The organism is Bradyrhizobium ontarionense (assembly GCF_021088345.1).
Lineage (GTDB): Bacteria > Pseudomonadota > Alphaproteobacteria > Rhizobiales > Xanthobacteraceae > Bradyrhizobium > Bradyrhizobium ontarionense.
This window is the reverse complement of the sequence record NZ_CP088156.1, coordinates 8,165,866-8,278,011: the sequence shown is the minus strand read 5'-3', so window position 1 is coordinate 8,278,011 and position 112,146 is coordinate 8,165,866. Positions and strand designations below refer to the sequence as shown.

General features: G+C 65.6%; 111 protein-coding genes, 1 pseudogene and 1 riboswitch (2 of these 113 cut by a window edge). Of the genes and pseudogenes, 41 read left to right on the top strand and 71 right to left on the bottom strand.

Translation table 11 applies throughout. The features are described 5' to 3' along the window. On the bottom strand, positions 1-321 hold the 5' portion of the coding sequence (locus tag LQG66_RS36415; protein ID WP_231321459.1) for an ABC transporter substrate-binding protein. It extends 438 nt beyond the left edge of the window; only the first 321 of its 759 coding nucleotides appear in the window; it begins with the start codon at positions 319-321; its stop codon lies off the left edge, out of view. A gap of 183 nt (positions 322-504) precedes the next feature. Here LQG66_RS36415 and LQG66_RS36410 point away from each other — a divergent pair, with 183 nt between their 5' ends. Further along, the gene (locus tag LQG66_RS36410; protein WP_231321457.1) at positions 505-1,146 is read left to right on the top strand and encodes a helix-turn-helix domain-containing protein; all 642 of its coding nucleotides are present in this window, start codon (positions 505-507) and stop codon (positions 1,144-1,146) included. Positions 1,147-1,380: 234 nt separating this feature from the next. Here the strand turns inward: LQG66_RS36410 and LQG66_RS36405 are convergent, their stop codons facing one another. The 4 genes from LQG66_RS36405 to LQG66_RS36390 form a co-directional block, all read right to left on the bottom strand. Beyond that, a complete protein-coding gene (locus LQG66_RS36405; protein ID WP_231321455.1) occupies positions 1,381-1,995 on the bottom strand; it encodes an ATP-dependent Clp protease proteolytic subunit in 615 nt (204 codons plus the stop codon). A gap of 185 nt (positions 1,996-2,180) precedes the next feature. Continuing rightward, positions 2,181-2,726: a hypothetical protein gene (locus tag LQG66_RS36400; RefSeq protein WP_231321452.1), complete on the bottom strand. Its 546-nt coding sequence runs from the start codon at positions 2,724-2,726 to the stop codon at positions 2,181-2,183. 164 nt (positions 2,727-2,890) lie between these two features. After that, on the bottom strand, positions 2,891-4,549 hold the full coding sequence (locus LQG66_RS36395; RefSeq protein WP_231321450.1) for a copper resistance D family protein: 1,659 nt from the start codon (positions 4,547-4,549) through the stop codon (positions 2,891-2,893). Positions 4,550-4,566: 17 nt separating this feature from the next. Next, positions 4,567-4,932 carry a copper resistance CopC family protein gene (locus tag LQG66_RS36390; RefSeq protein WP_231321448.1) on the bottom strand — a complete coding sequence of 122 codons (366 nt, stop codon included), beginning with the start codon at positions 4,930-4,932 and terminating at the stop codon, positions 4,567-4,569. Between the two features lie 385 nt (positions 4,933-5,317). Here LQG66_RS36390 and ilvD point away from each other — a divergent pair, with 385 nt between their 5' ends. After that, on the top strand, positions 5,318-7,159 hold the full coding sequence (gene ilvD, locus LQG66_RS36385) for a dihydroxy-acid dehydratase (RefSeq protein WP_231321446.1): 1,842 nt from the start codon (positions 5,318-5,320) through the stop codon (positions 7,157-7,159). 106 nt (positions 7,160-7,265) lie between these two features. Here the strand turns inward: ilvD and LQG66_RS36380 are convergent, their stop codons facing one another. Beyond that, on the bottom strand, positions 7,266-8,306 hold the full coding sequence (locus LQG66_RS36380; protein WP_231328077.1) for a fatty acid desaturase: 1,041 nt from the start codon (positions 8,304-8,306) through the stop codon (positions 7,266-7,268). A gap of 598 nt (positions 8,307-8,904) precedes the next feature. Further along, complete coding sequence (locus tag LQG66_RS36375; protein ID WP_231321438.1) at positions 8,905-9,816, bottom strand: amino acid ABC transporter substrate-binding protein; 912 nt, start codon at positions 9,814-9,816, stop codon at positions 8,905-8,907. A 192-nt stretch (positions 9,817-10,008) separates the two neighbouring features. Here LQG66_RS36375 and LQG66_RS36370 point away from each other — a divergent pair, with 192 nt between their 5' ends. Together LQG66_RS36370 and LQG66_RS36365 are read left to right on the top strand one after the other, a co-directional pair. Then, positions 10,009-10,296, top strand: coding sequence for a DUF3303 domain-containing protein (locus tag LQG66_RS36370; protein WP_231321436.1), 288 nt, complete (start codon positions 10,009-10,011; stop codon positions 10,294-10,296). Between the two features lie 15 nt (positions 10,297-10,311). Further along, positions 10,312-10,710, top strand: a complete 399-nt coding sequence (locus LQG66_RS36365; protein ID WP_231321434.1) for a hypothetical protein — start codon at positions 10,312-10,314, stop codon at positions 10,708-10,710. Between the two features lie 165 nt (positions 10,711-10,875). Here the strand turns inward: LQG66_RS36365 and LQG66_RS36360 are convergent, their stop codons facing one another. Beyond that, positions 10,876-12,075, bottom strand: a complete 1,200-nt coding sequence (locus tag LQG66_RS36360; RefSeq protein WP_231321433.1) for an adenylate/guanylate cyclase domain-containing protein — start codon at positions 12,073-12,075, stop codon at positions 10,876-10,878. Positions 12,076-12,307: 232 nt separating this feature from the next. Then, the gene (locus LQG66_RS36355) at positions 12,308-13,651 is read right to left on the bottom strand and encodes a carbohydrate porin (RefSeq protein WP_231321431.1); all 1,344 of its coding nucleotides are present in this window, start codon (positions 13,649-13,651) and stop codon (positions 12,308-12,310) included. Positions 13,652-14,070: 419 nt separating this feature from the next. On the opposite strand from LQG66_RS36355, the gene LQG66_RS36350 reads away from it, so the two are divergent. After that, entirely contained in the window at positions 14,071-14,223 is a 153-nt protein-coding gene (locus tag LQG66_RS36350) for a hypothetical protein (protein ID WP_231321429.1), read from the top strand. A 221-nt stretch (positions 14,224-14,444) separates the two neighbouring features. Here the strand turns inward: LQG66_RS36350 and LQG66_RS36345 are convergent, their stop codons facing one another. From LQG66_RS36345 to alaS, 4 genes are all read right to left on the bottom strand, one after another. Beyond that, complete coding sequence (locus tag LQG66_RS36345; RefSeq protein WP_231321427.1) at positions 14,445-14,996, bottom strand: hypothetical protein; 552 nt, start codon at positions 14,994-14,996, stop codon at positions 14,445-14,447. A 31-nt stretch (positions 14,997-15,027) separates the two neighbouring features. After that, a complete protein-coding gene (locus tag LQG66_RS36340) occupies positions 15,028-15,282 on the bottom strand; it encodes a hypothetical protein (protein WP_231321425.1) in 255 nt (84 codons plus the stop codon). 685 nt (positions 15,283-15,967) lie between these two features. Continuing rightward, positions 15,968-17,197 carry a cyclic nucleotide-gated ion channel gene (locus LQG66_RS36335; RefSeq protein WP_231321423.1) on the bottom strand — a complete coding sequence of 410 codons (1,230 nt, stop codon included), beginning with the start codon at positions 17,195-17,197 and terminating at the stop codon, positions 15,968-15,970. A 2-nt stretch (positions 17,198-17,199) separates the two neighbouring features. Next, positions 17,200-19,887: an alanine--tRNA ligase gene (gene alaS / locus LQG66_RS36330; protein WP_231328076.1), complete on the bottom strand. Its 2,688-nt coding sequence runs from the start codon at positions 19,885-19,887 to the stop codon at positions 17,200-17,202. A gap of 181 nt (positions 19,888-20,068) precedes the next feature. Next, a riboswitch (glycine riboswitch) is annotated at positions 20,069-20,181 on the top strand. 145 nt (positions 20,182-20,326) lie between these two features. Between alaS and gcvT the strand changes: the two genes are divergently transcribed. From gcvT to gcvP, 3 genes are all read left to right on the top strand, one after another. Further along, a complete protein-coding gene (gene gcvT / locus LQG66_RS36325) occupies positions 20,327-21,481 on the top strand; it encodes a glycine cleavage system aminomethyltransferase GcvT (protein WP_231321421.1) in 1,155 nt (384 codons plus the stop codon). A 9-nt stretch (positions 21,482-21,490) separates the two neighbouring features. After that, the gene (gene gcvH, locus LQG66_RS36320; protein WP_231321419.1) at positions 21,491-21,856 is read left to right on the top strand and encodes a glycine cleavage system protein GcvH; all 366 of its coding nucleotides are present in this window, start codon (positions 21,491-21,493) and stop codon (positions 21,854-21,856) included. A gap of 156 nt (positions 21,857-22,012) precedes the next feature. Next, entirely contained in the window at positions 22,013-24,886 is a 2,874-nt protein-coding gene (gene gcvP / locus LQG66_RS36315) for an aminomethyl-transferring glycine dehydrogenase (RefSeq protein WP_231321417.1), read from the top strand. Here the strand turns inward: gcvP and LQG66_RS36310 are convergent. After that, positions 24,865-25,944, bottom strand: coding sequence for a DUF1835 domain-containing protein (locus LQG66_RS36310; RefSeq protein WP_231321415.1), 1,080 nt, complete (start codon positions 25,942-25,944; stop codon positions 24,865-24,867). The genes gcvP and LQG66_RS36310 overlap by 22 nt on opposite strands. Positions 25,945-26,299: 355 nt before the next feature. Beyond that, positions 26,300-27,388, bottom strand: coding sequence for a recombinase RecA (gene recA / locus LQG66_RS36305; RefSeq protein ID WP_231321413.1), 1,089 nt, complete (start codon positions 27,386-27,388; stop codon positions 26,300-26,302). A 705-nt stretch (positions 27,389-28,093) separates the two neighbouring features. On the opposite strand from recA, the gene LQG66_RS36300 reads away from it, so the two are divergent. Continuing rightward, a complete protein-coding gene (locus LQG66_RS36300; protein WP_231321411.1) occupies positions 28,094-28,441 on the top strand; it encodes an ADP-ribosylation/crystallin J1 in 348 nt (115 codons plus the stop codon). 146 nt (positions 28,442-28,587) lie between these two features. On the opposite strand, the gene LQG66_RS36295 is transcribed toward LQG66_RS36300, so the two are convergent. Both LQG66_RS36295 and LQG66_RS36290 read right to left on the bottom strand, forming a co-directional pair. Next, a complete protein-coding gene (locus tag LQG66_RS36295; RefSeq protein WP_231321409.1) occupies positions 28,588-28,857 on the bottom strand; it encodes a hypothetical protein in 270 nt (89 codons plus the stop codon). Positions 28,858-29,657: 800 nt separating this feature from the next. Then, positions 29,658-29,843 carry a hypothetical protein gene (locus LQG66_RS36290; protein WP_231321407.1) on the bottom strand — a complete coding sequence of 62 codons (186 nt, stop codon included), beginning with the start codon at positions 29,841-29,843 and terminating at the stop codon, positions 29,658-29,660. Positions 29,844-29,902: 59 nt separating this feature from the next. Between LQG66_RS36290 and LQG66_RS36285 the strand changes: the two genes are divergently transcribed. Continuing rightward, the gene (locus LQG66_RS36285; RefSeq protein WP_231321405.1) at positions 29,903-30,142 is read left to right on the top strand and encodes a DUF6894 family protein; all 240 of its coding nucleotides are present in this window, start codon (positions 29,903-29,905) and stop codon (positions 30,140-30,142) included. 385 nt (positions 30,143-30,527) lie between these two features. On the opposite strand, the gene LQG66_RS36280 is transcribed toward LQG66_RS36285, so the two are convergent. Next, a complete protein-coding gene (locus tag LQG66_RS36280) occupies positions 30,528-30,758 on the bottom strand; it encodes a hypothetical protein (RefSeq protein WP_231321403.1) in 231 nt (76 codons plus the stop codon). Positions 30,759-30,866: 108 nt separating this feature from the next. Then, entirely contained in the window at positions 30,867-31,160 is a 294-nt protein-coding gene (locus LQG66_RS36275) for a hypothetical protein (RefSeq protein WP_231321401.1), read from the bottom strand. A 211-nt stretch (positions 31,161-31,371) separates the two neighbouring features. Here LQG66_RS36275 and LQG66_RS36270 point away from each other — a divergent pair, with 211 nt between their 5' ends. Both LQG66_RS36270 and LQG66_RS36265 read left to right on the top strand, forming a co-directional pair. Then, entirely contained in the window at positions 31,372-31,830 is a 459-nt protein-coding gene (locus LQG66_RS36270; RefSeq protein ID WP_231321399.1) for a PaaI family thioesterase, read from the top strand. Positions 31,831-31,974: 144 nt separating this feature from the next. Beyond that, a complete protein-coding gene (locus tag LQG66_RS36265) occupies positions 31,975-32,226 on the top strand; it encodes a PilZ domain-containing protein (RefSeq protein WP_231328075.1) in 252 nt (83 codons plus the stop codon). Between the two features lie 13 nt (positions 32,227-32,239). Here LQG66_RS36265 and LQG66_RS36260 read toward each other — a convergent pair whose 3' ends face one another. After that, a complete protein-coding gene (locus LQG66_RS36260; RefSeq protein ID WP_231321397.1) occupies positions 32,240-34,264 on the bottom strand; it encodes a pyrroloquinoline quinone-dependent dehydrogenase in 2,025 nt (674 codons plus the stop codon). 239 nt (positions 34,265-34,503) lie between these two features. Beyond that, positions 34,504-36,012, bottom strand: coding sequence for a caspase family protein (locus tag LQG66_RS36255; protein ID WP_231321395.1), 1,509 nt, complete (start codon positions 36,010-36,012; stop codon positions 34,504-34,506). A gap of 221 nt (positions 36,013-36,233) precedes the next feature. Here LQG66_RS36255 and LQG66_RS36250 point away from each other — a divergent pair, with 221 nt between their 5' ends. From LQG66_RS36250 to LQG66_RS36240, 3 genes are all read left to right on the top strand, one after another. Beyond that, positions 36,234-36,635 carry a hypothetical protein gene (locus LQG66_RS36250; RefSeq protein WP_345778929.1) on the top strand — a complete coding sequence of 134 codons (402 nt, stop codon included), beginning with the start codon at positions 36,234-36,236 and terminating at the stop codon, positions 36,633-36,635. 212 nt (positions 36,636-36,847) lie between these two features. Beyond that, on the top strand, positions 36,848-37,894 hold the full coding sequence (locus tag LQG66_RS36245; protein ID WP_231321389.1) for an HD-GYP domain-containing protein: 1,047 nt from the start codon (positions 36,848-36,850) through the stop codon (positions 37,892-37,894). A 149-nt stretch (positions 37,895-38,043) separates the two neighbouring features. Beyond that, complete coding sequence (locus LQG66_RS36240) at positions 38,044-39,252, top strand: GNAT family N-acetyltransferase (protein ID WP_425601376.1); 1,209 nt, start codon at positions 38,044-38,046, stop codon at positions 39,250-39,252. On the opposite strand, the gene LQG66_RS36235 is transcribed toward LQG66_RS36240, so the two are convergent. Together LQG66_RS36235 and LQG66_RS36230 are read right to left on the bottom strand one after the other, a co-directional pair. Beyond that, the gene (locus tag LQG66_RS36235) at positions 39,230-39,895 is read right to left on the bottom strand and encodes a DsbA family oxidoreductase (protein WP_231321387.1); all 666 of its coding nucleotides are present in this window, start codon (positions 39,893-39,895) and stop codon (positions 39,230-39,232) included. The genes LQG66_RS36240 and LQG66_RS36235 overlap by 23 nt on opposite strands. Positions 39,896-39,961: 66 nt before the next feature. Then, positions 39,962-40,780, bottom strand: a complete 819-nt coding sequence (locus LQG66_RS36230; protein ID WP_231321379.1) for a helix-turn-helix domain-containing protein — start codon at positions 40,778-40,780, stop codon at positions 39,962-39,964. Positions 40,781-40,880: 100 nt separating this feature from the next. Here LQG66_RS36230 and LQG66_RS36225 point away from each other — a divergent pair, with 100 nt between their 5' ends. Continuing rightward, positions 40,881-41,105, top strand: a complete 225-nt coding sequence (locus LQG66_RS36225; RefSeq protein WP_231321377.1) for a hypothetical protein — start codon at positions 40,881-40,883, stop codon at positions 41,103-41,105. Between the two features lie 36 nt (positions 41,106-41,141). Further along, positions 41,142-41,539: pseudogene (locus LQG66_RS36220) on the top strand (hypothetical protein). A 15-nt stretch (positions 41,540-41,554) separates the two neighbouring features. Here the strand turns inward: LQG66_RS36220 and LQG66_RS36215 are convergent. Continuing rightward, on the bottom strand, positions 41,555-42,220 hold the full coding sequence (locus LQG66_RS36215; RefSeq protein WP_231321366.1) for an SET domain-containing protein: 666 nt from the start codon (positions 42,218-42,220) through the stop codon (positions 41,555-41,557). A gap of 150 nt (positions 42,221-42,370) precedes the next feature. Beyond that, entirely contained in the window at positions 42,371-43,084 is a 714-nt protein-coding gene (locus LQG66_RS36210; protein ID WP_231321364.1) for a TetR/AcrR family transcriptional regulator, read from the bottom strand. A gap of 109 nt (positions 43,085-43,193) precedes the next feature. On the opposite strand from LQG66_RS36210, the gene LQG66_RS36205 reads away from it, so the two are divergent. From LQG66_RS36205 to LQG66_RS36190, 4 genes are all read left to right on the top strand, one after another. Next, positions 43,194-44,609 carry a carotenoid oxygenase family protein gene (locus LQG66_RS36205; RefSeq protein ID WP_231321362.1) on the top strand — a complete coding sequence of 472 codons (1,416 nt, stop codon included), beginning with the start codon at positions 43,194-43,196 and terminating at the stop codon, positions 44,607-44,609. Between the two features lie 152 nt (positions 44,610-44,761). After that, positions 44,762-45,346 carry a hypothetical protein gene (locus tag LQG66_RS36200; protein WP_231328074.1) on the top strand — a complete coding sequence of 195 codons (585 nt, stop codon included), beginning with the start codon at positions 44,762-44,764 and terminating at the stop codon, positions 45,344-45,346. A 26-nt stretch (positions 45,347-45,372) separates the two neighbouring features. Next, positions 45,373-45,924, top strand: coding sequence for a septation protein IspZ (locus LQG66_RS36195; protein WP_231321360.1), 552 nt, complete (start codon positions 45,373-45,375; stop codon positions 45,922-45,924). Positions 45,925-46,042: 118 nt separating this feature from the next. Continuing rightward, positions 46,043-46,339 carry a hypothetical protein gene (locus LQG66_RS36190; protein ID WP_231321358.1) on the top strand — a complete coding sequence of 99 codons (297 nt, stop codon included), beginning with the start codon at positions 46,043-46,045 and terminating at the stop codon, positions 46,337-46,339. 1,071 nt (positions 46,340-47,410) lie between these two features. Here LQG66_RS36190 and LQG66_RS36185 read toward each other — a convergent pair. The 5 genes from LQG66_RS36185 to LQG66_RS36165 all read right to left on the bottom strand — a co-directional run bounded on the left by LQG66_RS36185 (position 47,411) and on the right by LQG66_RS36165 (position 50,948). Further along, complete coding sequence (locus tag LQG66_RS36185) at positions 47,411-48,079, bottom strand: DUF429 domain-containing protein (RefSeq protein WP_231321356.1); 669 nt, start codon at positions 48,077-48,079, stop codon at positions 47,411-47,413. Between the two features lie 38 nt (positions 48,080-48,117). After that, on the bottom strand, positions 48,118-48,561 hold the full coding sequence (locus LQG66_RS36180) for a MaoC family dehydratase (RefSeq protein WP_231321353.1): 444 nt from the start codon (positions 48,559-48,561) through the stop codon (positions 48,118-48,120). Positions 48,562-48,600: 39 nt separating this feature from the next. After that, positions 48,601-50,256 carry a fumarate hydratase gene (locus tag LQG66_RS36175; RefSeq protein ID WP_231321351.1) on the bottom strand — a complete coding sequence of 552 codons (1,656 nt, stop codon included), beginning with the start codon at positions 50,254-50,256 and terminating at the stop codon, positions 48,601-48,603. Between the two features lie 164 nt (positions 50,257-50,420). Further along, positions 50,421-50,720, bottom strand: a complete 300-nt coding sequence (locus tag LQG66_RS36170; RefSeq protein WP_231321342.1) for a type II toxin-antitoxin system RelE/ParE family toxin — start codon at positions 50,718-50,720, stop codon at positions 50,421-50,423. Between the two features lie 6 nt (positions 50,721-50,726). Next, on the bottom strand, positions 50,727-50,948 hold the full coding sequence (locus LQG66_RS36165; protein WP_231321340.1) for a hypothetical protein: 222 nt from the start codon (positions 50,946-50,948) through the stop codon (positions 50,727-50,729). Positions 50,949-51,072: 124 nt separating this feature from the next. On the opposite strand from LQG66_RS36165, the gene LQG66_RS36160 reads away from it, so the two are divergent. The 4 genes from LQG66_RS36160 (at position 51,073) to LQG66_RS36145 (ending at position 53,328) form a co-directional block, all read left to right on the top strand. Beyond that, the gene (locus LQG66_RS36160; protein ID WP_231321338.1) at positions 51,073-51,750 is read left to right on the top strand and encodes an alpha/beta fold hydrolase; all 678 of its coding nucleotides are present in this window, start codon (positions 51,073-51,075) and stop codon (positions 51,748-51,750) included. A gap of 108 nt (positions 51,751-51,858) precedes the next feature. Continuing rightward, on the top strand, positions 51,859-52,176 hold the full coding sequence (locus LQG66_RS36155; RefSeq protein WP_231321335.1) for a Kazal-type serine protease inhibitor family protein: 318 nt from the start codon (positions 51,859-51,861) through the stop codon (positions 52,174-52,176). 143 nt (positions 52,177-52,319) lie between these two features. Further along, positions 52,320-52,799: a hypothetical protein gene (locus LQG66_RS36150; RefSeq protein ID WP_231321333.1), complete on the top strand. Its 480-nt coding sequence runs from the start codon at positions 52,320-52,322 to the stop codon at positions 52,797-52,799. Between the two features lie 307 nt (positions 52,800-53,106). Then, complete coding sequence (locus LQG66_RS36145) at positions 53,107-53,328, top strand: hypothetical protein (RefSeq protein ID WP_231321331.1); 222 nt, start codon at positions 53,107-53,109, stop codon at positions 53,326-53,328. A 236-nt stretch (positions 53,329-53,564) separates the two neighbouring features. Here the strand turns inward: LQG66_RS36145 and LQG66_RS36140 are convergent, their stop codons facing one another. The 10 genes from LQG66_RS36140 to flgB form a co-directional block, all read right to left on the bottom strand. Then, positions 53,565-54,269: a glutathione S-transferase gene (locus LQG66_RS36140; protein WP_231321320.1), complete on the bottom strand. Its 705-nt coding sequence runs from the start codon at positions 54,267-54,269 to the stop codon at positions 53,565-53,567. 55 nt (positions 54,270-54,324) lie between these two features. Next, positions 54,325-55,008 carry a lectin gene (locus LQG66_RS36135; RefSeq protein ID WP_231321318.1) on the bottom strand — a complete coding sequence of 228 codons (684 nt, stop codon included), beginning with the start codon at positions 55,006-55,008 and terminating at the stop codon, positions 54,325-54,327. 163 nt (positions 55,009-55,171) lie between these two features. After that, positions 55,172-56,134, bottom strand: coding sequence for a Tim44 domain-containing protein (locus LQG66_RS36130; RefSeq protein WP_231328073.1), 963 nt, complete (start codon positions 56,132-56,134; stop codon positions 55,172-55,174). A 155-nt stretch (positions 56,135-56,289) separates the two neighbouring features. Next, positions 56,290-58,854: a cell cycle histidine kinase CckA gene (gene cckA, locus LQG66_RS36125; RefSeq protein WP_231321316.1), complete on the bottom strand. Its 2,565-nt coding sequence runs from the start codon at positions 58,852-58,854 to the stop codon at positions 56,290-56,292. 155 nt (positions 58,855-59,009) lie between these two features. Further along, positions 59,010-60,089: a flagellar biosynthesis protein FlhB gene (gene flhB / locus LQG66_RS36120; RefSeq protein ID WP_231321314.1), complete on the bottom strand. Its 1,080-nt coding sequence runs from the start codon at positions 60,087-60,089 to the stop codon at positions 59,010-59,012. A gap of 12 nt (positions 60,090-60,101) precedes the next feature. Next, positions 60,102-60,869 carry a flagellar biosynthetic protein FliR gene (gene fliR / locus LQG66_RS36115; protein WP_231321312.1) on the bottom strand — a complete coding sequence of 256 codons (768 nt, stop codon included), beginning with the start codon at positions 60,867-60,869 and terminating at the stop codon, positions 60,102-60,104. Between the two features lie 206 nt (positions 60,870-61,075). After that, the gene (fliQ, locus tag LQG66_RS36110) at positions 61,076-61,339 is read right to left on the bottom strand and encodes a flagellar biosynthesis protein FliQ (protein WP_231321303.1); all 264 of its coding nucleotides are present in this window, start codon (positions 61,337-61,339) and stop codon (positions 61,076-61,078) included. A 137-nt stretch (positions 61,340-61,476) separates the two neighbouring features. After that, positions 61,477-61,833 (bottom strand): flagellar hook-basal body complex protein FliE, encoded by a 357-nt coding sequence (gene fliE, locus LQG66_RS36105; protein WP_231321294.1) that lies wholly within the window; start codon positions 61,831-61,833, stop codon positions 61,477-61,479. A gap of 16 nt (positions 61,834-61,849) precedes the next feature. Next, positions 61,850-62,275: a flagellar basal body rod protein FlgC gene (gene flgC, locus LQG66_RS36100; protein WP_231321285.1), complete on the bottom strand. Its 426-nt coding sequence runs from the start codon at positions 62,273-62,275 to the stop codon at positions 61,850-61,852. Positions 62,276-62,302: 27 nt separating this feature from the next. Continuing rightward, complete coding sequence (gene flgB, locus LQG66_RS36095) at positions 62,303-62,710, bottom strand: flagellar basal body rod protein FlgB (RefSeq protein ID WP_231321283.1); 408 nt, start codon at positions 62,708-62,710, stop codon at positions 62,303-62,305. Positions 62,711-63,067: 357 nt separating this feature from the next. Between flgB and LQG66_RS36090 the strand changes: the two genes are divergently transcribed. The 3 genes from LQG66_RS36090 (at position 63,068) to LQG66_RS36080 (ending at position 65,811) form a co-directional block, all read left to right on the top strand. Continuing rightward, positions 63,068-64,123: a flagellar biosynthetic protein FliO gene (locus tag LQG66_RS36090; RefSeq protein WP_231321281.1), complete on the top strand. Its 1,056-nt coding sequence runs from the start codon at positions 63,068-63,070 to the stop codon at positions 64,121-64,123. Next, positions 64,120-64,872 (top strand): flagellar type III secretion system pore protein FliP, encoded by a 753-nt coding sequence (fliP, locus tag LQG66_RS36085; protein WP_231321268.1) that lies wholly within the window; start codon positions 64,120-64,122, stop codon positions 64,870-64,872. The genes LQG66_RS36090 and fliP overlap by 4 nt, the downstream gene beginning before the upstream one ends. A gap of 69 nt (positions 64,873-64,941) precedes the next feature. Beyond that, positions 64,942-65,811, top strand: a complete 870-nt coding sequence (locus LQG66_RS36080) for an alpha/beta fold hydrolase (protein WP_231321258.1) — start codon at positions 64,942-64,944, stop codon at positions 65,809-65,811. A gap of 26 nt (positions 65,812-65,837) precedes the next feature. Here LQG66_RS36080 and LQG66_RS36075 read toward each other — a convergent pair whose 3' ends face one another. The 6 genes from LQG66_RS36075 to fliL form a co-directional block, all read right to left on the bottom strand. Next, the gene (locus LQG66_RS36075) at positions 65,838-66,074 is read right to left on the bottom strand and encodes a hypothetical protein (protein WP_231321255.1); all 237 of its coding nucleotides are present in this window, start codon (positions 66,072-66,074) and stop codon (positions 65,838-65,840) included. Between the two features lie 177 nt (positions 66,075-66,251). Continuing rightward, a complete protein-coding gene (locus LQG66_RS36070; protein WP_231321253.1) occupies positions 66,252-70,025 on the bottom strand; it encodes a tetratricopeptide repeat protein in 3,774 nt (1,257 codons plus the stop codon). A gap of 103 nt (positions 70,026-70,128) precedes the next feature. Next, positions 70,129-70,899, bottom strand: coding sequence for a MotE family protein (locus tag LQG66_RS36065; RefSeq protein WP_231321251.1), 771 nt, complete (start codon positions 70,897-70,899; stop codon positions 70,129-70,131). Continuing rightward, the gene (locus LQG66_RS36060; RefSeq protein WP_231321187.1) at positions 70,896-71,369 is read right to left on the bottom strand and encodes a DUF6468 domain-containing protein; all 474 of its coding nucleotides are present in this window, start codon (positions 71,367-71,369) and stop codon (positions 70,896-70,898) included. Before LQG66_RS36060 ends, LQG66_RS36065 begins: the two co-directional genes overlap by 4 nt. After that, complete coding sequence (fliM, locus tag LQG66_RS36055) at positions 71,366-72,568, bottom strand: flagellar motor switch protein FliM (protein WP_231321185.1); 1,203 nt, start codon at positions 72,566-72,568, stop codon at positions 71,366-71,368. The genes LQG66_RS36060 and fliM overlap by 4 nt, the downstream gene beginning before the upstream one ends. A gap of 20 nt (positions 72,569-72,588) precedes the next feature. Beyond that, the gene (gene fliL, locus LQG66_RS36050) at positions 72,589-73,083 is read right to left on the bottom strand and encodes a flagellar basal body-associated protein FliL (protein WP_231321183.1); all 495 of its coding nucleotides are present in this window, start codon (positions 73,081-73,083) and stop codon (positions 72,589-72,591) included. A gap of 383 nt (positions 73,084-73,466) precedes the next feature. On the opposite strand from fliL, the gene flgF reads away from it, so the two are divergent. The 4 genes from flgF to flgH are packed head-to-tail and all read left to right on the top strand — an operon-like array spanning position 73,467 to position 76,923. After that, positions 73,467-74,231: a flagellar basal-body rod protein FlgF gene (gene flgF, locus LQG66_RS36045; RefSeq protein ID WP_231321174.1), complete on the top strand. Its 765-nt coding sequence runs from the start codon at positions 73,467-73,469 to the stop codon at positions 74,229-74,231. Positions 74,232-74,259: 28 nt separating this feature from the next. Continuing rightward, entirely contained in the window at positions 74,260-75,048 is a 789-nt protein-coding gene (gene flgG, locus LQG66_RS36040) for a flagellar basal-body rod protein FlgG (protein ID WP_231321172.1), read from the top strand. Positions 75,049-75,067: 19 nt separating this feature from the next. Further along, a complete protein-coding gene (gene flgA, locus LQG66_RS36035; protein WP_231321169.1) occupies positions 75,068-76,138 on the top strand; it encodes a flagellar basal body P-ring formation chaperone FlgA in 1,071 nt (356 codons plus the stop codon). Positions 76,139-76,143: 5 nt separating this feature from the next. Next, a complete protein-coding gene (gene flgH / locus LQG66_RS36030) occupies positions 76,144-76,923 on the top strand; it encodes a flagellar basal body L-ring protein FlgH (RefSeq protein ID WP_231321160.1) in 780 nt (259 codons plus the stop codon). A gap of 325 nt (positions 76,924-77,248) precedes the next feature. Here the strand turns inward: flgH and LQG66_RS36025 are convergent, their stop codons facing one another. The 8 genes from LQG66_RS36025 to LQG66_RS35990 all read right to left on the bottom strand — a co-directional run bounded on the left by LQG66_RS36025 (position 77,249) and on the right by LQG66_RS35990 (position 84,172). After that, the gene (locus tag LQG66_RS36025) at positions 77,249-77,650 is read right to left on the bottom strand and encodes a hypothetical protein (RefSeq protein WP_231321158.1); all 402 of its coding nucleotides are present in this window, start codon (positions 77,648-77,650) and stop codon (positions 77,249-77,251) included. A gap of 13 nt (positions 77,651-77,663) precedes the next feature. After that, complete coding sequence (locus tag LQG66_RS36020; RefSeq protein WP_231321156.1) at positions 77,664-78,071, bottom strand: hypothetical protein; 408 nt, start codon at positions 78,069-78,071, stop codon at positions 77,664-77,666. 1 nt (position 78,072) lies between these two features. Continuing rightward, positions 78,073-78,321 (bottom strand): hypothetical protein, encoded by a 249-nt coding sequence (locus tag LQG66_RS36015; protein WP_231321153.1) that lies wholly within the window; start codon positions 78,319-78,321, stop codon positions 78,073-78,075. Positions 78,322-78,517: 196 nt separating this feature from the next. Beyond that, positions 78,518-79,309 carry a 2-keto-4-pentenoate hydratase gene (locus LQG66_RS36010; RefSeq protein ID WP_231321151.1) on the bottom strand — a complete coding sequence of 264 codons (792 nt, stop codon included), beginning with the start codon at positions 79,307-79,309 and terminating at the stop codon, positions 78,518-78,520. A 141-nt stretch (positions 79,310-79,450) separates the two neighbouring features. Then, positions 79,451-80,488, bottom strand: coding sequence for an SDR family oxidoreductase (locus tag LQG66_RS36005; protein ID WP_231321115.1), 1,038 nt, complete (start codon positions 80,486-80,488; stop codon positions 79,451-79,453). A gap of 103 nt (positions 80,489-80,591) precedes the next feature. Continuing rightward, positions 80,592-82,700: a sensor histidine kinase gene (locus tag LQG66_RS36000; RefSeq protein ID WP_231321113.1), complete on the bottom strand. Its 2,109-nt coding sequence runs from the start codon at positions 82,698-82,700 to the stop codon at positions 80,592-80,594. A 266-nt stretch (positions 82,701-82,966) separates the two neighbouring features. Continuing rightward, a complete protein-coding gene (gene dksA / locus LQG66_RS35995) occupies positions 82,967-83,332 on the bottom strand; it encodes an RNA polymerase-binding protein DksA (protein ID WP_172114412.1) in 366 nt (121 codons plus the stop codon). Between the two features lie 228 nt (positions 83,333-83,560). After that, positions 83,561-84,172: an NAD(P)-dependent oxidoreductase gene (locus tag LQG66_RS35990; RefSeq protein WP_231321111.1), complete on the bottom strand. Its 612-nt coding sequence runs from the start codon at positions 84,170-84,172 to the stop codon at positions 83,561-83,563. 144 nt (positions 84,173-84,316) lie between these two features. Between LQG66_RS35990 and LQG66_RS35985 the strand changes: the two genes are divergently transcribed. Next, positions 84,317-84,691 (top strand): winged helix-turn-helix transcriptional regulator, encoded by a 375-nt coding sequence (locus LQG66_RS35985; protein ID WP_231321109.1) that lies wholly within the window; start codon positions 84,317-84,319, stop codon positions 84,689-84,691. A gap of 12 nt (positions 84,692-84,703) precedes the next feature. Here LQG66_RS35985 and LQG66_RS35980 read toward each other — a convergent pair whose 3' ends face one another. Continuing rightward, positions 84,704-85,117, bottom strand: a complete 414-nt coding sequence (locus LQG66_RS35980) for a flagellar assembly protein FliX (RefSeq protein ID WP_231321107.1) — start codon at positions 85,115-85,117, stop codon at positions 84,704-84,706. A 270-nt stretch (positions 85,118-85,387) separates the two neighbouring features. On the opposite strand from LQG66_RS35980, the gene LQG66_RS35975 reads away from it, so the two are divergent. From LQG66_RS35975 to LQG66_RS35960, 4 genes are all read left to right on the top strand, one after another. Then, positions 85,388-86,512: a flagellar basal body P-ring protein FlgI gene (locus tag LQG66_RS35975; protein WP_231321104.1), complete on the top strand. Its 1,125-nt coding sequence runs from the start codon at positions 85,388-85,390 to the stop codon at positions 86,510-86,512. Further along, positions 86,512-86,904 (top strand): flagellar assembly peptidoglycan hydrolase FlgJ, encoded by a 393-nt coding sequence (gene flgJ / locus LQG66_RS35970; protein WP_231321102.1) that lies wholly within the window; start codon positions 86,512-86,514, stop codon positions 86,902-86,904. Before LQG66_RS35975 ends, flgJ begins: the two co-directional genes overlap by 1 nt. 57 nt (positions 86,905-86,961) lie before the next feature. Further along, a complete protein-coding gene (locus tag LQG66_RS35965; RefSeq protein WP_231321100.1) occupies positions 86,962-87,447 on the top strand; it encodes a hypothetical protein in 486 nt (161 codons plus the stop codon). Positions 87,448-87,667: 220 nt separating this feature from the next. Further along, positions 87,668-88,051, top strand: coding sequence for a hypothetical protein (locus LQG66_RS35960; RefSeq protein ID WP_231321098.1), 384 nt, complete (start codon positions 87,668-87,670; stop codon positions 88,049-88,051). A gap of 89 nt (positions 88,052-88,140) precedes the next feature. On the opposite strand, the gene LQG66_RS35955 is transcribed toward LQG66_RS35960, so the two are convergent. The 4 genes from LQG66_RS35955 to LQG66_RS35940 form a co-directional block, all read right to left on the bottom strand. After that, positions 88,141-88,509, bottom strand: a complete 369-nt coding sequence (locus LQG66_RS35955) for a hypothetical protein (RefSeq protein WP_231321096.1) — start codon at positions 88,507-88,509, stop codon at positions 88,141-88,143. A 35-nt stretch (positions 88,510-88,544) separates the two neighbouring features. After that, positions 88,545-88,910, bottom strand: a complete 366-nt coding sequence (flaF, locus tag LQG66_RS35950) for a flagellar biosynthesis regulator FlaF (protein WP_231321094.1) — start codon at positions 88,908-88,910, stop codon at positions 88,545-88,547. Positions 88,911-89,280: 370 nt separating this feature from the next. Then, positions 89,281-90,852 (bottom strand): flagellin N-terminal helical domain-containing protein, encoded by a 1,572-nt coding sequence (locus LQG66_RS35945; protein WP_231321092.1) that lies wholly within the window; start codon positions 90,850-90,852, stop codon positions 89,281-89,283. A 229-nt stretch (positions 90,853-91,081) separates the two neighbouring features. Continuing rightward, entirely contained in the window at positions 91,082-92,623 is a 1,542-nt protein-coding gene (locus LQG66_RS35940) for a flagellin N-terminal helical domain-containing protein (protein ID WP_231321090.1), read from the bottom strand. A 388-nt stretch (positions 92,624-93,011) separates the two neighbouring features. Between LQG66_RS35940 and flbT the strand changes: the two genes are divergently transcribed. Continuing rightward, positions 93,012-93,437, top strand: coding sequence for a flagellar biosynthesis repressor FlbT (gene flbT, locus LQG66_RS35935; RefSeq protein ID WP_231321088.1), 426 nt, complete (start codon positions 93,012-93,014; stop codon positions 93,435-93,437). Positions 93,438-93,581: 144 nt separating this feature from the next. Here flbT and LQG66_RS35930 read toward each other — a convergent pair whose 3' ends face one another. From LQG66_RS35930 to LQG66_RS35885, 10 genes are all read right to left on the bottom strand, one after another. Next, on the bottom strand, positions 93,582-95,123 hold the full coding sequence (locus LQG66_RS35930) for a flagellin N-terminal helical domain-containing protein (RefSeq protein WP_231321086.1): 1,542 nt from the start codon (positions 95,121-95,123) through the stop codon (positions 93,582-93,584). Positions 95,124-95,474: 351 nt separating this feature from the next. Next, entirely contained in the window at positions 95,475-96,983 is a 1,509-nt protein-coding gene (locus LQG66_RS35925; protein ID WP_231321083.1) for a pyridoxal phosphate-dependent decarboxylase family protein, read from the bottom strand. Next, positions 96,980-98,170 carry an ATP-grasp domain-containing protein gene (locus tag LQG66_RS35920; protein WP_231328072.1) on the bottom strand — a complete coding sequence of 397 codons (1,191 nt, stop codon included), beginning with the start codon at positions 98,168-98,170 and terminating at the stop codon, positions 96,980-96,982. Before LQG66_RS35920 ends, LQG66_RS35925 begins: the two co-directional genes overlap by 4 nt. 52 nt (positions 98,171-98,222) lie before the next feature. Next, positions 98,223-99,851 (bottom strand): hypothetical protein, encoded by a 1,629-nt coding sequence (locus LQG66_RS35915; RefSeq protein ID WP_231321073.1) that lies wholly within the window; start codon positions 99,849-99,851, stop codon positions 98,223-98,225. A 9-nt stretch (positions 99,852-99,860) separates the two neighbouring features. After that, complete coding sequence (locus LQG66_RS35910; RefSeq protein ID WP_231321071.1) at positions 99,861-100,667, bottom strand: hypothetical protein; 807 nt, start codon at positions 100,665-100,667, stop codon at positions 99,861-99,863. Positions 100,668-100,759: 92 nt separating this feature from the next. Next, positions 100,760-102,631 carry a flagellar protein gene (locus tag LQG66_RS35905; protein ID WP_231321068.1) on the bottom strand — a complete coding sequence of 624 codons (1,872 nt, stop codon included), beginning with the start codon at positions 102,629-102,631 and terminating at the stop codon, positions 100,760-100,762. 15 nt (positions 102,632-102,646) lie between these two features. After that, complete coding sequence (gene flgK, locus LQG66_RS35900) at positions 102,647-104,509, bottom strand: flagellar hook-associated protein FlgK (protein ID WP_231321066.1); 1,863 nt, start codon at positions 104,507-104,509, stop codon at positions 102,647-102,649. A gap of 44 nt (positions 104,510-104,553) precedes the next feature. Further along, positions 104,554-106,362, bottom strand: a complete 1,809-nt coding sequence (locus tag LQG66_RS35895; RefSeq protein WP_231321064.1) for a flagellar hook protein FlgE — start codon at positions 106,360-106,362, stop codon at positions 104,554-104,556. 284 nt (positions 106,363-106,646) lie between these two features. Continuing rightward, positions 106,647-107,150 carry a peptide-methionine (R)-S-oxide reductase MsrB gene (gene msrB, locus LQG66_RS35890; RefSeq protein ID WP_231321061.1) on the bottom strand — a complete coding sequence of 168 codons (504 nt, stop codon included), beginning with the start codon at positions 107,148-107,150 and terminating at the stop codon, positions 106,647-106,649. 129 nt (positions 107,151-107,279) lie between these two features. Beyond that, complete coding sequence (locus tag LQG66_RS35885; RefSeq protein ID WP_231321059.1) at positions 107,280-108,710, bottom strand: NAD(P)/FAD-dependent oxidoreductase; 1,431 nt, start codon at positions 108,708-108,710, stop codon at positions 107,280-107,282. Positions 108,711-108,826: 116 nt separating this feature from the next. Between LQG66_RS35885 and LQG66_RS35880 the strand changes: the two genes are divergently transcribed. Together LQG66_RS35880 and LQG66_RS35875 are read left to right on the top strand one after the other, a co-directional pair. After that, positions 108,827-109,369, top strand: coding sequence for a SixA phosphatase family protein (locus tag LQG66_RS35880; protein ID WP_231321057.1), 543 nt, complete (start codon positions 108,827-108,829; stop codon positions 109,367-109,369). 53 nt (positions 109,370-109,422) lie between these two features. Further along, a complete protein-coding gene (locus LQG66_RS35875) occupies positions 109,423-109,848 on the top strand; it encodes a universal stress protein (protein ID WP_231321054.1) in 426 nt (141 codons plus the stop codon). Between the two features lie 943 nt (positions 109,849-110,791). Here the strand turns inward: LQG66_RS35875 and LQG66_RS35870 are convergent. Beyond that, positions 110,792-111,379, bottom strand: coding sequence for a YdcF family protein (locus LQG66_RS35870; RefSeq protein WP_231321043.1), 588 nt, complete (start codon positions 111,377-111,379; stop codon positions 110,792-110,794). Between the two features lie 88 nt (positions 111,380-111,467). Beyond that, a complete protein-coding gene (locus LQG66_RS35865) occupies positions 111,468-112,025 on the bottom strand; it encodes a hypothetical protein (protein ID WP_231321040.1) in 558 nt (185 codons plus the stop codon). An 81-nt stretch (positions 112,026-112,106) separates the two neighbouring features. On the opposite strand from LQG66_RS35865, the gene LQG66_RS35860 reads away from it, so the two are divergent. Further along, positions 112,107-112,146 carry the beginning of a hypothetical protein gene (locus LQG66_RS35860; RefSeq protein WP_231321037.1) on the top strand. The gene runs 395 nt beyond the window's last position, so the window shows 40 of its 435 coding nt (coding positions 1-40); it begins with the start codon at positions 112,107-112,109; the stop codon falls past the right edge of the window.

Sequence of the window (112,146 nt, the reverse complement as noted above, 5' to 3'; positions counted from 1 at the left end):
GGAGAAATCGATCACCTCCTTGCGCGGTGCGGTGATGAACATCGCCGCGGCGATGATGTCGATCTTGCTCGAGGTCAAGGACGGGATCAGCGCCGAGAACGGCATCGGCTCGATCTGCACGTTGAAGCCCGCATCCTTGCCGATCTCGGTGATGAGATCGACCATGACGCCCTGGATCTGATTGGTCTTGGTGTCGAGGAAGGTGAAGGGAATTCCGGTCGGGGTCGAGCCGACCTTGAGCACCTGTTGTGCCGACACCGGCGCGACGGCGGCGATTGCGAGCGCCGCGCAGGCGGCCTGAACAAAACGCTTCAACGGCATCGCTTCCCCCTTCGGGCCCGACCGATCACGGCGCGTCCCGGCCGATCGTGATGGCAACCGTTGCCGGCCGCGCCGTTTCGGCCTATTTTCACCAGTATGAAAATTTGGACATACTTTGCCGGGTGATGCAAGCGGTTTTCATGCACATGAAGGAAGCGGGCTGACGTGAGTGGCGGCAAGAGAATGCTCAAAACGGGCGCATCCAAGCCTTCGAGGAAGGTGAAGGCGGCGGCCAAGCCCGCCGGGAAGCCGGTCGAGCCGGCGATGGATGTCGCGGTCGGCCGCCGCATCCGTGATCTCAGGCGTATCAGGCAACTCTCGCTCGAGACGATCGCCGCCAAGACCGCACTTTCGATCGGCTTCCTCAGCCAGATCGAGCGCGGTCTATCGTCGCCATCGCTGCGCGTGCTGGCGACGCTCGCGGACGTGCTCGGCGTCGGCATCGCGGCGCTGTTCGGCGCCGGCCCGGGCGGCGATGACGGCTCGGATTCCGTCGTCACGCGAGGACAGCAGCGTCCGGAGCTCAAACTCTGGCGCAGCGGAATTTCCAAGCAGCTGCTCAGCGCCGCCGGCGGCGACAACAAGCTCAACCTGTTCCTGGTGCATCTGGAGCCCGGCGGCTCGACCGGCGACGAGCTCTACACGCATGACGGCGAGGAAGCCGGTCTCGTGCTCGAAGGCGCGATGACGCTGACGGTGGACACCGAAACATGGTCCCTCAAGGAGGGCGACAGCTTCCGCTTTGCCAGCCGCAGGCCGCATCGGTTCTCCAATCCGGCCGACGATGCGAAGGCGGTCGTGCTGTGGGTGAACTGCGTGACGTGAGCGCCCGTCACGCCTCTCGATAACTGAACAGGGGCGCGATGATACAAGAGAGCCAGCCGATCCGGATGGCCGCGCCGTCGGCCGGCATGAGCTGCTGGCGGCGGGACCATGAGGATGATCCCCGACTTCGACAATCAGCCTATCGAGATCGTGTGGCCGATCACGAAGGACAGTGGGATTTCGTCCTATCCGGCAACTCCTTGCGGACCAGAGCTGTCTCGGCTTCGGGTCTTGCTAGCGCGCGGGTGCGCGGACGAGACCGTCGACGATGCCGGAGCCCTCGTCGACGAGCTGCTGGCCGCTCATCCAGACGTCTCGGTCTGCGATTTTCTTGCGCATCCCGGCAAGCCAGGCCACGCTGACGCCACGAATGCCGATGTCGTGACGAAAGAGCTCGTCGGTGACCTTCGTCTTGACGGCTTGCGAGAAGAAGGCTTTCTCGGCCTCACTGATCTCCCACTGCTTCAGGTTTTCCCTCGCATTGCTGTTCAGGCTGGCTTCGTGAAACATGAAGTAGGCTTCGGGATCGGCCATGCGCCTGGTGCCGGCGAGAAAGATCGGCACGCACATCGAAGCGCAGACGCCAGCTCGTTCAACGAGCGTATCGATCGCCCGATCGCGTCCACGGATCGCGGCGACGACTTTGCGCCCGTGCTCGATCGAGCCGCCCGGCGAGTTGAGGAGCAGGACGAGCCTGCGCGGATCCGTCTCGTAGCGATCCAACGCCGCGGCGACACGCTCACTCATCGGCTCCTGCACCGGCCCGCTCCAACCCAGCACAATGCTGTCCGGCTCTTCCTTGATCGAGAGGATCTGCCGAGACGCGACGTCTCCCGAGCCGGACGGCAATTGGAAGAAGCCCCAGAACAGAAGAATGCCGCAGATGACGCCGAGCGCTTTCAACAATGACACGGTCTGCCTACTCAAATCCAAGCAGGGATTGCACCTGCGTCATCCAAATGAACTCCGAGACGGTCGTCATGAACATCGCGGATTGAGCGAACAACGTCCGCCTCTCGCGAGCGGAATCGCTGTCAGGACTTGACCGCGTTCCAGAACAGGCACAGCGCTATCACTTCGAACAGGGCCATCAGGCCCGCCGAGAAAAGGAACGATAGCGTGCGATTCCAACGCCTCGTTTCTGCTGAGTAGAAGATCGACACTGCCGAGCGGTCGATCGTTGAGCGCACCGGAACGAGAGCCTCGCCGCCACCGCCCGCAAACAGCATGAAGAATCCATGATCGATCGGCGCCTTATCAGGCTGCGCGACCGACTTGATCTTGGCCTCACAGAAGGTGACCACGAAGTTTGTTCGCTTGCACTTTCCGTCCGTGGCGCGCAGATCGTAAGCCGGCTGCCAGGTTCCGGCCAGGCGATGATCGCGCAGGATGTCCGGACCATAAGTCTTCACCAGCCCATAAAGCATCGCGCCACAGACAACGAATGCGATGAACCAGCGAATGGGGCTGCCTGTGGCCGGGGCGGTCTCGGTGACGACGTCGTTCCTTGCGGCAGCCATGCCGACATTGAGAGCTTGTGCCGAGCCACCGACTCCGGATTGACGCTTGCCAAACGTCATTGTGGTCACTCCTGACACCGACGCCGTTCGCTACCTATGGCTGAACCCTATAAAATTTCTCTAAGACGCAGCGGCGAATTCTCGGCAACCGAGACATTAGCATCGCCCTCTGTTGTTGCATTTCTGGGCAATGCCGATGACGCTCCTGCGCGGGCGGCTCCCCCTCACGCCTCGCGATAGTCCAGCAGGATCAGGCCGACCAGCACGAACGCCACCGGCCACACCCAGGCCGCGGCGCGGCTGATCTTGCCGTCGATGCGCAGCTCCAGCCAGCGCGCCCAACCGGCGGTGATGCCGCACAGCGCCAGCGGCGTGTGGCTCATCTCGATCAGCAGCTGGTCCTTGATGTTGGCGATCGCGTGCGAATGCGTCATCAGCAGCGCGCCGCCGGCGGCGACCGTCAGCGGAAACACCAGCGCCGCCCGGCCCGCCTCTTGTCCACGCAGCCGCACCCGCCATTCGAACAGGCCGAACAGGACGATCAGCACCACGAACAGCCGGTGCTGCGCCACTTCGGGATCGCGCAGCGAGGCGAAGAAGCCGATCGGGCCGAGCGGCCAGGCCATCTCGTCGGCGCGGAAGAACAGGAATGCCGCCATCACGAGAAACAGCAGCGGCCAGTGCCGCGCGAAGCCGCCCCCGGGCAAGCGCTCGATCAGCGCCAGCACACCGATCAGCACGACGAAGAGGCCGGCCCAATGGTGGTTGTATTCCGACCAGGCGATATCGGCGGCGCTGCGCGGCAGGATCACGCCCTCGCCCGGCACATAGGCTGGCGGCGCGGTCACGCGCTGGGCGTCGGCGGCGTCGATCCTGGCCTGCAGCTGCGAGATCGTGAGCTGGTCCACGGACGGGCTGGTTAGGCGCGGCCATTGCGGCGCGGCACGTTCGACGATCTCGTGCCAGCTCAACCGGTCCTGGCTGAGATCGATGCCCGGCGGCAGGGAGGTCAGCGAGCCCGCGGTCAGCAGCACCGTGAGCCCGATGCCGAGCTCGACCTCGACGAAGCGCTTCATGCGCAGCACGGGCGCATCGGGATCACGGCGGCGCAGCCGCTCGACCGCGAGATAGTTGCCGGCGCCGAGCGCGAGCAGCATCACCAGCATCGCGACCTTGGCCGAGGTCATGACGCCATAGGCGGTGCCGTAGATTGCCGCGAACGAGCCGAGATAGGCGATCGCCATGACCGTGCCGCCGAGCACGATCGCACCGACCGAGGCCATCGACATCAGCGAATAGCGCCGCCCGATCAGGCGCTGGTCGCCTTCGGCCTTGCAGCCGTTCAGCGCCATCAGGAAATACGGCAGCCCGCCGATCCAGACGCCGGCGCCCAGCATATGCAGGACGTCGGCGGCGAACAGCGGCCAGCGCACGTCGAGCCGGCTCGCCGCATGGGTCAGGTTGAGCTGAAAAAGAAGCGCAAGGGCGGCCAGCGCAGGCAGCGCCGTCGCGCGCCATGTGACCCAGGTGCCGGTCCGGGCGAACATGGCAATCCCCAGCGCACAGGCCGCAACCACGATGCCGGAGCGCGCGAAATCCGCACCGGCGGCGTCGCGCAGCGACAAATCGAGCGTAGCGGTGAGCGCAGCCATGTTGACGGCGAGCGAGGCCAGCACGACCACGAACCAGCAGAAGGCGCTGTGGCGCAGGAAACGCTGGCTCCTCTTCCCGACCACCAGCGCATCGACCGAGAGCCTGTCCTGCAGCGGACGTAGCAGCAGCAACTGAAAGGCGATGCCGCCGATGGTGAAGGATTGCGCCAGCAAGGTCAGCCCGCGCAGCACCACCGAGAGATAGCCGAAGATGTCGAGCAACAGCGCCATCGCTGGTACGACTGAGGCTAGCGCACGTTGAACGGGATGTCGCCGCGGGTGATGTGGCCGTCGACGCTCAGCACCTGCCATTGCAGGTGCCAGGCGCCCGGGCTGAGCGCCTTGGCCTCCACGTCGATCTCGTCCGCCGGCGCATCGGCGGCCGGCGTCAGCACCTGTTCGGCGCCATCGGGCGCGCGCAGCTTGAGCCGCGAGCGGGCATGATCGATGCGGCTGTTGAAGCGGAGCCGGATCGCGATCGCTGATGTGTCGATGGTCGCCCCCGACACCGGCTGCGAGGAAACGATGATGGCGTGCGCCGAGGCGCCATACGGGAGCGCCAGCAGCAGCGCGGTCAGGGATGGCAGGAGAGAGGATCGCGGAACGGACGGCATGGGTCGATCGACGCGGAGGCTTGGTGGGACGGAGCTTGGCGCGGGCGAAGCCGCGCCCGAACAGAACGGCTTCGTTCTAATGTACGGTGCTCCCGGGTTCCACACGTAGCCACAAACGCGTGAGCGGCGCTTGGGCGAGCCCGGTTGTGGACTGCAGTCCACAGCCAATACCGGCGGTCCCGACCCTGCGCCGGAGCGGCTGCGGCCGCAGGCTGGACGCACCGGCCCTGCCCTCCCGGCATCCCCGAACAGCGAAATTTAGGGTCGAATCATCAAGCACTTCGCTGTATGCCTCGCCGCGTCATTGCCGCCCGTCCGCCGCCAGGATCGTCTCCCCCGCCCGCGGACCAATATTGTCTGTCGAGGAACCGCCAAGGAAACCGCCATGCCCGCCTACCGCTCCCGCACCTCCACCCACGGCCGCAACATGGCCGGCGCCCGCGGCCTGTGGCGCGCCACCGGCATGACCAATGAGGATTTCGGCAAGCCGATCATCGCCGTCGTCAACTCCTTCACCCAGTTCGTGCCCGGCCATGTCCATCTGAAGGATCTCGGCCAGTTGGTCGCGCGCGAGATCGAGAAGGCCGGCGGCGTCGCCAAGGAGTTCGACACCATCGCGGTCGATGACGGCATCGCGATGGGCCATGACGGCATGCTCTACAGCCTGCCCTCGCGCGAGCTGATCGCCGACAGCGTCGAGTACATGGTCAACGCGCACTGCGCCGACGCCATGGTCTGCATCTCCAATTGCGACAAGATCACCCCCGGCATGCTGATGGCCGCGATGCGGCTCAACATTCCGGCCGTGTTCGTCTCGGGCGGGCCGATGGAGGCCGGCAAGGTCAACATCGCCGGCAAGCTGCGCAAGGTCGACCTGATCGACGCCATGGTGAGCGCCGCCGACGACAAGGTCTCGGACGCCGACGTCGAGGTGATGGAGCGTTCGGCCTGCCCGACCTGCGGCTCGTGCTCGGGCATGTTCACCGCGAACTCCATGAACTGCCTGACCGAGGCGCTTGGGCTGTCGCTGCCCGGCAACGGCTCGGTGCTGGCGACCCATGCCGACCGCAAGGGCCTGTTCGTCGAGGCCGGACACCTGATCGTGGATCTCGCCCGCCGCTACTACGAGCAGGACGATGCCTCGGTGCTGCCGCGCAACGTCGCCAACTTCAAGGCGTTCGAGAACGCGATGAGCCTGGACATCGCGATGGGCGGCTCGACCAACACCGTGCTGCATCTGCTCGCCGCGGCGTACGAGGGCGAGATCGGCTTCGGCATGACCGACATCGACCGCCTGTCGCGCAAGGTCCCGGTGCTGTGCAAGGTCGCGCCGTCCGTGCCCGACGTGCACATGGAGGACGTCCATCGCGCCGGCGGCGTGATGGCGATCCTCGGCGAGCTCGCGCGCGCAGGCCTCGTCCACACCGAGCTGCCGAGCGTGCATGCGGCCTCGCTCAATGCGGCGCTGGAGCGCTGGGACGTCAAGGCGACCCAGAGCGAGAGCGTGAAGAACTTCTACATGGCCGCGCCCGGCGGCGTGCCGACGCAGGTCGCCTTCAGCCAGGACCGCCGCTACGAGGAGCTCGATCTCGATCGCGAGAAAGGCTGCATCCGCGATCTCGCCCATGCCTATTCCAAGGACGGCGGGCTCGCCGTGCTCACGGGCAACATCGCCGCCGACGGCTGCATCGTGAAGACCGCCGGCGTCGACGCCTCGATCCTGAAATTCTCAGGGCCTGCGCGCGTCATGGAGAGCCAGGACGCCGCAGTCGAGGCCATCCTCACCAACAAGATCAAGGAAGGCGACGTCGTCGTCATCATCTACGAAGGCCCGCGCGGCGGCCCCGGCATGCAGGAGATGCTCTATCCAACGAGCTATCTGAAGTCGAAGGGGCTGGGCAAGGCCTGCGCGCTGATCACCGACGGCCGCTTCTCCGGCGGCACCTCGGGACTCTCGATCGGCCACGTCTCGCCGGAGGCCGCCGAGGGCGGCCTGATCGGCCTCGTCCAGGACGGCGACCGGATCGAGATCGACATTCCCAACCGCACCATCCATCTCGCGGTCAGCGATGACGACCTCGCCAAGCGCCGCGCCGCGATGGAGGCCAAAGGCGACCAGGCCTGGAAGCCGGCCAAGCGCGCCCGCAAGGTCTCGACCGCGCTCAAGGCCTACGCCGCCTTTGCGAGCAGCGCCGCCAAGGGCGCGGTGCGCGTGGTGAAGGATTAGACGGTCCAGCCGTCAGTGCGGGCGAAGGGAAGCAATCCAGCGCCAGGAAGGACGTCTGGATTGCTTCGGAGCTCACGCTCCTCGCAAGGACCGCGCGACGAACAGCCTAGCGCGGACGCCTGCCCGCCCCGGCGTCGCGGAACGACACCAGACGGCGCTGTGACTCGTCCCACAGCACGAGCCGGACGCAACGCAGGCTCTCGGGCAGCGTGATGCGGCCGAACTCGCGCAGCTCAGGGTGGTCGCGCAGCACGACCGGCAGCCGATAATAGGGAATACGGCTCGAGAGATGGTGGACGTGGTGGATGCCGATATTGGCCGTGAACCAGTGCAGCCATGCCGGCAGGTCGTAATGCGAGCTGCCGTAGAGAGCCGCCTGATGCAGCGTCCAGCGCTCGTCGTGCTCCCAGACGGTCCGCTCGAACTGATGCTGCACATAGAACAGCCAGACGCCGGCCATGGCGGCAAGCATCATGATGGGGAGATGCACGACCAGGAACGCCTGGATGCCGATCAGCCACATCAGCGCGGCGACGATCACGGCAATGCCGGCATTGGTGGCCATCGTGCTGACCCAGGGCTGCCAACCGCCGCGCATCAGACCAAACGGGAGACGGTGCCTCAGGAAGAACAGATACGCCGGTCCGAGCACGAACATGACCAGAGGATGGCGGTACAGCCGGTATTGCAGACGTCCCCAGGTCGAACGCGCCTGGTATTCGCGCACGGTCAGCGTGTCGATATCGCCGATCCCGCGCCGGTCGAGATTGCCGCTGGTGGCATGATGGATCGCGTGGGTACGGCGCCACCAGTCGTAGGGCGTCAGCGTGAGCACGCCGATGATGCGGCCGACCCAGTCGTTCGCCCGGCGGCCGGGGAAGAAGGTGCCGTGGCCGCAATCGTGCTGAATCATGAACAAACGCACGACAAAGCCGCCGGCGGGAATCGCGATGAGCAGCGACGCCCAGGCATGGCCGAGCCAGAACGCGAACCAGGCCGCGGTCCATAGGGCGATCAGCGGCAAGGCCGTGATCAGCAGCTCAGTCACGCTGCGCAGGCGGTTTGGCGTGCGATAGTTGCTGAGAACCCCCATCCAATACCGGGCATCGGCCGTCGCCAGCCCCTTGTCGTCTTCGGCGCGCGGCATGTCGCGCGCTGCCGGCGGCACAATCGCCATCGCGATTGGCTGATCGAATTGCAATGTCGTCTCCGCCCTGTGTGTGGTGATCGCGTGTATCGCGATCGTGACCAGATGGAAATCCCGCAGGCCGCCGAACCGGCTGCAGGCGTTCGAAACCATGGGCTTCCCGGTCATCCGAGGCCGAGGCCGCAGGGTGGGGAAGAGTTCTGAAGCGTCAGCGCCCGTCAGCAGAGCGGTCTAAACGAAACAACATTGCGGCGGATTTGAAGTTCAGAATCGTTCGCACACACAGGATTCGCCGGAACGTCGAGATTGACGCCGTATCAGAATCGCTGGGGCGCATCCAGGTTCGGTGAGCAACATGTGGGCAGGAATTCAGCGGCGTCAAGGAGACCATGATCCGGCCATCCGGCCGCGGCACGCCACCGTCCGGTACGCCGAGACCACCCGCGTGGTCATTGCCCGCCTTGGGCGAGGATGCGTGACGGTTCAGATGCGCGGACGGCGTGCGATTGAGAGCAGCACACGATCGGGCGGGGCAGCCGCAGGCTTACCCCGCTCGATGTTTCGATGGTGCGTCGCCGCAGAGCGATGCGAGGACCGATCAATAGGCCTTCGGATCGCCGCTGTCGTTCGGATGCGCGAAGGCCTTGGCCAAAGCGGGCGTGATCGGGAAGTTGAAGTTGACGCCCTTCGGCGGCACGGGGGTCATGAACCACTTCGCATAGAGCGTCGCAATCTCCGGGCTGGTGTAGAGCTGGGTGGCGGCGCGGTCGACGACGGCCTTGAAGGCGGGATCGTCCTTGCGCAGCATGATGCCGTAGGGCTCCGGCATCGAGAACTGGTCGGTCGAAATCGCATAGTCCGACGGCGTCTTCGCACTCGCCACGAGGCCCGCAAGCAGGATGTCGTCCATGACATAGGCGTCGGCGCGGCCGTTCTCGACCATCAGGAAGCCCTCGGCATTGTCCTTCGCCGTCAGGATGTTCATGCCGAGCTGGCGCGCGGTGTTGGCCTCGAACAGCTGCTTGATGTTGCTGGTGCCCGACGTCGAGGCGACGGTCTTGCCCTTGAGGTCGTCGATGGTCTTGAGCCCGCTGGACGTCTTGGCGACGAAGCGGTTGGCGGTGAGGAAATAGGTCGGCGAGAACGACACCAGCCGCTGGCGCTCGATGTTGTTGGTCGTCGAGGCGCATTCGAGGTCGATGGTGCCGTTGGCCATCAGCGGGATACGCGTGGCCGACGACACCGGCGTGAGCTTGACCTCGAGCTTGTCGAGCTTGAGCGTCGCCTTGATCTCGTCGACGATCTTGCCGCAGATGTCGAGCGCGAAGCCGAGCGGCTTCTGGTTGTCGTCGATGTAGGAGAACGGCAGCGAGGTCTCGCGATAGCCGACCGTGATCGACCCGGTCTCCTTGACCTTCTGCAAGGTGCCGGTCAGGTCCTCGGCGACGGCGGGCGCTGATAGCGCCGATGCAACCAGGGCGGCGTACACAGTGAGATATGCTCTCTTCATGGATCCTCTTCCGCGTGGATGCGAGTTCCCATCCGAAAGCAAGGACCGCGCCAGGGGAGCCGGCCTGTCGTCCAGCATGCCCGTCGAGGCCTCGGTCCGTCAGCCGAACCGATCCTCCGGGGCTTCCGCCCCAGGCTGGCCACCCGGTCCGATCCACCGCAAAATACCGCAACGGGCACGACGGAGGCGCGCATGCTGTTCATGGTGATCGAACGTTTCAAGGACCGCGATCCGATCCCGGTCTACCGCCGCGTGCGCGATGTGGGCGTCAAATTCCCGGACGGGCTGAAATATCTCGGCAGCTGGATCGAGCCCAATTTCGACCGCTGCTTCCAGCTGATGGAATGCGACGACATCAGGCTGCTGCAGCAATGGATCCTGTCCAACGCCCGCGACACCGGCATGACCTTCGAGATCGTGCCGGTTGTGACCAGCGCGGAGACCCGCGAAGTTGTGGCGCCGTATCTGGACGAGGCGTGAGAGCGCGAGAAAGGCATGATCATGCTCGATCTCGCGACCGAGATGCTCGCGGCCTGCGTCATCTCCTATGCGATCGCCGTGCTGATGCCGTCGTGGCGCGTGCTGCTGATCGCGACGCTCGTCGTCCTTGTGGTGACGTCGGTTGGCAGCGTCCGTGAGCGGCTGTTGTCGCCAGCGTTCGACGCCTGCAGCCTGGGATGTGACGCAAGCCGTCTTTTCCTCCCTGCGCTGCTGCTCGTCACCAGAGCGGGCTTCGTGACCGGGGCAATGATCCGCGCGCTCACCTTCCTCGCACGAGCACGCGGACTCCCGTCGCGGTCCATCGTCACGATCTGCGTTGCAGGAGCGGCGCTCGCGCCGGCGATCATCCTGTTCGCGCCCGACCTCCTCTCTTGGCCGCTTTGGAAGCGCTGACCTCTAGGGTGGGCAAAGCAGCCGCCGCAAGGCGGCAGCGCGCCCACCGTCGTCCAGCGGATTTGTCGGCGAGATGGTGGGCACGGCGCCACCGGGATCTCGAACGCGGAGACCCCACGACTGCGCCTTTGCCCATCCTACAACGACGGACGACGCGACGCCCCCCTACCCCTCATACGCGATCAGCTCGATCGGATCGTTGAACCCGCGCACCGAATGCCTGCCGACATGCTCGAGCGCGAACTCGCCCTCGACGAGCTCGGCGAACTCGCGCGACAGCAGCACCGGCCGGCCGAGCTGCTTGGTCAGCGCCTCCAGCCGCGAGGCCATGTTGACGGCCGGGCCGATGACGGTGAAGTCGAGCCGGCTGCGCGAGCCGATATTGCCATACATGACGTCGCCGACATGGACGCCGATGCCGTAACGAAGCGGCGCGCGCCCACTCTCGCCGTTGCGCGCGTTCAGCGCCGCCATCGCCTTGCGGGCATCGGTCACCGCATGCAGCAGGTTGGCGCAGGCCCCGGGGGTGCTGAGCGGGAAGATCGCGAGCAGGCCGTCGCCGATGAATTTCAGGATCTCGCCGCCATGCTGCGTGACCGGCTCCGCCATCGCGTCGAAATAGCCGTTGAGCAGGTCGATGACGTCGTCGCGCGGCCAGTTGTCGGAGATCCTGGTGAAATCCCTGAGGTCGCAGATCATGATGGCCGCTCGCACCGTCGTGCCGCTGCCGCGCCGCGTGGCGCCGGCCAGGACCAACTCGGCGGCATGCGGCCCGACATAGGTCTCCAGCAGGGTCCGCGCCAGGCGGTTCTTGATGCGGATCTCGCTGACCAGCGCCAGCACCGGCAGCAGCCGCTGCAGGGCGTCGATATGGGCTTGGTCGAAGCCGCCGTGCCGGTCGGTCGCGAACGTCACGAAATGCCGCTTGCCGAGCGTGTGATACATCGGCCAGGCGACGTAGTCGGTCAGGCCCTGCGCCCGCATCTCGTCATAGATCGCGTGCTGACGGCCGAGCTTGGGGTCGCGCACGAGATTTTCGCGGATCTCCTCGGCGCCGTCATAGATCTCGTTGCCGGGGCTGCCGATGAATTCGGAGCGCTCGCGGACGTCGTAGTCGACGCGTGCGATGTCCGCGCCCTGCATGCCGTTGCTCCAGAGGATGCGGGCGCCGAGCCATTGCGGATGGTTGATCTGGACGTGCAGCGAAGCGCGCTTGAGCGGAATCCCGGCGTTCTGCAGCCGGATGCACATCTGCGCGAAGATGTTGTCGATGAAGCGCTCGTCGCGGGTGCCGTTGGTGAGCCAATCCACGACGTCGTCGCCGAGACGTTGTCCGGCGACGGCAGCGGTGTCGAGCGCGGGCATGTGTTTCTCCTGGGCGGGCCTTTGGATTGGCGGTCCAGGAGATGTCGTATCGCAATGCAGAAGAGTCAATCGACGTCCGCGCATCGAGCGCCTGCCGGGATGGGCGGGCGCGGGCGTGCCGGCTTTCGGGCCCGGCAAAACTCGCCATCGGACCTCGAGGGAGCCCATGGTCCGGCACCGGACATCCGCAAGCGTGAGAGTCACGTTTGCGAATGCCGGCGCCGGGATGCACTCAGAAGTGAACCACGCTGCGGATGCCGAGAACCACCGCATTGCCGGTCTTCACACCGGCGCCATTGAAGCCGCGCCCGCCCGGATTGATCACATACTGGGCGTCGAACTTCAGGTTCATCCAGCCCGTCGCCTGCCAGCCGTACCAGGCCTCGATCGGCACTTCGTTGCCGTTGGCATTCGGGTTGAGCGCTGCCGAGTTCACGTGGGTGGTGCCCACCGCGAAGCCGACCTCGTCCTCGGGACGGAACGAGAACGTTCCGGTATGCTTGATACCCCAGGAGATCTGGTAGTCCTGATAGGCCGTCCGGTGATCGGCGACGCTGGTGTTGAGGAAGGTGTACCAGCCCTGGGCCTTGGGACCCTCGACGGTCAGGCGTTGCAGGATCGATTCGTAGACGCCGTAGCGGCCCCGCTGACTGCTGAGATTCTGATCGCCCACGCCGGGGCCACCCGCGACGACGGCAATGATGCCGGGAAGGCCGCCATCGATGGTCGACGCGCTGTCATACCAGCCGCCGAAGCGCCAGGTGCCGTTCAGCGGACCGCTCGGCTCCCACACCACTTCCACCGGCACCAGCACGCCCGAGGCGGGGGTGGAGCGCGGAATGCCCGGCGCCAGATAGACGCCTGCGTCCGACGTCGTCAGATAGTTCGGATTGGCGTCGTAGATGCCGACCGAGATCTTCCATTCCTTGGTGAAGTTGTAGTGCGCGACACCGCCCCACTGGCTCACTGGCCAGTTGTAGATGTAGCCGCCCTGGATGTTGCCCGGCTGGCCACCGCAGAAGGTCAGGTTGAGGAACTCGCACTGGCCGAAGAAGAAGTCGGAGCCCACGGGGAGACGGCCGCCCTTCAGCACGAGGCGGTCGTCGAACAGCTTCTGCTGATAGTAGAACTCGGTGAGGCGCAGGATGTTGCCGCGGCCGAACACTTCGTTGGTCAGCTGCAGGGCGGGAATGCCGGCCTCGGTGTTCAGGTTCTTGCCGAAGCGGTCGACCAGCGTGACGCCGATCAGGCCGCCCTGGATGCCGGCGAGCTTGGCCATGTCGAACTTGGCCTCGAACCACAATTGCCCGGCATTGGCCGAGGTGTTGCGGGAGCCGCCCGACAGGTTGGTAACCGCTTCGTCACCCAGCGTGAGCGCGAGCGAGATGCCCTGCTCCTTCAATCTCGTCCGGCCGAGGTCGCCGAACAGATAGGGCCGCGTCCAGAAATCATCGACCCCGGCATAAGGAATTGGCGGTGCCTTGGTTGGCAGATCGGCCGCATACGCTCCACCGCCCAACAGAGACAAAGCAATCCCTACGCCGCACACGCGCGCGGTCGTCACAAACCCATTCATTTTCCTGCTCCTCGCAGCGTCCCCAGGCTCTGGCTGTTTTTTGTCGCGTCCGGCCCAGAACCTTCGTCCCGGAACGCCCTTCCCCTCGGTTCAATCTCAGCCGCCGCCCATCTAAAGGAGCAAATTCGTCAACCTGAGATTGGACGGAAAGAGTAACAAGCGCGAAGGTCAATTTGAATAGTAATATTATTTGGTCGAGTCGGTATAACCGTAACTGTGGCAGCGCGAGCACATCTAAGGCGGGATGGCGACCGCAATCGGTCGCGGACCTACAACCTGTAGCTGCAGCGAGCAACCACTCACGCACCATTCGCCCGTCTTCCCAGGCGGAACGACTCGCCCGAGGCGAGTCGTCAAAGTATAGACATCGACGCCTACTTCAGCATTGCTACGCCGCCGCCTGGGGACACCTCGTCGCCATGGGCCTGCAGGAATTGATCACGGCCGAGGACGACACGCTGGTCAACGGCATCCTCCGCGTCGTGGCGATTGCGAAGGGACAACGTACGCTCGGCCGGATCGCGGCCCATTTCACGGAAGACGAGCGGATCGCACTGCTGGCAGGCATGTAGTGACCGTATGGGCGGCCGACGGATCACTCATCCGCCACAGGCGCGATCGAGCACAACCGCCTGCTGACGCACCGCTTCTCTAGCCCTCGTCATTTCGAGGCGCGCGGAAGGCAGCGAGCTCGGCGCGCGCCGGCCTCGTGCCGAACGCGCGAGCCCGGACTCATGCCCACCGATGCGTGAGATGCGGAAAAACGCCGGCAGACTGACCTCCAGCAATGAGACTACGATCTCCTTGCCGGCCCGACCGCAGCGTTGAACCTGGACTTTCTTCCCATGACATCGAGTAACACATCACCTTCAGCGATCTCGTACTCCCATGGCGGCTCGACGAAGGTGGACCAGAGCTTCCGCCCATCGACGTGCCAAGCGGCCAACTCGAGTTCAGCCGACATCAGGACGAGTTCGCCGTGCTGCCGCCAGCACCAGAATCCACAATCTGCGGTGTCCTCCCAAAGGCGTTGAAGAGGCAACAGTTTATAGGCGAGGAGCGTCGTTCCTGCACCGATGAGCACGATATCTCGATCCGGGATGACCAGGATGCCTGGGTAGAAGAAGGACTTAGGACCTGGATCGAAGCGCAGAGAAACAACCAATTCCGGCCAGGACGAAGAATCTCGACCCACGGCAACGAACAATGGAGTCCCGTCCGTTGAACGAATCCCCAGGTCATCATTGAGAACCGCGTGTTCGACATAACTGTTGTAAATCCAAGGCAGCGCCCCCACGCAAGCGCGGACCGCGTAGCGATCGCAGAAGAAACTCAACTCAGACATGCGTCACGTCCCTCAACTAGGGCCTCGGTAGTCATGGGCCGAGACTCGAATCGCCACCACTGTCGTCCGGCACTTCAGTGTTGCCTGCCGCCGCGATCGTTTGCCGTGTCACTGTGTGCTCCAATTTGATTTGCGCGACGGGCAGCGGCCTCCGGCAAGCAAGGCCGACGTGCTCACCGCCGATCCGGATCTCCTGCGCCGAAATTTTCATTTCATCATTCGCCTCAAATACATCGCCCGTTTCAAGAGCCCCGCGCAAAAATAAATGACTTCCGAAAATCAGCAAATCAGGCGTATGCTGCCCACGTTCCGGTCCGGATGAGGGACGTACGCGTCGTCACGAGACGTTGGGCCGGCAATGCGGTGGACGTGAGGGCATCAGCGCGCTTTGCGGCGCGGACGAATGATGCGCTTCACGGACGTGAAGTCGCGTGGTCCTGACACCCCGATGCTGGTGTCCCGCGATGGCGCGCGTGACGCGCGCCGTCGCCACGGTGGCCAACAAGCCCGGTGCACCGAGGAGAGCGCGTATAAGCGTTAAAACCGCCGCGCAGGGAAGGCCGGTTGATCGGCTCGTACCTGTGGTTCTGCCGCGTGCTTTTTGTTGCACGCGGACCATGGGTGCGATCGGCACCCGGCCTTCCCTGCGCCCTCATCATCTTTTCGAGGGCGATGCCATCGTATCCCCCGGGTGCTCGGCGCCGCGGGATCGAGCGCGCGCGCCCGGCTGTTTGACTGGTTGGAAGAGATCTCATCAGGACCGCGCGTGATTTGGATCAGCGGCGCCGCGAATTCGGTCCACCTCCCCCGCAAGCGGGGGAGGTCGCATCGCATCGACAGATGCGATGCGGGTGGGGGCATTCACGGGCAGGATGCCTCGAACCGCCCCCTCCCCAGCCCTCCCCCGCAAGCGGGAGAGGGAGCAGACTGCCGCCGCGGCGAGACGATCGTCCCCGCCGCCCAACGTGCCCCTACCCGCCCGGCTGGTCGTCGTGCTCGGCCTGCGACAGCTCGGCAATGGCGAGGTCGCCGGTGTCGGCCATGCGCGCCTTGGCCGTGGTCCTGACATGCGCGGCCAGCGCCGGCATGCGCTCGATCAGCGCGTGGAAGTCCTGCGCGTCGAGCACCAGCAGCCGGGTCTTGCGGGTGGCCGTCACCGTGCCCGAACGCTTGGTCCGGTGCAGCAGCGCGATCTCGCCGAAGAAGGTGCCGTCGGCGAGCCGCACGCATTGCGTCGGCAGCTCGATCTCGACCTCGCCGGTGGTGATGAAATACATCGACGAGGCCGCATCGCCGCGCCGCACCAGCACCTCGCCGGATTCGATCGTGCGCGCGCGCAACAGCCGCATGATGTCGGCGATCTCCGCGGCGTTGAGATGCGAGAACAGCGGCACCTTGGCCAGCATGCCCCAGGTCACCACGAAGTCGCGCCGCTTGATCTCCTCGGCAAAGGCGGTGGAGATGATGGCGACCGGCAACGCGATCATGGCGAAACCCCAGATGATCGCGAACACGGTCACGACGCGGCCGAGCGGCGTCACCGGCACGACGTCGCCGTAGCCGACGGTGCCGAGCGTCACGATCGCCCACCACATCGCGTGCGGAATGGTGCCGAACTTGTCGGGCTGCACGTCGCGTTCGATCGCATAGAGCAGCGAGGCGAACAGCAGCACCGCGCCGGCCAGGATCACGAGGCAGCCGATCAAGGTGCGCCGCTCGGCCTGCACCGCAGACAGCAGCGAGCGCAGCGCCGGCGAATAGCGCACCAGCTTGAGGAAGGGCAGCACGATGCACAGCGCTTCCAGGGTGCGATCGCCGAGCAGCAGCGCGACGGCTGCCGGCACGAAGGACAGGAGGTCGACCAGCCCGAGCGCAGAGAACGCGTAAGCAAGGCGGTCCTGGCGTGGCGACTGGCGCCGCGGCATGTGGCCCGCGACGCTCCAGAGCCGCGCGACATATTCGACGGCGAAGACGATCAGCGCACCGACCTTGATCGCCCGCAGCGGCAGGCCGAAGGCGGCGGCGATGTCCGGGTCCGACCCCAGCACCACCGCGAACACGTCGAGCGTGATGACGAACACGATCAGCTGGACGATGCGCGAGCCCTGCGTGCTCGGCAGATGATCGTGCTCGAGCAGCTCATAGAGACGGTCCCGCAGATCGGGATCGCGAACGCTGTCGCCCGGCCCGAGCGGCGGCACGGTCAGGCGCCGGCGGCTTTGCCGCCGATGGCCTGCTCGATCGCTGCCAGCGCCGCGTCCGCCTTGGCGCCGTCAGGGCCGCCGGCCTGGGCCATGTCGGGACGGCCGCCGCCACCCTTGCCGCCCAGCGCCTCGGACGCCGCGCGCACCAGCTCGACCGCGTTGAAGCGCGCGGTGAGATCGGCGGTCACGCCCACGACCACGCCGGCCTTGCCGTCCTCGGCACGGCCGACGATGGCGACGACGCCGGAGCCAAGCTGCTTCTTGGCTTCGTCGACGAGCGACTTGAGATCCTTCATCTCGACGCCGGATACCGCCCGCGCCATCAGCTTGACGCCTGAGATATCACGGATGCCGGCGGAAGCGCCGTTGCCAACCTCGCCGCCACCGCCCATGGCAAGCTTCTTGCGCGCGTCCGACAGCTCGCGCTCAAGCTTCTTGCGCTCCTCCATCAGCGCGGTGATGCGCGCCGGCACCTCCTCGACGGTGGTGCGCAGCTCGGCCGCGGCCGCCTTGGCGAGGGAGAGGTTATGGTTGGCATGCGCGCGCGCGCCGCGCGCCGTCAACGCCTCGATGCGGCGGACGCCGGACGCAACCGCGCTCTCGGAGGTCACCGCGATCAGGCCGATGTCGCCGGTGCGCCTGACATGGGTGCCGCCGCACAGCTCGACCGACCAGCCCATCGCGTTGGCACCGTGGTCGCGCGCGGCATGGCCCATCGAGACGACGCGGACCTCATCGCCATATTTCTCGCCGAACAGCGCGCGGGCGCCAGCCTCGCGGGCATCGTCCAGCCCCATCAGGCGGGTGGTGACCTCGGCGTTCTCCAGCACGACGTCGTTGGCGATGTCCTCGACGCGGGCGAGTTCCTCCGGAGAGATCGGCTTCGGATGGACGAAGTCGAAGCGCAGGCGGTCGGGCGAGACCATCGAGCCGCGCTGGGCGATGTGGTCGCCGAGCACCTGGCGCAGCGCCTCGTGCAGGATGTGGGTCGCCGAATGGTTGGCGCGGATCGCGGAGCGGCGGCCATGATCGACGTCGAGCTGCAGCGCGGTGCCGATCTTGAGCGTGCCCTGCTCCACCGTGCCGATGTGCACGAACAGGTCGCCGGCCTTCTTCTGGGTCTCGGTGACGCGGACGCGGACGCCGTCGCCGGTCATCAGGCCGGTGTCGCCGACCTGGCCGCCGGACTCGCCGTAGAACGGCGTCTGGTTGAGCACGATGACGCCGCTCTCGCCGGACTTGAGGCTCTCGACCTCGGCGCCGTCCTTGACCAACGCGGTCACGGCGCCTTCCGCGGTCTCGGTCTCGTAGCCGAGGAATTCGGTGGCGCCGAGCTTCTCGCGCAGCGGGAACCAGATGGTCTCGGTCGCGGCCTCGCCGGAGCCGGCCCAGGCCGCGCGCGCCTTGGCGCGCTGGCGGTCCATGGCGTCGGTGAAGGAGGCCTGGTCGACGCTGATGCCGCGCGACTTCAGCGCGTCCTGGGTCAGGTCGAGCGGGAAGCCGTAGGTGTCGTACAGCGTGAAGGCGACGTCGCCGTCGAACATGTCGCCCTTCTTGAGCGAGGCCGACTTCTCGTCGAGGATGGTGAGGCCGCGCTCGAGGGTCTTGCGGAAGCGGGTCTCTTCCAGCCGCAGCGTCTCCTTGATCAGCGCCTCGGCGCGGATCAGCTCCGGATAGGCTTGGCCCATCTCGCGGGAGAGCGTGCCGACCAGCCTGTGCATCAGCGGCTCGCGGGCGCCGAGCAGCTGCGCGTGGCGCATGGCGCGGCGCATGATCCGGCGCAGGACGTAGCCGCGGCCCTCGTTGGACGGCAGCACGCCGTCCGAAATCAGGAACGACGAGGCACGCAGGTGATCTGCGATGACGCGGAGCGACGCCTTCTGCGGACCCGAGGGGTCGGCATTGGTGAGGTCGGCGATGGTGCGGATCAGTGCGACGAACAGGTCGATGTCGTAATTGTCGTGCTTGCCCTGCAGCACCGCGGCGACGCGTTCCAGCCCGGCGCCGGTGTCGATCGACGGCTTCGGCAGGCTGACGCGCGCTCCCCCCTCATGCTGCTCATACTGCATGAACACGAGGTTCCAGATCTCGATGAAGCGGTCGCCGTCCTGCTCCGGCGAGCCCGGCGGCCCGCCCCAGATCTTGTCGCCATGGTCGTAGAAGATCTCCGAGCACGGTCCGCACGGGCCGGTGTCGCCCATCTGCCAGAAATTGTCCGAGCCACTGATGCGGATGATGCGCGATTCCGGCAGCCCGGCGATCTTCTTCCAGAGCCCGAACGCCTCGTCGTCGTCGACATAGACGGTCGCGGTCAGCTTGTCCTTCGGGAGACCGAACTCCTTGGTCACCAGGTTCCAGGCGAGCTCGATGGCGTGGTCCTTGAAGTAGTCGCCGAACGAGAAATTGCCGAGCATCTCGAAGAAGGTGTGGTGGCGGGCGGTGTAGCCGACATTGTCGAGGTCGTTGTGCTTGCCGCCGGCGCGCACGCATTTCTGCGAGGTGGTGGCGCGGTTGTAAGGCCGCTTCTCGACGCCGGTGAAGACGTTCTTGAACTGCACCATGCCCGCATTGGTGAACATCAGCGTGGGGTCGTTGCGCGGCACGAGCGGCGAGGACGGCACGATCTCGTGGCCGTTCGCGGCGAAGAAATTGAGGAAGGTCGACCTGATCTCGTTGACGCCGCTCATAGCAATCCAATCGAAGAAGTCCGGGAATTCGGCGGTGATGCTTTTAGACAAGGGGACTTCGCCTGTCCAGAAACTGTGCAGAAACATCATGGGGTTGCTGCACGGCTCCTAAAGCTGGTTGAAAGCCACAGTGACGCGTTGACAGCACCCATGAGCTGGTGTTTTGTCGCAACCGTTGACGACAGTCGCGTCGGGAGAGACCGGTCTTTTGAGGTTCTGGTAGAACTTCGGGGGATCGGCGCCGAAGGAGCAACCGCCCCGGAAACTCTCAGGCAAAAGGACCCTCGCGACTGCAACTGCATCTGGAAAGAGGCGCTGGCCGGGCTTGAACCGGACCGCGTCCGCCGACGGGATAATACTCTCAGGCACAGCGACAGATGGGGCTTCGGTGGCGTTTTTCGGGACTGGTCCCGAGGAACCGCGCGAGGACCCCTGATCGATGGCTGAACCGGCTGCTGCTTCCTCTCTTTCACTCAAGCGAACGCCGCTGCATGCGCTGCATGTCAGCCTCGGCGGCAAGATCGTCCCCTTCGCCGGCTATGAGATGCCGGTGCAATACGCGCCCGGCGTGCTCAAGGAGCACCTCCATACCCGCGCCGCAGCTGGACTTTTCGACGTCTCCCATATGGGCCAGGTCGCGCTGGTGCCGAAATCCGGCAAGGTCACAGACGCCGCGGCGGCGCTGGAGCGGCTGGTGCCGCAGGACATCATCGGCATCGCGCCAGGCCGCCAGCGCTATGCCCAGTTCACCAATGCCGATGGCGGTATTCTCGACGACCTGATGGTGGCGAATTTCGGCGAGCACCTGGTGCTGGTCGTCAACGCCGCCTGCAAGGACGCCGACATCGAGCTCTTGCGCAACGGGTTGTCGGACGTCTGCGAGGTGCAGCCGCTGGCCGACCGCGCGCTGCTGGCGCTGCAAGGTCCGCGCGCCGCGGCCGTGCTGGCTAAATTCTGTGCAGACGCGGACAGCATGCGGTTCATGGATGCGGGACCGCGGATGATCGACGGGCTCGCCTGCTACGTCTCGCGCTCCGGCTATACCGGCGAGGACGGCTACGAGATCTCCGTTCCTGCCGACAAGGCCGAGCAGCTCGCGGAAGCACTGCTATCCGACAAGGATGTGCTGCCGATCGGGCTCGGTGCCCGCGACAGCCTGCGGCTGGAGGCCGGGCTCTGCCTGTACGGCCACGACATCGACACCACGACGACGCCGGTCGAGGCCGCGCTGGAATGGTCGGTGCAGAAGCTCCGCCGCAGCGGCGGCGCGCGCGCCGCCGGCTTCCCGGGCGCCGACAGGATCCTCGCGCAGTTCGACAGCGGCGCAGCACGCCGCCGCGTCGGCCTCAAGCCAGAGGGGCGCGCACCGGTGCGCGAAGGCGCTGTTCTGTTTGCGACAGCCGACGCGACTGATCCGATCGGCAAAGTCACTTCCGGCGGCTTCGGTCCGACGCTGAATGCGCCGGTCGCGATGGGCTATGTGCCGACCGCCCTCGCCGCGCTCGACACCAGACTATTCGCAGACGTGCGCGGCCAGCGGCTGCCGCTGCGCGTCGCCGCCATGCCCTTCGTTCCCAACACCTATAAGCGCTGAAGGACGTCCATGACCACGCTCTATACCTCCGATCACGAATGGCTCAGCATCGACGGCGACACAGCCACCATCGGCATCACCGACTATGCGCAGGCCCAGCTCGGTGACGTCGTGTTCGTGGAGCTGCCGCAGGTCGGCCGCTCCCTGAAGAAGGCAGAGGCCGCCGCGGTGGTCGAATCGGTCAAGGCGGCCTCCGACGTCTACGCGCCGATCACCGGCGAGGTCGTCGAGGTGAACCAGGCGATCGTCGACGAGCCTGCGCTCGTCAACACCGACGCCAGCGGCAAGGCCTGGTTCTTCAAGCTCAAGGTCGCAGACAAGGGCGAGCTCGGCGGGCTGATGGATGAGGCCGCCTACAAGGCGCACACGGCGTGATGACCGTGCGGACGACGACAACCATCGTCGTGCCCCGCGCAGGCGGGGCATCCAGTAATCACCGGCGGCAGCGGTCGAACAGAGGCGCCTCGGCGTACTGGATCGTCCGCTTTCGCGGACGATGACACCAACTTTGGATTTTCCAGCGAGGCCCTCATGACCACGCCGCTCAAGCCGCTCGACGATGCCGCCACCAGCTTCGCCCGCCGCCATATCGGCCCTTCGCCATCAGACGTCGCGGCGATGCTGGAGACCGTGGGCGCCAAGAGCGTCTCGGAGCTGATGGCGCAGACCCTGCCCGGCACGATCCGGCAGGCGGCGCCGCTCGTGCTCGAGCAGGCCTTGAGCGAGACCGAAGCGTTGTCGCACATGCGGGCGCTGGCCGCGCAGAACCAAGTCTTCACCTCGCTGATCGGTCAAGGCTATTCCGGCACGATCATGCCCGCGGTGATCCAGCGCAACGTCCTGGAAAACCCGGCCTGGTACACGGCCTACACGCCCTATCAGCCCGAGATCAGCCAGGGCCGCCTGGAAGCACTGTTCAACTTCCAGACCATGATCTGCGATCTCACTGGACTCGACGTCGCCAATGCCTCGCTGCTCGACGAGGCCACCGCCGCGGCAGAGGCGATGGCGCTGGCCGAGCGCTCGGCACGCGCCAAGACCAAGGCATTCTTCGTCGATGAAAACGTGCATCCGCAAACGCTCGCAGTGCTCCGCACCCGCGCCGAGCCACTCGGCTGGCAGCTGATCGTCGGCGATCCGGCCAAGGATCTGGACGCAGCCGAGGTGTTCGGCGGCCTCCTGCAATATCCCGATACGACGGGGCGCCTGCGCGATCCGCGCGCCGATATCGCCAAGCTGCACGACAAGGGCGCACTCGCGATCCTCGCCGCCGATCTGCTGGCGCTGACCCTGATCGCCTCGCCGGGCGAGCTCGGGGCCGACATCGCGATCGGCTCGGCGCAGCGCTTCGGCGTACCGATGGGCTATGGCGGACCGCACGCCGCCTACATGGCGGTGCGCGATGCGCTGAAGCGCTCGCTGCCCGGCCGCATCGTCGGTCTTTCCGTCGATTCGCGTGGCGCGCCCGCCTATCGCCTGGCGCTGCAGACCCGCGAGCAGCACATCCGGCGCGAGAAGGCCACGTCCAACATCTGCACCGCGCAGGTGCTGCTGGCCGTCATCGCCGCGATGTACGCGGTCTATCATGGTCCCGAAGGGCTGAAAGCGATCGCCCGCATCGTGCACCGGCGGACGGCGGTGCTGGCGGCGGGCCTGCGCAAGCTTGGCTTTGCGCCCATCAGCAGCGCCTTCTTCGACACGGTGACCGTCGATGCCGGCGACAAGCACGCCGTGATCGTCGCTCGCGCACTCGCCGAGCAGCTCAATCTCGGGCTCGATGCAGGCCGCCTGCGAATCGCGCTGGACGAGACCACGACGCCGGACATCGTTGAGGCGGTCTGGCGCGCGTTCGGCGGCGAGCTGTCCTATGCGGCCATTGATGCGGAGGCGCGCGATGCGCTGCCGGCCGAGCTCAAGCGTCAGCAGCCTTTCCTGACCCATCCGGTGTTCCACGCGCATCGCTCCGAAACCGAGATGCTGCGCTATTTGCGCAAGCTCGCCGACCGCGATCTCGCGCTCGACCGCGCGATGATTCCGCTCGGATCCTGCACGATGAAGCTGAATGCGACGACCGAGATGATCCCGCTGACCTGGCCGGAATTTTCCAGCCTGCATCCGTTCGCGCCACGCGCCCAGGCGGCCGGCTATCACACGATGTTCGCCGATCTGCGGGAGTGGCTGTGCCGGATCTCGGGCTATGACGCGGTGTCGCTGCAGCCGAACTCCGGCGCGCAGGGCGAATATGCCGGCCTGCTGGCGATCCGCGGCTACCATGCCGCCCGCGGCGAGAGCCACCGCACGATCTGCCTGATCCCCTCCTCCGCCCACGGCACCAATCCGGCCTCCGCGCATATGGTTGGCATGGAGGTCGTCGTGGTCGGCTGCGATGCAGGCGGCAATGTCGACCTCGGTGATCTCAAGGCGAAGGCGGAACTGCACGGCGCGAAGCTCGCCGCCATCATGATCACCTATCCGTCGACGCATGGCGTGTTCGAGGAGCACATCCGCGAGATCTGTGACATCGTCCATGCCCATGGCGGCCAGGTCTATCTCGATGGCGCCAACCTGAACGCACAGGTCGGCCTTTCCAGGCCCGGCGACTACGGCGCCGATGTCAGTCACTTCAATCTGCACAAGACCTTCTGCATTCCGCATGGCGGCGGCGGCCCGGGCATGGGCCCGATCGGCGTCAAGGCGCATCTGGCGCCGTTCCTGCCAGGTCATCCCGCAACTGATGGAACGGCGACGCATCTGGTCGGACCGGTCGCGGCCGCGCCCTACGGCTCAGCCTCGATCCTGACCATCTCCTACATCTACATGCTGCTGATGGGCGGCGAGGGCCTGACCCGCGCCACCGAGATCGCGATCCTCAACGCCAACTACGTCGCGGCCCGGCTCGATCCGCATTTCCCGGTGCTCTACCGCAACGAGCGCGGACGCGTCGCGCATGAATGCATCATCGACCCGCGGCCGCTCAAGCAGAGTTCGGGCGTCACGGTCGACGACATCGCCAAGCGGCTGATTGATTACGGCTTCCATGCGCCGACGATGAGCTTCCCCGTGGCAGGCACCTTGATGATCGAGCCGACCGAGTCGGAATCCAAGGCCGAGCTCGACCGCTTCTGCGACGCGATGATCGCGATCCGCAAGGAGATCGCCGAGGTCGAACAGGGCCGCTTCGGAATCGAGGCCTCGCCGCTGCGCCGCGCGCCGCACACGGTGCACGACATCGCCGACGACGACTGGAATCGGGCCTACCGCCGCAGCGAGGGCTGCTTCCCCGCGGGCACCTCACGCACCGACAAATACTGGTGCCCCGTGGGCCGCGTCGACAACGTCTATGGCGACCGCAATCTGGTGTGCTCATGCCCGCTCGTGGCGAACTATGCGGAAGCGGCGGAGTAAGCTGCCTCACGCATGCTCCAATCGATCGGGCGCCACAGCTCGCGACATTCAATGACGTGAGGCGTGTCAGGGTCCGGAGCGATGAGCACCGCACGCCAACGCCAGAGACAGGCGTTGGTCAATTTGGTGCCGCCCCACCAGCGCCGGATCGGATTATGGCTGCTGAAATCCTCCTCGCCGGCCAGGATTCCCTTGCCGAGCAGCGTCAGCGACAGCGTGCTGGCCTTGTAGCGATCGAGGCGTTCACGGCTGTCGTGCATCTCGACCGAGAACGGCCAATCGGCGAGGCCCGAAATTGCAGGCACCGGCGCCAGCGCCAGACTGTCGAGCAACGTGCCTGCTTCCCAATAGTCGTAGACGCGCCGTTGAAAGCGCTCCCGATAATGCGGCAACAGGTCGAATGGATGCTGGTAGCCGGCTGACAGCAATTCGAGGATTCTCAGCTCCGACGCTCCGAGGCCCGTCGCAGCACCAGGAAGCTCATCAAGCATCTCCTGCACGCAACGCCGAAGCTGCGGCAGCGTGCTGAGATCCTGCTTCAACAGATCGAACCAGGCTTGCGGCGTCGGCGACCGAAACGCCTGCCATGCCAGGTGACCCAGGTCGAGATGCTCACGTGCAAGCTCGACGCCGGCAATCGTCCGACCGGCGAGCTGTCCGGCCGGGCCATCGAATAGCGGTGCATCAACATGCCGCAATACGATCTTCGTCGCGATTTCCGCGTGATGGCACAGATAATCCAAGAGCCAGATCAGGACCAACTGATCGTTCGGGCGGGTATCCATCCAGAGCTCGACGCTATCGCAACGGTCGATGAGTTCGAGGAAACTCTGACTCCGCCCGCCGGCCACCATGACCTCGCGACGCGAGGCGAAGTCCAACCAATGCCCCATCTTCTGTCGCGCGGTGCGCTGCATCAGATAAGCTGACAGCTCGGCATCGGATGGCAGAGGTCCCCACACGAAACGATGGAGAATCGGCACCACCAGGTCGGCAAAGCCGCCCCTCCGAAGCACTCCGGCGCTGGAATCATTGACCGTTAGAATCAAACGCGTCATGCTCTTGGCTCCGGCATGGCCTGATTGGCTCAAGGCGCGCTATCAACACGTTCGCGATCGGGTCCCAGCGCAAAAGATTGGCGTCGGAAAGCTCGGTGCCGCCCACCAGCCGCGCGGATCTGGTCCGTTCGTCCGCGCGCACGCTTTTACTTATTCAAGTCCAAGATCAGACCAAGATCAGTCCAAGACCTTCAAGTCCGAGACCGCATCAGGCGCACAGAAAGGCATGTTCGCTGCATTCGTAAATGCAGCCGCTCAAGACGCGCAGATTTTGGCAGAGCACCAGGCATGTGCAAGCGGCAGGCGCCGGAACGTCGGCAACTCAACGTCCACGGCGCCCGCAGTCGTCGTAATCCTACTCTTCCGTGGGCTCCTCGCCGTCGGCGTCGCGCTCGGCATTGCCGGCCAGGATCTGCTCGGCGATCAGGCCGGAGTTCTGACGGATCGCGGCCTCGATCTTTGCGGTCATGTCAGGGTTGGCCTTGAGGAACGACTTCGAGTTCTCACGCCCTTGCCCGAGCCGCTGGCTGTCATAGGAGAACCAAGCGCCGGACTTCTCGACGATGCCGGCCTTGACGCCGAGATCGAGGATCTCACCCATCTTGGACACGCCCTCACCGTACATGATGTCGAACTCGACCTGCTTGAACGGTGGCGCCAGCTTGTTCTTCACCACCTTGACGCGGGTGGAGTTGCCGATCACCTCGTCGCGCTCCTTGATCGCACCGATACGGCGGATGTCGAGACGAACCGACGCGTAGAATTTCAGCGCATTGCCGCCGGTCGTCGTCTCCGGCGAACCATACATCACACCGATTTTCATGCGGATCTGGTTGATGAAGATCACCATGGTGTGGGATTTGTTGATAGAGGCGGTCAGTTTGCGCAACGCCTGGCTCATCAGGCGGGCCTGCAGGCCCGGCAGCGACTCGCCCATCTCACCCTCGAGCTCGGCCTTCGGCACCAGCGCCGCCACCGAGTCGACCACCAGCACGTCGACCGCCCCCGAACGCACCAGCGTATCGCAGATCTCGAGCGCCTGCTCGCCTGTGTCCGGCTGCGAGATCAGCAGCTCGTCGATGTTGACGCCCAGCTTGCGCGCATAGACCGGATCGAGCGCGTGCTCGGCATCGATGAAGGCGCAGATGCCGCCCTTCTTCTGCGCCTCGGCCACGGTGTGCAGCGCCAGGGTGGTCTTGCCCGACGATTCCGGTCCGTAGATCTCGACGACCCGCCCCTTGGGCAGGCCACCGATGCCGAGCGCGATGTCGAGCCCGAGCGAGCCGCTCGACACCGTCTCGACATCCATCGAACGGTCGTTCTTGCCCAGCCTCATCACCGAGCCCTTGCCGAACTGACGCTCGATCTGGGACAGCGCAGCGGAGAGCGCCTTACTCTTATCCATTGAGGAACCTTCGACGATACGCAGGGCGGTGGCGGACATTGGCGCTCCTTATGGCGGGGATTCGCGGGATGGACAAACGGTTAACGAGGCCGGCAGCAATCTTAAGATGAATGTACCCTATCCGTTCTTTGTTCGCAATATGTTCCTGTGACTATTTCGGTGCAGCTCAGCTTTTCTCCGGCTCGGCCTAAGTTGGATTGGCAGTGGCTTATTTTCAGGTGGAACGCTAACTTGTTCCCGCTGTGGGGTTTTGAACACATCTCGGGGGGTAATAAGAAGTCAGTCTTCGAGATCGCTCTGGCGTTGTCCATTTTCGCCTGTTCGATGTCGTCGCAGGCACGGACGTCCACCACTCCGGCGGCATCTAGCCCGTCGAAAGCGGGTGTAAAAGTCGCGAAGAAACCTCGAATGCATGATGGCTGCCATAGTCGAGGTGCCCGGATGTCGGGCAAACCTTGCCAGTAACCCTGGATAAGCTCGACAGCGGAATGTGAGTCCGCCAGTTGGCGGCCTCCTTTCACTCCAGGCGTGAGGCAGATGGCGTCGAGGCGGAAGCCGCCTCGACCGATTTTTCAATTCATTCCAACCGCCGGATATTTTCGCGATTTCGTAAACGAACCGATCCCTGCGATGATCCGCCACGACGGCCCAACGCCGTCACTTTCCCCGATTGAGCGTGTCCTGATGTCGAGATAAGTCGGCAGCACAACTGCGTTGCTGAGCTTCTCGCGAGATCGCACGACCATGTCCGAGCCGACCATCACGCTGTGGCGTCCCGTGGGCCCCGAGGAACTCGCACTGATCGCGGCCTCGGGCATGCGGGCGTTCCCGCCGCGCTTGCCCGAGCAGCCAATCTTCTATCCGGTCCTGACCGAAGAGTACGCGGTGAAGATCGCGCGGGACTGGAACGTGCCGGCGAGTGGCCGCGGCCATGTGCTGCGCTTCGCGATCCTACGACGTTTCATCGACAGCTACGACGTGCGTGAAGCCGGCGGGCGCGACCATCTGGAGTACTGGATTCCGAGCGAGCATCTCGCGGACCTCAACGCCGCAATCGTCGGCCCGATCGTGCTCGTCAAAACCTTTCCTTGAAACTACCAAGCTTCTACACGAGTGCGCAGACCGCACGTCCGTGGTTCTCCTGACAGGAACGAAGTTCCCTCGCCTCTTCTGCTTTTGTTCGGCTGATCGCACGTGCAAGCGCACGGATTTCGTGCAGAGGCATGGGCATGCGCGGTTCAGACGTCGTGCAGGCCGGCCCCGCGCCGTGAGTTCCGCGAACGAACTGTCGCCGCCGCGGTCCCACAACATCGAGATGATGCATTGATCGCGGGACCACCAACGGCTGCAAGGAAGATCGGGATCATCCACGCGTGGCATTCCGGTCCGCCGCAGTGCGGGCCGATCGCCGACTCAGCAAGCGGTTCAACTGCGCCGGTATGATGGTCGACAGCTAAAACTGCAGCGAGGCATCCAATGGTGAGGATGGCGTCGATGATCTCGTACATCGTCCGCACTCGGAACGACGGGAAGATGAAAGATCAGTTTCAGGTGGAACCGCGTGAGCAGCGTCACTGATGACGCGTCGCTGTCCGCGGTTCTCGAACAACAACTATTGTCATAAACCTTTGGTTGCGGTATAAAGTTGGAGCTATCGGACGCAAAACAAATTTTAGATCGGCCCCGGATTTGTTTGTTCGTTGCAATGATGGCTGGCCCATATCAGATGCTGATGTGCCGCCGCCTGGCTGTCACGTGTAGGCGCATGGACCTGAAACCATAGCGCCCAAAGAAAGCCCCGGACCATGTCCGGGGCTTTTGACGTTGGCTCGTTGCCAAGCCATTGCACGATCTTGTCATCTGATGCATGCGATCGCCGCGGAACGCATCACGCCCGTTGCGCGTGATGCGTTCATGATACGAGAGGACGTGATCTGCCCCTCATGCAGGGCCGGCTTCCAGCGGCTTGAGCTTCGTTCGCGGCATGGCACCGCGGAGGAGGCCCGGTGCCCCCTTTGTGACGCACTCATCGAGATGCTCGACGGGGCGACAGACGTCACCTACCGCCTCACGCTCGTGCCGGAACGGATCTTCGCTCGGTGGCACGCAGGCTCACGTTTCGGCGCAAACGAAGTGAGGGCCTCGGGGGACGAACGGCCCCCCGGCGCCACTGCGGGGCGATGCAACCTTGATTTGACGCAAGGCGCGCGCTCTAGCTTTGCACTAGGGTCATTTTCGTCATTGCCGAACTACCCGGTCGGGAAGCTACGACGTTGACGCCGAGCCTCGGACCGCGGCGGTCCGAGGCTCACTCGTTCGGCCACGATGCACCTCTCTTGATCTTTTGGCCGCCATTCGCGGCCGCGATGCGCCGCAGCTTGCGCTGCGCAGGTAGCGCGATCTTTCCGCCGACGAAGACAACCACCGGCAGTTGCGCGCCGGCGAAGCGACCGTATTTTACCGGAATTGATCCGTTTGGGTTTTCCGCCTCCATTTACGCCGCGTTCATCAAACCCAGCGGCCTGGGGCGGTCAGGGGTCACCGGTTTTGGCAATGCCGCTCTATTTCTTTCGTATCCGAAATGGCCACTTCTCAGGCGCGTCCGAGTATGGGACCGAGTGCGTCGATCGCAACGCCGCCTGGAAAGAGATGACCACTGTCTGTGCCGACATGGCCAGCAGCATCTCGCGCAAGCTCGCCGAAAACTCCGAATGGCAGATGGAGCTGCTCGACGAGACCCGGCAGCCGGTGTTCCGGATCCGCATCGTCGCGGAGACACTGGATGAGGTCTGACCGGCCGCCGGGATAGCGACCAAGAATGGTTCATGCCGGCCCCTTGCAATCCTGGCCTGTGGCAGGGCGCGTCGCTGCCTTTCATTTCGGCAAACGACTTTGATCAAGATCAAAATGTCTGTTCCCGTCCTGGCAGACATTCAAATTGTATGGGTAATCTAATCTTCAAGTGTCCGCGAACCGGGATGAACGTGCAGCACTGGCTGGAGGAGCCGAGGGCGGGCGACCCGTCATCCTCCTATGAAACCGTGGTTTGCAAGGCCTGTACCCGGCTTCATTTCATCAATCGGATGACCCGGAAACTGCTCGGCGAAAAAGAACAATGACCGGCCTGCCGGTGCAGCAAGCTTGAGTTCCGATCAGACGAGTTGCGGAGCACAATGGATCAGTCCGCGCTCGGCAATCGCCGCATCGTGAACTCGATGGCGCCGTCGGGCAATTCGCGCCAGCTTTCGACGGCGCTCATATAGCCCCCCTTGGGATAGCGGGTCAGATAGTCGCGGGCCTTGGCGCGCGCTTCCTCACGCGGCAGGGTGAAGGTGTCGCGCACATAGCCGTCGCCCTTCCGGCGCCGGGCTGCCATTCGGCTGGCGACATCCCGCGGGCGCAACCCCATCGACGAACTCCAACGCGCTACAACCCCGTCAATATAGACGAAGCCGCGAGGAATCCGAGTCTGCGCACGCGCGGGACCCTTTTCCGAGTCCGGCGCGCTTGGTCGCGTTCAGTTGGTGCTGGCGCCCACTTTCGGCTTCTTGGCCGCCGTGGTCTTCACGGGGGGCGCCTTGGGCTGTTCGGCCGCGCGCACATTGCCCCAGGGGTCGGAGCTCGTCTTGGCGTCCGGAATCTTGCGCATGGTATCTTTGTAGGCCTTTTCGCGCGCGGCTTCTGCCTCCTTCTCCTCGGGGGACTTGGAGGGACCGTCGCCGAGCAGATTGATGTTGGGCATCTGCGCCATTGCCGGAACGGCCCAGCCGGCGAGCAGGGCGACCATCATCGTCACGAGCAGCTTCTTCATTGGGTACTCCCCGGTAATGGCCGCCTTATAGCATCGCTTCGCCATGCGCCAAGTCCGAGCCAAACGACTGCGGCCCGACATCTCAGCATCCCCGTCCACCTGTCGCCGGGCCGATAATCATCATAGGATTCCGACTTCGGCCATTTCAAGCCGCCGACCTGCGGCAACATGCCGGCCGCTCCCGCAATGGGAGTGAGCCAACGAGAAAACCATGGGAGGACCCCCGTTCGTGCCGAATGACACCCCGGATTTCACCATCGACGAAGCGCGGCGCATCCTCGATGACGTGTTCGCGCCCTGGATCAAGGAGCTCGCGCTGACCGTCGAGGACATCGCGCCCTCGCAGCACGGCGAAGCCGGCGCGATCCTGCGCATGCCCTTCGCTCAGCGGCTCTGCCGCGACAACGGGGTGGTGTGCGGCCAGGCGCTGATGGCCTTCGCCGACACTGCCACGGTGATCGCGATGGTGACGGCGAGCGGCGGCTACCGGCCGATGACCACGGTCGACCAGACCACGCATTTCATGCGCGCGGTCGTGTCGTCCGATGTGCTGGCGGATGCACGCGTGGTCCGGATGGGCCGGACCATGAGCTTCGGCCGGGTCACGCTGTCGAGCGCCAGCGACGGCAAGCCGGTGGCGATGGTGTCGAGCGCGTTCGCGATGCTCTGATCCACGGGCTGCGGTGGTTAACGAAATGCGAAGACGGCAGGCCCGACTTCGCGGATCGGATTTATCTGAATGAAACCCGGGCGTGATTTATTTTACGCGCTTTTGACGCGAAAGGTGACGCCATTCGGCATCGGGTTACAGGCGATGAGCGAGACAGACGATAAACGGATCGCACCCCGGCATCGGGTGCTCAAGCAAGGCAGGCTGGCGTTCGACGGCGGCGGGGCCGTCGATTGCATGGTCCGCAACCTCTCGGACACCGGCGCGCGCGTCGAGGTGATCAGCCCGGTTGGCCTGCCCGAGGCTTTCACGCTGGTGATCCCGGCCGACAAGTTCACGCGGCGCTGTCACGCGGTCTGGAGCCACGACAAGCGGATCGGCGTTGCTTTCGACTGACGATGCGGCGGCGCTAAACCCGCCGCAACCGCCATCGCCGCCACACGAGCACCAGTACCGCCAGCGCAAGACTTATCATCAGAGCACTACCGGCGAACCGCCCGCCCGGACGATCGACCGTCCGCGACCACACCGATGGCCCCTCGCCCTGTCGCGCCAGCCGGAACGCCACGACGCTGTCACCCAGTGTCGTGCCGGCCTCGGAATGACCACCGGCCGCGATCACCACATATTGTTCGCCGTGCCACTGATAGGTCATGGGATTGGCGACGCCAGGGACCGGCAGCCGCCCCTGCCAGAGCTCCTCCCCCGAACCGGCATCGAAGGCGCGCAGATAGGCATCCATCGCGCCGGTGAAGACGAGCCCGCCGGCCGTGACGGCGACGCCGTTGACCAGCGGCGTGCCCCACTTGAACGCAAGCCCGAGCGGCGCGCGGTCCTCCGTGGTGCCGACCGTCGATCGCCACAGGATCCGGCCGGCCTTGAGATCGACCGCGACCATCTCGCCCCAGGGCGGCCGGTTGCATAACAGGCCGAGACGGGACATCGCGACGGCCCGCGTCACCGCGAACGGGGCGCCGCGCTGCAGTCCGAAATCGACGCCGCGCGGCGCGGTCATCCGATCGGCCTGGTCGCGCGGAATCAGCCTGATGATGTGAATGGCGCGGCTGACATTGACGTAGAGAACCTGGTGCACGGGATCGAACGCCGCGCCGCCCCAGTTCACGCCGCCGCCGGTCATCGGATAGAGCAACGTGCCGCCCGTGGTGGGCGGCGTGTACAGGCCGTCATTGCGCAACGGCGCGAGCTGATCGTCGCAGGAGGAATCGATGATCCGCGGCACCACCCTGAAGATGTCCTCCGATGCGACGCGCTGCTCCAGCAACGGCGGCACATGGGTCGGGAATGGCTGCGTCAGCGAGAGCCCCTCACCCTCGACGGCGCCTTGCGGCACCGCGCGCTCCTCGACGGGCCAGACCGGCAGGCCGGTGTCGCGGTCGAGCACAAACACGAAACCCTGCTTGGTCGGCTGCATCACGACGTCACGCGCGCCCTGCCCGGTCTCGAGCCGCGCCAAGGTCGGCTGCGCCGGCAGGTCATAGTCCCAGACGTCATGGTGGGTCGTCTGGAACGACCAGACCAGCGCGCCGGTCGCGATCCGCAACGCGACCACGGAATCGGCATGGCGGTTGTCGCCCGGACGCGCGCCGCCGAAGAAATCGGGACTGGGTGAGGATGTCGGCAGGAACACCAGCCCGCGCTCCTCGTCGACCGACATCGGCGCCCAGACATTGCCGTGGCCCGCGGTGATACCGTCATGGATCAGCGGATCGAAACTCCAGCGCAGCTGGCCGGTGCGCGCGTCGAAACCGCGGACGGTGCCGGCCGGCGCATCGACGCGCTGGTTGTCTCCGATCGACGATCCGACAACCACCACGTCGCGGCCCACCACCGGCGCCGACGTGATCTGGAACTCGCCGGGCCATAGCAGATCCTTTGCAACGTCGATGCGCACCTCGCCGTCAGCACCGAAACCGGCGCAAGGCTGGCCGGTCCGCGCATCGAGCGCCATCAGCCGGGCATCGACCGTGCCCATGAACAGCCGGCTGCGGCAGGCTGCGTCTGCCGGCGCACGCTCGTCGACCCAATGGGCGACGCCGCGGCATGCATAGCGATTGGCGGGGCGAAGGCCGTAGCCGACCTTGGGATCGAAACGCCATTTCTGCGCACCCGTCCCCGGATCGAGCGCGACCACCTCGTTGAACGGCGTGCAGAATACGAGGCTGTCGTCGACCAGGAGCGGCGTCGCCTCGAACTTGGTGCGAGCGGCCGCAGCGGGCGGCCGGCGCTCGCTGTCACCGGTGTGATACTCCCAGGCGCGCACGAGCCGATCGACATTGGCCGGCGTGATCTGCACCAGAGGCGAGAACCGCGTTCCACCGGCGTCGCCGCCCCAGTATTGCCAGGCCGAAGCGGGTGTCAGCGTCGCCGCAACCGAAATGACAGCTGCCCAGACGGCAATCCGACGCGATGACATGACCTCACCCCTGCTGGCCTGCATCCGAAGCGATGCACCTCCCCATGAAAGCATCCACGAAGAGCGGATCCAGGCGGATGGGACGGATGGCTGCAGCCGCGGGACGAACGACGCGGCCCGGGATAGCTGGCGGCTTGGTGGGACGGGGCGCGGTGGCGACGAGAGGTCGCGCTCCGCCGGTTCAAACGAAAGCGGCCGCCCTTTCGGACGGCCGCAATCATGGATGCGATGTCGGGCTCTCAGTAGCCCCGCCGCGTCGGATAGTTTGCAGGACCCCGACCGTAGCCACCACCATAACCACCGCCGATGCCGATTCCGAGGTTGACCGGCGGCACCACCCGCACCGGAGGTCCGTAATATTCCCGCGGCGGCGGTGCATAGACCACGACGTCATCGTCGGGATCGCGGACCCGGGGACCACGGCTGGCGCGCTTCGGCGGGTCCTCGTCCCGCTTCCGGACCGGCTTTTCCTCAACCCGCTTCGGCGTCTCCGACTTCCGGACCGGAGGCGTCTGCGAGCATGGACAGGTCGGTCCGAGCGCGGCGTTGGTCGGGGCGATCGACGGGCCCGCTGACGCCGCGGCATTGACGGCGGGGATCGCTGCATTGGCGGACGCAACGACCGGCGACACGGCCGGGCGGTTGCGCAGCCGCTCGATCAGCTTGCGCGCCGTCGGCGTGAGATCGCTGTCCGGATAGCGGTCGAGAAAGCCCTGATAGGCTGCGACGGTATTGATCAGCACGGCCTCATTCCAGGCTGCCATCCGGTTGTGGAGGTCGAGCCATTGCCGCGCCTGCGGCCCATAGGGCGGAGCCGTGTAGAGCGTGACGAAGGCCTCATAGGCCTCGACGCTGCCGTCACCGACGATGATCTCGTTCGCCGCCTCGATCGGCTTGCCCTGCAGGCTGCGCTTCCATTCATCGACACTGCGCTTGGCCACCGCCGGCCGCGGCCCGGCATTGGCCGAACTGGCGTCGGTCGCGCCGATGAAACGGAAATCCTCGGTCAGCGAGGATGAGTCCCACGGCGTCTGCCGGCCTTCGGTCGCCTTGTTGACGGCGACGCGCACCCGCTTGAAGGCCTCCTCGATCGGCAGGCCCGGTTCGCGCGCGGCCTGCAGCAGCGCGTTGGTATACGGGCTGTTTGCGCCGTTGCCGTCCTCGGCTTCGGCCCCGGGCGACGTGGAATAGGACAGGAACGTGCCCGGCGCTCCGCTCTTGGTGTCGAGCAGGGCCAGACCGCGGCCGGCGCTTTGGTTGATGGTGGGGAACGGGTTGTTGCGGCAGGCATCGAGCAGCAAAATGCGCATCCGGCTCGGCACCGAGTTGAGCGTATTGAGAAGATCATTGAGACGCACGGCCTGCAGCGGAATGTCGGCCTCGCGGCGCGGATCGACGTCGACGGGAATCAGATAATTCTCACCGTCGATCTGCAGCCCGTGGCCGGCATAGAACACCAGCGCCACCGTATCGGGCCCCTTGCTCGCGATCTTGGCGGCGAAATCGCCGACTTCGCGGTTCAGATCCCTCTGTGACAGATCGGCAGCCGTCGTCACATCGAAGCCGGCCTCTCCCAGCATCTTCGCCATCGCATGGGCGTCGTTCGCCGGGTTCGGCAGCGGTGTCACCGACCGGTAGGCTGACTGCCCGATCACAAGCGCCAGTCTGCTGCTCTCGGCCAAGGCTGGCGTCAGACCGGCAAGCAGGCCGCCCGCAAGCAATGCGGCCCTGAAAGCGTGGCGGAACATGGCAATCTCCAATCTGCACATCACGTGCCGATTGGTCGAACCGTTTTGCGGCTGGGTTCATTGCCGAAAGCAAATGCCGCACTCCGGGCGCCGCATCACCGACGCAGGACCCAACGATTCGACCGCGGCCGGACATCGTTGCTGCACAAGATGCCCGCAGCCTTGCCGCGATCGCGAACTAGCGTGCACGCCGCATGCGAGCCTGGTCCAAAATGCGGCTGATGGCGTCACGATTTGGACTACTCACGACCCTGCTCGTCGCAGGCTGCGCGGCAGACAGCCATTCCCGTCTGCCGGCATTCATGCGCGCCAACGAGCCGGCTCCGCCGCAGCCCGAAGCGCCGCCTGATGTTCCGATGCTCGTCCGCAAGAACCTCGACATGATCTTCGTCGCGACCACGCAGCCGCGCGACCTGGAGACCTCGGCCGTGCGGCGCGCCGATCAGGGCGATGCATGGACCGCCTGCGTCCGCGCCCAGATCACTGCGGTGAGTGGCGCCCCGCTCCGGCGTCAGACCTATCGGCTGACGATCAAGCAGGGTGAGATTATCGACCGCCGGCGCGCGGTCGCAGGCGACGATTGCATTTCCGAAAACTACCAGGCCGTTCTTCCGACGAAGTGATTCAACCCTAAGGCGACATCGATCGGGGAAGCCGACCGGGGCTAGGCATCCGCCGTGCTGCGCAGGAACCTGCTACCGCATCAGTGACAAGTGTTAGTTCTTAGCTAACGCAAACCAGCCACCGAAGACCGAACGAATGGCTCAAATTTAACAATTCTTGGGGAACATCCAGTCCGATTAAGACGCGGAATGACCACTGGACCTGGTTCTCCATGAACGTTCACCTCGTCGGCGACGATACGGCCAGGCTTGCCTTGCTTCGCGGCATGCTGGCTGAGCGCTGCTCGCTCACATCTGAACTGATCGGTGATGCCGGCATTCGAGGCCGCGACATCGACGCTATCATCGTGGCTGCAGACCTGCGTGACGTCGACAACATCACGGCGCTGAAGGACATCTCCGACCGCCTCGCGCGCATTCCTCGCCGCATCTTCCTGACCAACCACAAATCGCGCCTGTCGACGGTACAGGCCTATGCGCTGGGCGCCACGAGTGTCTTGTCGAACACGCCGAGCCGCAATCAGTTGCTTGGAAAGCTGCTCGATGCGCGACCAGGCCCGCCGGCAAAGAGCATCGCGGCGGACGATCGACAGGCCGCCTTTGCAGGCGCGGCCTGCATCGCCTCGATGTTCGCAGCGGTGTTGGGCGGAGCTGAGATCGACGTCGATGAGACCCGACGGGCAGGCAGGCACATTGCCGATTGCATTGCTGAGAACGGCCTGTCCGACTGGCTCTCGACCGTTCGCCGTCACCATGAAGGCACCTATCAACACTGTCTGCTGGTGACCGGCATCACCATCGACTTCGGGCTGAGCCTCGGCGTTCACAGCTCAGATCTCGAGCGGCTCTACATGGCTGCGATGTTCCACGACATCGGCAAGGCCAAGATCCCGCTGACCATCCTCGACAAGCCGGGCCGGCTCGACGTCAAGGAACGGGCTCTGGTCGAGACCCATCCGGCGGCGGGATACGACGCGCTGAAGGACAACGCGGCCATCACCGCGGAAGTGCTGAACGCGGTCCGCCATCATCATGAATTCCTCGACGGCAGCGGCTATCCCGACGGGCTGATGGCCAACAACATTCCGGATCTGACGCGCATCCTCACCATCTCCGACATCTTCTCGGCGCTCATCGAATACCGCAGCTACAAGCCGGTGATGGCCCGCGAGAAAGCCTATGAGATCCTCCAGGGGATGGAGGGCAAGCTCGAGAAGCCGTTGATCGGCGCATTCCGCGACGTTGCGCTGATCCGCTGATCCCGAGCTTGGACCGTGGTGAATGCGCGGTAAAGGCCGCCGCGCAAATCTGAGCGGACCGGCAAGGCCTATCTTGTCAGCTTTGAAATACCATTCGATCGAGCTGCGCGACCATGGCGCAGCAGGGGGATTGCCGGGACGTGGCCGAGATCATCGATCGTGCGATTGCAACGAGACAAGACCGCGTGGCCGGCGCTGCGTCCGGCAGGCATACAGTGCTGGCGCTGACTTCGGTCGCCCCGACGGATTGGCAGGAGCTCGCTGCGCGGGCCGTGGAACCCAACGGCTACTATCTGCCAAGCTGGGAGCTCGCGGTGAATGCCTCGGCACGAGGGCGGACCGGCACCTCAGCCCTCAGTGCATGGACCGATGATCCCCGGCCACGCCTCGTCGGCCTGATGCCGGTCACATCGCTGTGGCGCGCCTGCAAGTTGCCACTGCCTGCTCTCGCCAGTGGCCATCCCTACGGTACCTTGTGCACGCCGCTGCTCGACCGAGACAGCGCGGAGGCGGCCACGGCACGACTTCTCGACGAGGCACGACGAACGGGCGCGCGCGCTGTGCTCCTGCGTGACATGTCGATCGCTGGCGCCGCAATGCGGGCGTTCGACGCCGTCCTGCGTCGCGAGCGGCTACGCCCGCGCATCGTTCAATCCTATGAGCGGGCCTGCCTCGATGCGACGTGCGATGGCGAGAAGGTGCTCCAGGATGCGCTCGGCGCAAAGAAGCTGAAGGAGCTGCGCCGCCAGCGTCATCGAATGGCCGAGCATGGCGAAGTCCGTTTTGAGGTCGCGCGCACGCCCGGCGAGGTCACCGCGGCGCTCGAGACGTTCCTGACCTTGGAGGCGAGCGGCTGGAAGGGACGGCGCGGCACGGCGCTGGTCCAGCACCCTGGCGATGCAAGCTTCATCCGCCGTGCCGCACCTGCGCTCGCCCAGGATGAGGCCTGCGAGATCGTCAGCCTCCTGGCCGGTGACGCTGCCGTGGCCGCCGGCATCGTGCTGCGCCACCAGGACCGCGCTTTCTTCTTCAAGCTCGGCGTCGACGAGTGTTTCGCGAGATATTCGCCCGGCGTGCAATTGACCCTCGACCTGACGCGTCATCTCTGCAGCGACCCGAGGATCAACTCCGCCGATTCGACCGCAGGTCCCGAGCATCCCATGATCAATCCGATCTGGCGCGGACGCCTCGCGATCGGCGACGTTCTGGTGCCGCTCTACGCGCGCGATCCCGTCGTCGAACTCATCCACGCCGCCTTGATCGCGCGCCGCGAGGGGCTCGGCCTCGGACGCCGGGCTATCCACGCCATCCGCGGTTGGCGGAAGAGGCGGACCGCTACTCCGCAGCCTGGGCGTTGACCTCGGCCGACACCTGGCGGATGGCACGCGCCAGCATCTGCGGATCCTGCGCGCCGGAGACAGCGTATTTCTGCGCGAACACGTAGGTCGGCACGCCGGAGATGCCCTTCTCGGCGGCCTCTTGCGCCTGCGCCGACACGAGTGCCACGTCCTCGTCGGTCGCCAGCATCTTGCGGACCACTTGGGCATCGAGCCCGCAATCGGCCGCGGCCTGCACCAGCACCTCGACGTCGGTGAGGTCGCCGCCGTCGCGGAAGTACAGCTCCATCAGTCGCTGCTTCATCTCGGGCGCCTTGCCGATCGAGCCCGCCCAGCGGATCAGGCGATGGCAGTCGGTCGTGTTGGGCTGGCGCGCGACCTTGTCGGGCCGATAGCTCAGCCCCTCCTGCTCGGCCGCCGCGACCACCCGGCCGGCGGTGCCCTTGTAGGCCTCGACCGAACCAAACTTGGTCGTGAGATACTCGTCACGGCTGATGCCCTCGCGCGGCACCCAGGGATTGAGGAAGAACGGCCGGAAGTTCAGTTCGACCGGTACCTCCGGTGCGAGCTTCAGCGCCTCCTCGATCCGCCGCTTGCCGATATAGCACCAGGGACAGACGACATCGGAGACGACGTCGATGATCAGCGGCTTCAAGGTGCTCATGCGGGCTCTCCCGGGTTCCCTTGGACAGGCCCAAGATAAGCCCGGGCCCGGCCAACGCAAGCGAGGTCACAGGGAGGTAACCATCTCCCTGAGCCTGATGGCGGTGAGATCGTCGGCCGGGAAGAAGCTCTCCAGCGCCAGTTCCGACAGCGTGATGTCGACCGGCGTGCCGAATACCATCGTGGTCGAGAAGAAGCTCAGCACGTCGGCGCCATGCCGAAGCCTGAACGGAATGGCGACGTTGTCCGCAGGCAACGGCGCCGATCGCGCTGGGATCGGATAGGATCTGAGCTCCTCGTGCAGCCTGAGCAGCCCCGCGTCCGCGGTCGCCTCGCATTGCCGGTGCAGCCGCTCCAAGAGATGTCCGCACCATTCGGCGAGATTGACGGTACGCGGCGCGAGACCCTCGGGATGGAAGGCCAGGCGCAGCACGTTGAGCGGCGGCGCAAGCAGCCGCTCCGGAATGCTGGCGAGCAGCGGCGCCACCATCCGGTTCGCCGCCACCAGGTTCCAGTGCCGATCAACGGCGAGCGCGGGATTGGGCTCGTGGGCCTTGAGCACGAGCGCCATCGCCTCGCGGGCGGGCTTCAGCGCCGGATCATCCAGCGGGCGCTGCTGGAACGCCGGGGCGTAGCCGGCGGCCACCAGCAGAACGTTGCGTTCACGCAGGGGCACGTCCAGCCGCTCCGCCAGTTTGAGGACCATGTCGCGCGACGGCGCGGCGCGGCCGGTCTCCACGAAGCTCAGATGCCGCGCCGAGATCTCGGCATCGAGCGCGAGGTCGAGCTGGCTGAGATGCCGGCGCTGCCGCCATTGCCGCAGATGCTCGCCGACATGGAGGGATTTGGCACGGTCGGCACGCGCCGAGGCGATCTGTGTCGTCATGAGCCGATATTTATCATGGCGACGTCAGCGCCTCCATGACGTGCGAGGTAATCGAATTCCCTCCTGATCCCGATCATGGTCGTCGGCACAGGAGATGACCATGAGCAGGCAGCGCCATCCCGGGGGTTTTCCCCTCACTGCAGTCAGCCAGTGGCTGGCAGGCCTTACGACATCGCTGCTGGCACGCTCGCTCAACATGCCGGAGCCGCTGCTGCACGCCACGGGCAGCCTCGTCCTCGCGCAGGTGCAGGCGATCGAAACGCGGGCGGCACGCTCGCTGTGCCCAACGCGCCTGCGCGGTCGGCTTCTGTCTTGGTTCAGTTGAACCGCCCTCGCATCCCGCAACCAAAGGAGACCCGACATGATCACCTCGTCACCATTGCTCCGCCAGGCCCTGCTTGCCGACGCCCTGTTCAGCGGCGTCGCCGCCGTCGGGCTCACCGGCGCGGCCGGCTGGCTTTCACCGACGATGCAACTGCTGAAGCCCTGCTGCGCGAGACCGGCCTGTTCCTGATCGCCTACACCATCCTCGTCGGCTGGCTGGCGTCGCGCGCGGCGGCGCCGCGGGCGCTGATCCTGCTCGTGATCGCAGGCAATGCGGCATGGACGGTCGGCAGCATCGCGCTGCTGTTCTCGGGCATGGTCGCGCCCAACGTGCTCGGCGAGATCTTCGTCGCGGCCCAGGCTGTGGCAACCGGCGTGTTCGCCGAGCTGCAATATATCGGCTTGCGCCGCAGCCGGGATGCGGTCACGGCGTAACCCACCCTGCTCTGCTCAGGCCGCGCGTGCGCCACCGCTGAGCGTCTTGGCTGCGGCAGTCTTGGACTTGACCCGCTTGCCGGCGGCGCTCGCCGGCCGGCGGCTCTTGGCCTTGCCGCGCGCGGTCGCCTCACCTTCCATCTTGGCTTTGGCCTTCGCGCGCTGCTTGGCCTTGTCCTTGGCGAGCTTCTCGGTCTTCCGCTTCGGCTTGCGCCCGTCCTTCGGCTTCAGACCCACACGCTCGGCACGCGCGTCGGCCTTCTTCTTCGCCCGCTTCTTCTCGCAGGGCTCGCATCTGCAGCCGATCGGCTTCAGATAGGCCTTGAAGTAGTCGGTGCCGTAATCGTAGTTGATCTCCTCGCCCGGCTCGATGTCCTTGATGGCGCGGATGAAGATCTTCTTCTTGCGCGGCTTGACGTCGGATTCGGCGTTCGGCTTGCAGGAATGATTGATGTAGCGGGCGACGTTCTCGCGGACCGAGCCGTCGATGGTCCAGCGCTTGTCGAGCTCGAACAGGTATTTGTTCTCGATCGCGTCTTCCTCCGCCTTCTTCGAATCCAACAGCGGACCGAAATAGCGGACGATCTTGGTGCCCTTCTTGATCGGCTTGGTGGCGAACAGGCCGAGCCCCGTCTTGGAGCGGCCGATGCGATAGGGTTTGGTCGGCGGGATGACAGGCATGAGCGTTGAGAAAGATGAACCTCGCGAGGTGGCCGTTCTAGGATAATTTCGCGATGCTGTCAGGTGTTTCGCGCCATCGACGCGAACCGTCCCCAGCTTGCAGCCGGCTGCAACGATGTTTTGCTCCGATCGTGGTCCGCGTCCGCCGATCTATGCACCGGGCGGCAGTCTCGGCACCGTTGCCCTCAGCATGGCCTCGAGCAGCGATTCGGCATTGGTGCCCGGCGGCGAGCGGCGCAGGATGTCGGTGAGACGGCCGTCCAGCAGCAGCATCGTGTAGCCGTGCACCAGCGACCAGGCACGGGCGATGGTGGCCGCCTGATCGAGCGACAGCTCCTCGTCGCCGACCTGATCCGGGCTTCTGGCGGCAACCGATCCGGCGAGACCGGCGAACGAGGCCTCGGCGGCCTCGTGCAGCGACGGCCGCGAATAATCGAGACGCTCGGTGCGGAACATCAGCCCGTACATGCCTGGATTGGCCTGCGCGTAGGCGACATAGGCGCGTGCCCGGGCCATCGCCCGCTCGATCGGCGTACCCGCGGATTCGCCCGCCTGCTTCATCGTCGCGTTGAAACGCGTAAAGCCGATCGCGGCAAGCTCGCTGACGAGGCCGGTAAGATCCTTGAAATGATGCGTCGGCGCCGCATGCGACACGCCGGCCTCGCGCGCCACCGCGCGCAGGGTCAGACCCGCGAGCCCATCGCGCTCCAGCACACGCTCGGCCGTCTCGAGCAGCGCATCGCGCAGCGCGCCGTGATGATAGGGCGTCGTCGCCCCTGCTGTGGCGCCGGCCGCATGCCGCGGCCGCGTTCGGGTCGCGGCCCCGCGGGCGCGCGCCCGAACCTGTTCCGTTTTGCTCGTCATGAGCCTCCTTATACAAGCAATTTTGACAGCGTAAAGATTTGACTTGACCGGCGCGGCCCACGCGGCTAGGGTTATCTTTACAACGTAAAGATAGAGTGGAGGTACGGCCATGAACGGACAGTCGCGCGACACCGCCCAGCAAGCCAGGCGCGAGCGCAGCAACCTCGCGCCGATCCCGTTCGAATGCGACGCACCGTTCCTGAAGATCACCGGCGAGCTGCCGCGCGCGCTCAACGGCACGCTCTACCGCAACGGTCCCAATCCCCAATTCGACGCTCCGGGCGCGCACTGGTTCGTCGGCGACGGCATGCTGCACGCGTTCCAGCTGGAGAACGGCCGCGCGGCCTACCGCAACCGCTGGATCCGCACACCGAAATTCGAGGCCGAGCGCCGCGCGGGGCGCGCGCTGTTCGGCGGCTTCGGCCGCAAGCTGCCGGACGCCCCTGGCGACATCACCGACGGCGGTGTCGCCAACACCAACATCATCGCCCATGCCGGCCGGCTGCTGGCGCTCGAAGAGGCGCATCTGCCAACCGAGATCGAGCCGGGCACCTTGGCGACAACAGGCTACCAGGATTTCGGCGGCCGCCTGCGCGGCGCCTTCACCGCGCATCCGAAGACCGATCCGGTCACCGGCGAATTGCTGTTCTTCGGCTACAACGCCACCGGCCCGCTGACGCCAGCGCTGTCCTACGGCACGGTCGACGCAAGCGGCAAGCTCGCGCGCCTCAGTCGCTTCGAGGCGCCCTATGCCAGCATGGTGCACGACTTCATCGTCACGGCCGATCACGTGCTGTTTCCGATCCTGCCGCTCACCGGCAGCATGGAGCGGGCAATGTCCGGCAAGCCGCCTTATGCGTGGGAGCCCGACAAGGGCGCCTTCGTCGGCATCATGAAGCGCAGCGGCGACGTCAAGGACATCGTCTGGTTTCGCGGCGAGGCCTGCTACGTGTTCCACATCATGAACGCCTGGGAGGACGGCAGCCGCATCATCGCCGACGTCATGCAATTCGACGAGCCGCCGCTGTTTCCCCATCCCGACGGCCGGCCGACCGACCCCGCGAAGTCGCGCGCGCGCCTGTGCCGCTGGAGCTTCGATCTCGCCGGCAACAGCGACCGCTTCACCCAGACGTATCTCGACGACCTCACCGGCGAATTCCCCCGCATCGACGACCGCCGCGCCGGGCTCACGAGCCATCACGGCTGGTACGCCTGCGCCAATCCGGACGGGCCGCTGTTCGGCGCGCTCTCCGGGATCGCCCATGTCGACGGCGCCGGCGCACGCCGCGGGGCCTACCTGCTGCCGGACGGCGACAGCCTGTCCGAGCCGGTGTTCGTGCCGCGCAGCCCTGAGGCTGCCGAGGGCGACGGCTGGCTGCTGACCGTGGTCTGGCGCGCCGACACCAACTGCAGCGACCTCGCCGTGTTCAACGCGACCGATATCGGCAGCGGCCCCGTCGCGCTGGTCCATCTCGGCCACCGGGTGCCCGACGGCTTCCACGGCAATTGGGTCGGGGCGGCCTAGCGCGCCGCCGCCCATCCTGATTAAACATCTGATACCACGATATAAAATCTCATCCTCACAATATTTTGACACTGTCAAGATTTGACTTGACCCACCGCCCGACGCCCCGTATTTATCTTGCCATTGTAAAGATCGGCTCGGGAGGAGCATCGATGACCATCTTCCTCATCCTTGCGCCCTACGGCATCTACGCCGCGCTGATGATGGTGGTGTCGGCCACACTCAGCCTGGCCGTGGCCACCGCGCTGTGCCTGGCGGTGGTCGCGCTCGACATCGCCAAGGGCCGCTCGATCAAGATTTTGGGCCTCGGCTCGGCTTTCGTGTTCGCGATGGTCGCCGGCTACCTCAGCTTTGTCGATCCGGCCATGAGCGCCTCTGCGGTGCGCCTCGCGGTGGACTGCGGCATTTTCGCGCTGTCGCTCGGCTCGATGCTGCTGCGCGCACCCTTCACCCTGCAATATGCGATCGAGGCCGTGCCGGCGGAAACCGCGGCAATTCCCGGCTTTCTGCGCGCCAATTACGTCATCACCGGTGCCTGGACGCTGTCGGCACTGCTGATGATCATAGGCAACCTGATGACGCTCTACGTGCCCGGCCTGCCCTATTGGAGCGGCCTCGCCATCGCTTTTGCCGCACGCAATAGTGCACTTTATTTCACGCGCTGGTATCCAGAGTACCGTAAGGCAAAGGACATGGCCGTGCAGACTGCCGCCGCAATGTCCGGCCAGGATTCGTGACCGGTTCTGCCCCCAGGGAGACGTGCGTGAAAGACGTGTTTGCTAAACTGGCTGCCGACTTCCTGTCTGCCGCAGTGTTCTTCATCCTGTATGTCGCGACCGACGATGTCGTGCTGGCCACCTCGGCCGCGGTCGCCGTCGCGATCGTGCAGGTGGTCTACGCCCGCATCAAGGGCGTGAGCCTCAGCTTCATGGCCTATGCCAGCGTGGGCCTGGTCATCGTGCTCGGCGGCGTCACGCTCCTGACCAACGATCCCCGCTTCATGTTCGCCAAGCCCGCGATCGGCCATTTCGCGATCGGCGTCATCATGCTCAAGCGCGGCTGGATGCTGCGCTACGTTCCGCCGATCGTGGCGGAGACCATCCCGGAATACGTCACCGTCGCCGGCTACGCCTGGGCGGCGCTGATGTTCGCGCTCGGCCTCGGCACGATCGCGGTCGCCATGACCGGCGACATCAAGCTGTGGGTGCTCTACATCACCGTGGTCGCCGGCGGCGCCAAGGTCGCGGCCTTCGCGCTGCAGTTCGTCGCCTTCCGCTTCGTGGTTGCCAACCGCATCAGGGCCGCGCGGGCCTGATCGCCGCATCTGATCGCCCAATGGGCTTGCGGCCAAAGATGCGCTATAGGGGCGCCGAATGCATCCATGCGGGGCCGCTTCGGCGCCTGGGGATGCACAACGCCAGGGAGAACGATCGATGGCTGTGGACGGCAACTGGAATCTGACCTTGAACACGCCGATGGGCGAGCGCAGCGCGACCCTGAGCGTGAAGAGCTCGGGCGCGACGCTGACGGGGAGCCAGGCCGCGGAAGGCGATTCCGCCGAGATCTTCGACGGCACCGTCGACGGCGACGACGTCGCCTGGAAGGTCTCCATCACCAGCCCGATGCCGCTGACGCTCGATTTCAAGGGCAAGGTGTCCGGCGACACCATCTCCGGCGAGATGGGCATCGGCTTCATGGGCAGCTTCGCCTTCACCGGCGCGCGGGCCTGATCACGGTTCTGTAGGATGGGCAAAGGCGCGCCGCGCCGCCGCCGTCTGATGGCGAACCCTCGCGCGCGCCGTGCCCACCATTCCCTCGGGAATGCGCAGACAGATGGTGGGCACGCGACCGCCCTGCGGGCGGTCGCTTTGTCCACCCTACGCTTGCCGCTGTGACAACGACCGGCTCAACAAGCACCGCTGTCGTCCCGGCGAACGCCGGGACCCATAGCCCCGGGGAGCGGTTCGAGGCAGGCGCGCCGCTACACCCGCACATCACATCTGCCGCGGTGTATGGGTCCCAAGTCGGCGCCGCGACCGCGCTGGCGCGCGTCGTGGCTTGCCCGGGACGACACCGAGTTTCATCCGCTTCACATCTCAAACAGCATTGGACATAGGACCGCATTCCCGCGGCGAACAACGCCCGGGTGATGCATCGACATGTCCCTCTTCAAATGCAGAGGGCGCAGGGAAGGCCAGGCGTCGGCTGACGCCTGCGGCCCGCCTGCGAGAAAAAATGCAGGCGGCAGGTACCACAGGTGCAGCCGGAAACGCCCGGCCTTCCCTGCGCGATGGTCTTCACGCTTATACGCAGTCTCCCTGGTGCGCCGGGCTTGTTGGCCACCATGATCCGCGCGATGCGCTGGGCATCATCGCGAACGTAACACCAGCATCGGGGTGTCAGGACCCTGCGACTTCACGTCCGCAAGCTGCCGTTCGTCCGCGCAGGTCTCCCCACGCTGCGGCACCTCGCGGCCATCGCCTCCCCGCCTCGCGTGTCGTGACGATCGCGCGCAACGCCCCTCCGCAGTGAGGCGGGATGGGGAGAGGAAATCATGATTTCCGATAAACCGCAAGATATTTATTTTTTTCAGAACAGCGGCGACCAAGGCTCGCCTGACAGTCCATCTGAATGATACGCGACATCTCTCCTCCGTCATTCCGGGGCGTGCGCAGCACGAGCCCGGAATCCATCTCACGCCAGTTCGCGCAGCGAGATGGATTCCGGGCTCGCCGCGCTTCGCGCGCCGCCCCGGAATGACAGCGGAGATTGAGGCGCCGATTGTGCCCATACGCCCCTTGTCAAAACCAGATCTGCATCGCCACGTCATGCGCATCGCGCGGCGGCTCGCCCTCGGGCACACTGCCGGCACAGTCGCGGGCGGCGAGCGCCACCGCGCAGGCGTCGAGGACGTCGTCGGGCTTGGCGCCGGTGCGGATGCGGGCGCGGGTCAGCCAGTCGTCGATGGCGGCGAAGCCGGCGGCAACTAACAAGTCGCGCCGCAGCTTGGCGCCCTGCTCCGTCTTCTTCGACGGCAGCGGCGCGCCGTTGAGGCGCAGGAACACCAGCTCCGGATGGGCCTCGCGGATGTCGAGGCCGCGATGCGCGCGCACGAAGGCATCGACCTCCATGATCTTGCGGCCGAGATGCCAGAGCTGGCGCGAGGCGCGCTTCTGCCCGCGCCGCGACGCCTCGGCGTTGGCCTCGTCGGGATCGGTGAACCCGTCCCACAGCCAGCGCCGCGCGCCGGTGAAGACACGGGAGCGGTGTGGCGCGAGCTTGTCGCGCGCGAGCTGGTCGCAGATCCGCTCGCCGTCGTCGGTCATGCCGATGGGGATATCGATGGCGGCGCGGGCGAACGGTGTGGCCAAGGCGCTCGCAAGGTCAGGACGGAATTCGATCTCCTGCCGGTCTCCGCCGAGAAGGACGGTGACCCAGCCGTTGCGAAATCCATCAAGGCCGAGAAACATCTCTCACGATGCCGCAAACACTCCTGCCCAGGCGCCGGTCAGGCCGGGCGCCGCGGCACGATCGCGATCGGATTGAAGGTGTAGACCGCCTCATTGTGCTGGTTGTAGGCCGTCCATTTGATCCGCACGATACCTTGCGGCTTGCTCTGCGAGGGCACAAGATCGACGACCTCGCCCTCGAGATGAAGCGAGTCGCCCGGCCGCACCGGCTTCAACCAGCGCAGCTCGTCGACCCCGGCGCCAAACAGCGGATGCGGGCCAAACGGACGCGCTTCCGCCGCAAGCCGCATCGCGATCGCGGCAGTGTGCCATCCGGAGGCGGCAAGCCCCTTCAGGATCGTCTTCTCCGCCGCCTCCTCATCGAGGTGAAACGGCTGCGGATCAAATTCTGCGGCAAAGCGCTTGATGTCTTCACGCGACACGGTCGCCTCGCCGCTCTTGAACCTCATCCCGATCTGGAGGTCATCGAACCATTCGACCATCACATCCTCGAATCGCACTGGGCCGCTACGACGAGGACCTCAGCCCAGGTTGAGCTCCTTGAAGAAGTCGTTGCCCTTGTCGTCGATGATGATGAAGGCCGGGAAGTCGACGACCTCGATGCGCCAGATGGCTTCCATGCCGAGCTCGGGATATTCGAGCACCTCGACCTTCTTGATGCAGTGCTCGGCGAGGTTCGCGGCGGCGCCGCCGACCGAGCCGAGATAGAAACCGCCATACTTCTTGCAGGCCTCGCGCACGGCAGGCGCCCGGTTGCCCTTGGCGACCATCACCATCGAGCCGCCGGCGGCCTGGAACTGGTCGACGAAAGAATCCATGCGGCCCGCGGTGGTCGGACCGAACGCGCCGGAGGCGTAGCCTTCCGGTGTCTTGGCGGGGCCTGCGTAGTAGACCGGATGGTTCTTGAAGTAGTCCGGCAGCGGCTCGCCGCGTTCCAGGCGCTCGCGCAGCTTGGCATGCGCGGAGTCGCGCGCCACGATCATGGTGCCCGTGAGCGACAGCCGCGTCTTGATCGGGTTCTTCGACAAGGTGGCGAGGATGTCCTTCATCGGCTGGTTGAGGTCGATCTTCACGACCTCGCCATCGAGCGCCTGCTCGACCTCCGGCAGATACTGCGCCGGATGATGCTCGAGCTCCTCGAGATAGACGCCGTCCTTGGTGATCTTGCCGAGCACCTGGCGGTCGGCCGAGCAGGATACGCCGAGCCCGATCGGCAAGCTCGCACCGTGGCGCGGCATGCGGATGACGCGCACGTCGTGGCAGAAATACTTGCCGCCGAACTGCGCGCCGACGCCGAGCGACTGCGTCATCTTGAGGATTTCCTGCTCCATCTCCAGATCGCGGAAGGCGTTGCCATCAGCGGAGCCTTGGGTCGGCAGCGCGTCGAGATAGCGCGCAGACGCCAGCTTCACCGTCTTCATGCACAATTCAGCCGAGGTGCCGCCGATCACGATCGCGAGGTGATAGGGCGGGCACGCGGCGGTGCCGAGGGTGAGGACCTTCTCCTTCAGGAAGGCGAGCAGCCGGTCCTTGGTCAGGACGGAGGGCGTCGCCTGGAACAGAAAACTCTTGTTGGCCGAGCCGCCGCCCTTGGCCATGAACATGAACTTGTAGGCGTCCTCACCCTCGGCATAGATCTCGGTCTGCGCCGGCATGTTGTTGGCGGTGTTCTTCTCCTCGTACATCGACAGCGGCGCGACCTGCGAATAGCGCAGGTTGCGGCGCAGATAGGCGTCGCGCGCGCCTTCCGACAGCGCCGCCTCGTCGTCGCCATCGGTGATGACGTTGCAGCCCTTCTTGCCCATGATGATCGCGGTGCCCGTATCCTGGCACATCGGCAGCACGCCGCCGGCGGCGATGTTGGCGTTCTTCAGGAAATCGAGCGCGACGAACTTGTCGTTCGGGCTGGCCTCGGGATCCTCCAGGATGCTGCGCAGCTGCTTCAGATGGCCCGGACGCAGGAAGTGATTGATCTCGCCGAAGGCGGCTTCCGACAGCATCCGCAGCGCCTCGCGCGACACCACCAGCATGTCGCGGCCCAACACCTTCTCGACCCGCACGCCCTCGTCCGTGATCTTCTTGTAGGGCGTGGTGTCCGGACCCAGCGGAAACAGCGGCGTATGCTTGTAGGGCGGAACGGGCTTGGACTGGTCGGGGAAAGCGGTGGGCGCATTCATGGGAAGCTCGTGGGGTTGAAAGGCCGGGAAATGCCTGTCCGAGGCCCCGGCGATAGAGCCGTTCTAAGCCCTTTTGAGGGAAAAGGAAGGTTCGTATGCTGGTCGACTTGGCCGCTCGCGACCCAATAGTATCGTTGCAAATCCGCATCGTCGGCCGGCCAAAATCATGGACCGCCGGGCTCACCATCGCGGGCCTGCGCGCTATGAAATACGGCCGTAATCACGACCTGCTCGGCCGTCTGATCCAGTTCATAGATCACGATATAGGGAAGTCGCGGTACAACCCATTCAAACGTCCCAGGTTCGCGGCCGGCATGGCCGATCCGTGGAAAAGGGATCAATAATTCAATGCTACTGAAGAGCCGATCAACCACGGCCTTCGCTGCCGAGGGACTGTCCTGTGAAATCCAGCTGTAAATGTTCTCGATATCGGCAACGGCCTGATCATCGAAAACCAGCTTCATTCGCGGTCAGGAGCCCAGACGGCCGATGCGCTCCCGCGCCTCGGCATGGGAAACAATCTTTCGATCTGGATTCGCCCTCCGGCGGCGAATCTCCTCAAGCTGCGCATCGGTCAACTCGACATCACGCATATGCCTGACATAGTCGAGGAGCGCTCCGGCCGCGGCGTTCTGATCGTCGGCCGACAACTGCTGGACCTCTCGTAAAGCCTGCTCGAGCAACTTGGTCATGCCCCCAATATAGCATTGCGAAGAGCGCAGCAGAAGGCCTCCTCCTTCGGCTCTTGACAGCCCTGGTACGGTGCAAGCCGGGAGCTGATCGAGACATGCCCGACGCGGCATCAGGGAGCATCATATGGCCACTTTCGTCCTCATTCCTGGCGGCTGGCGCGGCGGCTGGTGGTATGCGCCGCTTGCTGAGCGCCTACGGCAGGCCGGGCATGCGGCTTACGCGGTCACGTTGAGCGGGCTGGACGACACGCCGGCTCCGGCGGCCCCGATCAATCTGGAAACGCATATCGCCGACGTGCTGGAGCTGTTGTCGGTCGAAGACCTCTCCGAGGTCATTCTGTGCGCGCACAGCTATGGCGGCATGGTGGCGTCGGGGGTCGCCGACCGCGCGCCCGAGCGGCTCGCCGCCCTGATCTATCTCGATGCGTTCGCGCCGGAGCACGGTCAGGCCTGGTGGGATCTCGCCGGCGACGACTATCGTCGGCTGGCGATCGCGCAGGCCGGCCATGACGGACTGACCGTGATGCCGCGCGACGGGGTCGATCCGCGCTGCCGGCCACATCCGCTCGGCACCTTCGTGCAGCGGCTTCGTCTCACGCGTCCAGCGGCGGCGCTGCCGCGCGTCTTCCTCTATGCCACCGGCTGGAGCGCGACGCCCTTCACTGCGCAATATGAGCGGCTGCGTACGGATTCCGCATGGACCGTGCACACCATCGCCTGCGGCCACGACCTGGTCCACCACGCGCCCGACGAGACCTTCCAGGTGCTGATCGAAACGGCCCGCAAGGTCGCTTCGGCGTGATACCGCGATCCCCAGCAGTCATGACCAAATGGCACGACGAATTGAACCAGGACGGCACCAGAGAAAACCCAGGATTGTTGATCCATCCGTTTTCTCCTTGGAGGCGTCATGAAAAAAGGTCTGTTCGTTGCGATCACATTTGCCCTTGGCCTGACGACCCTGCTCCCGGGTAGCGCCGGCGCGGTCGGTCCAGGTCGTGCGTGCGGCGGCTTTGCCGGCATCGCCTGCAATGCCGGCCTCTACTGTGAGTTCCCGGCCGGCCAGTGTGGCCGGTTCGACATGATGGGAGTCTGCCGCCGGAAGCCGACGCTCTGCCCTCGCATCTACATGCCGGTCTGCGGCTGCAACTTCCAGACCTACGGCAACGACTGCGAGCGCCGCGCCGCCGGAGTATCGCTTGCGCATCCGGGCCGCTGCTGGTTCTGATCGAAAATCGCGCCGCGGCCGCCGGCCCATGACCGCGGTCCGTCAACACGCGGTCACACCCGCCGACGATTTTTTGCGGCCGCGGCGCATCGCGCTTGCATGACCTCCGCGCGCAGGCTTCAATGGCGCCGGGGGTATTTGGAATGCATTCATATCATTGCTCATTTCACTACACGGCGGTCTTTGCTTTCCTCGTTGCGCTGAGCACGGTGCTGCTGCCGCAGGCCGCGCGGGCCGATCGTTGCGACGACCTCGCCAAGGAATTGAAGAACGGCATCGACGGCATCCGGATCGGCCAGACGGCTGCCGGCACGGTCTATCTCGCCCATCCCAAGGCGCACGAGATCACGCTCGGCTGCCCATCCAAGAACTTCAGCAACCAGCTGTTCGGAAAGTCCGACCGCAAGCCGCCGCCGGCCTTCATCGACCTGATGGCCGGCGCGGCCGCAATCGTGTTCACCTTGCCGAAGGACGACATGCAGCGCGGCGTCACACGCTGTTACCGTCGGCTTGGGTTGTTTCGCGGCGACGACGTCACCAGCCGCTACCGCCGGCTCGACATGCGCTGCGTCCGGACCAAGACCGAGTCGTCGGTCACGATCACGCGCAGCAAGGATCAGTAGGCCAGTACCTTCCTTCCGAGATTCGCGCACCGACGCCGCAACGCATTCGCGCTCAATCGGGAAATTCGAGGGAACTAGCAAATTCTTGAATCCAGCGCCGGTTGCGGTCTGACATCGCTGACATGCTGCGGCGGCAAGCGTGACGGGGATTTCAGACCGGCGGCACCGGACTTTCCGCACGGGGATCAGCCACCCGTTCACTATTCGCGGCGCCACCAGCAGTTGCAGACAATTCAACCGATCGGGTTGACGAAACATTCGTTGGCCATGGCCACGCTGATCGCAACACCAAGCGAGGAGCAGGACCATGTCCGTTTCGAGCGTTTCGTCGTCATCATCGCCTCCGGCCCCTCCGCCGCAGCCGCAGGTCTCGACCGAGACGAACAAGCAGCAGACCCAACAAGCGCAACAGACCCAGACGCAGGACCTCAAGTCCAACAAGACCGGCGACGAAGCCGCTGCGGAGAACCAGGCTTCACGTCCGCCGCTGCCGCCCGGACAGGGCACGCGCGTCGACATTCTCGCCTGATCGTCCCACGCGCCGACTTCGTGTGGCGGCGGCGCATCAAGCGTCCGCCGCTGGACGTGTGAGTTGATCTCCGAGGCCCTCTCACTCATTCAGTCTGAACGCTCGTCTCGCGGCCTGCCCGGTGCTCGCCGCGCCCTTCGGACAATGCGAGCAAGCGCACCGACGCGCGAGGCGCGAGCCCGCGTTCCAGGTTCACGAGTTGAGATCAGCCCGCCCGCGTCGACGTGGGATGAGACTCAGTCGTCCAGCGCCTTGTAGCGGCGGAAAATGCCGTCCTCGTTGAAGGGAATGCGGCGCTCGCTGTCGAGATAGGCTGATATGTTCGGCCTGATGGCCACGCGGTCATGCAGGGCGACCAGGCCGGGAATGCTGCGCTCGAACGCTTTCATCCGCTTCGGGAAGGCGTAGCGCAGCCCGTCGACGATCTGGAACAGCGACAGGTCGACATAGGTGAGCCGGCGCCCGGTGACGTAGGCGCCGCCGCTGCGCTGAAGGATCTGCTCGAAATAGCCGAGGAACTTCGGCACCCGCTCGCTCCAGAACTCGGCGGTGCGCTTCTTTGCCGGCACGCGCTGGTCCTCGTAGTACAGCGTGGGCCCGAGCGGATGGTGGGTGTCGTGGATCTCTACGACGAAGTCGGTCACCGTGAGCTGCAGCTGGTGCAGCCACGATTGGCCCGCCTCGGTCTTGGGCGCCAGCCCATGGCGGTGACCCAGGAACAACAGGATGTTGGCGGCCTGCCCGATGACGCGGCGGCCCGCCTTGAGGAAGGGCGGCGCGAACGGCGGCGTATCGCTTTCCGCCCCCATCATCGTCGTCATCGCACCGATGCCGTCCTCACGGGCGACGTCGCGATAGGCGGCCTTGGCCTCCTCCAGCGCGAGCCGCACATATTCGCCGCGGCCCTGGATCATGGGCCAGTAATACAGCTCGTAACGCATGGGCCATCCTCGATCTGATGCGCCCACACGCTGATGCGACGGAAAGGACGCGGAGTTAGTTCGCTGCGAAGCAGTATAGCAGCCCGTCGCCGCCGGTGCTCTTGAGATCAGCCTGCGAGCAGCCGCCATCGGGGCCGCGCGAGGGATGCGAATTGTTCCACGATTTCGACGCGTCGTCGTCGCGCAGGCCCATCCGGTCGGAATGGCCGACCATGGCCGCGCCCTGCGTCGCGCTGGTCCAGTTGCGGCAGGTGCGATCCTCGCTGGTCGCGAACGCGGTGCCGTCGGGCTGCGATCCGGTCAGCACGTCGTGACGGTTGGGCGTGTCGCCGCGGCCGTTGATGACCTCGCCCTTCTCGCTCAGCACCGTCTGCTTGGTGAGATTGTTGGCGCCGTGCAGCTCGGCGACGTCCTTGGCGATGACGACGCCCTTGGCGTTCTGCCACGGCCCCTTGCCGATGCGGTCGCGGGCATTGACCGCCGGCTGGCCGTCGGCGGCCTGGGTGGAGAGATAGGCGCGCCACGTCCTGGCGCCGGCTCCGGCCGCCTGCGCCAGGGTCTGGCAGTGCTTGTCGGCACCCGCGAGGCCGCCGAGATTGCCGCCGCTGCCGACGCCCGTGCTGGTCAGGAAGAAGCTCATGTCACCGCCCTGGGCGGCGGCTTGCGGCACCAGGCCGGACGCGCCGCAGATGGCGGCGAGCAGCGCACTCCTGATCGTGATGGTCCGGATCGATGTCATGTCGTCCTCCCGCGTGGATATCGCTTTTGCGCATCGCTTGGGTGCGATGTCGTTCAAATTGGGCAACCCGTCACGTCCGAGATTATTCCGCGCCGGCCGGGAAGCGCAAAGCAAAGGCGCCGCGGACGGTGCCGCGGCGCCTGATGATCGTCTCAAAGTCGGCTCAGCTGACCTGCTGGATCGCCGACAGCTGCCAGTCGGCGCCGGGGTGACGCAGGAAGGTCCAGATCTCGGTGACCTCCTGCGGCTGATCGGAGCCTTCGACCACGCGGCCCGAGGCGCGCTCGATGGTCTTGTCGGCCAGCGTGAAGCGCATCGCCACCGTCGCGTAGTCGGCGCCGCCCTCGCGCCAGGATTCGGCGAGGTCGCCCTGCAGCAGCTTGACGCCGGAGACCTTGTTGACCACGCCACGGCCCTGGTTCTGCTCGAGATCGCGCTCGAAATAGGAGGCCATCTCCGGCGTCGCCGACAGCCGCAGGCGGCCAACGTCCTCGTTCGACCAGGCGGACTGGATCTCGCCGAGCAGCCGCTCGAACGCCTCATAGTCGGCCGGCAGGATCTGCAGCGGCGGCGGGTTGCTGCCGCCGAAGCCGCCAAGACCACCGAAGCCCGAGCGGAAGCTCTGCTGGCTGTCGGTGGGCGACGGCGCCGGACCTGCGGCATAGGCCGGCTGGTTGCGGCGCTGCCACCAGGCCATCGCCATGCGCACCAGGAACACGACCAGCACGATCTGCAGGATCAGGCCGAGGATCGAGGCGAAGCCGCCCAACCCGGAGAACAGGCCGCCGCCGAACAGCATCCCGAACAGGCCTGCGCCGAGGAAGCCGGCCGCGAGCCCGCCGAGCAGGCCGCCGGCGCGGCCGCCGAACAAGCCGCCGCGCGCAGGCGCCGCCGTGTTGAAGCCGCCGCCAGGCTGACCCGGCTGGGTGATGGTGCGATTGAACGGAGACGCCGATCCCGGCGCGGTCGAGGTCGAAGGCGGCGCGGAAAAGGTCCGCGTGCCGCGGGAGCCCGAGCTGGAGCCGCCGCCGATCCGGGCGTCAGCCGCCGAAACGGCGAGCACCGTCGGCAGCGCCAGTGACAGAATCACGGCCATCGCCTTCAAGAGGCTGCCTTTGCGCTGCATGAAGCTCATCTTCGTTTCCCAAAATCCCCGGAATGGGGATGCCCGTAAGATGGGCACGTCAGCGGAAAAAGGAAGGCGGCACGAGGCCGCGCGGCTGCGGCGCTCGGTCGCGGGAACGACTGATTTCCGCCACATTGCCAAATCTCCCTGGTAACCTATTGCGGCGCCATGGTTTCCTTGACCGCCGCGACCAGCTGGCTGAGCGTGAACGGCTTCGGCAGGAACGCGAATTGCTGGTTTTCCGGCAGGCTCTTCTCGAACGCATCCTCGGCATAGCCGGACACGAAGATGATCCTGATCTCCGGATTGCGTTCGCGCATCACCTTCAACAGTGTCGGACCGTCCATCTCGGGCATGACCACGTCGGAGACCACGAGATCGACATTGCCGTCGCGCTCCTCCAGCGCCTCCATCGCCTCGACGCCGTTCGACGCCTCGATGACGCTGTAGCCGCGCGAGCGCAAACCGCGCGCGTTCAAGGCCCGCAAACCCTCCTCGTCCTCCACCAGCAGGATGGTGCCCTGCCCGGTCAGGTCGGCGCGCGGCTTCGGCTCGGCTGCGGCCGGCTCCTTGGCGGCGCCATTGACGGCTTGCGGCTCAGCCTGGACCTCCGGCACGACGTGATGGCGCGGCAGGAAGATCTGGAACGAGGTGCCCTTGCCGAGCTCGCTCTCGACATAGATGAAGCCGCCGGTCTGCTTGATGATGCCGTACACGGTCGACAGCCCGAGCCCGGTGCCCTTGCCGACCTCCTTGGTCGAGAAGAACGGCTCGAAGATCTTCTCGCGGATCTCGGCCGGAATGCCGGTGCCGGTATCGCTGATGTCGATCCGCACATAGTCGGCCACCGGCATGCCCTTGTAGGCGCCCTGCGCGACCTCGTCGGCCGAAACATTGGCGGTGCGCACGCTGAGCTTGCCGCCGTCCGGCATCGCGTCGCGGGCATTGACCGCGAGATTGACGACCACCTGCTCGAACTGCGAGACGTCGACCTTGACCGGCCACAGGTCGCGGCCGTGCACCAGGTCGAGCTTGACCTTCTCGCCGATCAGCCGGCGCAGCAGCATCGTCAGGTCCGACAGCGCGTCGCCGAGATCGAGCACCTGCGGGCGCAGGGTCTGCCGGCGCGAGAACGCGAGCAGCTGCCGCACCAGGGTGGCGGCGCGCGTCGCGTTCTGCTTGATCTGCATGATGTCCTGGAACGACGGGTCGGTCGGCTTGTGCGCGTTCAGCAGGAAGTCGTTGGCCATCATGATGGCCGAGAGCACGTTGTTGAAGTCGTGGGCGATGCCGCCGGCGAGCTGGCCGACCATCTCCATCTTCTGCGACTGGTTGATCTGGTTCTCCAGCGCGCGCCGCTCGGTGGTCTCGAGCATGTAGACGATCGCGGCCTCGGTCTCGCGCTCGTCCTCATCGACGGCCGTGACGAAGAACTGGCCGAAGCGCTCCTTGGCGCCGTCCAGCATCACCTCGACCGGCGGGATGTCCGCCTGGCCCTCGGCCGCCTGGTTGATCGCCGCGATCATCAGATGGCGGTCGCGCTGGCTCACGGTGCGGAAGATCGACTTCGCCGCGATAGGGTCGCCGCTGACGCTCTGCGCCAGCTTGGCATAGCGCGCATTGGCGCGCACCACGGCGCCGCCGCGATCGACGGTGGCGATCGCCATCGGCGTGTGGTCGAAGAAGCGCATGAAGCGGACCTCGGCCGCGCGCTCCGGATCGGAGCGCTCGTCGCGGGCCCGGCTGATGACCAGCGTGCGCGATGCGCCTGGCTTGCCGTCGGCGCCGAACGCGAGCTTGTGATAGAGCCGCGCCGGCATGGTCTTGCCGCCGCGCATCTTCAGGTCGATGTCGAACACCTCGGTCCGGACCTCGCCGGGCACCGCGACGATCGAGGTCAGCAGCGACGCGCCGTCGCCGGAGACGACGTCGGTCAGCTTCAGCCCGCCCGAGCCGATCTCGGCGAGATCGTAGTCGAGCCAGTTGGCGAGCGTCGCATTGACGTAGACGAGACTGCCCTCGGCATTGACCGAGAAGAAGCCGCACGGCGCATGGTCGAGATATTCGATCGCGTGCTGCAGCTCCTGGAACACGTCCTCCTGGCGCTCGCGGTCGCGGGTGATGTCGGCGATCGACCACACCGCATATCTGGCGTGGCGCTTGGTCTGGCCGAGCGGGCGCACGCGCATGCGCAGCCAGCGGCCCTGGCCGCCCTCGGCCGCGGTGATGCGGACCTCTTCCTGCTGCCGCTTGCCCTCGCGCGCCGCCTTCAACAGCCGGAACACGGCTTCGGAGACGTCGGGATTGCCGATGAAGACGCGCTCGACGGGCCGCGCCTCCTGTGCGCTCGCGGCCCCGGTCATGCTGAGATAGGCGGCGTTGGCATAGACCACGTGGCCGCGCGGATCGGTCACCGCGAGCCCGTCGAAGGCATGATCGGCGATGGCGCTCATCACCGGATCGTCAGTCGCGCGATCGGCGAAACGGATGATGCCGGCGGCAAAGGCGAACAGGTTGAACAGGCCGACGGTGGCAAGCAGCGACAGCAGGCCGAGAATGTAGGGTTGCGCCTGGGCGCGGCCGATCGTCATCAGCGCGAGCGCGACGGCGACGAGGCCGAACGCCACCAGCAGGATCAGCAGAATGCTGCCGCTGCGGCGCGGCCGCTCCGGCACGTTCACCTGATCCTGTAACGCATCATTGTCGGATTCGGCGCTCATGGCTTGGGGACGCGACCTGTCGGTTGGGAGCCTTGGCCGATCTGCACGGCCCCCACTTCCACCTGCCTGAATCGACGGGTCAAGCGCAAGCCCGTCAAGCCGATATTCCATGATTTATCCGTATATTGCAGAGTTCGGGTGGGGCGAATCGATCGTCATTGCGGCCGGCCCGAAAGGTTGCGCCGCAGGCCCATCACGTAGCCGATGATCTCCGCCACCGCGTGATAATGTTCCACCGGGATCTCCTCGTCGATCTCGACCGTGGCATACAGCGCGCGCGCCAGCGGCACGTTCTCGACGATCGGGATGTCATGAGCCTTGGCGACCTCCCGGATCTTGAAGGCGATGTTGTCGACGCCCTTGGCGACGCAGACCGGCGCCGCCATGCCGCGCTCATAAGACAGCGCGACCGAGTAGTGGGTCGGGTTGGTGATGATCACCGACGCCTTGGGAACCGCGGCCATCATGCGCTTCTTCATGCGCTGCTGGCGGAGCTGCCGGATGCGTCCCTTGATGTGCGGATCGCCTTCCGACTGCTTGAACTCCTCCTTCATCTCCTGCACCGACATCTTCTGGCGCTCGTACCATTGCCGGTACTGGAACAGATAGTCGCCGATCGCCACCAGGGCGAGCAGCGCGACCACCGAGCCCATCAGATGCTTGGTCAGCGACATGGTGACGCCGAGCAGCTCGCCGACCTCGAGATGCAGCAGCGATTCGAGGCGCAACCGCTCCGGCCACAGGATCATGACCATGACCGTGCCGAGCAGCACGAGCTTGAAGATGCCCTTGGCGAAGTTCACCGCCGCCTGCTTGCCGAACAGCCGCTTGGCGCCGGACAGCGGCGAGATCTTGCTCAGGCTCGGCTTCAGCGGCTCCCCCGACCACACCAGGCGGTGTTGCATCATGTTGCCGGCGATCGCCGCCAGCATCACCATCAGGATCGGAACCCCGATCGCCGCGATCACGACGAACGACAGGCTGCGCGCCAGCGCCATCAGGCCCGCGCCGTCGGTATGGATCATCCAGGAATTGGCGATCAGATTACGCAGCGGCACCAGCACCGCGGTGCCGATCGAACTCGAGAAGGTCGACATCACCAGCGTCGCGGCGGCAATCACGAACCAGGTGTTGAGCTCCTGGCTCTTGACCACGTCGCCGCGCTCGAGCGCCTGGTCGAGGCGTTTTTGCGTCGGGTCTTCTGTTTTGTCTTCGGAATCGCCCTCATCGGCCATCGGTCGGGCCCCTCACCGCGGCGTCAAGTCGTGAATGACGCCTTCGAAATAGCCGAGGAACGTTCCCATCATCGCGGTCAGCACCAGCGCGAAGATCAGGAAGCCGATCAGGATGGAGAGCGGCGCTCCGACGAAATAGACCTGCATCTGCGGCATCAGCCGCGCCAGCACGCCGAGCCCGATGTTGAAGACCAGCCCGAACACCAGGAACGGCGCCGAGAGCTGCAGGCCGATCTTGAAGGCGGCGGCAAAGGCCTTGGTTGCGAGCGAGGCGACGTCGCCGCTCGGAATCAGCTCGCCGGGCGCGAAGATCTTGTAGCTGTCGCTGAGCGCCGCGATCACGAGGTGATGGCTGTCGGTCGAGAACAGCAAGGTCACCCCGAGCATGGTGAGGAAGTTGCCGATCAGCACGCCCTGCTGGCCTTGCGTCGGATCGACCGCCGTGACGAAGCCGAGCCCCATCTGCTGCGCGATCACGGCGCCGGCGACCTGCAGCGCCGACAGCGTCACGCGCGCGGTCGCGCCGAGCACGATGCCGATCACGATCTCGTGTATCATCATCACCAGCAGCGGCGCCAGCGACTGCAGGTCGACCTGATAGGCCTGACGGTGCAGCGGCAGCACGATCATCGTGAGCAGCAGCGCGGTGGCGAGCTTGATGCGGACGGGAATGTTGACCTCGCCGAGGCCCGGCAGCAGCATCACCATCGCGCCGATACGCGCGAAGACCAGCATGAACACCGCCGCCAGCGCCGGAAGGAACGAGATATCGATGCGCATCGTCCGCGGTCCCGGCCCTGACGACCGCATGCTGGTGCAGCACGCCGATCTGCGAAGAGGTGGCCTGCGAAAGGGTGGTCTGCGAAGAGACGGCTCGCGAACACTGGAGCCGCGCCCGATCGAAGGCGGCGGCGCCCCCCGCACCGCACCTCACGACCGGTCGCGAATCCGGAACGCAGGAGAGCACCGCCGCGCCGGACATTGCCTCATCCGCCGATGATTCGCGACGAGATCCGCATCATGTGCGAATGCAGCGCGTCGGCCATGAACGGCAGCGCCAGCAGCAGCGTCACGAAGATCGCGATGATCTTCGGCACGAACACCAGCGTCTGCTCCTGGATCTGCGTCAGCGCCTGGAACAACGACACGACCACGCCGACGACGAGACCGACCACCATCAATGGCGAAGAGACTATCACGATGGTCCAGATTGCGTCCCGCGCCACATCGAGCGTTTCAGCTCCCGTCATGTCCCGTCGCCCCTCAATCCTCAGTCGACGCCTGGTCGGGCGCCCTTCATTGCACGCGGCTCCGGCACATCCGGCCCCGGCAGGTCATGTGCGCGATACGCCGCCGGCGCATCACGTCCTACGCTTCCGAAGCGAGCTCAGATCGTCATCTTCATCACGTCTTCATAGGCCTGGATCACGCGGTCCCGCACCGAAACCAGTGTCGACACGGCGACGTCGGTTTCGGCGACCGCCGTGACCACATCCATCACGTTCGCCTTGCCCGCAGCCATCGCGACCGCCTGGGTGTCGGACTTGCGTCCGGTCTCCATGACGCTGCCGATCGCATCCTTCAGCACCGCGCTGAACGACGGACCGCCCTTGTCGGCGCCGGTGCCGTTGCCGAGCACGTCGCGCACGCGCCCAAGACTGCCGAAGGCATTGCTCGAGCCGCCGGTGTCGAGCACGCGGGCGGAGTTCGCATAGGCATTCGCTGCGGAAATTGGGGAGGCCATGACTTTCGTTCCTGTCCTAGGTCTTGAGAATGTCGAGTGTGCGCTGGATCATGCGGCGCGTGGCGCCGATGATGTTCAAATTCGCCTCGTAGGACCGCTGTGCGTCGCGCATATCGGTCATTTCGATGAGCGGATTGACGTTGGGATACTTGACATTGCCGGACGCATCCGCGGCCGGGTTACTCGGATCGTACTTGACGCGGAACGAAGATTGATCGGGCGCGACCCTTCCCAGGGCCACCACCTTGGCGTCGAGCGCGCGGTCGAGCGCCGAGGTGAATGTCGGAACCTTGCGGCGATACGGATCACCACCGGCGCTGGCGGCGGTCGAATCGGCGTTGGCGATGTTTTCTGAAATGACGCGCATCCGCCCGGCCTGCGCCCGCAGACCCGAGGTCGCGATGCTCATCGAGCGCATGAAGTCGCTGGAGTCGTTTGCCATGCTCGTTCGTCTCCGTCCTTAGCGGGCTCAGCCCTTGCCGATCGCCGTCTTCAACAGATGCAGGCTCTTGCCGTAGAGCGACGTCGCGGCGGCATAGTCCATCTGGTTGGCGGAGACCTTCAGCATTTCCTCTTCGAGACTGACGGCGTTGCCGGCCGGCCGCGTCAGGAAGCCGACCTTGCGGTTCTGGTCGAAGCTCGTGCTCTCGCCCGCCGACGGCGCGATGTGCGCAGCGCTGGTCCGCACCAGCGCTACGGGCGCGAAGCCGCCGACGGCCTGGCCGGCCGAATCGAACTTCGGCTCGACGAGATCGCGCGGCTTGAAGTTCGGCGTGTCCGAATTGGATACGTTCTCGGACAGGACGCGCTGGCGCTCCTGGTGCCACTGCATCTTGGTACGCAGCGCCGACAACACCGGCAGATCGTTGATGGCCATTGCGCCGCTCCTTTCTGTCCGGCTACCGGACGACTTTGGGTAGGTAGAAATTGCCGTGCATATGGTTAACGGGGAGTTAAGAAGTTGCGCATTGCACCCCGGGATTATCCCGGGGTTTTGACACTTTCTTAGGAATCTGCGCATCGCGCAGTGCATCCATGCATCAATTCGGGACGGCTCGGCTCGCCAAGAAGTCGTTTTGGCCCGGCCGATTCATGGGTTATTAAGATACCGGGCGGCAGTTCCTGCCGTTATGCGTTAACAGGTGGTTCCGCGCCTGAAGGCCCTGTTCGCTGCGGCGGATGCATTGAACAAAGGGTAAGCTTCGAAAGGACGCGGTATTTGCCGGGGATAGAGATGCAGGCGCTGACGTTCTTCTTTGCATTCGTAGCCGTGCTGGCACTGATCGGCCTTGCCGCGTGGCTGGTTCGTCGATTCGCCGGCAATCGCCTGGGCACCAATCCGAATCGCGGCCGGATGCCCCGGCTCGCCGTGATCGACGCTGCCGCCGTGGACGGCCGCCGCCGGCTCGTGCTGGTGCGTCGTGACAACATCGAGCACCTGCTGATGATCGGCGGGCCGACCGACATCGTGGTCGAATCGAACATCGTGCGCGCCATGCCGGCGCGCGAGCAGTTGCCGCAGCGTCCCGGCATCAATGCCGAGCCGCCTGCGGCGCGCATCGCGCCGTTGCCGGAGACGACGTCGTGGACCGACAACGAGCCGAAGACTGAAACTGCCGAACATCCCGAACCGCAGATGCCGGAGCTGCCGTCGCGTCCGCAGCGCCCGTCCTTCATCGATGAGGTCCGCCGCGCCGCGCCCGTCCCGGCGGAGCGCCGTGAGCCGCCACCGGCGTTCCCACCTGAGTCGCCGCTGCCGCCTCGCCGCGCCGAGTTGCGCCAGGATCCGCGTGGAGAAGGTCGGGCGGAAGCGCGCGGCGACGAACAGCGCCCCGAGCGGCTGCCGCGCGGCGAGCCGGGAATTCCGCGCCCGCTGCGGCCGGCCGCCCCCCAGCGGCAGGCCGACGCCCCGCGTCCGCCGGAGGGCCCCGGGCTGCCATCGGCGCGCGCCGCTGAACGCGCCGAGCGCGCTGAACGGGCCGAGCGGGCGGCCGCGCCACCGCCTCCGCCGCTCCCGCCGGTTGCAGTGATGCCCCCGCCTCCACCGCCGCCCCCTCCCGCGCCCCCGGAGCAGAGCGCCGAGGCCAACCTCGCCGAGATGGCGCAGCGTCTCGAGGCGGCCTTGCGGCGGCCGTCGGCCGAGCCGCCGGCTGCTGCTGCGGCCGGGCCGCTCCGTGCAGCCGCCCGCAACGAACTGCCGCCGCCGCCCGCGGCGCCGATCAAGACGAACTTCGAGAATCTGGAAGACGAGATGGCTTCGCTGTTGGGCCGTCCGAAGTCCTCTCAGTGAGACCGGCTTTCTTTCCGCGTAGAGTTGTTGTCCCCGCTGTCCTGATCGCCGGCAGTTCTCTGGCGGGGAGCGCGGCTGCCCAGGACATCAGCATCAATCTCGGAGCGGGCAATGGCGGCGTCACCGAGCGTGCGGTCCAGCTGATCGCGCTGCTCACGGTGCTCTCGATCGCACCGTCGATCCTGATCATGATGACGTCGTTCACGCGCATCGTCGTCGTGCTGTCGCTGCTGCGGACCGCGATGGGCACGGCAACCGCCCCGCCCAACTCGGTCATCATCGCGCTCGCGATGTTCCTGACCGCCTTCGTGATGGGACCGGTGCTGCAGAAGTCCTACGACGATGGCATCCGCCCGCTGATCGAGAACCAGATCGGCGTCGAGGACGCGCTGCAACGCGCCTCGGTGCCGCTGCGCGGCTTCATGCAGAAGAACGTGCGCGAGAAGGATCTGAAGCTGTTCCTGGACCTCTCGGGCGAGGCGCCGCCGGCTACGCCCGACGACCTGTCGCTGCGCATCCTGGTGCCGGCCTTCATGATCTCGGAACTCAAGCGCGCCTTCGAGATCGGCTTCCTCTTGTTCCTGCCGTTCCTGATCATCGACCTCGTGGTCGCCTCCGTGCTGATGTCGATGGGCATGATGATGCTGCCGCCCGTGGTGGTGTCGCTGCCGTTCAAGCTGATCTTCTTCGTGCTGGTCGACGGCTGGTCGCTGGTGGCCGGCAGCCTGGTACAGAGCTACGGCGGGTAGGCTGCCGGCGGGACTTCAGTGCCGGCCCACGACGGTATAGGGTCACCCGCATAAGTCGCGGAGGCTCGCATGCACGTGCTCGTCAACGGGGTCAGGCTGTTCTTCGACGTCGAGGGCGCATCGCTCGTGGCCGATGGTCCGGCGATGCGGCAGAAGCCGACGGTGCTACTCCTGCATGGCGGCCCGGGCTTCGACCACACCAGCTACAAGCCCGCCTACTCCGCGCTCGCCGACATCGCCCAGCTCGTCTACCTCGACCATCGCGGCAACGGCCGCAGCGAGGATGGTCCACGGGAAAGCTGGACGTTGGCGCAATGGGGCGACGATGTCAGGGCGTTCTGCGACATCATCGGTATCGTCGACCCGATCGTGCTCGGCGTATCGTTCGGCGGCTTCGTCGCGATGTCCTATGCGACGCGGCACCCGGAGCACCCGGCCAAGCTGATCCTGATTTCGACCGAGGCCAAGGGCAGCTCCTATCTGGAGCGGCGCGTGGCGCTGTTCGAGAAGTTCGGCGGACCGGAGGTCGGCGCGCTGGCGCGCCGCCGCTTCCTCGAAGCCGGTGGACACAAGGACCAGGCGTCGGTCGAGGCCTGGAAAAGGCTGGCGCTGCCGCTCTACACGCGCAAGCGGCGCGATCCCGACATGGTGGCGCGCACGCTGCTCCGGCCCGAGGTGCTGCAATGGTTCACCCGGCCGGGCGGCGAGGTGACCTCGTTCGATCTGCTGCCGGATCTGCATCGCATCGCCTGCCCCACTTTGGTGATGGGCGGCGAGGACGATCCGATGACGCCGATCGAGAGCCAGGCCGACATCGCCGCGGCGCTGCGCAGTGACATCGTGCGCTTCGAGCGCTTCGCCGATTGCGGCCATGGCGTCGTGCCCGATCAGCCGGAGCGTGCGTTCGCGGTGATCCGGGATTTCATCGCAGGATCATGAGGCCCACGGCGCCGTCGCGCGCGGCCTCAGCCCGCGACGTCGTACTGCTTGCTGAGATGGTCGCCGATCTGCACCAGCATCGCCACGCATTCGGGATAGCCCGGCCGCGTCGCCGTGCCGGGATCGGCCTTGGCGCGGAACTCCCATTTGTTGCCCCAGCGCAGCACCGAGATCGCCATCCCGTCGGGACAATCGGCATGCGCCTTCAGCTCCGCCGTGGCCATCGCGATGAGCTCGGCTTCGGTCTTGGTCGGCTTCGTCATCTGGGTCGTATCCTCCGGCTGTCCGCGTCTGGCTCGGTTATGGAACTGGGCTGATCAAGCTCGTTCCACGTCCGTGCGCCTTGATCGCGCGCAAGGTGCCGCTTTGCGTCGCAGCTGTCGAGAGGATCGGGAGGATCGCACCACGTCGGTGGCGGCAGCGCGGCGGCGCCGGCGACGTCAACGGCCCGCGGTCGCCTGCTTGACGCCCTTGATGCGCGGCAGGCCGCCCGTCGTGTCCGGTTCGACCTTCGCCGCGTCCTTGCCGCCTTCGGGGGCTTTGCCGGTGGCGTCCGGGAAGCGCGCCCGCATGTCGCGCAGGAAGCCGTCGAGCGTATCGACGCTGGCCGCCATCTTGGCGATCTGGGCGAATTCGGCGCTGGAGCCGGTCGCCGGCTTGCTGGCGACGTCGAAGGCGATCTTGTCGGCCTCGCCGGTCATCAGCGGCGCGTATTTCTCGCGGAACCTGGCCAGACCGATGACATCCTCCGCCAGCGCATAGCCGACCACGGCGCGCAGGATGTCGCCGCGCTCGGACGGATTGAGCGGCCGGAAATCGCGCCAGCGGTCGCCGTAATAGAGCTCGATCTGCTCGGACGCCTCGCGCCAGCGCCGCGACGCCCAGTAGATGTCGGAGCGCAGCCGGATCGCCTCGCGGCCGATGATGTTGGTGATGATGTCGAGCGCGAGATCGTGACGGCCGACGTCGCTGTTGGCGCGCGCTTCCAACAGCAGCCGCTGCTGGCGCAATTCGCCGGCGAGGTCGGCGATGCGGGTCGTGCGCAGCGCTTCGAGGGCACGGTCGGGCTTGCGATTGGTGAGATAGACCATGGCGAGACGCGATGCGACCTGGGCCCGCGCCGCCCCTTCCAGGCGGTGATCCACCTGGTACTGCAGGAGCTCGGCGGCCTGATCGAGCAGGTCGATGCCGACCAGCCGGTCGGCCAGCTTGCGGATCATCTCGTCGCCGCGCCGTCCGATCGGGGTCAATTCGCGATAGCCGTAGAAGATGCTGAGCGCATCGACCGGCGGCAGGTCGTCGGCTTTGCCGCCCAGGAACAGCTGCGAGAACAGCGCCGATGCGGCATCCTGGGCCTGTCGCGCCATGTCGGAGTTGGGCATCAGGCGGGTCGCGGTGCGTGCGGCCTCGAGCGAATCCGCATAGCGTCCGCTCTCATTGTACATCTGCGACATCATCTGCAGCGTCTGCACCTCGATGGCGTCGCCGCGCCAGATCGCCTGCAGGGTCTCCAGTTCCTTCAGCGCGTCGGCCGGCTTGATCTCGCCGCGCTTCTGCAACAGCTTGATCTCCAACAGCTTGGCTTCCGCGGCGGCCAGGCGGTCATTGGAGTTGATGGCGGAGCGATACTCGTCGAGCGCATCCTTCTCCTGCGCCATCGCTTCGGCAAGCCGGCCGCGCAGCACGGCGACGTCGGGCTTCATGTCGGGCGGGACGCCGATGACGTCCAGCTCGGCGCGCCGCTTGGCGGCGCCGGCAAAATCCTTGATCTCGAGCGCCGACTTCATCGCGTCCGCGATCACGACACGCTGCAGATCGAGCGGCAGCGAGGCGATGGCGAACTCGACGTTCTTCAGCTTCTCGCGCGCATCGGCGAACTTGCCCTGGCGCGCATAGGCCAGGCCCTTCCACATCTGCGAGTCGAAATTGTTGCCGATCGTGGGGCTCGTGAGATCCTTCAGGCCCTGATCCGGCCGCCCCATCAGGATGCTCGCCACGGCATGGATCATCAGCATGGCGGTCTCGTCGGTGCGCGGGTCACTGTCCGAGATCATCAGGTTGGTCATGCCGCGCGCCTCCGGATACATTCCGCGCGCCATGTAGAAGCGTGCCAGCGCGAGACGCGCCTGCGCCCGCCGCTCCGGCTCAGCGCTCGCCGAGGCCTTGATCAGCGCGTCCTGGCGCGGCAGGAACGGCAGCGTCTGGTTCTGCTGCCATTCGTCGATGTCGAACATCGGCCGCACCGCAGTGGCCGCGCGCTCCGGCGAGAAGCCGATCGAGGACAAGGTCAGGCCGCCCGGCCGTCCCAGGATCACCTTGTCGGGAGCGATCTCGACGGCGACATCGTCCGAGTTCGGACGCACCGCGATGCCATGGACGGAATCGAGCAAGGACAGGTCGACGAAGTCCTGGCGCTTGATGAAGCCGCGGATCGGCGGCGGTGCAGTCACCACCAGCAGCGTGTCGCCGGCATCGGGATCGGTCAGGCGGTGCAGCAGTCCCGGCCCGGGGTTGGCGAGCGGCACCACGACGTTGGCAAGCGCGGGATCGGTCACGTTGCGCATCACCATCAGCGGCTGCTGACCGGCCTGCCCCTTGTCGCCGAACGACAGCACCCAGCTGCGGCCCGCATCGTCGCTGCCGAGCGAATGCATCTGCGGCCGGTTGAGGCGGATGCGGATCGCCTGTCCCTTGTCGAGCGGCACCCTGCCGACCTCGCCGATGATGGCGCCGCCCTTGGCCCGGATCGGCTCGACGTCAACAGGCTTGGTCGAATCGAACACCATCCACACGGTATCGCCGCGGCGGAACAGCGCCGCCGGCGTCACCTCGCCGAAGCCGAAGGTGAGCCGCAGGCCCTCGCTGTCGCGTACCGCCTCCAGCGTGGCGGCCCCATCGGCAGGCTTCTCGGCGGCCTTCTGGACCGGCTTGGCGGCGTCCTGCCGCGCGGCGTCGGGCTTGGCGATATCCGGCGTCGTCTCGGCTTTGGCCGCGTCCATCTTCGCCGGCTCGGCTTTCGCGGGTTCGGACGTTGTGGCTTCCGGCTTGGCGGTGTCGGGCCTGGCAATGTCCGGCTTGGCAGCCTCGGAGCCGGCCTCGGCCTTCACCGCCGGCGCGGGCGTTGCAGCCGCTGCGGGCCGGGCCGGCTCGGCTGCAGCCTCCGTCGCAGGCGCGGCCATGGCGGGGGCGGGCTTCGCCTCCGCCTTCATCTCCTTCGCGATCGTCTCGGAGGTCGGCGGCACGATCTCGGCCTGGGCGGCAGGCTTCGGCTTGTCGCCATTGGGCTTGTCGCCATTGGCTCTCTCGCCGTTGGACTTCTCGGCGGCGGCCGCCTTGGCGCCCGGCAGCGCGTCCGGCGTGACCGCGGACACCTTCTTGTCCGGCTGCATGTAGGCGACGTCGATGTTGTAGTTCTTCTCGTCGCGAAACGCGTGAACGTCGACCTCGCCGATCAGGCCCAATTCGACGATGGTCTTGCTGCCGTCGAGCCGCTGGTTGATCGCGGCGACGTTCGGCGGCGCCGCGATCTTGGCATCGGCGAGATCGAAGGAGAGCGGCGCCGTGAAGAACAGCGACAGCTTCTGCTCATTGAGCACGGAGGAGATGCCGACACCGTCGGGAATCTCGAACACGAAGCGCACGAAGGTCGGCTGCACCAGCGCGCGCACGCGGATCGGCGGCCGCTTCTTCGATTCGGTCTCGGCACGCTGCAGCCGCAGCGCGCGCTCGGCGACGCGGGCCCGTTCGGCGAGCTCACGCACGACCTCGGCCGGCAGCGGCGGCGGCGCGCCGGTCCAGCTGTCGGGCAGGAGATCGATGAAGACGCGCTCGCCCGCGGTCATCGTGTTGACGCGCACCTTGCGGGACAGCGAAAGCCGCAGCGCCGAGCCGTCGGGATCGCCGCGCGCCGACGAGATGTAGTCGGGCGCCGCGTCGACCCAGCGGTCGATCAGAACGTTGGCCGGCCGGTCGAACCTGATCAGCAGGATGGAGCCTGCGGTGGTGACGTCGGCCCCGACGTCCTCGGCGAATTTCAGCACCAGCCTTGCATAGCCGTTCTGGGCCGAAAGGCTGGCCTCGCCCGGCACCGGTGCCGCGCCGGCGGCCGCGGTCGACAGCACCAGCCCGATGACGATGGCGGACAGCAGCGTGAGGCCCGTGCGCATGCGCGCTCGGGCCTGCGGCCACAATCCAACGGGAGTCGTGCGCGGCATGGTCACAAGCTTCCAGTTCGATATCCGTAACTCGGCGGATACGCCTGCCCCGCCATGCCGGAAGTCTAGCGACCGGCGTTTAAGGGCTCATTAAACATGCGGTTCAATTGGTCTTCAGCGGCACGATCTTGCCTTCGATCTTCGGCAGCTCGACGCTCGCTTCCGACCTGTCGGCGCCGGCCCGGCGCGCGAGCTCGACGGTGAGCCGCTCGGCGGCTTCCGGCGTCATCAGGCCGAGAATGTCCGACATCTTGCGCGGGGCGATCTGCGAGGCGATCTCGAGCAGCACCGACATGTCGAGCCGGTCGAACACCTTGGCGGCATCCTTCGGCTTCATGCCCTCGTACATCGTGACGATGCTCTTGAAGCGGGCGTTGTCGGCTTCGCTCTTGGCGCTCTGTGCGGACGAGATGCGGCCCTCGATCGCCTTCATCTCCTCGGTCTTGGACTGGATGCGCTGCTCGGCCGCGCGCAACAGGCTCTCGCGGATGTCGATCTCGCGGGCGCGCGCCTCGAGCTCCTGGCGGCGCGACTGCAGCCGCTCGAGGATCGCCTTCTCCGCCGGCGACACCTGCTGCTGGTTCTCCTCCGGCTTGATCACGACGCCGTCCGGCTTGGTGGCCGGGGCGGCCGGCTTGGGCGCTTCCTCCTTCTTCTCCTTCGGCTCGCCATGGGTCGAGCCGGTGACGAGGTCATTGTCCTCGCGGCCCGGGAAGCCGAGATTCTCCTGCGCCCAGGAGCGCTTGCCGGACTGCGGATTGTAGTCGAACACGTAGCCGCCATCGATGACGAGGCCGGCCACCTTCAGCACCGCGAGGCACGCGACCGCGATCAGAACGACTGGGATGACACGTATGTTACGGAACGCATTCATGCGGCAAGGCCACCGGTCCTTCGACGTTCGGAGAATGCCTGGGCCGCGGCGGCGACCGCCTTGGCGCCGGAGACGCGGACAGGCTCGGCCGTGATGGCCGGCGCCGGTGCCGGCTCGGGCGCGGCGTCAGGCGAGGTGATGGGGCGCGCGGCGCTGGCGATCCGCGACAGCCGGCGGACCACGCCGTCGCTCTCGGCGAGCTGCTTCTTCAGCTGGTCCGACATCTGCGTCGCGGCGGCGAGCTGATTGCCGAGATTGTCGTTGACGTCGCGCACCGCGAGCTTGAGGCCGCCGATCGCGCGTTCGGCGATCTCGGTCGCGGTGATCAGCTCCGCGATGACGGCCTTCAGCGAATGCTCGTCCGCCTTCAGCCGCTTCAGCCGCCCGTTGAGCAGCATGCAGTACCCGATGGTGAGCACCAGCAGGACCGCCACCAGGCTTTCGATGATCAATCCGAGCGAGTGGTTCATTGGGCCTCCATCAACTTGTTCTGGCCTTCAGAGCCTTCGAACATCGCAAGCGTCGTATTCGGCTTGCGCAAATTCTTGGTGACACGGATCGCGACGCGGTCACCGACCCGGCCCATCCGCCCTTCCGTCAGCATGGTATTGCCGCAGCGGACCGTGACCAGCGCGTCGGGACGGATGTCGAGCGGCAAGGTGTCGCCGACCTTGAGCCGCATCAGCTGCTTCAACGGCACGTCAGCCTCGTAGAGCACCGCGTCGACGGCGATCTCGGCCTTGGTGATCTCGGTGGCGAAGTGGCCTTCCCAGATCGGATCACGGCCGAACTTCTCGCCCATGAACATCTGCAGCAGGACCGGGCGGATCGGCTCGATGGTCGCATAGGGCAGCAGCAGCTCGATATTGCCGCCGCGATCCTCCATGTCGATCCGCAGCTTCACCAGGATCGCGGCATTGGCGGGCCGGCTGATCGCGGCGAAACGTGGATTGGTCTCGAGCCGGTCGATCGTGAAGCGGACCGGCGACAGCGGCCGGAACGCCTGCTCGGCATCGGTCAGCACGACCTCGATCAGGCGCTTGACGAGATTGGTCTCGATCGTCGTGTAGGGGCGGCCCTCGACGCGCAGCTGGGTGTTGCCGCGGCGGCCGCCGAGCAGCACGTCGATGATCGAGTAGATCAGGGTCGAATCGACGGTGGCGAGCCCGAAATTCTCCCACTCCTCCGCCTTGAACACCGAGAGCACGGCCGGCAGCGGGATCGAGTTCATGTAGTCGCCGAAGCGCACCGAGGTGATGCGGTCGAGCGAGACTTCGACGTTGTCCGAAGTGAAGTTGCGCAAGGAGGTCGTCATCAGCCGCACCAGGCGGTCGAAGACGATTTCGAGCATCGGCAGACGTTCGTAGGAGACCATCGCCGAATCGATGATCGCACGGATGCCGGAATGGTCGTCGAGAACGACCTCGCCGGCGGTGAAGCCGAGGAGATTGTCGATCTCCTCCTGCGACAGCACCCGCTCGCCACCGTTCTTGGTGGCGCCGAAATCGCGGCTGCCGTCCTCGACCATCGCGGCCCATTGCAGGGCCATCGATTCGGTGAGTTCGTTCGCTGCTGCGGCTTCTGCGGCCTCCGCGGGATCCTCTGAATCGAGTGAGGCTTCCCATTGTGCGGCTATCGCGTCTTGGTCGACTGGATCGTTGCCCGCCATGATCTTCTAGCTTCCGTGCCTTACTGGACCACGATTTCCTTGAACAGCACCGCGCTGACCTGGTTTGGCGCCAGCGCGACGTTGACCCGCTTGGTCAGCTCCTCCTTGAGCCGGAACAGGCCCGCCGAGCCGTTGAGGTCGCTCGGCCGGAGCTCCCGCAGATAGGTCTGGAAGATGTCGGTGACGCGCGGCAGGGTCGGCTTGATCGTTTCGACCTGCTTCTCCTCCTTCACCTCCAGCACGATCTTGACCTTCAGATACTGGACGCGATCGCCGGGATTGCCGACCAGGTTGACCAGGAGGTCCGGCACCTCGACGAAAGCCGGCGGCTTCGGCGGCGGCGCCGCCTCGGCGTGATGCTCGTCGTTCTTGTGGCTGAAGAAGAAGAAATAGGCCGCGCCGCCGACGCCGAGCAGCGCCAGCGCACCGACGATCATGATGATCAGCTTGAGCTTGCCCTTCGGCGCGCCGGCTTGCTCTTCGCCATCGCCTGCTCCGCCTTCATTCTCAGCCATGGCCTTCGGGTCCCGGAAATAGTGAGGGAAATCGAACCGATGCCGCCAGAAAGCTAAATGACGCGAAACTAACGCTCTCAGCGCATCTGCGCTTGTTGAGGGAACGCTACGGTAACAATGGTTAACGGAAGCTTTCTTTTGTTAAGGCACTGGGAAAAACTTGCCGGGCAATTATGGTTGACGAGACGTTATTGCCGGGCGTTTTGGCCGCCCATGAAAATCTAATATATTGATTTAAAACATATTTCTGAGTTGGCACGGCATTCGCTCTAACCCCTTCGAACCCGCCGGCTTGGGAGAGCTGAACGGTTCTGGAAGACCCGATCAAGACCGCCTTGGGAGAGGCGCCGTGAGCGGGATTCGTTAAGAGGGGAGATCGACCGGTGGAGAACGCGCTTCTCATCGGATTGTCGCGGCAGATGGTGCTGGAGCGGCAACTCGACGTCGTTGCCAACAACGTTGCCAACGTCAATACCAACGGCTTCAAGGCCGACCAGCAGCTGTTCGAGGAGTATCTCTCCTCCGGCGCGCATGAGGACAATTTTCCGGGCGCCGCCCGCAAGGTCTCGTATGTGCAGGACCGCGGCACCTATCGCGACTTTTCGCAGGGCTCGATGCAGCATACCGGCAACGCGCTGGACGTCGCCGTCGCCGGCGACGGCTTCCTGGCCGTGCAGACCGCTGCCGGCGAGCGCTACACCCGCGACGGCAACCTGCACATGAACAATCTCGGCCAGCTGGTCACGACCGCAGGTGACCCGGTGCTCGGCACCAGCGGCCCGATCGTATTCCAGCCGACCGACCACGACATCAACATTTCCCCGGACGGCACCGTCACCGTGGTCGAGGGCGTCAATCGCGTCGATTCGATTCGCGGCAAGCTCCGCCTCGTCGGCTTCGCCGATCCGCAACAGGCGCAGAAGCAGGGCAACAACCTCTATGCGGCGGCCGGCGGCGTCACGCCGCAGCCGGATATCAAGTCGACCATCCAGCAGGGCTACATCGAGAAGTCGAACGTGAGTGCGGTCGGCGAGATGAGCAAGATGGTCGAAGTGATGCGTGCCTACACCCAGGTCGCCAACATGCTGCAGGTCCAAAGCGACCTGCGCAAGAACGCGATCGAGAAACTCGCCGACGTTCCGGCCTGACCGCGACAGACCTTGAAGGAGACGTGACATGCAGGCGCTTCACACCGCGGCAACCGGAATGGCGGCACAGGAACTCAACGTTCAGGTGATCTCCAACAACATCGCCAACCTCCGCACGACCGGCTTCAAGAAGCAGACGGCGGCGTTCCAGGACCTGATCTACGAGCACGTACGCCGGGTCGGCGCGCAGTCCTCGGACCAGGGCACGATCCTGCCCGTGGGCGTCGACATCGGCGGCGGCGTCAAGACCGTCGGCACGCCACGCTCGATGACGCAAGGCACGCTGTCGCAGACCGGCAACGATCTCGACCTCGCGATCACGGGCGAGGGCTTCTTCAAGGTCCTGATGCCCGACGGCACCTTCCAGTACACCCGCGACGGCACCTTCCAGATGGACAATCAGGGCCGCATCGTCACGGCGCAAGGCAACCCGGTGCAGCCGACGATCACGATCCCGCAGAACGCGTCGGGCATCACGGTGAACGCGCAGGGCCAGATCTCGGTCACGCTGCCGGGCTCGACCACCTCGAACATCATCGGCCAGCTCCAGGTCACCCGCTTCATCAACAAGGCCGGCCTGCAGCCGGTCGGCAACAACCAGTTCACCGACACGCCCTCCTCCGGCGCGCCGCAGGATGGCATCGCCAACCAGGATGGTCTGGGCAGCATCACCCAAGGCAGCCTGGAGCAGGCCAATGTCGACGTCGTCAGCGAGATGAGCGAGCTGATCGCCGCCCAGCGCGCCTATGAGATGAACGCCAAGGTCATCTCCGCCGCCGACCAGATGCTGCAATCGACCACGGCGCTGTTCCGCTGAGGCCCGAAGGGAGATCACAATGATGACCCGCTCCGCCCGCCCACTGCTTCTGGCCGCCGCCCTGCTCGCCTCGACCGCCATGTCGGCGATGGCCGGCGAGGCCGACGACCAGATCAAGGCCCCCGTGCTGCGCTCAACCGTCAGCGTCAGCGGCGACATCGTCCGCGTCGGCGACCTGATCGAGAATGCCGGCGCGGCGGCCAACGTCGCCGTCTACCGCGCGCCCGATCTCGGCACAACCGGCGTGCTGCCGGCCGCGCAGGTGATCGCGACCTTGCGCAGTCACCAGGTCATCGGCGTCGAAGTCCGCGACATCAAGGAGGTCGCGGTGACCCGGCTCGCCCGCGCGATCGACGCCAAGGAGGTCGGCACCGCGGTGGCCCAGGCGCTCGAGCATCGCAACGGGCTCGGCGACGCCGCCAGCCTCAGCATCAGCTTCGACCAGTCGGTGCAGGATCTGAAATTCGACGCGGCCATCAGCGGCACGCTCGCCCCGACAGCGGTGCGCTTCGATCCGCGCAGCGGCCGCTTCGACGTCACCCTCGAGCTCGGCTATGCCAACGGCACGACCCCGGTCCGGCTGCGCTACACGGGCACGGCGATCGAGACGGTCGACGTATCGGTCCTGACCCGCAACATCGAGCGCAACGAGCTGATCCGCTCCGGAGACCTGCAGACCGAGCGGCGGTCGCGCGCCGAGCTCGGCGGCGCCGAGCCCGCCTCGCGCGAGCTCGCGGTCGGCATGCAGATGCGCCGCGCGATCCGTGCCGGCCAGGCGCTGAAGACCACCGACCTGAGCAAGCCCGACCTCGTGCAGCGCGACCAGGCCGTCACGCTCATCTACCAGACCGCGGGCATCTATCTCACGACGCGCGGCAAGGCGCTGGAATCGGGCACCGAGGGCGACGTCGTCAGCGTGCTCAACCTGCAGTCCAAGCGCACGGTCAGCGGCCGCGTCACCGGGCGCGGCCAGGTCACGGTCGACACCGTGGGCGGCGCCAAACCTCAGCAGACCTCGGAGGCGGAGATCGCAGCCCCCGTCGCCGTCGCCAGCCGCCTGCCCGCCTCCGCCACCACGAAAGCCGAGTAAGTTTCATGTCGATGTTCAAGTTTGATGCGCAGACCTCTTCCGGCTTGCGGCGGGCCGCATTGGTCTCGGTATCCTTCGCCGTGCTGAGCTTCGCAGGCGGCTGCTCCTCGATCGACCGGCTGTCGCAGATCGGCGAGAAACCGAAGCTGACGGAGATCGACAACCCGACCACGCAGCCGGGCTACAAGCCGGTGCAGATGCCGATGCCCAAGCCCGAGACGGTGTCGTATGCTCCGAACTCGCTGTGGCGCAACGGCTCGCGCGCCTTCTTCAAGGACCAGCGCGCGCATCAGGTCGGCGACCTCCTGACCGTCACGGTCAGCATCTCCGACAAGGCCAACATCGCCAACGAGACCCAGCGCAGCCGCACCAACAAGGAAGACTCAGGGATCACCGATTTCGTCGGCTCGAAGACGCTCGGCGCCACCGGCAAGAATATTCTGCCCGGCCGCATCCTGACCGCCGACGGCACCTCGTCCTCCGACGGCAAGGGCACCATCCAGCGCTCGGAGTCCTTGACCACCAGCGTCGCCGCGGTCGTGACCCAGGTGCTGCCGAACGGCAATCTGGTCGTCGAGGGCAAGCAGGAGATCCGGGTCAATTACGAGGTCCGTGAGCTGATCGTGGCCGGCATCGTGCGGCCCGAGGACATCCAGAGCGACAACACGATCGACTCGACCAAGATCGCCCAGGCCCGCATCTCCTATGGCGGCCGCGGCCAGATCACGGACGTACAGCAGCCGCGCTACGGCCAGCAGGTGATGGACATCCTGCTGCCGTTCTGAAGCGGAGATCAGCATCGCAAGACCGGGCGGATCACGCCCAGTCGCCTAGAAAACCGCCGCCCCGCGATCTCGTCGCAGGTCGGCAGTCTGGAACGAGGACAGAAGAGACCACAATGGAAATCCCTCCCCGTGCGGGGAGGGTCAGGACAAGGGTTGGCCGAGCGCGACATCGGTCATTGCGAATACCCCCGCAGCCGCCGCCCTTCTCCTGAAAACGAGCTCCCACATTGCCCAATGCGAACCTAGGCGCAGCGGGTGATGTATACACGGCCTCCGGTAGCTCCCCTGCCGGAGGCCGTGTTCGTCTTGGGAGCTCCGCGTGACTTCAAGGACGGCCGGGAGACCAGTCGATCGCAGTGAAGCCGGCAGGCGCAGCAATGACCTCGGGCTCGTCGGTCGCCTTTCGCAGCACCACATCGCCGCGATTGGCGTCATCGATTTCGGTCGGCGTGCCATCCGACGTCGAGGCAAGAAGTCCCACGAGATCGGGAGAGCTGCCCAGCACATACCGCTCAGCCGCGTCGAGCATGACCAGCGCCTCCTCGCGGATGAACGCCGCTGTCCACGCGTCTGGAAGTCCTCTGACAGCGGCAAACTCATCTGCAGGGATGGAACGCGTATGCCGACGCATTTCATCGACGATCCGCTGCGGGGAGAAGTTTGGCGGCTTGCCGGCCGCAGCAAGAACGAGGGGGCCGATCGGACAGTACTGACGCCCGATCGCCACGAGGTCTGCGATGTCACGCGCCTTCGATCGACCGGACACCGCGAGCACGTTGTTGACGGCGAGATCGGCCTGGTGAAGCCGTGCCCCCCCACTCGTCATCCCTGACCAGCGGAAAGAAGCGAAGCTTCGTTTCGGCGAACCATTGGATCACCGTCGAGTCCGAGCCGTCGGACACAGTCGCGTCGACACATCCGTAAATGATGAAATCCCGGTGCACTTTGAAGCCCGCGGCATTCAGAGCTGCGATGTCGAGATTCGCCGCGTCGGTGACCTGTTCGTCTGCGTCGTGGAAGATATCGATATCGTCGGATCGACGGGGCCAATCCTTGTTGAGGATCAGTCCCCTGGCCAAATAGCTGCTGTCCGAACGATGCTTTGCCAGAACGCGCAGGATGGCTCTCTGCAGTTCACTGAGAGCCATGTCAGCCGACCATTGCTTGCAGCCGATCCAGCATCCGCCGTCCCATCACGAAGGCACGCGCATCCCCGCGCTCCATCATGGCCCTCGCGGCGACGCCAATCCGGGACCGGAGATCCGGCAGCCGGTCGAGATCGACATTGTCGAGAATGCGGGTCCCATAGAGGCGTAAGGCTTCGTCGAGCATCCCGACCAGCTCGTCTTGGCCGTTCCGCTCGCCGTCCTGTTCAGACTGATCTCCGACGATGCTCATGGGCACCTCCCATCTTCTGTCAGGATAACACGCGAGTGCTCAAGGGAGACAACGCTTGGCCTATGACGCCGATGGCGCCTTGTATTCTTGTTTTGTTCTCGTTTTGCGCCGAGGTGTGCAAGCGGCCGTGCAACATGAAGCGGCGGGTGCCGGCGTGAGGCCCCATGGTGGGGCTCCGGCTTGCGGCCTCAGGCCGTCACACGAACGCCGCCTCGACCACGCCGAGCCCGTCCAGCTCCATCCGCACCCGGTCGCCGGCCCCAAGCCAGACGGTCTTGACCAGGCTGCCGGTCAGGACGAGCTGCCCGGCCTCGAGCCCGTCACCACGGGCGGCGAGATGATTGGCAAGCCAAGCCAGCGCATGGATTGGATGTCCGAGCACGTCGGTACCGGCGCCCTCACCGACCAAGGTGCCGTTGATGATGGCGCGGCCCTGCACCGCGGCCAGGTCCGGTACGGCAGCGCCTGGGAGCGCCGGGCCGAGGACGCAGCCGGCGGCAAAGAAGTCGTCGGCGATGAGCGTCGGCGCCCCCAGCGTCTCCCATCGCACATAGCGGTCGTCGACGATCTCGATCGCCGCATGACAATCGCCGATCGCGTCGGCGACACGATCCATGGTGAACGGCGCATCCAGCGGCAGCAGGTCGTGCTTGAGCCGCACGGCGATCTCACACTCGACGCCCACGCGGACGAAGTCGGCCGTCCGCAGCGCCACGCCCGACTCGTGAATGCCGCGCGCGAACACCCCGCCCGCACAGGGATGCGGAATGCCAAGATAGTCCTGCATCACCTTGCTGGTGCAACCGATCTTGTAGCCGGCGAAGTCGGCGGCCTGTTCGGCGAGCAGCCAATGGACCTCGCGCTGGATCTCGTAGCCGGCCGCTTCATCCTGCGGCTGAAGCTGAGGCGGCAGCGCGCCCAAGGGCGTCCGCTGCGTGCGGGCATGCGCAATCAGTTGCGCAGCGGCGAAGACTTCGTCTGCTCCCATGCTCCTTCAACTCCCGTTCTCAGCCGCGCGAAGCGGTCTTTCAGGAATTATGACGAACGGCTTGTTTATAAACGAGATTTCTATTCCCGTCTCAGCTTCATCAACAATTTGAGGCGGCGTGGCTGAAGCTCAACGGGTGCTTCAATCCGCTTTGCGCTTCACCACACCGAGTTCGAGCAGGCTCTCAGCCGTGGCGACGATCGCGTCCTCGTTGGAGCGCGGCGTCCAGCCGAGCAGGCGCCGCGCCTTGTCGGCGTTCGCCTCGCAATACCGCCCCAGCAGCGGCAGCACCGCACGCAACTGCGGCACCGCCAATCCCAACACGCGCGCCAGCCAGTCCGGCAGCTCGTGCCGCGGCGCCCGCCGCCCGGCGACGCCCAACCGCGCGCGCAGGACCCCCGCGATCTCCACGAGCGAGACGCTCGGGCCTGCCATGGCCAGGAAGCGCTCGCCTTTGGCCGCCGGCGCGGTCATCGCCCGCAGGTGCAGATCGGCGACGTCGCGCACGTCGACCAGGCCGAAGTTGATGCGCGGCGCGGCCGGAACCCTCCCGGACAGCAGCGCCCGGACGATGGCGATCGAGGTCGAGACGTCCGGCCCCAGCACCGGGCCGAGCACGGCGACCGGATTGACGGTCGCAAGCTCCAGCGCGCCGCCCTCGCGGGCGATGAAATCCCAGGCGGCACGTTCGGCCAGGGTCTTGGACTTCGTGTAGGGGTGCACGCCCGGGCCGTCGAGACGGCTCCAGTCGGTCTCGTCGAACGGCCGGCGGCGCCCCGCATGGCCATAGCCGATCGCAGCAAAGGACGAGGTCACCACCACGCGTCTGGCGCCGGCGTTGCGCGCGGCCCTCAGCACCCGCAGCGTGCCTTCGCGCGCCGGCACGATCAGCTCGTTCTCATCCTTCGGCACGTGAGCCGGCACCGGCGAGGCGATGTGGAGAACGTAGTGGCAGCCGGCGGCGGCCTCCGCCCAGCCGTCATCTCTGGTCAGGTCGGCAGCATGAAACGACAGAGGACCGGTGTCGGTCGCACCGCCGCGCCTCAGCATCTCCAGCACCTCGCCCCGGCGATCGAGACTGCGCAAGGTGGTGCGGATGCGGTGCCCGGCGGCCAGCAGCTGCAGGATCGTATGTGCCCCGATGAAGCCGGAGCCGCCGGTGACCAGAACGTCGCTCATGGCAGCTTCCTTCTCCGCTCCCGCTCCACCGGCCAGGATAGGACTGCGCCATGGCGTGGCCATGTCAGTCCAGACCGATAGCGCTCGCAGCAGGCAGAGACGATCAGGTGGCGTCGGCCGCGACGACGCGCGTCTCGCTCAACGCTTCCGGCCAGGGCAGCTCGAACTGGCAGATCAGCCCGCGCTCGTCAAAGCTGCGCTGCAGATGCCTGACCGTGCGGGTGAGCAGCCGGCTGCCGAAGCCCACCACCGGCGGCTCTCTTGCCGGAGGCCCGCCGCTTTCCTGCCAGCGGACATGCAGCGCGTCGGGTCCGAGCGACCAGCCGACCTCGATGCGGCCGGCCGGCGTCGTGAGCGCGCCATACTTGCTGGCGTTGCAGGCCATCTCGTGGATGACCAGGGCGAGCTGGGTCGTCAGCTCGACCGGCACCACGATGGCAGGGCCGCGGGTCACGAGCTGATCGGGTGCGCTGGCAAACGGCGCGACCTGGCTGGCGATGAGCGCGGCGAGGTCGGCGCCCTGCCAGTCGTTCTCCGCGAGGCTGGTGTGAGCGGTGGCCAGCGCATGCAGGCGCGAGGAAAAATCGCCCACCTTGGCGTCGTGCCGCGGCAGCAGCTGATGGGCCAGCGACTGCACCACCGCGAGACTGTTCTTCACGCGATGAGCCAGCTCGTGCACCAGCAGCTCGCGCTTGCGGTCCGCCTCCTTCGCCGCCGTGACGTCGATGTTGACGCCGATCATGTGCAGCTCGTCGCCGCCCTGCCCGCGCAACATGCGGGCGCGCGCCTCGATCCAGCGGACGGTGCCGTCCGGCAGCGGCACCCGCCATTCCGAATCGAGCTCGCCCGTGATCAGCGCCTGCGCGTTGTCCCGGTCGGCACGGGCCCGGTCTTCGGGATGAACGAGCGCCAGCCAGGCGTCATAGGTGCCGGGGAAAGTGCCGGGCTGGAGACCATAGAGCTCCTCGATCTCGTCCGACCAGCGGCTGGTGCCGGATCTGCCGTCCCAGATGAAAGTACCAAGCCGTCCGTATTTGGCGGCAAGCTTGAGCTGCTCGGCGGTGCGCGAGGAGTCATCCCGAGCCATCGCGAGCAGCCTGAAATTCTCCTGGATGATGCGCGCGCTCTCGGCCTGCGCCTGCTCCGCGGCGGCAAGGCGGGCGTTGAGCGCCCGCACCTCGGGTGGATCGAACGGCGCCGCCTCGCCGGGGGTGGAGCTCGTCACCGCGATGCTGCCGAGCGGCCTGGCGATGCTGGTGCCGATCGCGGCCGCGAGCAGCAGCGCCAGTGCGCAGATGGTCGTCGCCGCGATGGTCGCCGTTTTGACCGTCGAGGAGATCGCCTGCGCAAACGCCGCCTGCTTCATGCCGACGCCGACGACCCAGTCGCTGAGCTGGGGATGCGCGTTGGCGTTGATGACGGGGTCGCCCTCGATGGAGGGAAATTCCGAGACGCCGGTGACCCTGGCGTGCGCCCGCCACCCGACCGAGGCAGGCTGGCCGGCGGCGGTCGCGTTCTTCGGGATGCGCGAGACGTACCTGCCCTCGCCATCGATGATGCCGACCAGCCAGTCGGCCGGCAGCTGCTGCTGGGCGAGCAGCCGTGTGTAGTTCGATGCCGGCATGGCCATCGACAGGCAGCGGAACGGCTTGCCATCCTTGAAGACGGGGACGTCGACGGTCGCGACCCACTCCCCGGAATTGGGGCCGGGAAAGATGTCCGAGATCGATGGCTTGCCGGACTCGAAGGCGCGAGCCTGCGAGCGCAGGCCTTCGGCCGTTCGCTCGCCGAGCGGCCTGCCCGGCCGGGCCAGGGTGTTGAGCAGCAGCCGGCCGTCGGCATCGGACACGATGATCCAGCCTTCACCGCTGACGAGACCGACGCGACGCGCCTCCGCCTCGAATTGCGCGAGATCGTCCGCCCTCAGATCCGGGGATTTCGCCAGCACGTCGGCCAGCGCAACGTAGCGTCGCAGTTCGGCATCGACGGCGCCCGAAATCGCCTGGGCGGCGTACAGGAGGCCCCGCCGGATCGAAGCGTCGGCGGACTGCGCCATCGATACGATGACATAGGCGATCAATCCGACGCAGGGCAGGAACAGAATGCCGGCAAGCAGAAGGAGGCGTCCCTTGATGCTCAGCACGCCATACCAACGCTGCACTGGAGCGAGCGCACCTGCGCGCACGCCCGTCGGTATCTCCGGCTCGCGCATGATCCCCCGCGGCTCGTTCCGACCTTGGAACAGCCACCAATTCCGCAAGCGACGAAAAGTTCCGGCTGGTTTGAAAACAACAGCGACCACGCTTGCGCGCAGCGATGTTCCGCCCCGGCGGGGGCTCCCGGCCAGGCAGCAAAAAGCTCCTCTTCGGGCGCATCTGATGGATGCGAAAAGAACGCATGCGCAGGCATGGCACAGCCGCACAGCCGTGCCATGCCGACAATGGCCGCGGTCCTGCTCGCTTAGGTCAACATCGTGACCTACTCGTCGCGATAGACCTTCTCGCGTTTCTCGTGGCGTTCCTGCGCCTCGACCGACAGCGTCGCGATGGGACGGGCTTCGAGCCGCTTCAGCGAAATCGGCTCACCGGTCTCCTCGCAATAGCCGTAGGTGTTGTCTTCGATGCGCTGGAGCGCCGCGTCGATCTTGGAGATCAGCTTGCGCTGCCGGTCACGGGCGCGAAGCTCGATAGCCCGGTCGGTTTCCGACGACGCGCGATCGGCGAGGTCGGGATGGTTCACGTTCTCCTCCTGCAGAGCCTGCAGGGTGAGCTTCGATTCGCGCAGTATCTCCTCCTTCCATGCCAGCAGCTTGGCGCGAAAATACTCGCGCTGGCGTTCGTTCATGAAAGGCTCTTTTTCGGAAGGTTTGTAGTTCTTCAACTTTTCCAAGGTCAGCCCATCTGTACGTGCTGGCGCCGGTCACGGCACCGGCGGACGGAATACGCCCGTTCGCGGCCGCGTTATATAGCGGCCTCTTGTGACAGACAATATTTCCATCAGCACCGGCGCCCCGCCGCCAAGCCGCTGCACAGGCAAATTTATGCCTGCCGGACGGGGCGCCGCCGGCCGGCCTCAGTAGCCGACCGTGAAACGGGCCCGTTGATGCGCCGGACGCTCGATTTCGTCGACCATCGCGACTGCGAAGTCCTCGAACGAGATGAAGCTCTTGCCCTCGGCATCGACCAGCAGCTGGTCCGTTCCGAGGCGGAACTTACCGGTCCGGGTGCCGAAATCGATCAGGGCCGAGGGCGACAGGAAGGTCCAGTTGAGCTCCTTTTCCTGGCGCAGACGGTCCAGGAACGCCCCGCCCTTCTCGGCTTCGGCCTTGTACTGCGCGGGAAAGGCCGGCGTCGTGACCAGCTGCACGCCCGGCGCGACCTCCAGCGAACCGGCGCCGCCGACGACAAGGTAACGTGATACGCCCGAATCCTTGGCAGCGCCGATCAGGGTCTCGGCATCGCTGGCGAGGAAGTGGATCGCGCTGATGGCGACGTCGTGGCCGGCCCATAACCTGGCCAGCTCGGCACGGTCATTGGCGTCACCTTTCACCGCCGTGACGTTGGCGTGTTTGACGATCTTGTCGGGGTTCCGGGCGATGCCGGTCACCTGATGGCCACGGCTGGCCAGCTCGGCGGTAATACGGGACCCAGCGCGGCCGGACGCGCCGGCGACGGCGATCTTCATGCGAAAACTCCTTGTTCGAGATCATAAGGTCGGACCAAAGACGCTGGACGGCGCTCCCTTGGTATCCGATAGTGACTAGATAGCGTAATGAATGCTGGTGTTAAGAGAGCACTTTCAGATCACCTGGTCACGCCGGAGTAACCGATGCGAGCCGCCAACGTCTATTCGGCCGACTGCCCGACGCGTCAGATCCTCGACCGCGTCGGCGACAAATGGGCCGTGCTGATCCTGATCCTGCTGCGCAACGATCCGTTGCGCTTCAATCAGTTGCGCCGAGCCATCGAAGGCATTTCGCAGAAGATGCTCTCGCAGGTGTTGAAGAGTCTGGAGCGCGACGGGCTGGTGCGGCGCCGCGCGGTCGCGACCGTGCCGGTCACGGTGGAATATTCGATCACGCCGCTCGGGCTGACGTTGGCCGCCGCCGTCGATCCGCTGCGCGACTGGGCGGAGCATCATCTGAAGGATGTGACGGCCGCGCAGCGCCGCTACGATTCGCAGCGGCAATCGGAGGCGGCGTGAGGCGCGGCGGCGTCAACCCTGCCCGGCCTTGGCGAGCTCGACCTCGACCCGCAACTCGATCTCGGAGAGGATCGCGTCGAGCCCTGGATCTCCGGACGACTGCTTGAGGTCGACAGCGGCATCGCGCAGCCGCAGCGCTGTCGCGGTATCGAGCTTGCCGGAGAGCAGCGACAGTTTGAGATCGTCGAGCACGTCGAGCGCGCGCTTGCCGCGCTGCACCGAGCGCTTGCGGCGCTCGGCCGGCTCCTCCTCGATCCCCTGCAGCGCGAGCAGCGCGTCGATGTTGGCGGTCTGCTTCGGCGCCAAGGTCGCCCGCGTGTCCTGGGTGGTGCCGACATCGGGCAGCTTGAAGCCGCCGGACGAGGTCTTCCGCGTGGAGCTCGTGGACGTTGTCAGCGTCGTGCCGTTCGGTCCGTAGATGCGCATCGATGGCTCCCGCAGGCTTTCACGTGTCGGGCGCGAGCTTGGCTCGGTCGTGGTTAACGGTGCGTAAACAGCCCGGCAAATTCTGCCGGGGCGGCAGCTTCGGTCCAGCTGTGCGATCCCTGATCAGAACAAAGCCGCCGATCGATTTCACACTCTTTCAATGAGTTAGCCCGGAACATCGGCGTGGCACGGCGCTCGCATAGCTAACTCCGATCATGCGGTCATGGGAGTGGCCAAGTGATCTCTTGAAGAGTTCGAGGGGAGCATAGGATGCGACGCGTCCGTTCAACGCGCCTGTTTCAGGTCGCCTGCGCCGCCATGCTGGCGCTGGCATCTTCTGCCTTGTCCGCGCATGCGACCTCGCGCATCAAGGATCTCGCCAATATCGAAGGCGTCCGCCAGAACCAGCTGATCGGCTACGGCCTCGTGGTCGGCCTCAACGGCACCGGCGACACGCTGAACAACATCCCGTTCACCAAGCAGTCGCTGCAGGCGATGCTCGAGCGCATGGGCGTCAACATCCGCGGCGCCACCATCCGTACCGGCAACGTCGCCGCCGTCATGGTGACCGGCAATCTGCCGGCTTTCGCCACCCAGGGCACGCGCATGGACGTCACGGTGTCGGCGCTCGGCGACGCGAAGAACCTGCAGGGGGGCACCCTGCTCGTCACGCCCCTGCTCGGCGCCGACGGCAACGTCTATGCGGTGGCGCAAGGCTCGCTCGCGATCTCCGGCTTCCAGGCCGAGGGCGAGGCGGCCAAGATCGTGCGCGGCGTGCCGACGGTCGGCCGCATCGCCAACGGCGCCATCATCGAGCGCGAGATCGAGTTTGCGCTGAACCGGCTGCCGAACGTGCGGCTCGCATTGCGCAACGCCGACTTCACCACGGCCAAGCGCATCGCGGCCGCGGTCAATGATTTCCTCGGCGTCAAGACGGCCGAGCCGATCGATCCGTCCACGGTGCAATTGAGCATCCCGCCGGAATTCAAGGGCAATGTCGTTGCCCTCCTGACCGAGATCGAGCAGTTGCAGGTCGACCCCGATCTGGCCGCCAAGATCGTCATCGACGAACGCTCGGGCATCATCGTGATGGGGCGCGACGTGCGTGTCGCCACCGTCGCGGTGGCGCAGGGCAACCTCACCGTCACGATCTCCGAGAGCCCGCAGGTCAGCCAGCCCAATCCGCTGTCGCGCGGCCGCACCGTGGTCACGCCGCGGACCAGCGTCGGCGTCACCGAGGACGGCAAGAAGTTCGCGGTCGTCAAGGATGGCGTGTCGCTGCAGCAGCTGGTGGACGGTCTCAACGGTCTCGGCATCGGCCCGCGCGACCTGATCAGCATCCTGCAGGCCATCAAGGCGGCGGGCGCGATCGAAGCCGACATCGAGGTGATGTAATGGCCTCGTCCTTCATCGACGCCTATAGCGGCCGCGCTCCGCTCAGCCTGCCGAGCGCGGCGGCAGTGACCACGCCGCGCACCGATCTCGATCTCGCCGAGGCACTGACCAAGGTCTCCCCCAAGGCCCAGGCCAAAGCCAAGGCGACCGCGACCGACTTCGAGGCCATGTTCCTCAACTCGATGTTCTCGCAGATGACGAACGGCGTGAAGGGCGAAGGACCGTTCGGCGACACGCCGGGCACCGGCGTCTGGCGGTCGATGCTGACCGAGCAATATTCGAAGAATTTCGCCAAGGCCGGCGGCGTCGGCATTTCCAACGACGTCTTCCGCACGCTGATCCTGCAGCAGGCCAGGAGCAGCAATCCGAGCGCCGCAGGCGGCAAGGTGTAGATGTTCGCGTTCACATCGCGCGGTCCCGTGCAGACCCGCGCCGAGAGGAGTTGAGACATGACCGCACAAGGCCAAGCCAAGAAGACATCGTACAGCGCCGTCGCGACCGTGGCCGAGGCGCGCGCACTGGCTGACGAGATGGTCAGCGTCATGAGCGAGCTGATCACGGTCATCGAGCAGGAAACCGAGCTTGTGCGCGCCGGCAAGCTGCGCGAAGGCATGGCGCTCGGACCGAACAAGACCGAGCTCTCACGCCACTACGTCGCCGTGGTGGGCCGCCTCAAAGCCAGCCAGCCATTCATGAAGCAGTCGGTCCCCGAACTGCTCGGCACCCTGCATCGCCACCACGACACGTTCCGTGCGATGCTTCAGGTGAACCTGACCGTGCTGGCGACCGCCCATGCGATCTCCGAGAAGATTGTGCGCGGCGTCAATGCGGAGATCCAGCGCAAGAACATCCCGAGCACCTATACCGCCAGCGGCCGCCGCGCCGCCCCGGGTGGACGCCACCTGACGCCCCTCGCCGTCAGCCGCACGCTCTGACGCGGCGGGACCACCGCCTACAGCTTTCAATCGTCCGAGAGCCGCGCCGCCCCTCCGGGTTGCGCGGCTCTCGCTTTTTTTGTGTCGAACAGGCTTAAAAGGTCAGCACGAATCGCAACGCGCCGTTCATCCTATTTCCTAACATAACGTTGATTGGTCATCGGCATAGTTGCAAACGGGATGGGTTGGGAATTGACTCGATGGCCATGAGGAGGCTGCCATGAGCTCCGACTTCAGCGTTAGACCGGTGGGCGCGCCAGCGTCAGTACCGATTATCCAACCGTCGAATCAGGCGGTGGCGAACGCTGTACCGACGGACCTGCCTCCAAACCAGACGGTGACCGCGGCGGACAGCGCTCCGTCCGTGCGCAATGACGTCCCCGCCCACGTTGCCAACGACCTGTTCGTATCGCATCAGGCCTATTACGATCGTGCGGCCGCTGCGATGGTGTTCCAGGTCGTCAACCGCAAGACCGACCAGGTGGTGACCCAATATCCGGACGAGGCCGTGCTGCGCCGCCGCGCTTATTTCCACACAATCGACATGCAGAAGGATCTGCATGACGAAACGGCGCGCGTGATGCCCACCGATCGGCTGGCGTGATCCCGTTTGGAAGCCGCGGCTGAACTCTGCGCGGCTGAACTCTGCCTGTCCCGCAAGCCACCGAGGCGGCGACGCTGCCGTGCGGTGGATCAGCTGCTCTGGGTTGCGTAGGCGGTGTCGAGGTAGGTCTGGCCGGACGCGGCGTCGGTCACCACGTTCTTGATCTGGGCCTTGCCTTGGGCGGTGAGCGTGAACTTGGTGTCGCCAACCCGGAATGAATTATCCTTGATCAGGACTTCCTGGTACTTGCTCACGCCCTCGCTCTGATAGTGGACCTTGGCGCGGAAGCCATCCACATTCAATACCGAGACGTTGAACGACTTGCCGTTGGCATATTTGCCGTTCCAGTCGCCCTGATACAGGGTCGGATCCACCGCAACATACTTGCTGTTGCTGCGCGCCGTGTTCAGCACGTTGGATTTGTAGGCTGCCGACAGGATGCTGGTGATATCCGCCATGATGCTCCTCCTCCCCGGCCCCCGCCTGCGACCGGTCAGCTGCGCCCGGACAGGCCGGCAGCGATATGGCAGTTGATGTCGATCAGCGACTTCAGCTTGGCCGGATCCGGATCCATCTGCATCTCGATCGTCTGCTTCATCACGAACACGCCGATATTGGCGATGTTCTGACGGATATCGATCGGGTTCGGATTGCCGTCCGTTTCCATCGCGCTCATGAAGATCGTCCAAAGACGACGATTGAACAGCAGTGCCTTGTACATGTTGCGATCGGGGCCGTTCCAATTGGCCTGGACTTCCTGCAGCTGCCGCGCCGCTTTCAACAAGGCTTGAGCTTCGATCTCCCGTGGTGATGCCGTCGTTTGCGACGTGCGTGCATAGGCTTGAGCGGCATATGACATCAACTACTCCGGACTGACGCGGGGACACGAACAACACTGCACAGGTTTTGTACGTCGTGTGCCTTTAAAATATGGTTAGCGGCCGTTAGCGCATTTGGCCTCGAGATGTCACCGGACACCGCCGGACAGCCGTGCTTGCGACACGCTTTAGTTTGTACCAACGCAACGATTAAAATTGCAGAAAAGCACGACCTGAGGCGCGGTCCCGCAGAGTGACGCGCGACAAGAACGTCTGCTGCGCCCACCCAGCGCATAGCGCAGCAGATTGACGCCAACCAGCGCCTGCCGCACGAACGATGGCGCCGAGCCAAAAGCAGAAGCGGCGGGCAATGCCCGCCGCTTCGTAGAAGTCCGTCTGGAACGATCGCGCTCAGCGCAGCAGCTGCAGAACGCTCGCCTGCGACTGATTGGCGAGTGCCAGCGCGGAAACCGCAATCGACTGCCGCGTCGACAGCGCCTGGCTGTTGGCGGCTTCTTCGTTGGTGTCGGCCAGCGTCAAATTCGACGAGCCGGTCTGCAGCACGTTGATCAGGTTCTTGTTGAAGTCCTGACGGATCTGCACGATCGACAGGTTGGAACCGAGAGATGACGCTTCGGACCGAAGCGTTGTCGATGCGCTGTTCAGCGTCGTGAGCACCTTGTTGGCCGAATTGCTGTCGAGGAAGTCGGTTCCGACCACCAGCGAGGACAGACCGAGACCGGTGCTGTTGAACGTCACGCCCGTGATGTTCAGCGTTGACCGGCCGGTCTCGTTGAACACCAGCTTCAGCGTGTCACCGTTCAAGAGGTTGATGCCGTTGAAGGAGGCGTCCTGAGCCGTCGTGTTGATCTGCGCGAGCACGTTGTTGTACTGCGCGATCAATCCCGCGCGCGTCGTCTGCGAGTTGGTATCGGCCACCGGCGTCGAGGCCGTGACACCGTTGAAGGCCTGGCTGGCCGCAGTCGACGATCCGGCAACCGTACCGATGGTCGACGAGGCCGATTCGTTGGTGGTGAGGATCGTGAGCTGGCCTGTCGTGCTCAGGCTGGCCTGCAGGTTGTTCGCCGCGAGCGCGGTGTTGAGCTGCGTCAGCGTCGATATCTGCGAGGCACCTGTGCCGAAGGTGATGTTGGTTGCGACGCCACCTCCTGTCGACGTTATCGTTAATGTCTGTCCCGTCAGCGCCGGCTGGTTGCGTGTCGTGGTGGCGGCCGTCAATCCGAGTTTCGCCAGGGCCGAGCCCGATATTGTCAGATCCTGCGCCGTGCCCGTTGCGACGGCGATCTTGCCGCCGGTCACCGTGGACGGCGTCGCGGTCGCGCCGGTCACCGAATCGATGGCTGCCAGAAGATTGCTGACGGTGTCGCCGACGCCGATATTGGTGCCGGCAGAGATCGATCCGGCCACGAAGGTGAACACTATGCCGTTGACGACAAGCGTATCACCGGTCGTGATGCTGCTCGCCAGGTCGTTCGAGGTGGAGGTTGCGGTGCCCGACAGCTTGGTCGAGCCGGTGATCGCGACGGCCGAGCTCAGATTGTCGTTGTTGACGGTGCTGCCGGTCACGAAATTGTTCGACGAGCTGCCGAGCAGGTTGTTCGCCGTGGCGCCGGGAATGACCGCGGATGTGATGCTCGACTTGGTCGTGTAACCCGTCGGCGCCTGGAGAACCTGGCTCGCGATCGACTTCGCGCTGTCGACCAGCTTCTGCAACGAGGTCAGACCGGTATTCGCCGCCTGCAGGACCTGCACGCCGTTGCCGATGCCATCGAGCAGATTCGCGATGTCGCTCGCCCGGCTGTTGAGCGATTGCGCGGTGAAGAATTCGGTGGGGTTATCGAGCGCCGTGTTGACCTTGTTGCCGGTGGCCAGGTTGTTTTGAGTCGTGGCCAGCAGCGATGCCGTATTTTGCAGCGCCAGCAGGTTTTGGCGAACCGAAGCCGAAAGAACGATACCGGACATGTTTGTGAAACCTTCCTAGTTATTCACCAGGAGGTTCTAGTCCACGGTCGTTTAAAACATGGTTAATGGCGCTTTAAATTTGTTGCTTAACGACTGGTTACCGCCGGTCTGCTCCTCGCCCCCCGCACGTTCGGGACCAGTATTGATACGGGCCACCGGGCGGAATCAGGCAAAAAAAGCGGCGGGGTTTCCCCCGCCGCCTCTGGTTTGTGGATGCCGATGCCGCGGATCAGCGCAGCAGCTGCAGCACGCTCGCCTGCGACTGGTTGGCGAGCGACAGCGCGGACACCGCGATCGACTGGCGGGTCGACAGCGCCTGGCTGTTGGCCGCTTCCTCGTTGGTGTCGGCCAAGGTCAGGTTCGACGAGCCGGTCTGCAGCACGTTGATCAGGTTCTTGTTGAAGTCCTGACGGATCTGCACCACCGACAGGTTCGAACCCAGCGTGGAGGCTTCCGACCGCAGCGTCGAGCTGGCCGCGTTCAGCACGGTGATCACCTTGTTCGCCGAGCTGTTGTCGAGGAAGTCGGTGCCCGAGGTCAGGGTCGAAAGACCGAGGCCGCCGGTGTTGAAGGTCACGCCGGTGATCGACAGCGAGGACTTGCCGGTCTCGTTGAAGGTCAGCTTCAGCGTGTCGCCGTTCAGCAGGTTGACGCCGTTGAACGACGCGTCGGCTGCCGTCGTATTGATCTGCGCCAGCACGTTGTTGTACTGCGCGACCAGGCTCGCCCGCTGCGACTGCGCGGTCGGATCAGCCACCGGAGCCGCCGCGGTCAGGCCGTTGAAGGACTGGCTGGCCGCCGCCGCCGTACCGCCGATCGTGCCGATCGTGGCGGAAGCCGCGTCGTTCGTGGTGGTGATCGAGATCTTGCCGGTGGTGTCGACCGAGGCCTGCAGGTTGTTCGCTGCGAGCTTCGTATTGAGGTCGTTCAGCGAGTTGACCTGTCCAGTCCCGAGACCGAACGTGATGCTGGTTGCCGTACCGCCAGCTGTGGCGCCGATCGTCAGCGTCTGGCCGGACAGTCCGTCACCGACAGCGCTGAGACCGAGCTTGGCCAGCGACGTACCGGACAGCGTGAGACCGGCTGCCGGAGGCGTCAGCGTGATCGCACCAGCGGTGATCGACGAGGTGACGCCGGTCGCACTCTGGATCGTCGACAGCAGATGCGTCACGGTGTCACTGACGCCGATGTTGGTGCCGGACGACGTGCTGCCGGCGACAAAGGTGAAGGTGGTGCCGTTCACGACCAGCGTGTCCGCGGTGGTGATCGCGGTGGCGAGGTCGTTCGAGGCGGTGCCCGCCGTGCCCGACAACAGGGTCGAGCCGGTGATCGCAACTGCGGTCGAGGTATTGTCGTTGAGCACGGCGGTGCCGGTGACGGCGGCCGAGCTGGCAGCGATCAGGCTGGTGGCAGTGCCGCCGGTCAGAGCGGTCGACGTGACGCTCGACTTGGTGGAGTAGCCGACGGCGCTCTGCAGCACCTGGTTGGCGATCGACTTGGCGCTGTCGACGAGCTTCTGCAGCGAGGTGATGCCGGTGTTGGCAGCCTGCAGCACCTGCACGCCGTTGCCGATGCCGTCGAGCAGATTGGAGATGTCGGAGGCGCGGTTGTCGAGACCCTGGGCGGTGAAGAAGTTGGTCGGATTGTCGAGAGCCGAGTTGACCTTCTTGCCCGTGGAGAGGTTGTTCTGGGTGGTGGCGAGGAGCTGAGCCGTCGACTGGAGCGAGAGCAGATTCTGGCGCACCGACGCCGAGAGAACAATACCTGACATTTTTCATACCCTTCTGGTGTGAAACAAACTGCCCGATCCCTTCAAGATCAAGGCGAAGCCCGACGTCGACTGTTCGACCGAGCGACGTCCATCACGGTAAACAGGGGTGGCTAACAAAGCGTGAAACCTGACCGCTGAGGGCCTGATTCCGGTCCGGTTGCACGCCGGCGCGGAATTGGCTGCTCGCCATCCAGTGCTCGAAAAACCTCGCGAATTTCGGCGGCTATCGGCCCATTTACCGATCGTTAACCATGTTCGGAAAGGATTGCTGCGCGCCGCCTGATCGAGCCGCAGGCTCTTCGCACATCTTGCACTGGTCACCAGATTGGTCGCCGGCCTGGACGGAGCAGGTTCGGCGCCGCATCGATCGCGGCAACGGAGAACGAGAATGGCCCTGAAAGTCGAACTGAAGCCGCATGAGCGCATCATCATCGGCTCCTGCGTAATCACCAATACCGACCAGCGTGCGCGCCTCCTGATCGATGGCGAAAACATCCCGATCCTGCGCGAGAAGGATATCCTCACGCCGGAGACAGCCGACACGCCGGCCAAGCTCGTCTATCTCGCAGTCCAGCTGATGTACATTTCGCCCGGCGCTGACGCAGATCACGGCACCTATTTCAACCTGCTGCGCGACATCATCACGACGGTACCGAGCGCCTGGCCGATCATCGAAGCGATCAACGGCCACATCCTCAACGGCGATCTCTATCAGGCGCTGAAGGAAGCCAAGAAGCTCGTCGCCTTCGAGAAGCAGTTGCTGCAGCAGGCCGAAGCCGAACAGTCGGACAAGCCGGTGAGCTCGGCCGCCTGAGCCTTCGCTTTCGAAGCCGGCATCAAGAGCCCGGTTCGCCACTGGCGAAGCCGGGCCGTTTGCCGTCTGTCGCCGCGCGAAGCACGAAAAAAAGCGGCGGGGTTTCCCCCGCCGCCTTTGGTTTGTGGATGCCGATGCCGCGGATCAGCGCAGCAGCTGCAGCACGCTCGCCTGCGACTGGTTGGCGAGCGACAGCGCGGACACCGCGATCGACTGGCGGGTCGACAGCGCCTGGCTGTTGGCCGCTTCCTCGTTGGTGTCGGCCAAGGTCAGGTTCGACGAGCCGGTCTGCAGCACGTTGATCAGGTTCTTGTTGAAGTCCTGACGGATCTGCACCACCGACAGGTTCGAACCCAGCGTCGACGCCTCGTTGCGCAAGGTGGAGCTTGCGGAGTTCAACACGCCGATCACCTTGTTCGCCGAGCTGTTGTCGAGGAAGTCGGTGCCCGAGGTCAGGGTCGAAAGACCGAGGCCGCCGGTGTTGAAGGTCACGCCGGTGATCGACAGCGTCGACTTGCCGTTTTCGTTGAAGGTCAGCTTCAGCGTGTCGCCGTTCAGCAGGTTGACGCCGTTGAACGACGCGTCGGCCGCCGTCGTGTTGATCTGCGCCAGCACGTTGTTGTACTGCGCGACCAGGCTCGAGCGCTGCGACTGCGCGGTGGGATCAGCCGTCGGAGCTGCCGCCGTCAGGCCGTTGAAGGACTGGCTGGCCGCCGCCGCCGTACCGCCGATCGTGCCGATCGTCGCCGAGGCCGCATCGTTGGTGGTCGAGATCGTGATCTTGCCGGTGGTGTCGACCGAGGCCTGCAGGTTGTTCGCTGAGAGCTTCGCATTGAGGTCGTTCAGCGAATTGACCTGTCCAGTCCCGAGACCGAACGTGATGCTGGTTGCCGTGCCACCTCCTGTGGCGCCGATCGTCAGCGTCTGACCGGACAGTCCGTCACCGACAGCGCTGAGACCGAGCTTGGCCAGCGACGTACCTGACAGGGTGAGACCGGCCGCCGGAGGCGTCAGCGTGATCGCACCAGCGGTGATCGACGAGGTGACGCCGGTCGCACTCTGGATCGTCGACAGCAGGTGCGTCACGGTATCACTGACGCCGATGTTGGTGCCGGACGAGGTCGAGCCGGCGACAAAGGTGAAGGTGGTGCCGTTGACGACCAGCGTGTCCGCGGTGGTGATCGCGGTGGCGAGGTCGTTCGAAGCGGTGCCCGCCGTGCCGGACAGCAGCGTCGAACCGGTGATCGCCACTGCAGTCGAGGTGTTGTCGTTGAGCACGGCGGAGCCGGTGACGGCCGTCGAGCTCGCAGCGATGAGGCTGGTGGCAGTGCCGCCGGTCAGAGCGGTCGACGTGACGTTCGACTTGGTGGAGTAGCCGACGGCGCTCTGCAGCACCTGGTTGGCGATCGACTTGGCGCTGTCGACGAGCTTCTGCAGCGAGGTGATGCCGGTGTTGGCGGACTGCAGAACCTGCACGCCGTTGCCGATGCCATCGAGCAGATTGGAGATGTCGGAGGCGCGGTTGTCGAGACCCTGGGCGGTGAAGAAGTTGGTCGGATTGTCGAGAGCCGAGTTGACCTTCTTGCCCGTGGAGAGGTTGTTCTGGGTGGTGGCGAGGAGTTGAGCCGTCGACTGGAGCGAGAGCAGATTCTGGCGCACCGACGCCGAGAGAACGATGCCTGACATGTTGATACCTTCTGGTGTGAAGCAAACGCCCGATCCCTTCGAGATCGGAGTGAAGCCCGGGTCGACTTCGCGGCCAGGGCAACGCGCGTCACGGTGAACGGCAGTGGATAACAAACGCTGAAGCGGTTGCGGGTCCCTATCAGTTCAATCGTTCGTATCGGCGCAGAACGAGCTCCATTGCGGCGTCAGACGACCGAATGGACCCTTGAAAAGGCTTGCATATTTACAAACGACGGCACGTCGTTCACCATGCGTCAACCACCTTTGGAAAGGTTGACGCGGCGTCGACGGCCTCGTCGCGACGACGACGTCGAGCAGCGGTTGAACGAAGCCGGGAGGCCGCGTTGCCGGTCAGGGCGCGAGCGACGGCGCCTCGATCTCGATCAGGGGTGTGAGGCCGGCCACGCGCTGGCGGCCGAACGTCAGGACCGCCGCAACCAGCCGATCCACGTCACGGAGCTGGGTGCGATGGTTCACGATGGCCGCGCGAATGGCCAGCCGTCCATCGAGCATCGTGGTCGATGGCGCGGCGATGCCGGATTCCTGGACGTCGGCGACGATCTCGCCATTGATCGCATCGGCATCGTCGGCCCGGAAGCGAAAACAGACGATGTTGAGGTTGACGGGCGCGAGCAGCTGGAGCTCGGGCTCGGCGAGCACCCGCGCCTCGAGATGGCGTGCGAGCGCGCAAGCACGCGCGATCGCGGCGCCGAGGCGGTCGGTGCCGAACGTCCTGAGCGTGAACCAGGTTTTCAGCGCCCGGAAGCCGCGCGACAGATCGGGACCGAAATCGCACGGCCAGTCCGTGCCCGCCGCCAGCCCGCGTGTCTCGCGCCGCAGATAGGCGGCCGGCGACGCAAAGGCCTCGCGATGGCGCACGCCGTCGCGCACCAGAAGGAAGCCGGCGTCGTACGGCACCTGCCCCCATTTGTGGAAATCGAGCGCGATCGAATCCGCGCATTCGATGCCGACGAGCCTCGGCGCGAGCTCAGGCGACAGCATCGCCAGCGCGCCGAACGCGCCATCGACGTGAAACCAGAGACCCTCGGTACGGCAGAGCTCGGCCACCCCGGCGAGATCGTCGATGGCGCCGACATCGACCGTGCCTGCGGACGCGACGACGATGAACGGATGCAAGCCGGACGCCCGGTCGCGCGCGATCGCGCTCCGCAGTTCGGCGACATCGATGCGGTGCGCATGATCGACAGCGATGCAGCCGAGGGCATCGCTTCCCAATCCGGCAATGTCCATCGCCTTGGCGATGCAGCCATGCGCGGCCTTCGACGTGTAAGCGCGCAATCGCCGGCCGGCTTCGCCGAGCCCCTCGCGGCGGACGGTGGCGCCGAGCGCGGCGCGGCGCGCTACCAGCACCGCCATCAGATTGGCCATCGACGTGCCCGTGACGAAGATGCCGCTTGCACCCTGCGGGAAGCCGAACAGCTGGCGCGTCCAGTCCACGATCTGCCGCTCGATCTCGATCGGCGCATGATCGCGACCACCGAGATTGGCGTTCAATCCGGCCGCGAGCATCTCGGCGAGCATGCCGACGACGGTGCCGCCGCCATGCACCCAGCCCATGAAGCCGGGATGCACGTTGCCGGTGGCGTGGGGAACGACGAGGTCGGTGAAGTCGCGATAGACCTCGGCGAGATCGGTCGGCGCGCGCGGCAGCTCGCTGCGAAAGCGCCGCCGCGTCGCCTGCGACATCGGCTGCCACACCGGACGGTCGCGGATATCGGCGACGTAGTCGATCATGTCGTCGAGCATGCGATGACCCTGCGCGCGGACCTCGTCCCAGTCCGGCGGATCGAGCGTCTCGTCCGTCGGCTGCAGCCGATCCGTCCGCGTCGTCGCGGTCACGCCGCCCGCTCCGCTGACAACGCGGCCCGTTTCGTGATCATGGCCGCGAAGGCCGCAAAGATCTTCTGCATCTGCGGCGGCTTGTAGGGAAAGACGTCCGGCGGATCCATGTTGTGGACGACGGCGGTGTTGTCGGCCTCGAACACGAGCAGCGCGCCATCCTTGGTCTCGGCGCAGTCGATGATGAAGTAGTCCAGCCCGATGCGTTCGGCGATCGCGGAGAGCACGGAGCGATGACGGCGACCGAAGCCGATGTCGAAGGTCTGCATGAAGGCCGCCTCCTCCAGCCGTTTGCTCTCGCTTCCCGCCATGTTGGCGTTGAGATACCAGATGTCCCAGCGCCGTGCGATCGCCATGTGGCAGGCGTAAGGCACGCCGTCGACGAAGACGACGCGATATTTGCGGTATTGTCCGTCCTCGCTGGCGTAGTCGACGAAGCGCGCGACGAAGAACTCCTGCTCGTCCCGCTCGTCGAGATAGAGCGAGAGCTCGACCGGCTCCTCGATCTTTTCCAGTCCGACGCCGGCATGCGAGCCGCGCGGCCGGATGATGATGGGAAAGCCAAGCGCGCCGTCGATCGTGGCGATCCACTCGCGCTCGTCGGCGATCTCGATCAAGCGCTCGCGGTCGACGGGAATGGTCGCCGGGATGGACAGCCCCTCGATGCCGACGAGCAGCGCATGCAGCTTGTCGCGGTCGAGATGCCAGATCTGCCGCGGCGGGTTCAGCAGCGGACGCGGCCAGCGCGCCGCGACGGCATCGATCTCACGCAGCGCGTGCTGACAATCATCCGAGTCCGAGGCGATGACGATGGCGACGTCGTGGGCCGGCAGCGGTGCGGGCAGGTCCGCACCCGGAACGACGTAGAGCACAATGAGCTCGATGTCGGAATCCTCCAGCAGGAACTCGATCGGCGTGTTGCTGCCCATATCGGTCGCGGCCGCAAGCGCGAGCACGCGCAGCCGCGGCGTCGGACTGTTGCACGGCAGCCGGTACAGCTGCTGCGACTGCAGCACGTCGTGCTGGATCGCGAGCCCGGACGACTGCTCCCCGATCAGCTGCGCGACCAGCGCGAGATCGAGCCCCTCGCCCGGTTCGACGGCGCCGTCGAGCATCTTGCCGAGCGCGGCGGCCCACATCGGTTTCAGATCCTGGCCGTCGAAGGCAGCCTTGGCGAGCTTGGCCATGCCGATCCGGTCGGCACATTGAATGCGGGCGGATTCCGCCACAGCGAGCAGGTCAGATGGCATTGCAGATGTCCCTGAGATCCTGGCTGCTCACGTCCGACACGAGCAGCTCTGTTTTCGCGACCACGTCGACGATGTGGTCGATGTCGGCTTCGAGATTGACGCGGGCGGCGGTGACGTCATCACACCACGCCTCGGTCACCTGGCGGGCGCCGATGCACAGCCGCAGCGCCCCGACCGGCCCGCCATCGGCGCGTTCGATCCGGACCGGCTGGCCGACCAGGCACTGACGCGCGGCCACGGCGGCCGCGCGCCCGGTGAAGCGACCGCTCAGATCGTGCTGGAGCGCGCGATAGACCGCCTGCGTCTCGCCGAGACCGAGCAGGCGCCCGCTGCGCTGGAGCGCGAACGGGAAGATGGTGGCAAAGCCGAACTCGCCATCGTCGTCATCCGCGGCAAGCGCATCGGTCGCGATCGGGCGGAGCACCGGCGACAGCACCAGCAGGCTTTCGATCGTCTCCCCGAGCTGTCGTATGGCCATGCGGCGGAACGCCTCGGGCACCGCATGATAGGCCGCGATCTCCTCGAGCGCGGCTTCCCAGCGCAGCCATTGTCCGATGTTGGCGCGCGGCGTCGAGCGCGCCCGCAGATCGGTCCAGGTCGCCGGCCAATCGCTGCGGTTGACGTAGTCGAACAGTCCGGCTGCGACCGGATCGCCCTTGTGCAGGGCGGAGGACACCGCGCCCGGCACCAGCAGCGCGCCGCTGAAGGCCGGACCGCCGTAGAACTTCGAGCCCGAGATCAGAACCATATGGCCGCGGTCGAGATGGTCACGCAGCCGCCCCAGGCCGAGCCGCATCTGGCAGGCGTCGACGACGATCTGGACGCGCCCCGGCCAGCGTCGCGCCACCTCGTCCAGGCAGGCCCGGTCCGGCGCGCGCCAGCCGAGCTTCGAGGAGTCCATGATCTGCAGCAGAACGTTGCGCCCATCGCGAACCAGCGCCCCGACCGCATCGAGCACCGCCTCGCCGGCATCGCCGCGCGCCTGCATCGCGGCGGCTTCGAACAGCGGCAGCGACACCGTCTCGCCCGAAAGGCCCTCGATCGGCGCGTCTCTGGTCACCGACAGACCGTTTGCCGTCCGCGTGCTGAAATGACGTCCGCGCGCGCTCGCGGAGGTGCCGCTGCCGGTCTGGTCGCCGGCAACGACGACGCTCGTCACGGAGGCGCCGAGCCGCAATCGTGCCAGCGCCAGCGCGTGAAGCTGACTGTCGGTGCCCGAGGGCGAGAACACGACGTCCACATCGTCGGCAAGTCCGAGATGGCGGCGCAATTCGCAGCGCATCTGCTCGGTACGCCGGTCGAGCGCCTCATCGAGTCCGAGCGAGATCGCCGCATGCATCAACTGCTCGCGCGCCAGTTCGGCGCGTGCATAGGCGCGCTCCGAAATGGGCGACGCCGTGCTCGATGCAAAGCACAGAAGGTCCGGCGCCGGCGACGGCCCGCAGCCATAGACGTTGCGGCCCCAGGGCCGATCAAGCGCCAGCCGTGAATCACCGCCGTCGATCAGGAGGTCGCCGAGCAGCGCGAACAGGTCACGCAGCCCGGTCGCAGCGCCCTGCTCGCGCCGATCTCTGCCGGACGACGTCGATATCTCCGGGCGGGTCGCGGGCGACATCATCGGCGATCGTCAGGCTGCGTCGACGGCAACGGCGGTCGGTACCGCGGCTGCCGACGCGAATTGCGACGCCACGTTGCCATGGAACACGGAGGGCCCGACATGATCGAGCCGGCTGTCGAGATCGGCCCAGATCTCGCCGCCGAGATCGGTCCACCGCTTGCAGAACGCAAAATCCTCGCTGAGATAGGTGCCCGTCTCCGGATCGATCATGCATTCGAACAGCGCGAAACGGTTCGGATTGCCGGCCAGCGCATCATGCGAATGCTCGCGGAAGAACTGCAGCGGCGCGTAAGCAGGATGCGCGCACATCGCCTCGATCACGCGGCGGCGGACCATCAGGAAGCCGGTCCCGGCATAGCGCACCCGCGTGAAGCCGTTGACCACCGCGACGTGGTCCGGATCCTCGATCTCGAGCACGTAGTCGAGGGAAGCCGCAGGCACGTCCATGCGGTTGGAGTTGATGGCGCGCCGCGCCTTGTTCCAGTTGACCTTCTTGACCGGATAGACACCGGCGACCATGTCGCCGCCGGATTCGATCAGCCGGAACACCTGCCTGGGCTGGAAGCCGATGTCGGCGTCGATGAACAGGAGATGGGTCGCTGCGGGATCGTTGAGGAACAGCGTGACGAGATTGGCCCTGGCACGCGTGATCAGCGCGTCGCCGTCGCGCATGTGGACCGTGAGGTCGACGTTGGAGGTCGCGCGCAGCTCCCGCTGCAGGGCAAAGATCGAGCTTGCATAGATGCTCGACACCTGGCCGCCGAAGCACGGGGTCGCGATCACCAGGTGGATCCGCTCGTCGGTCACGTCACTCACGTCAGCCTCCAGAAAGAGAGGCTCTCGCCCCACATCTGAACAAAAGCTAAAGAGACGTGGTTAACGAAAACCTAACCGCCGCCCCCGGCGTCTCACAGATATTTCACCAGCGTCAGCTGGGCCAGCATCGAGGTCGTCTGGTAGGACGCCTGGAGGTTGGTCTGCAGCTGCAGGATCTGACTCGCCACCTCGCTCTGGGTAATGCCCTCGGTCTGATCGACCATGCTCTGCATCGCGGCCTTGGCCTGGGTCTGGCGCGCCGTGACATCCTTCATCGTGGTCTGGGCATTGGCGAAATCGGTCTGGATGTCCGAAATCGACTGCTGGCCGAGTTGCGGTGTCATGTTGGCGGCGATCCGCTGGCTGAGCGCGGCGATCTGCGGGCCGGCGTTGGCGGCCGCCGGCGGCGTGGTCACGGCAGCATAGACCGCGGTCTGCTGCACCAGGCTGCGGATCGCGAACTCGTTGGCCTGAGCGCCGTACTGGATGCTCTGCGCGGTGTCGACGCGGATGGTCGAGCTCGACCGCGCCGAGCCGGGACCGGTGTTGCCGGTGTACCAGGCGACGGTGTTGGCCGAGCCGTTGACGAGACTCGTCGCCGACCCCAACGGTGCGCCGGAGACCCGCAAGGGCGGCGTCGCGGCCGTGACGGTCCCGGAGAAGCCGAGCGCCGACAATGCGCCGGCGTTCGAACTGGTGACGGAGAAGCTTGCGGCATCGTCGGTGCGCAAGGTGATCGCGCCGCCGCTCACCGTCGACGCCTTCGACGTTCCGCTGAGCGCGTCGATCTTCGACAGCAGCGTCTGCACGCTGTCGCCGACATTGATCTGGGTGTTGCCGCTGGCGCCCGAGGCGACGAAGGTGATCGTCTGCCCGTTCACGGTGATGGTGTCGCCGGTCGCAAAACTGGTCGCGATCGAGTCGCTCCCCCCCGGGCCCGACAGCAGCGTCGCTCCCGTGATCGGCGCCGGTGTCGCGAGCTTGTTGTTGACCACGGTTCCCGACACGGAGCTTGCCGTGTTGAAGAAGTTGTCGCCCGCGGTCACCGCCGAGGCCGCCACCAGCGAGGTGCCGGCGAGCGTCGACAGCGCCGTGTTGAGCGCCGCGTTCAAATTGGCGGACGTGGCCGCCGGTGTCGCACCGATGGCAAACGTGTTGGCCGGCGCCGGCGTCGTGGTGGACGCCGTCAGCTTGATCGATTCGGACGTGCCGTCCGGAAGCTTGAAGGTGAAGCCGATCTGGTCGCCCGCATTCGGATTGCCGGCGGTGAGGTCGACCGAGATCCCCGCCGGCGAGCCCGACGGTCCGGTCACGGTGGCGTTGGTCAGCGACGAGGTGACCCCGCTCAGCTTGAAGCCGAACGGCGAGCCGGCGACGTCCTCCGCCAGCGTGATCGGCATCGTTGCCGACGCGGAGAGGTTAAGACGGCCGAGACCGTTGAGCCCGAGATCGGCCTGCTGCCGTTCCGCGATGACCTGCTTCAGCCCGGCCTGCGTGCTGGTCCCGTTCAGGATGTCGTCGGCCGACGCGACCGCCGGCCGGTCGGTGGCGCTGCCGGAGAAGATGTAGCGGTCGCCGACCTGGGTATTGAGGATGCCGGTGATCGCGGAGAGATTCGACAGTGCCGTCTGCTGCCCCGTGGTCTGCCCTGTGCTGGTCAGGTTCTGCGGGGTCGCCGAGGCGCCACCCTGGACCTGGCCCTGGATCTTGGACAGCGACTGCAGCGAGGTATTGACGGCCCCGATGACGGTGTTGACGTGGGTCATCGTCAGCGAGAAGGCCGAGATGTTCGACAGCTGCGCCCGCGCCGCGATCGCGAAGCCCTCGTCGGGCCCCATGCCGGCGTAGTTGTTCGCCTTGACGCCGCTCGACAGCTGGGTCGAGAGGTCCGCGAGCTGGCTCGTGATGTTCCGCACGGACAGGCCGAGCAGAGAACTTCCGTAGTTGATACTGCTGATCGACATCTTACACGCGCCTCACTAAAACGCCTGGAGCAGGCTCTGCATCATGCTTTGCACGACCGACATGATATGGGCGTTGGCCGCATAGGTGTTCTGGACCTGGATCAGGTTGGACATCTCGCTGTCCATGTTGACCCCGGCCGTCGAGTTGAACTTTTCCTTCAGCGTGCTGACGACGACGCTCTGCCCCTGGCTGAGCTGGGTCGCCAGCGTCGACGCGCTGCCCTGCTGGCTGACGAACTGCTGCAGATAGCCGGACACCGTCCCCTGGAACGGCTGTGCCGCCGAACCGAGCCCAGTCTTCGGCGAATAGCTGAACGTTGCCGAGGTCAGTTGCGCGAACAGGAAATCGGGCCGGGTCGAATCGCCGGCGGCCGTTGGCGGCGAGGTCGAATAGGTCGACAGTTTGGTCGGGTCGCTGAGCAGCGCCGGATTGACGTTGAGCCGCCCTGCGAGCCCGGTCATCTGCGAGCCGGTCGAGGTGATCGCCCCCGTATACAGCGCACCGCCGTCGGTGAAGACCGGCAGCTGCGCGCTGCCGCTCGCGAGCGTCTGCACCGTGGTCGTGGCCGAGGCGGCCTTGACGGTCGCCTGGCTGGTGCCGTCATCGGTGATGCGCAGCGTGGTTCCTGAAGGGTTGGCGAACTGCAGATGCGCGCCGCCGAGCGCTGTGTTGAGCTGCGACACCACCGAGGCCATGCCGAGCGAGAAGTCGACGCCGACATAGCTCGGGTTGGCGTTGGTCGCGTTCTGCAGCGGCAGCGCCGCGGGATCGTTCACGTTGACGATCTTGACCTGGCGCTGGACGTTGCTCGAATCCGTGTAGGTCAGGTTGACGGTGTTGCCGGCCAGCAGGCCCGAGGTCGACACGTCGAAGCCCGCCGGCGGTCCGGCAACCGCGGTTCCGGCCGTGGTCTTGTCGGACAGCGCCGACGCCATCGTCGCCGCGAGCTGATCGACCTGCGTCTGCGCCTGCACCAGGGTCTGGTCACGCAGCTTGAGGTCGGCCGCGATCTGGCCGGAGTTCAGGAGATTGTTGGCGACGACGTCGATCGACACGCCGTTCGACAGCTTGATGTTGAGCTGCCCGACGCCGTTCTTCGTGGGATTGCTGTTGTAGAGCGAGGTGGCGTCGAGCGTCCCGGGCGACGAGAAGGTGAACTCGGAGCTGAGGCCGGCGCCGACCAGCTGGACGCCCGAATTGGTGAACACGCTGGTGCCGTTGGTCGGATCGGACACGACGCGGATGTCGACATATTTGGCGAGCGTGTTGATCGCGTTGTCGCGCTGATCCTGCAGGGTCGCCGCCAGCGGATCCGAGGCGTTGAGGCCCTGCAGCTGCGTGTTGAGCGTGGCGATCTGCTGGATCGCCGCGTTGGCCTGCGTCACCGAACTGCCGATGTCACTCTCGGCATTGGTGCGCAGGGTCTGGATGCCCTTGGTGGTGGCGTTGAGCTGATTCGCCAGCCCCTGCGCCGCCGACAGCGCCACCGATTGCGCCGACTGATTGCTCGGATTGTTCGACAGCGACTGCAGCGCGGTCGTGAAGTTGTTGAGCGACGTCTCGAGCGTGCCGCTGCCGCCGGGCGTTCCATATACGCTCTGCAGCTGGCTGAGGATGTTGGCCATCTGGCTGGCATAGGTCCCGCCCGAGGTCTCGGTGCGGAGCTGGTTCTGAACGAACAAATCGAGCTGACGGTTGACGCCCGTCGTCGTCACCGTCGAGCCGAAGCCGCCGCTGGCGACCTCGATCTGGTTCGGGTTCTGCGCGACGTAGCCAGGCGTGTTCGCGTTGGCGACGTTCGACGAGATGATCGAGAGCGCGGCCTGCGTCGAACGCAGGCCGGACATCGCGGTGGCGAGGGCTGAACTCAAACCCATGTTCGGTAGCCTTATGTCAATTCAACTGCCACGTATCCGCGCGATCAGCGCAGCACGTTCAGAAGATCCTGCACCATCGAATTGGCGGTGGTGATCACCTTGGTGTTGGCCGAATAGGCCTGCTGGGTCACGATCAGCTTGGTGAATTCGTCGGCGATGTCGGTGTTCGAGCCCTCCAGCGAGCCGCCCGAGATCTTGCCCGTCGCGCCGATGATGGCCTGGCCGGACTGGTCGGTCGCCTCATAGGCGCCGCCATCCAGCGCCTTCAGATAGTTGGTGCCGTTGAAGTGCGACAGCGTGACCTGCGCCAGGTTGATGGTCTGCCCGTTCGAGAAGGTGCCGGTGACGATGCCGCTGTTGTTGACCGCGACCGACTGCAGCTGGCCGGCGGCGAAGCCGTTCTGCGAGATCTGGTTGATCGTCGCCGAGCCGATCGTGCTCGCATATTGGGTCAGCGCGCCCGAGGAGATGTTGAGGCTGACCGTGCCGAGCGTGGTGCCGTCGACGACCACGTTGGGGATCGAAATGTTGGAGGTGGTCGGCGATATCAGCGAGCCGTCCGAGCCGAACGTGAAATTGGTGCCGACGTTTTTCCAGGCCACGGTCGACCCGGTGGCGGTGGAATCGGTCTGATAGAACAGATTCCAGACGTCCTTGTGGCCGGTACCGAGGGAGGAGCTGTCGGTCTTGCCCCAGCGCAGCTGCACGTTCACGGGCGTGCCCGCCGCGTTGTAGGTGGTGACCGCGCCGCCCGAGATCGTCTCGTTGTTGAAATTGGTCAGGTCGTTGCCGATCACGATCCCCGTGCCCGGTGAGGCGGTGCGGGTCAGCGCCACCGGCGAGGTGAGGCCGAGCGCCGTGAAGCCCGAGGCCGCGCTGCTCAGCGTCCAATCCTCGCCGCTGCCGGAATGCAGCGTGATCTTGCCGGCCGTGATGGTCGGCTGCACGCCGGTCACGGCTCCGATCTTGGCCAGCAGCGTCCCGACGGAGTCGCCGACGTTGATCTGGGTGCCCGAGGCGCCGGAGGCGACGAAGCTGAAGGTGACGACGTCGCCGGCGCTGCCGGTCAGGGTGATGGTGTCGCCGGCGGTGAAATTGCTCGAGATCGAGTCGTCGGCGGGGCCGGGGCCGTTCAACAATGTCGAGGTCGTGATTTGCGCCGCGGCCTTGTTGGTGGCGGTGGCGCCGGTGGCGGTGGCGTCGGCGTAGAAGTTGGTGCCGACCGGCAGCGGAACGTTGGAGAGGTCGGCCGAGTTGAGGCCGCCGGCCGCAACCAGGGAGCCGGTCGCCGCGTTGCCGCTGGCGCCGGTCTTCGGCTGCGTCGGCAGGTTGGCGGCATACTGGATCGCGGTGGTGGCCTGCGCAGGCACGAAATTGTTGGCGAACTGCAGCACCGTCGGCACGTTGCCGGTGGCGTTGCCGGTCTTGGCGTCGACCGCGACGCCCATCAGGTAGTAGCCGGCGCCGTTGATCAGGTTGCCGTTGGCATTGAGCTGGAAGTCGCCGCGGCGGGTGTAGTCGGTGACGCCGGTGAAGACCGGCACGTTGTCGACGACCGACGAGGCCTTCTGCACGTTGAAGAAGCCGTCGCCGTTGATCGCCATGTTGGTGGCGACCGATGACGTGGAGACGGTGCCCTGGGTGGTGATGGTGGCCTTGGCGAAGGCGGTGACGCCGCCGGCATTCTGGCGGGTCGGGTTGGTCGCGTTGGGGATCAGGTCTTCGAAGCTGGTGCCGATGCCCTTGTAGCCGGTGGTCGATGCATTCGCGATGTTACCCGAAATGTTCTGCAGCGCGAACGACTGAGCCGAGAGCCCGCTCACGGACGTGTTCATCGCGTCGAAGATACCCATACCATTCTCTCCACATTGACACTGGCGGCCGGTGCGCGCCGGACCGCGTCTTCGTGGAGAGTGTTCGCAATCGCCGTGCCAGATATGAAATCGCTTTGAAATCAGTTACTTGACAAAATACAACGTAAAAAAGGCGGCGGCAAAAGTGGTGAACAATTGCCGAGCCGGCAGTTCTTGCCGGGCCGGACGCGCCGAAACGCGCTCCGGATCTGGCTGCTTTCACAGACTTCCGGCGCGTCGTCAGACCCGTTCACAGGCTTGAACGGACGAGCCGGCGGATTCCGTCACGTCGACGACGGATTTGCGGGATGAAAGACCAGCGACAGGCCGTCCATGCAATAGCGCAGGCCGGTCGGCTTCGGACCGTCGTCGAAGACGTGGCCGAGATGACCGCCGCAGCGGCGGCAATGCACCTCGGTGCGGGCCATGCCGAAGGTGCTGTCGTGGCGGTTGCCGACGGCATTGTCGAGCGGCTTGAAGAAGCTCGGCCAGCCGGTGCCGCTGTCGAACTTGGTCTCCGAGGAGAACAGCGGCAGGTCGCAGCCGGCGCAGGCGAAGGTGCCCTTGCGGTGCTCCTTCAGCAGCGGGCTGGTCCAGGGGCGCTCGGTCCCCTCCTGGCGCAGGATCTCGTATTGCTCCGGCGTCAGCTGGGCGCGCCACTCGGCATCGGTCTTCTCGATCTCGAATTTCTCGGCGGCGCGCACCGGCGCAGGGCCGCCGAACCAGCGCAGGGCGGCAAAGCCGAACAGTCCGGCAGCGGTGGTGAACATCAGGCGGCGGTCGATCATGGACGTCTCCGTGCGACGATGGTTTGCCGAAGTTACGGATGGGATCCCGCGAAGTTACGTCAGGCGCGGTTGCGGCGCCTCACTTTCTTGCGAGCAAGGGCAATGACCGAACCACGCGGGCGGGTTGCCTCAACCCTCCCCGGCGTCGGGACGGCCGGTCAGGTCCGACGGCTGCGGCCGCAGCGGCAGGCGCTGGCCCGGACGCTGGGCGGCCTGCCGCCACGCGTCGGCCAGCCGCGCCTCGCGGGCGCGTTCCTGAGCCCGGACCCGCTCGCGGTGCCGTGCCAGCGTACCGGCAGCGGCGGCGCGGCCGCGGACCCAGAGATTGACGACGTGGCCAGCGACCCGGCCGCTGACCCCGCCGGCCCAGACCAGCTCGAACGGCGAGAACAGCTTCCAGCGGTCGTCTCCGGCCAGGATTCCCTGCGCGATCAGCTGCCCCGCCATCGCCGAGGTGTTCAGCCCCTGCCGGCCGAAGCCGCTCGCGACCCACAGGCCTTTGCGCAGCTGGCCGATCTGCGGCATGCCGTGCACGGTCTGGCCGCTGACGCCACCGAAGGTATCGGTCACCTCGACGCGGCCGAGTTGCGGGAAGACAGTGCGGATCCGGCGCTGGATCGCCGTAGCGAACGCGCCCGGCCGCGCGTCCCAGGTCGTCTCCGGGCTCGCCCACATCAGGCGGTCGCCGTCGACGATTCGGAAATGGTCGATGCCGTCGGTGTCGCTGACCGATCCCTTGAACGCGATGGCCTCGGCGAGCCGCTCGCCGAGCGGCGCGGTGACGCCGCCATAGCGCCACACCGGCAGCAGCGTGTCCGACAGCTTCTGCAGCGGCGCGCCGAGATGGATATTGCCGGCCAGCACGATATGCGAGGCCCGCATCCGGGCCGAGGGGGTCACGATGCGCTTGCGTACGCCTGACGCATCGATGCTGACGACCGGCGTGTCCTCGAATATCCGGGCGCCTGCCTTGCGCGCCAGCCGGGCCAGCGCATGGACGTATTTGCGGCCGTCGAGCTGGAACGCCTTCGGATAACAGATGCCGTGAAAATAACGGTTGGTCCTCAGCTCGGTGCGCACGCGCTCGACCTGCCAGCCTTCGACCTCGGTGCCGAAATCCTCGTGCAGCATCTGCAGCCGGCGGATCAGGGCATCGCCGGCGTCGACGTTGGAGACTTCGAGCGCGCCCTCGCTGAGCCCGATGCCCGGCATCGCGGCCTCGGTCGCCTGGGCGCGGATGAACTCGGCCCCGGCCCAGGACAGCGACCACAGCTCGCGGGCGTCCTCGAAGCCGATGCGCTCGATCAAATCCGGCAGCGGCAAGGCAAAACCCGGCATGACCGTACCAACCATGTGGCCGGATGCGTTCCAGCCGACATGGCGCCCCTCCAGCACGGCGACGCTGGCGCCCTGCCGGGCCGCGCACAGCGCCACCGTCAGGCCCGCAAGCCCCGCCCCGACCACGCAGATGTCGACGTCGAGGTCGAAATTCAGCCTGACACGGCCGAGTGCGCCTGCGGCATCCGCGTCATCGTTCACGCTTGTGGAAGTCTCGCTCATGGCGTTTTCTTAACCAACCCTGCGCCGGCTTGTCACCTGACGTCATGACGCTTTTAGTGGCGATAAAGAGACGTGATACAGCCTGAGACAGCTTGAACGATTCGAGACTGAAGTCCATGCGCCGATTGATGCTGCTGCGCCACGCCAAGACCGAGACTGACGCGCCGACCGGCCATGACCAGGACCGCCGTCTCGACGAGCGCGGACACCAGGATGCCGCCGCGATCGGCGATTTCATCGCGAGGCATCCGCCGCTGCCCGACCTCGTCCTGGTCTCGACCGCGGTGCGGGCGCAACAGACCTGGGAGCTCGCCTTCGCGGCGATGCAGGATCGCGTCCCGGCGCCGCAGGTCGAGTCCGTGCCCGAACTCTACGCGGCCGATCCGATGCAGATCCTGCATCACATTCGCCTCGCCGCCGCGCTCGATCCGAAACAGCTGCTGCTCGTCGGCCACAATCCCGGCATGCACGAGCTTGCGCTGGCGCTGACCGGCCAGGGCGATTCCGACGCCCGGTACGAACTGTCGCGCAACATGCCGACATCCGGCCTCGCCGTGCTGGAGTTCGACACCGACGACTGGACCGATGTGAGCTTCACCCGCGGCAATCTCGTGATGTTCGTGACGCCGAAGCTCCTGAAACAGGGCTCGGTCGATTGACAGTGCCGCCGCATGGGGCGCGTAATGGGCTGGAACAATCGGGAGGCCTCGCGATGTTCAAATCGATTCTGGTTCCGATCGATCTGGCCGACACCGACCTCGCCAAGCCCGCGATCGCGACGGCGGCGACGCTGGCGCAGACCTGGAGCGGCACGGTGCATCTGCTCAACGTGATGCCGATGACGCCGGTGATGCTCGCCGAATACGTTCCCGCCGATTTCGATGCGCAGCAGCGCGAGACCGCCGAGGAAGCGCTGTCGATCGTGGCGCGCGAGTCCGGCATTCCGGCCGAACGCATCTCCTACGCGGTGCGCCAGGGCGGCATCTATCACGAGGTCCTCGAGGAAGCGGCCAAGGTCAAGGCCGACCTGATCGTGATGACCTCGCACCGCCCGGCGATGCGCACCTACTTCCTCGGCTCCAACGCGGGGCACGTCGTGCGCTATGCGAAATGCTCGGTGCTGGTGGTGAGGCCTTGAGACGAGGCCCCCCCTCTAACGCATACTGCGCGTAGAACAATTGCCTCTTCGCGGTTATTGCTGTCGCATTGGGGGGTCTCGATCCTGATGCCCGACCAAAATGCGGACTGAGGACACCATCATGAGATGGCCTCTGCCTTATCCAAGGCGCGGTGATGTGATGGGCATTCTATTCATCCTCGTTCTGCTTTGCCTTCTCGCTTCCAGCTTCTATTGGTTTCCGAATTCGAAGCCGAATAACAATGGCTTCGGTCCGGATTGGGGATTGCACCCCCGTCCCCAATGGCCAACCGATTTGCATCAAAAAAATTGAGCCAGTGAACGTGGTTCGCGACAAACACCGCAGTGCGCAGGGTGGGCAAAGGCGCGCCTGAGAAAGCTTGTTTGTCCGCGCTATCTGAGCGCGGCCTGCCCACCGCCTTGCGCGGATAGGGAGAGTTGGTGGGCACGTCATCGTGCGGCTCACGCCGCCCGATGGCTTTGCCCACCCTACGGACTATTTTTTGATAAACCCGAAATAGAACGAGATCAGAAAAAGCACAAAGTGGAGAAAGCCCCGCGGACCCAAGAACTCCGGCGTCATTGAAGTGAAACCGAAGAACGGAAACGGGACCGAAACATGCTGCCACCACAAGTACCAGCTTGCACCCGCTGTCACGAAAAACGCCCCAGCCAGGAATTTCGAGATCTCTTTCCACTTAGTTCGCATGACCAACCGTTCAGCTTTTACTACCATGAAAAAAAGTATACACGACGATGAGACACCGCGTACGAATGACGCGTAAAGCGATGACCGTTCTTGGCACATCGCGAAATCTCGCTGCAAAGCAAGATTCGGTCGCTACCGGGAGCACTGCGGAGACCGAGCAAGCCTCTCCCATTCAATCTGGCTGAAGCTGCTGACGAGCTTATTTGCGACACGCATTGAACTGCGCCACGCCCATCACGGCCACTCCGCGACGAAGCCCTTCGCCTTGTAGGGTTCGATCTTGTCCCATTCGCTGAGCACGCGGCGGCGGAATTCTGGATGGGTGTGCCAGAGATGGCGCGGGATGCCGAAGCCATCCACCGTCAGCAGCATCTTCTCGACTTCGGGCCAATGCCGCTGCATCGTCATTGCGTAGCGCCGCGCGGTCCAGCTGTTGCCGAGGCAGATCACGGTGCGGACATTGGCGAGGCCGAGCGCGGCCTCGATCACCGGCAGCGCGAGCACGACATTCTCGCCGGTGTTCATGGCGCGATGCTCTTCGAGGATGCGGTCGGCCGGAATGCCGCGCCTGACCATGGCGGCCTTGATCAGCGCGCATTCGGACACGCGGGCGCCGGGCGTGATGCCGCCGCTGACGATGGCGTGGCGAAAATAGCCCTGCTGCCAGAGCACGGCCGCCGTCTCGGCGCGCAGCTCCTCGTCGACGCGGGTACCGAACACGAACAGGAGGTCGGCGGGTCGCAGCGGCGTATCGGCAAAATGCTGCGCAGTGATCGCGGCGATCTCTGCGGCGTCCGGCATCCGCCGCGCACCATCCTGCATGGTCATCTCCGAGAGCAATCTGCTCATTCTGCCATGACGCGCTGGGTCGGCTCCGTCACATTCGATGACCGCCGATGACCGCGCGTGATCAGGGCAGCAGCGCGGCCGGGAGATCCGTGAAATTGTAGGTCCGCGGCTTGTTGCGGGCGATGAAGCCGCCGACCTGCCACGCGAACAAGGCGGCGAAGCCGATCAGGAACGACACACCGGCCCACTCGCCGATCACCAGCGCCCGCACCAGCAGGCCGGCCATCGCGACGGCGAACAGCGTGACCGCTGCGAGCGCCGCGACATAGGCCGTCCGGCCGAGACCGCCGGTCAGGCGCGCCGTGCTGCCCTCAGCGGCGAGCCGCGCATGCAGCGCGACGATGAAGGCGCGATAGGCCTCGCTCTGCGGCGCCATCAGGGTCGCGGTCTGCCAGGAGGTCGAGAGGATGCGAAGCCGCCGGCCGTCACGGTTGGCGATATCGGCACGGAAGCGCCTGGCCTGCATCGAGACCGGACGGTAGGACAGCCGGATCGCCGCAATGTCGGCATAGGGCCACAGGCCGGCGCGGCCGGTGAACCGCCAGGACAGCCCCTGGTCCGTCAGTTCGAAGCTGTGCGCAGCCCCGATCAGCGACGCCTTGTAGGCGTAGCGGATCACATCCTCGCCGGCTGTGGTGATGTCTTGGGAAATGGATCGGTCCTGTTGCGCGTCGCGCGCGCCTTATCCTACAAACGGAGAATGAGTGAAACGATCCATTTTCCGCGGCACCTGATCCTCG

Coding starts and splice junctions, on each gene's coding strand:
- LQG66_RS36410 (WP_231321457.1), top strand. CDS start 505: ATGCTCAAAACGGGCGCATCCAAGCCTTCGAGGAAGGTGAAGGCGGCG.
- LQG66_RS36400 (WP_231321452.1), bottom strand. CDS start 2,726: ATGACGTTTGGCAAGCGTCAATCCGGAGTCGGTGGCTCGGCACAAGCT.
- LQG66_RS36395 (WP_231321450.1), bottom strand. CDS start 4,549: ATGGCGCTGTTGCTCGACATCTTCGGCTATCTCTCGGTGGTGCTGCGC.
- LQG66_RS36390 (WP_231321448.1), bottom strand. CDS start 4,932: ATGCCGTCCGTTCCGCGATCCTCTCTCCTGCCATCCCTGACCGCGCTG.
- ilvD (WP_231321446.1), top strand. CDS start 5,318: ATGCCCGCCTACCGCTCCCGCACCTCCACCCACGGCCGCAACATGGCC.
- LQG66_RS36380 (WP_231328077.1), bottom strand. CDS start 8,306: ATGCCGCGCGCCGAAGACGACAAGGGGCTGGCGACGGCCGATGCCCGG.
- LQG66_RS36375 (WP_231321438.1), bottom strand. CDS start 9,816: ATGAAGAGAGCATATCTCACTGTGTACGCCGCCCTGGTTGCATCGGCG.
- LQG66_RS36370 (WP_231321436.1), top strand. CDS start 10,009: ATGCTGTTCATGGTGATCGAACGTTTCAAGGACCGCGATCCGATCCCG.
- LQG66_RS36365 (WP_231321434.1), top strand. CDS start 10,312: ATGATCATGCTCGATCTCGCGACCGAGATGCTCGCGGCCTGCGTCATC.
- LQG66_RS36360 (WP_231321433.1), bottom strand. CDS start 12,075: ATGCCCGCGCTCGACACCGCTGCCGTCGCCGGACAACGTCTCGGCGAC.
- LQG66_RS36355 (WP_231321431.1), bottom strand. CDS start 13,651: ATGAATGGGTTTGTGACGACCGCGCGCGTGTGCGGCGTAGGGATTGCT.
- LQG66_RS36350 (WP_231321429.1), top strand. CDS start 14,071: ATGGGCCTGCAGGAATTGATCACGGCCGAGGACGACACGCTGGTCAAC.
- LQG66_RS36345 (WP_231321427.1), bottom strand. CDS start 14,996: ATGTCTGAGTTGAGTTTCTTCTGCGATCGCTACGCGGTCCGCGCTTGC.
- alaS (WP_231328076.1), bottom strand. CDS start 19,887: ATGAGCGGCGTCAACGAGATCAGGTCGACCTTCCTCAATTTCTTCGCC.
- gcvT (WP_231321421.1), top strand. CDS start 20,327: ATGGCTGAACCGGCTGCTGCTTCCTCTCTTTCACTCAAGCGAACGCCG.
- gcvH (WP_231321419.1), top strand. CDS start 21,491: ATGACCACGCTCTATACCTCCGATCACGAATGGCTCAGCATCGACGGC.
- gcvP (WP_231321417.1), top strand. CDS start 22,013: ATGACCACGCCGCTCAAGCCGCTCGACGATGCCGCCACCAGCTTCGCC.
- LQG66_RS36310 (WP_231321415.1), bottom strand. CDS start 25,944: ATGACGCGTTTGATTCTAACGGTCAATGATTCCAGCGCCGGAGTGCTT.
- recA (WP_231321413.1), bottom strand. CDS start 27,388: ATGTCCGCCACCGCCCTGCGTATCGTCGAAGGTTCCTCAATGGATAAG.
- LQG66_RS36300 (WP_231321411.1), top strand. CDS start 28,094: ATGTCCGAGCCGACCATCACGCTGTGGCGTCCCGTGGGCCCCGAGGAA.
- LQG66_RS36295 (WP_231321409.1), bottom strand. CDS start 28,857: ATGTACGAGATCATCGACGCCATCCTCACCATTGGATGCCTCGCTGCA.
- LQG66_RS36290 (WP_231321407.1), bottom strand. CDS start 29,843: ATGGAGGCGGAAAACCCAAACGGATCAATTCCGGTAAAATACGGTCGC.
- LQG66_RS36285 (WP_231321405.1), top strand. CDS start 29,903: ATGCCGCTCTATTTCTTTCGTATCCGAAATGGCCACTTCTCAGGCGCG.
- LQG66_RS36280 (WP_231321403.1), bottom strand. CDS start 30,758: ATGGGGTTGCGCCCGCGGGATGTCGCCAGCCGAATGGCAGCCCGGCGC.
- LQG66_RS36275 (WP_231321401.1), bottom strand. CDS start 31,160: ATGAAGAAGCTGCTCGTGACGATGATGGTCGCCCTGCTCGCCGGCTGG.
- LQG66_RS36270 (WP_231321399.1), top strand. CDS start 31,372: ATGGGAGGACCCCCGTTCGTGCCGAATGACACCCCGGATTTCACCATC.
- LQG66_RS36265 (WP_231328075.1), top strand. CDS start 31,975: ATGAGCGAGACAGACGATAAACGGATCGCACCCCGGCATCGGGTGCTC.
- LQG66_RS36260 (WP_231321397.1), bottom strand. CDS start 34,264: ATGTCATCGCGTCGGATTGCCGTCTGGGCAGCTGTCATTTCGGTTGCG.
- LQG66_RS36255 (WP_231321395.1), bottom strand. CDS start 36,012: ATGTTCCGCCACGCTTTCAGGGCCGCATTGCTTGCGGGCGGCCTGCTT.
- LQG66_RS36250 (WP_345778929.1), top strand. CDS start 36,234: ATGGCGTCACGATTTGGACTACTCACGACCCTGCTCGTCGCAGGCTGC.
- LQG66_RS36245 (WP_231321389.1), top strand. CDS start 36,848: ATGAACGTTCACCTCGTCGGCGACGATACGGCCAGGCTTGCCTTGCTT.
- LQG66_RS36235 (WP_231321387.1), bottom strand. CDS start 39,895: ATGAGCACCTTGAAGCCGCTGATCATCGACGTCGTCTCCGATGTCGTC.
- LQG66_RS36230 (WP_231321379.1), bottom strand. CDS start 40,780: ATGACGACACAGATCGCCTCGGCGCGTGCCGACCGTGCCAAATCCCTC.
- LQG66_RS36225 (WP_231321377.1), top strand. CDS start 40,881: ATGAGCAGGCAGCGCCATCCCGGGGGTTTTCCCCTCACTGCAGTCAGC.
- LQG66_RS36215 (WP_231321366.1), bottom strand. CDS start 42,220: ATGCCTGTCATCCCGCCGACCAAACCCTATCGCATCGGCCGCTCCAAG.
- LQG66_RS36210 (WP_231321364.1), bottom strand. CDS start 43,084: ATGACGAGCAAAACGGAACAGGTTCGGGCGCGCGCCCGCGGGGCCGCG.
- LQG66_RS36205 (WP_231321362.1), top strand. CDS start 43,194: ATGAACGGACAGTCGCGCGACACCGCCCAGCAAGCCAGGCGCGAGCGC.
- LQG66_RS36200 (WP_231328074.1), top strand. CDS start 44,762: ATGACCATCTTCCTCATCCTTGCGCCCTACGGCATCTACGCCGCGCTG.
- LQG66_RS36190 (WP_231321358.1), top strand. CDS start 46,043: ATGGCTGTGGACGGCAACTGGAATCTGACCTTGAACACGCCGATGGGC.
- LQG66_RS36185 (WP_231321356.1), bottom strand. CDS start 48,079: ATGTTTCTCGGCCTTGATGGATTTCGCAACGGCTGGGTCACCGTCCTT.
- LQG66_RS36180 (WP_231321353.1), bottom strand. CDS start 48,561: ATGGTCGAATGGTTCGATGACCTCCAGATCGGGATGAGGTTCAAGAGC.
- LQG66_RS36175 (WP_231321351.1), bottom strand. CDS start 50,256: ATGAATGCGCCCACCGCTTTCCCCGACCAGTCCAAGCCCGTTCCGCCC.
- LQG66_RS36170 (WP_231321342.1), bottom strand. CDS start 50,720: ATGAAGCTGGTTTTCGATGATCAGGCCGTTGCCGATATCGAGAACATT.
- LQG66_RS36165 (WP_231321340.1), bottom strand. CDS start 50,948: ATGACCAAGTTGCTCGAGCAGGCTTTACGAGAGGTCCAGCAGTTGTCG.
- LQG66_RS36160 (WP_231321338.1), top strand. CDS start 51,073: ATGGCCACTTTCGTCCTCATTCCTGGCGGCTGGCGCGGCGGCTGGTGG.
- LQG66_RS36155 (WP_231321335.1), top strand. CDS start 51,859: ATGAAAAAAGGTCTGTTCGTTGCGATCACATTTGCCCTTGGCCTGACG.
- LQG66_RS36150 (WP_231321333.1), top strand. CDS start 52,320: ATGCATTCATATCATTGCTCATTTCACTACACGGCGGTCTTTGCTTTC.
- LQG66_RS36145 (WP_231321331.1), top strand. CDS start 53,107: ATGTCCGTTTCGAGCGTTTCGTCGTCATCATCGCCTCCGGCCCCTCCG.
- LQG66_RS36140 (WP_231321320.1), bottom strand. CDS start 54,269: ATGCGTTACGAGCTGTATTACTGGCCCATGATCCAGGGCCGCGGCGAA.
- LQG66_RS36135 (WP_231321318.1), bottom strand. CDS start 55,008: ATGACATCGATCCGGACCATCACGATCAGGAGTGCGCTGCTCGCCGCC.
- LQG66_RS36130 (WP_231328073.1), bottom strand. CDS start 56,134: ATGCAGCGCAAAGGCAGCCTCTTGAAGGCGATGGCCGTGATTCTGTCA.
- cckA (WP_231321316.1), bottom strand. CDS start 58,854: ATGAGCGCCGAATCCGACAATGATGCGTTACAGGATCAGGTGAACGTG.
- flhB (WP_231321314.1), bottom strand. CDS start 60,089: ATGGCCGATGAGGGCGATTCCGAAGACAAAACAGAAGACCCGACGCAA.
- fliR (WP_231321312.1), bottom strand. CDS start 60,869: ATGCGCATCGATATCTCGTTCCTTCCGGCGCTGGCGGCGGTGTTCATG.
- fliQ (WP_231321303.1), bottom strand. CDS start 61,339: ATGACGGGAGCTGAAACGCTCGATGTGGCGCGGGACGCAATCTGGACC.
- fliE (WP_231321294.1), bottom strand. CDS start 61,833: ATGGCCTCCCCAATTTCCGCAGCGAATGCCTATGCGAACTCCGCCCGC.
- flgC (WP_231321285.1), bottom strand. CDS start 62,275: ATGGCAAACGACTCCAGCGACTTCATGCGCTCGATGAGCATCGCGACC.
- flgB (WP_231321283.1), bottom strand. CDS start 62,710: ATGGCCATCAACGATCTGCCGGTGTTGTCGGCGCTGCGTACCAAGATG.
- LQG66_RS36090 (WP_231321281.1), top strand. CDS start 63,068: ATGCAGGCGCTGACGTTCTTCTTTGCATTCGTAGCCGTGCTGGCACTG.
- LQG66_RS36080 (WP_231321258.1), top strand. CDS start 64,942: ATGCACGTGCTCGTCAACGGGGTCAGGCTGTTCTTCGACGTCGAGGGC.
- LQG66_RS36075 (WP_231321255.1), bottom strand. CDS start 66,074: ATGACGAAGCCGACCAAGACCGAAGCCGAGCTCATCGCGATGGCCACG.
- LQG66_RS36070 (WP_231321253.1), bottom strand. CDS start 70,025: ATGCCGCGCACGACTCCCGTTGGATTGTGGCCGCAGGCCCGAGCGCGC.
- LQG66_RS36065 (WP_231321251.1), bottom strand. CDS start 70,899: ATGAATGCGTTCCGTAACATACGTGTCATCCCAGTCGTTCTGATCGCG.
- LQG66_RS36060 (WP_231321187.1), bottom strand. CDS start 71,369: ATGAACCACTCGCTCGGATTGATCATCGAAAGCCTGGTGGCGGTCCTG.
- fliM (WP_231321185.1), bottom strand. CDS start 72,568: ATGGCGGGCAACGATCCAGTCGACCAAGACGCGATAGCCGCACAATGG.
- fliL (WP_231321183.1), bottom strand. CDS start 73,083: ATGGCTGAGAATGAAGGCGGAGCAGGCGATGGCGAAGAGCAAGCCGGC.
- flgG (WP_231321172.1), top strand. CDS start 74,260: ATGCAGGCGCTTCACACCGCGGCAACCGGAATGGCGGCACAGGAACTC.
- flgA (WP_231321169.1), top strand. CDS start 75,068: ATGATGACCCGCTCCGCCCGCCCACTGCTTCTGGCCGCCGCCCTGCTC.
- flgH (WP_231321160.1), top strand. CDS start 76,144: ATGTCGATGTTCAAGTTTGATGCGCAGACCTCTTCCGGCTTGCGGCGG.
- LQG66_RS36020 (WP_231321156.1), bottom strand. CDS start 78,071: ATGGCTCTCAGTGAACTGCAGAGAGCCATCCTGCGCGTTCTGGCAAAG.
- LQG66_RS36015 (WP_231321153.1), bottom strand. CDS start 78,321: ATGAGCATCGTCGGAGATCAGTCTGAACAGGACGGCGAGCGGAACGGC.
- LQG66_RS36010 (WP_231321151.1), bottom strand. CDS start 79,309: ATGGGAGCAGACGAAGTCTTCGCCGCTGCGCAACTGATTGCGCATGCC.
- LQG66_RS36005 (WP_231321115.1), bottom strand. CDS start 80,488: ATGAGCGACGTTCTGGTCACCGGCGGCTCCGGCTTCATCGGGGCACAT.
- LQG66_RS36000 (WP_231321113.1), bottom strand. CDS start 82,700: ATGCGCGAGCCGGAGATACCGACGGGCGTGCGCGCAGGTGCGCTCGCT.
- dksA (WP_172114412.1), bottom strand. CDS start 83,332: ATGAACGAACGCCAGCGCGAGTATTTTCGCGCCAAGCTGCTGGCATGG.
- LQG66_RS35990 (WP_231321111.1), bottom strand. CDS start 84,172: ATGAAGATCGCCGTCGCCGGCGCGTCCGGCCGCGCTGGGTCCCGTATT.
- LQG66_RS35985 (WP_231321109.1), top strand. CDS start 84,317: ATGCGAGCCGCCAACGTCTATTCGGCCGACTGCCCGACGCGTCAGATC.
- LQG66_RS35980 (WP_231321107.1), bottom strand. CDS start 85,117: ATGCGCATCTACGGACCGAACGGCACGACGCTGACAACGTCCACGAGC.
- LQG66_RS35975 (WP_231321104.1), top strand. CDS start 85,388: ATGCGACGCGTCCGTTCAACGCGCCTGTTTCAGGTCGCCTGCGCCGCC.
- flgJ (WP_231321102.1), top strand. CDS start 86,512: ATGGCCTCGTCCTTCATCGACGCCTATAGCGGCCGCGCTCCGCTCAGC.
- LQG66_RS35965 (WP_231321100.1), top strand. CDS start 86,962: ATGACCGCACAAGGCCAAGCCAAGAAGACATCGTACAGCGCCGTCGCG.
- LQG66_RS35960 (WP_231321098.1), top strand. CDS start 87,668: ATGAGCTCCGACTTCAGCGTTAGACCGGTGGGCGCGCCAGCGTCAGTA.
- LQG66_RS35955 (WP_231321096.1), bottom strand. CDS start 88,509: ATGGCGGATATCACCAGCATCCTGTCGGCAGCCTACAAATCCAACGTG.
- flaF (WP_231321094.1), bottom strand. CDS start 88,910: ATGTCATATGCCGCTCAAGCCTATGCACGCACGTCGCAAACGACGGCA.
- LQG66_RS35945 (WP_231321092.1), bottom strand. CDS start 90,852: ATGTCCGGTATCGTTCTTTCGGCTTCGGTTCGCCAAAACCTGCTGGCG.
- LQG66_RS35940 (WP_231321090.1), bottom strand. CDS start 92,623: ATGTCAGGTATTGTTCTCTCGGCGTCGGTGCGCCAGAATCTGCTCTCG.
- flbT (WP_231321088.1), top strand. CDS start 93,012: ATGGCCCTGAAAGTCGAACTGAAGCCGCATGAGCGCATCATCATCGGC.
- LQG66_RS35930 (WP_231321086.1), bottom strand. CDS start 95,123: ATGTCAGGCATCGTTCTCTCGGCGTCGGTGCGCCAGAATCTGCTCTCG.
- LQG66_RS35920 (WP_231328072.1), bottom strand. CDS start 98,170: ATGGCCAAGCTCGCCAAGGCTGCCTTCGACGGCCAGGATCTGAAACCG.
- LQG66_RS35915 (WP_231321073.1), bottom strand. CDS start 99,851: ATGATGTCGCCCGCGACCCGCCCGGAGATATCGACGTCGTCCGGCAGA.
- LQG66_RS35905 (WP_231321068.1), bottom strand. CDS start 102,631: ATGTCGATCAGCAGTATCAACTACGGAAGTTCTCTGCTCGGCCTGTCC.
- flgK (WP_231321066.1), bottom strand. CDS start 104,509: ATGGGTTTGAGTTCAGCCCTCGCCACCGCGATGTCCGGCCTGCGTTCG.
- LQG66_RS35895 (WP_231321064.1), bottom strand. CDS start 106,362: ATGGGTATCTTCGACGCGATGAACACGTCCGTGAGCGGGCTCTCGGCT.
- msrB (WP_231321061.1), bottom strand. CDS start 107,150: ATGATCGACCGCCGCCTGATGTTCACCACCGCTGCCGGACTGTTCGGC.
- LQG66_RS35885 (WP_231321059.1), bottom strand. CDS start 108,710: ATGAGCGAGACTTCCACAAGCGTGAACGATGACGCGGATGCCGCAGGC.
- LQG66_RS35880 (WP_231321057.1), top strand. CDS start 108,827: ATGCGCCGATTGATGCTGCTGCGCCACGCCAAGACCGAGACTGACGCG.
- LQG66_RS35875 (WP_231321054.1), top strand. CDS start 109,423: ATGTTCAAATCGATTCTGGTTCCGATCGATCTGGCCGACACCGACCTC.
- LQG66_RS35870 (WP_231321043.1), bottom strand. CDS start 111,379: ATGCAGGATGGTGCGCGGCGGATGCCGGACGCCGCAGAGATCGCCGCG.